This is a genomic window from Enterovibrio baiacu (genome assembly GCF_004120195.1).
Lineage (GTDB): Bacteria > Pseudomonadota > Gammaproteobacteria > Enterobacterales > Vibrionaceae > Enterovibrio > Enterovibrio baiacui.
Genome location: NZ_SCHN01000019.1, coordinates 1 through 104080, shown reverse-complemented (window position 1 = coordinate 104080; position 104080 = coordinate 1). Strand labels below are relative to the sequence as shown.

General features: G+C 49.2%; 96 protein-coding genes, 2 tRNA genes, 2 rRNA genes and 2 riboswitches. Of the genes, 68 read left to right on the top strand and 32 right to left on the bottom strand.

The genetic code is table 11. The annotated features are described in order from the left end of the window. From rrf to EQP46_RS19605, 11 genes are all read left to right on the top strand, one after another. Nucleotides 1-90 (top strand): 5S ribosomal RNA (rrf, locus tag EQP46_RS24675); the annotation flags it as partial. Nucleotides 91-156: 66 nt separating this feature from the next. Beyond that, nucleotides 157-233 (top strand) — tRNA-Asp (locus tag EQP46_RS19650). 594 nt (nucleotides 234-827) lie between these two features. Beyond that, a tRNA-Trp gene (locus tag EQP46_RS19645) sits at nucleotides 828-904 on the top strand. 519 nt (nucleotides 905-1423) lie between these two features. Beyond that, complete coding sequence (gene crcB, locus EQP46_RS19640; protein ID WP_129495249.1) at nucleotides 1424-1807, top strand: fluoride efflux transporter CrcB; 384 nt, start codon at nucleotides 1424-1426, stop codon at nucleotides 1805-1807. Between the two features lie 50 nt (nucleotides 1808-1857). Beyond that, a riboswitch (TPP riboswitch) is annotated at nucleotides 1858-1956 on the top strand. A 110-nt stretch (nucleotides 1957-2066) separates the two neighbouring features. Continuing rightward, nucleotides 2067-3980: a phosphomethylpyrimidine synthase ThiC gene (thiC, locus tag EQP46_RS19635; RefSeq protein WP_129495248.1), complete on the top strand. Its 1914-nt coding sequence runs from the start codon at nucleotides 2067-2069 to the stop codon at nucleotides 3978-3980. Between the two features lie 9 nt (nucleotides 3981-3989). Beyond that, nucleotides 3990-4670, top strand: coding sequence for a thiamine phosphate synthase (thiE, locus tag EQP46_RS19630; RefSeq protein ID WP_129495247.1), 681 nt, complete (start codon nucleotides 3990-3992; stop codon nucleotides 4668-4670). Then, nucleotides 4648-5439, top strand: a complete 792-nt coding sequence (locus EQP46_RS19625; RefSeq protein ID WP_129495246.1) for a HesA/MoeB/ThiF family protein — start codon at nucleotides 4648-4650, stop codon at nucleotides 5437-5439. The genes thiE and EQP46_RS19625 overlap by 23 nt, the downstream gene beginning before the upstream one ends. Next, complete coding sequence (gene thiS, locus EQP46_RS19620) at nucleotides 5423-5623, top strand: sulfur carrier protein ThiS (RefSeq protein WP_129495245.1); 201 nt, start codon at nucleotides 5423-5425, stop codon at nucleotides 5621-5623. The genes EQP46_RS19625 and thiS overlap by 17 nt, the downstream gene beginning before the upstream one ends. Nucleotides 5624-5625: 2 nt before the next feature. Beyond that, nucleotides 5626-6396 carry a thiazole synthase gene (locus EQP46_RS19615; RefSeq protein WP_129495244.1) on the top strand — a complete coding sequence of 257 codons (771 nt, stop codon included), beginning with the start codon at nucleotides 5626-5628 and terminating at the stop codon, nucleotides 6394-6396. 15 nt (nucleotides 6397-6411) lie between these two features. Then, nucleotides 6412-7524 (top strand): 2-iminoacetate synthase ThiH, encoded by a 1113-nt coding sequence (thiH, locus tag EQP46_RS19610; RefSeq protein WP_129495243.1) that lies wholly within the window; start codon nucleotides 6412-6414, stop codon nucleotides 7522-7524. Nucleotides 7525-7662: 138 nt separating this feature from the next. Then, nucleotides 7663-9045: an IS4 family transposase gene (locus EQP46_RS19605; RefSeq protein WP_129495253.1), complete on the top strand. Its 1383-nt coding sequence runs from the start codon at nucleotides 7663-7665 to the stop codon at nucleotides 9043-9045. 44 nt (nucleotides 9046-9089) lie between these two features. On the opposite strand, the gene EQP46_RS19600 is transcribed toward EQP46_RS19605, so the two are convergent. Further along, complete coding sequence (locus EQP46_RS19600; RefSeq protein WP_129495242.1) at nucleotides 9090-10877, bottom strand: aminopeptidase P family protein; 1788 nt, start codon at nucleotides 10875-10877, stop codon at nucleotides 9090-9092. Between the two features lie 79 nt (nucleotides 10878-10956). Further along, nucleotides 10957-11925, bottom strand: a complete 969-nt coding sequence (locus tag EQP46_RS19595; RefSeq protein WP_129495241.1) for a LysR substrate-binding domain-containing protein — start codon at nucleotides 11923-11925, stop codon at nucleotides 10957-10959. 99 nt (nucleotides 11926-12024) lie between these two features. Here EQP46_RS19595 and EQP46_RS19590 point away from each other — a divergent pair, with 99 nt between their 5' ends. Together EQP46_RS19590 and tsrA are read left to right on the top strand one after the other, a co-directional pair. After that, the gene (locus EQP46_RS19590) at nucleotides 12025-13221 is read left to right on the top strand and encodes a multidrug effflux MFS transporter (protein WP_129495240.1); all 1197 of its coding nucleotides are present in this window, start codon (nucleotides 12025-12027) and stop codon (nucleotides 13219-13221) included. A 197-nt stretch (nucleotides 13222-13418) separates the two neighbouring features. Continuing rightward, a complete protein-coding gene (gene tsrA, locus EQP46_RS19585) occupies nucleotides 13419-13709 on the top strand; it encodes an H-NS-like global regulator TsrA (protein ID WP_017010913.1) in 291 nt (96 codons plus the stop codon). A 19-nt stretch (nucleotides 13710-13728) separates the two neighbouring features. Here the strand turns inward: tsrA and EQP46_RS19580 are convergent, their stop codons facing one another. Next, the gene (locus tag EQP46_RS19580; RefSeq protein WP_129495239.1) at nucleotides 13729-14607 is read right to left on the bottom strand and encodes a DMT family transporter; all 879 of its coding nucleotides are present in this window, start codon (nucleotides 14605-14607) and stop codon (nucleotides 13729-13731) included. A gap of 133 nt (nucleotides 14608-14740) precedes the next feature. On the opposite strand from EQP46_RS19580, the gene rmuC reads away from it, so the two are divergent. The 9 genes from rmuC to hemB all read left to right on the top strand — a co-directional run bounded on the left by rmuC (nucleotide 14741) and on the right by hemB (nucleotide 22935). Continuing rightward, nucleotides 14741-16261, top strand: a complete 1521-nt coding sequence (gene rmuC / locus EQP46_RS19575) for a DNA recombination protein RmuC (protein WP_129495238.1) — start codon at nucleotides 14741-14743, stop codon at nucleotides 16259-16261. Nucleotides 16262-16378: 117 nt separating this feature from the next. Further along, nucleotides 16379-17158, top strand: coding sequence for a bifunctional demethylmenaquinone methyltransferase/2-methoxy-6-polyprenyl-1,4-benzoquinol methylase UbiE (gene ubiE / locus EQP46_RS19570; RefSeq protein WP_102319020.1), 780 nt, complete (start codon nucleotides 16379-16381; stop codon nucleotides 17156-17158). Nucleotides 17159-17167: 9 nt separating this feature from the next. Next, nucleotides 17168-17800, top strand: a complete 633-nt coding sequence (locus tag EQP46_RS19565; RefSeq protein ID WP_129495237.1) for a ubiquinone biosynthesis accessory factor UbiJ — start codon at nucleotides 17168-17170, stop codon at nucleotides 17798-17800. Continuing rightward, nucleotides 17797-19431, top strand: a complete 1635-nt coding sequence (ubiB, locus tag EQP46_RS19560) for a ubiquinone biosynthesis regulatory protein kinase UbiB (protein ID WP_129495236.1) — start codon at nucleotides 17797-17799, stop codon at nucleotides 19429-19431. The genes EQP46_RS19565 and ubiB overlap by 4 nt, the downstream gene beginning before the upstream one ends. 114 nt (nucleotides 19432-19545) lie before the next feature. Then, nucleotides 19546-19776, top strand: a complete 231-nt coding sequence (gene tatA, locus EQP46_RS19555) for a Sec-independent protein translocase subunit TatA (protein WP_017010919.1) — start codon at nucleotides 19546-19548, stop codon at nucleotides 19774-19776. 3 nt (nucleotides 19777-19779) lie between these two features. Continuing rightward, complete coding sequence (gene tatB, locus EQP46_RS19550; protein ID WP_129495235.1) at nucleotides 19780-20148, top strand: Sec-independent protein translocase protein TatB; 369 nt, start codon at nucleotides 19780-19782, stop codon at nucleotides 20146-20148. 38 nt (nucleotides 20149-20186) lie between these two features. Next, on the top strand, nucleotides 20187-20927 hold the full coding sequence (tatC, locus tag EQP46_RS19545; protein WP_129495234.1) for a twin-arginine translocase subunit TatC: 741 nt from the start codon (nucleotides 20187-20189) through the stop codon (nucleotides 20925-20927). 130 nt (nucleotides 20928-21057) lie between these two features. Further along, nucleotides 21058-21837, top strand: a complete 780-nt coding sequence (tatD, locus tag EQP46_RS19540) for a 3'-5' ssDNA/RNA exonuclease TatD (RefSeq protein ID WP_129495233.1) — start codon at nucleotides 21058-21060, stop codon at nucleotides 21835-21837. 42 nt (nucleotides 21838-21879) lie between these two features. Then, nucleotides 21880-22935: a porphobilinogen synthase gene (gene hemB, locus EQP46_RS19535; RefSeq protein ID WP_129495232.1), complete on the top strand. Its 1056-nt coding sequence runs from the start codon at nucleotides 21880-21882 to the stop codon at nucleotides 22933-22935. A gap of 159 nt (nucleotides 22936-23094) precedes the next feature. Here hemB and asnC read toward each other — a convergent pair whose 3' ends face one another. After that, entirely contained in the window at nucleotides 23095-23556 is a 462-nt protein-coding gene (gene asnC / locus EQP46_RS19530; protein ID WP_017011875.1) for a transcriptional regulator AsnC, read from the bottom strand. A 161-nt stretch (nucleotides 23557-23717) separates the two neighbouring features. Here asnC and EQP46_RS19525 point away from each other — a divergent pair, with 161 nt between their 5' ends. Both EQP46_RS19525 and EQP46_RS19520 read left to right on the top strand, forming a co-directional pair. Beyond that, nucleotides 23718-26831: an EAL domain-containing protein gene (locus EQP46_RS19525; protein ID WP_129495231.1), complete on the top strand. Its 3114-nt coding sequence runs from the start codon at nucleotides 23718-23720 to the stop codon at nucleotides 26829-26831. A gap of 147 nt (nucleotides 26832-26978) precedes the next feature. Then, nucleotides 26979-27749, top strand: coding sequence for a class I SAM-dependent methyltransferase (locus EQP46_RS19520; RefSeq protein WP_129495230.1), 771 nt, complete (start codon nucleotides 26979-26981; stop codon nucleotides 27747-27749). Nucleotides 27750-28341: 592 nt separating this feature from the next. Here the strand turns inward: EQP46_RS19520 and EQP46_RS19515 are convergent. The 4 genes from EQP46_RS19515 to hemC are packed head-to-tail and all read right to left on the bottom strand — an operon-like array spanning nucleotide 28342 to nucleotide 32453. Next, a complete protein-coding gene (locus EQP46_RS19515) occupies nucleotides 28342-29541 on the bottom strand; it encodes a heme biosynthesis protein HemY (RefSeq protein WP_129495229.1) in 1200 nt (399 codons plus the stop codon). After that, nucleotides 29538-30764 (bottom strand): uroporphyrinogen-III C-methyltransferase, encoded by a 1227-nt coding sequence (locus EQP46_RS19510; protein ID WP_129495228.1) that lies wholly within the window; start codon nucleotides 30762-30764, stop codon nucleotides 29538-29540. The genes EQP46_RS19515 and EQP46_RS19510 overlap by 4 nt, the downstream gene beginning before the upstream one ends. Then, nucleotides 30748-31521, bottom strand: a complete 774-nt coding sequence (locus EQP46_RS19505; RefSeq protein ID WP_129495227.1) for a uroporphyrinogen-III synthase — start codon at nucleotides 31519-31521, stop codon at nucleotides 30748-30750. The genes EQP46_RS19510 and EQP46_RS19505 overlap by 17 nt, the downstream gene beginning before the upstream one ends. Beyond that, the gene (gene hemC, locus EQP46_RS19500) at nucleotides 31518-32453 is read right to left on the bottom strand and encodes a hydroxymethylbilane synthase (RefSeq protein ID WP_129495226.1); all 936 of its coding nucleotides are present in this window, start codon (nucleotides 32451-32453) and stop codon (nucleotides 31518-31520) included. The genes EQP46_RS19505 and hemC overlap by 4 nt, the downstream gene beginning before the upstream one ends. Before the next feature lie 390 nt (nucleotides 32454-32843). Between hemC and EQP46_RS19495 the strand changes: the two genes are divergently transcribed. After that, nucleotides 32844-35396, top strand: a complete 2553-nt coding sequence (locus EQP46_RS19495; protein ID WP_476729642.1) for a class I adenylate cyclase — start codon at nucleotides 32844-32846, stop codon at nucleotides 35394-35396. A 96-nt stretch (nucleotides 35397-35492) separates the two neighbouring features. On the opposite strand, the gene cyaY is transcribed toward EQP46_RS19495, so the two are convergent. Next, entirely contained in the window at nucleotides 35493-35804 is a 312-nt protein-coding gene (gene cyaY, locus EQP46_RS19490; RefSeq protein ID WP_129495224.1) for an iron donor protein CyaY, read from the bottom strand. Nucleotides 35805-35878: 74 nt separating this feature from the next. On the opposite strand from cyaY, the gene lptM reads away from it, so the two are divergent. From lptM to yigB, 6 genes are read left to right on the top strand one after another with little or no spacing between them, the layout of a single operon-like run. Continuing rightward, nucleotides 35879-36049 (top strand): LPS translocon maturation chaperone LptM, encoded by a 171-nt coding sequence (gene lptM, locus EQP46_RS19485; RefSeq protein ID WP_129495223.1) that lies wholly within the window; start codon nucleotides 35879-35881, stop codon nucleotides 36047-36049. A gap of 26 nt (nucleotides 36050-36075) precedes the next feature. Next, nucleotides 36076-37329 carry a diaminopimelate decarboxylase gene (gene lysA, locus EQP46_RS19480; RefSeq protein WP_129495222.1) on the top strand — a complete coding sequence of 418 codons (1254 nt, stop codon included), beginning with the start codon at nucleotides 36076-36078 and terminating at the stop codon, nucleotides 37327-37329. A gap of 9 nt (nucleotides 37330-37338) precedes the next feature. Then, nucleotides 37339-38169 carry a diaminopimelate epimerase gene (gene dapF / locus EQP46_RS19475; protein ID WP_129495221.1) on the top strand — a complete coding sequence of 277 codons (831 nt, stop codon included), beginning with the start codon at nucleotides 37339-37341 and terminating at the stop codon, nucleotides 38167-38169. Continuing rightward, complete coding sequence (locus tag EQP46_RS19470; protein ID WP_129495220.1) at nucleotides 38166-38837, top strand: DUF484 family protein; 672 nt, start codon at nucleotides 38166-38168, stop codon at nucleotides 38835-38837. The genes dapF and EQP46_RS19470 overlap by 4 nt, the downstream gene beginning before the upstream one ends. Then, nucleotides 38834-39748 carry a tyrosine recombinase XerC gene (gene xerC / locus EQP46_RS19465; RefSeq protein ID WP_129495219.1) on the top strand — a complete coding sequence of 305 codons (915 nt, stop codon included), beginning with the start codon at nucleotides 38834-38836 and terminating at the stop codon, nucleotides 39746-39748. The genes EQP46_RS19470 and xerC overlap by 4 nt, the downstream gene beginning before the upstream one ends. Nucleotides 39749-39758: 10 nt before the next feature. Continuing rightward, complete coding sequence (gene yigB, locus EQP46_RS19460) at nucleotides 39759-40490, top strand: 5-amino-6-(5-phospho-D-ribitylamino)uracil phosphatase YigB (RefSeq protein ID WP_129495252.1); 732 nt, start codon at nucleotides 39759-39761, stop codon at nucleotides 40488-40490. Nucleotides 40491-40575: 85 nt separating this feature from the next. Here the strand turns inward: yigB and EQP46_RS19455 are convergent, their stop codons facing one another. From EQP46_RS19455 to EQP46_RS19440, 4 genes are all read right to left on the bottom strand, one after another. Further along, a complete protein-coding gene (locus EQP46_RS19455; protein ID WP_129495218.1) occupies nucleotides 40576-41013 on the bottom strand; it encodes a DoxX family protein in 438 nt (145 codons plus the stop codon). A 66-nt stretch (nucleotides 41014-41079) separates the two neighbouring features. Then, nucleotides 41080-41838, bottom strand: a complete 759-nt coding sequence (locus EQP46_RS19450; RefSeq protein ID WP_129495217.1) for an HvfC/BufC N-terminal domain-containing protein — start codon at nucleotides 41836-41838, stop codon at nucleotides 41080-41082. Continuing rightward, nucleotides 41835-42689: an MNIO family bufferin maturase gene (gene bufB / locus EQP46_RS19445; protein WP_129495216.1), complete on the bottom strand. Its 855-nt coding sequence runs from the start codon at nucleotides 42687-42689 to the stop codon at nucleotides 41835-41837. Before bufB ends, EQP46_RS19450 begins: the two co-directional genes overlap by 4 nt. Nucleotides 42690-42713: 24 nt before the next feature. Further along, on the bottom strand, nucleotides 42714-42974 hold the full coding sequence (locus EQP46_RS19440; RefSeq protein ID WP_129495215.1) for a BufA1 family periplasmic bufferin-type metallophore: 261 nt from the start codon (nucleotides 42972-42974) through the stop codon (nucleotides 42714-42716). Between the two features lie 395 nt (nucleotides 42975-43369). On the opposite strand from EQP46_RS19440, the gene uvrD reads away from it, so the two are divergent. After that, nucleotides 43370-45547, top strand: a complete 2178-nt coding sequence (uvrD, locus tag EQP46_RS19430) for a DNA helicase II (RefSeq protein WP_129495214.1) — start codon at nucleotides 43370-43372, stop codon at nucleotides 45545-45547. A 100-nt stretch (nucleotides 45548-45647) separates the two neighbouring features. On the opposite strand, the gene EQP46_RS19425 is transcribed toward uvrD, so the two are convergent. From EQP46_RS19425 to rarD, 3 genes are all read right to left on the bottom strand, one after another. Then, nucleotides 45648-46145, bottom strand: coding sequence for a DUF2780 domain-containing protein (locus EQP46_RS19425; protein WP_017011964.1), 498 nt, complete (start codon nucleotides 46143-46145; stop codon nucleotides 45648-45650). Between the two features lie 30 nt (nucleotides 46146-46175). Next, nucleotides 46176-47948, bottom strand: a complete 1773-nt coding sequence (ggt, locus tag EQP46_RS19420; protein ID WP_129495213.1) for a gamma-glutamyltransferase — start codon at nucleotides 47946-47948, stop codon at nucleotides 46176-46178. A gap of 194 nt (nucleotides 47949-48142) precedes the next feature. Continuing rightward, nucleotides 48143-49054, bottom strand: coding sequence for an EamA family transporter RarD (gene rarD, locus EQP46_RS19415; RefSeq protein WP_129495251.1), 912 nt, complete (start codon nucleotides 49052-49054; stop codon nucleotides 48143-48145). 324 nt (nucleotides 49055-49378) lie between these two features. On the opposite strand from rarD, the gene recQ reads away from it, so the two are divergent. The 4 genes from recQ to EQP46_RS19395 all read left to right on the top strand — a co-directional run bounded on the left by recQ (nucleotide 49379) and on the right by EQP46_RS19395 (nucleotide 53000). Next, entirely contained in the window at nucleotides 49379-51229 is a 1851-nt protein-coding gene (gene recQ / locus EQP46_RS19410) for an ATP-dependent DNA helicase RecQ (protein WP_129495212.1), read from the top strand. Beyond that, nucleotides 51213-51551: a DUF3630 family protein gene (locus EQP46_RS19405; protein WP_129495211.1), complete on the top strand. Its 339-nt coding sequence runs from the start codon at nucleotides 51213-51215 to the stop codon at nucleotides 51549-51551. The genes recQ and EQP46_RS19405 overlap by 17 nt, the downstream gene beginning before the upstream one ends. A 175-nt stretch (nucleotides 51552-51726) precedes the next feature. Next, a complete protein-coding gene (locus EQP46_RS19400; protein ID WP_129495210.1) occupies nucleotides 51727-52407 on the top strand; it encodes a 7-cyano-7-deazaguanine/7-aminomethyl-7-deazaguanine transporter in 681 nt (226 codons plus the stop codon). Between the two features lie 155 nt (nucleotides 52408-52562). Further along, complete coding sequence (locus EQP46_RS19395) at nucleotides 52563-53000, top strand: GNAT family N-acetyltransferase (protein WP_129495209.1); 438 nt, start codon at nucleotides 52563-52565, stop codon at nucleotides 52998-53000. A gap of 241 nt (nucleotides 53001-53241) precedes the next feature. On the opposite strand, the gene elbB is transcribed toward EQP46_RS19395, so the two are convergent. Beyond that, nucleotides 53242-53892: an isoprenoid biosynthesis glyoxalase ElbB gene (gene elbB / locus EQP46_RS19390; protein ID WP_129495208.1), complete on the bottom strand. Its 651-nt coding sequence runs from the start codon at nucleotides 53890-53892 to the stop codon at nucleotides 53242-53244. Nucleotides 53893-54523: 631 nt separating this feature from the next. Here elbB and polA point away from each other — a divergent pair. Both polA and spfP read left to right on the top strand, forming a co-directional pair. Next, nucleotides 54524-57325, top strand: coding sequence for a DNA polymerase I (gene polA / locus EQP46_RS19385; RefSeq protein ID WP_129495207.1), 2802 nt, complete (start codon nucleotides 54524-54526; stop codon nucleotides 57323-57325). A 208-nt stretch (nucleotides 57326-57533) separates the two neighbouring features. Continuing rightward, nucleotides 57534-57581: a small protein SpfP gene (gene spfP, locus EQP46_RS24670; protein ID WP_438356882.1), complete on the top strand. Its 48-nt coding sequence runs from the start codon at nucleotides 57534-57536 to the stop codon at nucleotides 57579-57581. Between the two features lie 600 nt (nucleotides 57582-58181). On the opposite strand, the gene yihA is transcribed toward spfP, so the two are convergent. Then, a complete protein-coding gene (yihA, locus tag EQP46_RS19380; RefSeq protein ID WP_129495206.1) occupies nucleotides 58182-58859 on the bottom strand; it encodes a ribosome biogenesis GTP-binding protein YihA/YsxC in 678 nt (225 codons plus the stop codon). Nucleotides 58860-59008: 149 nt separating this feature from the next. Here yihA and EQP46_RS19375 point away from each other — a divergent pair, with 149 nt between their 5' ends. The 5 genes from EQP46_RS19375 to hemN all read left to right on the top strand — a co-directional run bounded on the left by EQP46_RS19375 (nucleotide 59009) and on the right by hemN (nucleotide 63479). Beyond that, complete coding sequence (locus EQP46_RS19375) at nucleotides 59009-59626, top strand: c-type cytochrome (RefSeq protein WP_129495205.1); 618 nt, start codon at nucleotides 59009-59011, stop codon at nucleotides 59624-59626. Nucleotides 59627-60299: 673 nt separating this feature from the next. Next, nucleotides 60300-60947, top strand: a complete 648-nt coding sequence (locus EQP46_RS19370) for a class I SAM-dependent methyltransferase (RefSeq protein WP_129495204.1) — start codon at nucleotides 60300-60302, stop codon at nucleotides 60945-60947. Next, nucleotides 60944-61495, top strand: a complete 552-nt coding sequence (yihI, locus tag EQP46_RS19365; RefSeq protein ID WP_129495203.1) for a Der GTPase-activating protein YihI — start codon at nucleotides 60944-60946, stop codon at nucleotides 61493-61495. The genes EQP46_RS19370 and yihI overlap by 4 nt, the downstream gene beginning before the upstream one ends. Next, a complete protein-coding gene (locus tag EQP46_RS19360; protein WP_129495202.1) occupies nucleotides 61496-61993 on the top strand; it encodes a DUF2489 domain-containing protein in 498 nt (165 codons plus the stop codon). Nucleotides 61994-62105: 112 nt separating this feature from the next. Next, nucleotides 62106-63479, top strand: coding sequence for an oxygen-independent coproporphyrinogen III oxidase (gene hemN / locus EQP46_RS19355; RefSeq protein ID WP_129495201.1), 1374 nt, complete (start codon nucleotides 62106-62108; stop codon nucleotides 63477-63479). A 374-nt stretch (nucleotides 63480-63853) separates the two neighbouring features. Here the strand turns inward: hemN and add are convergent, their stop codons facing one another. The 5 genes from add to glnA all read right to left on the bottom strand — a co-directional run bounded on the left by add (nucleotide 63854) and on the right by glnA (nucleotide 69800). Then, entirely contained in the window at nucleotides 63854-64858 is a 1005-nt protein-coding gene (gene add / locus EQP46_RS19350) for an adenosine deaminase (RefSeq protein ID WP_129495200.1), read from the bottom strand. Nucleotides 64859-65115: 257 nt separating this feature from the next. Then, nucleotides 65116-66522 carry a nitrogen regulation protein NR(I) gene (gene glnG / locus EQP46_RS19345; RefSeq protein ID WP_129495199.1) on the bottom strand — a complete coding sequence of 469 codons (1407 nt, stop codon included), beginning with the start codon at nucleotides 66520-66522 and terminating at the stop codon, nucleotides 65116-65118. Nucleotides 66523-66531: 9 nt separating this feature from the next. Further along, nucleotides 66532-67569 (bottom strand): nitrogen regulation protein NR(II), encoded by a 1038-nt coding sequence (gene glnL, locus EQP46_RS19340; protein WP_129495250.1) that lies wholly within the window; start codon nucleotides 67567-67569, stop codon nucleotides 66532-66534. Nucleotides 67570-67711: 142 nt separating this feature from the next. Then, nucleotides 67712-68278, bottom strand: coding sequence for a DUF4124 domain-containing protein (locus EQP46_RS19335; protein WP_129495198.1), 567 nt, complete (start codon nucleotides 68276-68278; stop codon nucleotides 67712-67714). A 112-nt stretch (nucleotides 68279-68390) separates the two neighbouring features. Beyond that, entirely contained in the window at nucleotides 68391-69800 is a 1410-nt protein-coding gene (glnA, locus tag EQP46_RS19330; RefSeq protein WP_129495197.1) for a glutamate--ammonia ligase, read from the bottom strand. Nucleotides 69801-70375: 575 nt separating this feature from the next. On the opposite strand from glnA, the gene typA reads away from it, so the two are divergent. Further along, nucleotides 70376-72205 (top strand): translational GTPase TypA, encoded by a 1830-nt coding sequence (gene typA, locus EQP46_RS19325; protein WP_129495196.1) that lies wholly within the window; start codon nucleotides 70376-70378, stop codon nucleotides 72203-72205. Nucleotides 72206-72350: 145 nt separating this feature from the next. Here the strand turns inward: typA and EQP46_RS19320 are convergent, their stop codons facing one another. Both EQP46_RS19320 and EQP46_RS19315 read right to left on the bottom strand, forming a co-directional pair. Then, nucleotides 72351-72599 (bottom strand): GlsB/YeaQ/YmgE family stress response membrane protein, encoded by a 249-nt coding sequence (locus EQP46_RS19320; RefSeq protein WP_028024289.1) that lies wholly within the window; start codon nucleotides 72597-72599, stop codon nucleotides 72351-72353. 169 nt (nucleotides 72600-72768) lie between these two features. Continuing rightward, nucleotides 72769-73404 carry a DUF2959 domain-containing protein gene (locus EQP46_RS19315; protein WP_129495195.1) on the bottom strand — a complete coding sequence of 212 codons (636 nt, stop codon included), beginning with the start codon at nucleotides 73402-73404 and terminating at the stop codon, nucleotides 72769-72771. Nucleotides 73405-73470: 66 nt separating this feature from the next. Between EQP46_RS19315 and EQP46_RS19310 the strand changes: the two genes are divergently transcribed. The 3 genes from EQP46_RS19310 to EQP46_RS19300 are packed head-to-tail and all read left to right on the top strand — an operon-like array spanning nucleotide 73471 to nucleotide 75802. Next, nucleotides 73471-74364, top strand: coding sequence for a virulence factor BrkB family protein (locus EQP46_RS19310; protein ID WP_129495194.1), 894 nt, complete (start codon nucleotides 73471-73473; stop codon nucleotides 74362-74364). A 21-nt stretch (nucleotides 74365-74385) separates the two neighbouring features. Further along, nucleotides 74386-74820, top strand: coding sequence for a D-aminoacyl-tRNA deacylase (dtd, locus tag EQP46_RS19305; protein ID WP_017013268.1), 435 nt, complete (start codon nucleotides 74386-74388; stop codon nucleotides 74818-74820). 34 nt (nucleotides 74821-74854) lie between these two features. Next, on the top strand, nucleotides 74855-75802 hold the full coding sequence (locus EQP46_RS19300) for a bifunctional GNAT family N-acetyltransferase/hotdog fold thioesterase (RefSeq protein ID WP_129495193.1): 948 nt from the start codon (nucleotides 74855-74857) through the stop codon (nucleotides 75800-75802). A gap of 110 nt (nucleotides 75803-75912) precedes the next feature. Here the strand turns inward: EQP46_RS19300 and EQP46_RS19295 are convergent, their stop codons facing one another. The 4 genes from EQP46_RS19295 to hslR all read right to left on the bottom strand — a co-directional run bounded on the left by EQP46_RS19295 (nucleotide 75913) and on the right by hslR (nucleotide 81295). Then, the gene (locus tag EQP46_RS19295) at nucleotides 75913-77820 is read right to left on the bottom strand and encodes an AsmA family protein (RefSeq protein WP_129495192.1); all 1908 of its coding nucleotides are present in this window, start codon (nucleotides 77818-77820) and stop codon (nucleotides 75913-75915) included. A 228-nt stretch (nucleotides 77821-78048) separates the two neighbouring features. Further along, on the bottom strand, nucleotides 78049-79680 hold the full coding sequence (gene pckA, locus EQP46_RS19290; RefSeq protein ID WP_129495191.1) for a phosphoenolpyruvate carboxykinase (ATP): 1632 nt from the start codon (nucleotides 79678-79680) through the stop codon (nucleotides 78049-78051). Nucleotides 79681-79990: 310 nt separating this feature from the next. After that, a complete protein-coding gene (hslO, locus tag EQP46_RS19285; RefSeq protein WP_129495190.1) occupies nucleotides 79991-80866 on the bottom strand; it encodes an Hsp33 family molecular chaperone HslO in 876 nt (291 codons plus the stop codon). Nucleotides 80867-80884: 18 nt separating this feature from the next. After that, entirely contained in the window at nucleotides 80885-81295 is a 411-nt protein-coding gene (gene hslR / locus EQP46_RS19280) for a ribosome-associated heat shock protein Hsp15 (protein ID WP_129495189.1), read from the bottom strand. Between the two features lie 268 nt (nucleotides 81296-81563). Here hslR and gspC point away from each other — a divergent pair, with 268 nt between their 5' ends. The 14 genes from gspC to cysQ all read left to right on the top strand — a co-directional run bounded on the left by gspC (nucleotide 81564) and on the right by cysQ (nucleotide 94222). Then, nucleotides 81564-82475, top strand: a complete 912-nt coding sequence (gene gspC, locus EQP46_RS19275; protein ID WP_129495188.1) for a type II secretion system protein GspC — start codon at nucleotides 81564-81566, stop codon at nucleotides 82473-82475. 24 nt (nucleotides 82476-82499) lie between these two features. Beyond that, nucleotides 82500-84518, top strand: coding sequence for a type II secretion system secretin GspD (gspD, locus tag EQP46_RS19270; protein ID WP_129495187.1), 2019 nt, complete (start codon nucleotides 82500-82502; stop codon nucleotides 84516-84518). A 5-nt stretch (nucleotides 84519-84523) separates the two neighbouring features. Further along, nucleotides 84524-86047: a type II secretion system ATPase GspE gene (gene gspE / locus EQP46_RS19265; protein WP_129495186.1), complete on the top strand. Its 1524-nt coding sequence runs from the start codon at nucleotides 84524-84526 to the stop codon at nucleotides 86045-86047. Next, nucleotides 86047-87270 carry a type II secretion system inner membrane protein GspF gene (gspF, locus tag EQP46_RS19260; RefSeq protein ID WP_129495185.1) on the top strand — a complete coding sequence of 408 codons (1224 nt, stop codon included), beginning with the start codon at nucleotides 86047-86049 and terminating at the stop codon, nucleotides 87268-87270. Before gspE ends, gspF begins: the two co-directional genes overlap by 1 nt. Nucleotides 87271-87314: 44 nt before the next feature. Then, nucleotides 87315-87752 (top strand): type II secretion system major pseudopilin GspG, encoded by a 438-nt coding sequence (gene gspG, locus EQP46_RS19255; RefSeq protein WP_017012507.1) that lies wholly within the window; start codon nucleotides 87315-87317, stop codon nucleotides 87750-87752. A 2-nt stretch (nucleotides 87753-87754) separates the two neighbouring features. Further along, nucleotides 87755-88312, top strand: a complete 558-nt coding sequence (gene gspH / locus EQP46_RS19250; RefSeq protein WP_129495184.1) for a type II secretion system minor pseudopilin GspH — start codon at nucleotides 87755-87757, stop codon at nucleotides 88310-88312. After that, entirely contained in the window at nucleotides 88309-88671 is a 363-nt protein-coding gene (gene gspI, locus EQP46_RS19245; protein WP_102260052.1) for a type II secretion system minor pseudopilin GspI, read from the top strand. The genes gspH and gspI overlap by 4 nt, the downstream gene beginning before the upstream one ends. Continuing rightward, nucleotides 88664-89335 (top strand): type II secretion system minor pseudopilin GspJ, encoded by a 672-nt coding sequence (gene gspJ, locus EQP46_RS19240; RefSeq protein ID WP_129495183.1) that lies wholly within the window; start codon nucleotides 88664-88666, stop codon nucleotides 89333-89335. The genes gspI and gspJ overlap by 8 nt, the downstream gene beginning before the upstream one ends. Then, nucleotides 89332-90342 carry a type II secretion system minor pseudopilin GspK gene (gene gspK, locus EQP46_RS19235; protein ID WP_129495182.1) on the top strand — a complete coding sequence of 337 codons (1011 nt, stop codon included), beginning with the start codon at nucleotides 89332-89334 and terminating at the stop codon, nucleotides 90340-90342. Before gspJ ends, gspK begins: the two co-directional genes overlap by 4 nt. Next, nucleotides 90314-91522 carry a type II secretion system protein GspL gene (gspL, locus tag EQP46_RS19230; RefSeq protein ID WP_129495181.1) on the top strand — a complete coding sequence of 403 codons (1209 nt, stop codon included), beginning with the start codon at nucleotides 90314-90316 and terminating at the stop codon, nucleotides 91520-91522. Before gspK ends, gspL begins: the two co-directional genes overlap by 29 nt. Beyond that, nucleotides 91522-92007 carry a type II secretion system protein M gene (locus EQP46_RS19225; RefSeq protein ID WP_129495180.1) on the top strand — a complete coding sequence of 162 codons (486 nt, stop codon included), beginning with the start codon at nucleotides 91522-91524 and terminating at the stop codon, nucleotides 92005-92007. Before gspL ends, EQP46_RS19225 begins: the two co-directional genes overlap by 1 nt. 1 nt (nucleotide 92008) lies before the next feature. After that, nucleotides 92009-92752, top strand: coding sequence for a type II secretion system protein N (locus EQP46_RS19220; protein ID WP_129495179.1), 744 nt, complete (start codon nucleotides 92009-92011; stop codon nucleotides 92750-92752). A 23-nt stretch (nucleotides 92753-92775) separates the two neighbouring features. Further along, nucleotides 92776-93330 carry an ADP compounds hydrolase NudE gene (nudE, locus tag EQP46_RS19215; protein ID WP_017012515.1) on the top strand — a complete coding sequence of 185 codons (555 nt, stop codon included), beginning with the start codon at nucleotides 92776-92778 and terminating at the stop codon, nucleotides 93328-93330. Nucleotides 93331-93406: 76 nt separating this feature from the next. After that, nucleotides 93407-94222 carry a 3'(2'),5'-bisphosphate nucleotidase CysQ gene (gene cysQ, locus EQP46_RS19210; RefSeq protein WP_129495178.1) on the top strand — a complete coding sequence of 272 codons (816 nt, stop codon included), beginning with the start codon at nucleotides 93407-93409 and terminating at the stop codon, nucleotides 94220-94222. Between the two features lie 70 nt (nucleotides 94223-94292). Here the strand turns inward: cysQ and sthA are convergent, their stop codons facing one another. Further along, nucleotides 94293-95708 carry a Si-specific NAD(P)(+) transhydrogenase gene (gene sthA, locus EQP46_RS19205; RefSeq protein ID WP_129495177.1) on the bottom strand — a complete coding sequence of 472 codons (1416 nt, stop codon included), beginning with the start codon at nucleotides 95706-95708 and terminating at the stop codon, nucleotides 94293-94295. A 262-nt stretch (nucleotides 95709-95970) separates the two neighbouring features. On the opposite strand from sthA, the gene fabR reads away from it, so the two are divergent. Together fabR and EQP46_RS19195 are read left to right on the top strand one after the other, a co-directional pair. Beyond that, nucleotides 95971-96615, top strand: coding sequence for an HTH-type transcriptional repressor FabR (fabR, locus tag EQP46_RS19200; RefSeq protein ID WP_129495176.1), 645 nt, complete (start codon nucleotides 95971-95973; stop codon nucleotides 96613-96615). A gap of 5 nt (nucleotides 96616-96620) precedes the next feature. Further along, nucleotides 96621-96992, top strand: a complete 372-nt coding sequence (locus EQP46_RS19195) for a YijD family membrane protein (protein ID WP_129495175.1) — start codon at nucleotides 96621-96623, stop codon at nucleotides 96990-96992. A gap of 74 nt (nucleotides 96993-97066) precedes the next feature. Here EQP46_RS19195 and trmA read toward each other — a convergent pair whose 3' ends face one another. Continuing rightward, nucleotides 97067-98173 (bottom strand): tRNA (uridine(54)-C5)-methyltransferase TrmA, encoded by a 1107-nt coding sequence (gene trmA, locus EQP46_RS19190; RefSeq protein WP_129495174.1) that lies wholly within the window; start codon nucleotides 98171-98173, stop codon nucleotides 97067-97069. Between the two features lie 158 nt (nucleotides 98174-98331). Here trmA and EQP46_RS19185 point away from each other — a divergent pair, with 158 nt between their 5' ends. The 4 genes from EQP46_RS19185 to murI all read left to right on the top strand — a co-directional run bounded on the left by EQP46_RS19185 (nucleotide 98332) and on the right by murI (nucleotide 102549). Then, a complete protein-coding gene (locus tag EQP46_RS19185) occupies nucleotides 98332-98859 on the top strand; it encodes an ATP--cob(I)alamin adenosyltransferase (protein WP_129495173.1) in 528 nt (175 codons plus the stop codon). A gap of 73 nt (nucleotides 98860-98932) precedes the next feature. Beyond that, a riboswitch (cobalamin riboswitch) is annotated at nucleotides 98933-99134 on the top strand. Nucleotides 99135-99178: 44 nt separating this feature from the next. Continuing rightward, the gene (locus EQP46_RS19180) at nucleotides 99179-100990 is read left to right on the top strand and encodes a TonB-dependent receptor domain-containing protein (RefSeq protein ID WP_129495172.1); all 1812 of its coding nucleotides are present in this window, start codon (nucleotides 99179-99181) and stop codon (nucleotides 100988-100990) included. A gap of 43 nt (nucleotides 100991-101033) precedes the next feature. After that, complete coding sequence (locus EQP46_RS19175) at nucleotides 101034-101696, top strand: adenine nucleotide alpha hydrolase (protein ID WP_129495171.1); 663 nt, start codon at nucleotides 101034-101036, stop codon at nucleotides 101694-101696. Nucleotides 101697-101715: 19 nt separating this feature from the next. Beyond that, complete coding sequence (gene murI / locus EQP46_RS19170; protein ID WP_129495170.1) at nucleotides 101716-102549, top strand: glutamate racemase; 834 nt, start codon at nucleotides 101716-101718, stop codon at nucleotides 102547-102549. On the opposite strand, the gene EQP46_RS19165 is transcribed toward murI, so the two are convergent. Beyond that, entirely contained in the window at nucleotides 102524-102976 is a 453-nt protein-coding gene (locus tag EQP46_RS19165) for an RNA recognition motif domain-containing protein (RefSeq protein WP_129495169.1), read from the bottom strand. The two genes, murI and EQP46_RS19165, sit on opposite strands and share 26 nt — an antisense overlap. Nucleotides 102977-103730: 754 nt before the next feature. On the opposite strand from EQP46_RS19165, the gene EQP46_RS19160 reads away from it, so the two are divergent. Then, nucleotides 103731-104080, top strand: a 16S ribosomal RNA gene (locus tag EQP46_RS19160); the annotation flags it as partial.

Below are 104080 nucleotides of genomic sequence, written 5' to 3'. Positions count from 1 at the left end.
ACCTGACTCCATGCCGAACTCAGTAGTGAAACGTAACAGCGCCGATGGTAGTGTGGGGCTTCCCCATGTGAGAGTAGGACATCGCCAGGCTTCCAATTTAGATATGTGTATTGAACGACATGTATCGGATGAACAGGAGACTGTTTATCACCGTGTGGAGCGGTAGTTCAGTTGGTTAGAATACCGGCCTGTCACGCCGGGGGTCGCGGGTTCGAGTCCCGTCCGCTCCGCCATTTATTAAGAAGCCTCGCTAGCAATAGCGGGGCTTTTTATCGTCTGTGGGTTTTGCAGATGGACTCTCACGCGCCTTCGGCTTGAGTCCCGAACGTGCGCGTCCCCGGCCGTTCCGCCATTTATTAAGAAGCCTCGCTAGCAATAGCGGGGCTTTTTATCGTCTGTGGTTTTTATAGACAAGTATCCACTGCCTTCGATACCTCTTCACGAATACGCGTTTTCCCTCGTAGTTCAGTTCTCACTACTCATTTTCAGATGCAATTGCAGTGAATGACTAATTTATAGAACGTCATTCTTATCAATGAGAGAGTAATTAGATACCATCGATATATTATTTCAGTGAATGAACGAGGTTTGGAGAGCAATCATAATGAATGACCTATCGGCTTTAATTCAGATGACGCTTTTATGCAGTGCAATAGCCGCTGTTGTAGCGACTCCTGCGATTATTGGATTATTTGCATTTAATAAGTATCGTAGCGGTAAAGATCTCGCTGATTAGTGAAGGATTGTTCGAAAACTGGCCACTTGGAGTACGCTTTTGCATTCTGTTCTAGCAATTTTTTTTAGAATGGATAGAATGTTTTTCCTATAGGGGTGTAGCTCCAATTGGCAGAGCAGCGGATTCCAAATCCGCGTGTTGGGAGTTCGAATCTCTCCACCCCTGCCAGATTTAAGGCTCTAGCAGAAATGCTAGAGCCTTTTTCGTTTCTGTCACTTTTTCAAAGTGATGTTGGGAGCTGGAGCGCCAGCCCGGTCGAATCTCTCTACCCCTGCCACATTTGAGGTCTAGACTGCGCGTCCCGGCAGAAATACCGGAGCCTTTTTCGTTTCTATCACTTTTTCAAAGTGATGTTGGGAGCTGGAGCGCCAGCCCGGTCGAATCTCTCTACCCCTGCCACATTTGAGGTTCTAGACTGCGCGTCCCGGCGGAAATATCGGAGTCTATTTCGCATCTGTCACTTTTTTGTATTATGCAGAGGACTGCCACGGCTCTGATTTAACCCTCTGTTTTTCAAATGACAGTTCATAATGCTATTCGTAGGCTGATTGACGTTGCTCTCCGGCGATGAACTTCTCGTCTAATAGATAGCCATTTTTATTGGGTGCATGTCCCCCTCGTCTTAGCGCTTGGAGAGTTTAAGGCGTATCATACTGCTACTGTTTCTCATCATCACGGTTAAGAACCATGAATCAAGCTGTCCTACTTTCATTTATCGCGTTGGGCGGTGCTGTTGGTGCCTGCTCTCGATACCTTATTTCTGAACTGTGTGTCGTCTTGCTAGGGCGCGGATTTCCCTTTGGCACATTGACGGTCAATGTTATTGGCTCGCTTGCTATGGGCTTTCTCGTTGCTGTTCTAGAGCAAGAAACCTTCGCAGCGGGTCCTTGGAAGCACCTCATTGGATTGGGTTTCTTGGGTGCACTTACCACGTTTTCCACTTTCTCTATGGATAATGTTTTGATGATCCAACAAGGAGAATGGTTGAAGATGGGGTTAAACGTTGTGCTTAATGTCGTTGTCTGTATTTTTGCTGCATGGGCGGGTTTTCAGCTTTTAATGCGCAGCTAGTCACACCCTCTGCGGTTGAGATGGTTTATCTGATTACCTATACTGCTCGATGATACTTGTCGGAGTGCCATTTGGCTGAGACCGTGAAAGCGGGATCCGTTGAACCTGATCAGGCTAATACCTGCGAAGGAAACAAGAGAAGCAAACTTACATGCCGTAGGTATATCTATTTTTTGGATAGGTGTATTTATGTGCAAACATCACTCTTGAAGCGCCTATCCGGCAAGCATTTATTCCCACATAAACTTGGAGTAATGCTATGTCGAGCCGTAAACAATCTAGAAGCGAAGCGAAAGCTTTCATCGACAATCTGTCGGTACAACCTTTTCCCAATTCTCAAAAAGTCCATGTAGAGGGCTCCCGCCCTGATATTCGCGTAGGCATGCGTGAAATTTCTCTAGCCCCAAGCCTCATTGGTGGCAGCAAAGATAATCCTCAATTTGAAGACAACGAACCGGTCCGTGTTTATGACACGTCCGGCGTTTATACCGATCCTGATTACGATATTGATATCTATTCCGGCCTGCCCAAGTTGCGCGAGCGTTGGATAGAAGAACGCTCTGATACTGAATTGCTGGATACTGTCTCATCTGAATTCGCACAAACTCGCTTGGATGATGACACCTTAGATGAATTGCGCTTTGGCCAATTGCCAACGGTTCGTCGCGCTCAAAAAGGTCGTTGTGTTACCCAGCTTCACTATGCGCGCCAAGGGATTATTACTCCGGAAATGGAGTACATTGCTATTCGTGAAAATATGGGGAGCCCTAAATATTCTGATGAACAGTTAAACCGCCAACATACAGGTGAAAGCTTTGGCGCTAACTTACCGAAAGAAATCACCCCTGAATTTGTACGTAAGGAAGTGGCGGAAGGGCGAGCTATCATTCCATCCAATATCAACCATCCAGAGTCAGAGCCGATGATCATTGGGCGAAACTTTCTGGTGAAGGTGAATGCCAATATTGGTAACTCCTCAGTGAGTTCATCCATTGAAGAAGAAACCGAGAAACTGATCTGGTCAACACGCTGGGGCGGCGACACGGTGATGGACCTTTCTACGGGGCGTAATATCCACGAAACACGCGAGTGGATTTTACGAAATAGCCCAGTGCCAATTGGCACAGTACCCATGTATCAAGCGCTTGAAAAGGTGAATGGTGTCGCTGAAGACCTGACTTGGGAAGTGATGCGCGATACCTTGATTGAACAAGCTGAGCAGGGTGTGGATTACTTTACCATCCATGCTGGCGTGCTTCTTCGCTACGTTCCTATGACCGCCAAACGCGTGACGGGTATCGTGTCTCGCGGTGGCTCAATCATCGCCAAATGGTGTCTTGCTCATCACACCGAAAGTTTCCTATATACCCATTTCCGAGAAATCTGTGAAATCTGTGCGCAGTATGATGTCGCCTTGTCTCTAGGCGATGGCCTGCGTCCGGGCTCTGTAGCCGATGCGAATGATGAAGCACAGTTTTCGGAATTACGCACCTTGGGCGAATTGACCAAGGTTGCATGGGAATACGATGTTCAGGTCATGATTGAAGGACCGGGACATGTTCCGATGCACATGATCAAAGAGAACATGGATGAGCAGCTGAAGCATTGTCACGAAGCGCCTTTCTATACGCTTGGTCCGCTAACGACAGATGTTGCGCCAGGTTATGACCACATTACATCAGGTATTGGTGCCGCAATGATTGGCTGGTTTGGCTGCGCCATGCTTTGCTATGTGACGCCTAAAGAGCACCTTGGTTTACCCAACAAAGATGATGTGAAAGTCGGCTTGATCACTTATAAGCTCTGCGCGCATGCTGCTGACCTTGCGAAAGGGCACCCTGGTGCTCAGGTTCGTGATAATGCTTTGTCTAAAGCACGCTTTGAATTCCGTTGGGAGGATCAATTTAACTTAGCGTTGGACCCAGAAACAGCACGTGCGTACCACGATGAAACCCTGCCGCAAGAATCTGGCAAGGTGGCTCATTTCTGCTCGATGTGCGGCCCTAAATTCTGCTCAATGAAGATCAGCCAGGAAGTCCGTGAATACGCGAAAAACCAAGAGCTTGGTGAAGCGATTGAAGTGCAAATGCTTGATGATCCGCTTGAAGGCATGAAGCAGAAGTCTGCTGAGTTTCTTGCGAAAGGCAGCGAACTTTATCATCAAAAGGCATAAGGGGTCGGTATGCAGGCTTCGAATGTATTCGTCAGTCAGCCTTTTGAAAAAATGGAGGAGGGCATTGGCCCTCTTTATCCTGTAGTTGATGATATTTTGCTACTTCAAAGGTTATTGGCCCTTGGTGTGAGAACGGTGCAGCTTCGGGTCAAAGACCCGAGCCATCCTCATCTCGATGCCATGATAAAGGACGCTGTTGGGTATGGTGAGCTCTACAATGCGCAGGTGTTCATTAATGATCACTGGGAAAAGGCGCTCGCAGCGGGGGCTTACGGCATACATTTGGGACAGGATGATCTAAAACGTGCTGATTTGGATGCCATTGCGAGTGCGGGTATTCGGTTAGGTGTGTCGACAAGAACGGCGGAAGAGCTGCAGTTAGCCCTCTCTTTAAATCCGAGCTACTTGGCGATTGGGCATATCTTTCCCACCCCGACCAAAAAAATGCCAACGCCTCCTCAAGGTATTGAACAGCTCAAGAGCCATTTGCTAACCGTGGGTGGAAAAGTGCCGACTGTGGCCATTGGTGGTATCGACCTCTCTGTCGCGTCAGAGGTGTGGCAGTCAGGTGTTGATGCCATTGCTGTTGTTCGTGCTGTCACTCAAGCCGAAGATTTAGCCGCAACCCTTCACTCTTTTGCCGAAATACTAAAAGAGGAGGCAAGGCATGAACCTTCCACCACTTTCTGATAAAGCATTTGATCGATATAGCCGTCAAATCATGCAGGCTGATTGGGGGGAGACATCTCAGCAAAAACTCACAGCGGCCAACGTATTGATTGTCGGCTGTGGAGGCTTAGGGACAGCGGCTGGGTTGTATCTTGCAGGTGCTGGGGTGGGGAACCTCGTATTAGCCGATGATGATGAGGTTGAATCTTCAAACTTGCCTCGTCAGGTCGCTTATCGCGAAACAGATGTAGGAAACCCCAAAGCCAAGGCGTTGAGTAACCAGCTCTGTGCGTTGAATCATCATATTCATTGTCGACCGGTCGAGCGTCGCCTCTTTGGTAAATCGCTTTCTTTGGAAGTGTCTCTTGCCGATTTGGTATTAGATTGCAGCGATAACATGGAGACGCGTCAAGCCATCAATGAGGTTTGTTTTACCTCGAAAACGCCCCTTATCTCTGGTGCAGCAATCGGTTGGAATGGTCAGTTAATGGTGTTTGATTTTGCTCGTGCGAATACACCGTGCTACCACTGTTTGTTCCCTGCGAAACATGATGAAACGACACGAAACTGCCAATCAGCAGGCGTTATTGGGCCTGTTGTTGGTGTGATTGGTAACTTTCAGGCACTTGTCGCACTGCAATACCTGACCCAGCCAGAGAAACCCTTAACGCGCTTTTATCACCTTGATGGGCGCACATTGTCATGGCAAATGATGCACGTTCCTCAGGACCCCGCATGCACAGTTTGTCAGGTTCAAAAGAAGGCGGTGATAAATGAACATTTGGCTTAATGAACAAGCGTATACAACGATTGATGCTTGCGATCTTAAAGCACTCATTACTGAATTGTCGCTGCCAGATAATGCTGTCGCGATTGCGCTTAATGGCGATATTGTTCCACGCCATCAGTGGCAAGACACGCTATTAGAGGAAGGTCTTCACATTGCTGTTTTTCAGGCTATTGCAGGGGGGTAACCATGTTAAAAATTGCCGATAGGGTTTTCTCATCCCGCCTTTTTACAGGAACAGGAAAGTTTTCAAGCACCAAAGCGATGGCGCTGAGCATTGCTGAAAGCGGCTCAGAACTGGTCACCATGGCACTAAAGCGTGTTGATATGAAGAATCGAGACGATGACATCCTTGCCCCTCTTTTAGCCTCTGGTATCCACTTGTTACCTAACACATCAGGTGCCAAAACAGCAAAAGAGGCGATATTTGCAGCGCGTTTAGCGCGAGAAGCATTGGGGACACACTGGCTAAAACTGGAAATTCATCCAGATCCAAAATACTTAATGCCCGACCCGATCGAAACACTTAAGGCCGCAGAGCAGTTAGTGCAAGAGGGCTTTGTTGTTTTGCCTTATTGCCATGCTGATCCCGTCTTGTGTAAGCGATTAGAAGAGGTGGGGTGCGCTGCTGTTATGCCGCTTGGAGCGCCAATTGGGAGTAACAAGGGGCTGGTTTCTAGCGATTTTCTCGACATCATTATTGACCAAGCGAAAGTGCCGGTTGTGGTTGATGCGGGGATTGGAGCTCCTTCCCATGCCGCTTTTGCCATGGAGAAAGGCGCGGATGCTGTGCTTGTAAACACGGCAATTGCTACAGCAGCAAACCCCGTGGCGATGGCTCATGCGTTTAAATTGGCGGTTGAAAGCGGCCGGATGGCTTACGAAGCGGGGTTAGCAGGTAGAGCACAACACGCCGTGGCGTCGAGCCCATTGACCGCATTTTTGGATGAGCTTGCGTGATAACAGGGAGGTTATATGGGTTTTTCCGAACAATGGTCTGAGCTCGAATGGGATGATATCCGGCTATCGATTTACAGTAAAACGACCAGTGATGTATCGCGCGCCTTGGCAAAATCGAAACGCGACCTTGAAGATTTCAAAGCGCTGATATCGCCTGCTGCTGAACCCTTTTTAGAGCAAATGGCGCAACAAGCCGCAGCGGCGACACGGCGTCGTTTTGGGTACACGGTGAATTTCTATGTGCCGCTTTATTTATCAAACTTATGCGCGAATGCTTGCACCTACTGCGGTTTTTCAATGGAAAACCGTATCAAGCGAAAGACTTTGTCGATGCCGGATATTGAGCGTGAATGTGATGCCATCAAAGCCATGAACTTTGACAGTATTTTGCTCGTCACCGGTGAACATCAAACCAAGGTAGGCATGGCGTATTTCCGTGATGCAGTGCCTGCGATTAAGCAGCACTTCAGCTATTTGGCGATGGAAGTTCAGCCGATGGAAGAGCAAGAGTATGCGGAGTTGCGTAGCCTCGGTTTGGATGCGGTGATGGTCTATCAAGAGACGTACAACCGCGGCACTTACGCAGAGCACCACCTTCGCGGGAACAAAACGGATTTTGCATATCGACTCGATACACCAGATCGACTCGCGCGAGCGGGTATCGATAAAATCGGCATTGGTGCCCTGATTGGACTGGATGAATGGCGTACCGACTGCTTCTTTGTTGCGAGTCATCTTGATTACTTGGAGCGCACCTACTGGCGCAGTCGCTATTCGATTTCTTTCCCGAGGTTACGTCCCTGTGAAGGTGCAGTTCAACCTAAGTCGGTGATGACAGATCGCCAATTGGTACAACTTATTTGCGCCTATCGGTTGTTGAATCCAGATGTGGAACTGTCTTTATCGACCCGCGAGTCTCCTGTTTTTCGGGACAAAGTTCTACCACTGGGGATTACCTCGATGTCCGCAGCATCGAAAACACAACCAGGAGGGTATGCTGATAACGAAGAAGCACTTGAGCAATTTGCTGTGTCTGATGAGCGCAGTGCCAGAGAGGTCGCGACGGCCGTTAAACAGGCGGGGTTTGACGTGGTGTGGAAAGACTGGGACACATCGTATTCAGGGTAAGTGCAATAAAACAAAAAGGCACCCTAGGGCTGTCTCTCATACACAAATCCCTGAGCAATGCTCAGGGATTTTTTTTGAACTCATTTTGCATGGCGTGATCAGATCGTTTAGGACTCATTATTTGAGGCGATTATGATGATGAATCCAAAGCAGTGGGCGAAACGCCAATTTGGGCACGCAAACCTCAATGACCCAAGACGCACGCAAAGACTCGTATCACTGGCCGCCTCAATCGCTCAACAACCCGGAGTTGCCGTGTCCAGACTTGCCCTATCCCCCGCTGAGATGGAAGGCGCTTATCGCTTTATCCGCAACGAGAACATCCAAGCCGACGATATCGCTGAAGCGGGTTTTCTTGCTACCGCACAGCAAGCTAAGGCTTACCACACCTTATTGGCGCTTGAAGACACGACGTCGCTGACTTACAAGCATGACAGCATCAGAGACTCATTGGGACATGTCAATCAAGGTGACAAAAACCGTGCGATTCAAGCGCATTCTGTCTTGCTGTTTGCACCACAAAACCAGCAAGTGATAGGTCTCATCGAACAGCAGCGCTGGACACGGGATATCAAGAAGCGCGGGCAACGCTACCAACATGCCACTCGCCCTTATGAGGAAAAAGAGAGCTATAAGTGGGAGCAGGCATCAACCAATATGTCTGCCCGTTTAGGTGAGGAGCTCAGCAAGATCATTTCCGTTTGTGACCGTGAAGCTGACCTGTTTGAATATCTGACTTATAAAACCCAGCATCAACAGCGTTTTGTCGTTCGCTCGATGCAGAGCCGGTGTATTCAAGAGCACGCTCACAAGCTCTATGACTACTCAAACACATTACCTCTTGCTGCGACAAAATCTCTCCGCATCCCTCAGAAAGGGGGAAGAAAAGCCCGGGAAGTGAAGTTGGACGTCAAATATGCTCAAGTGACCCTTAAAGCCCCAGCAAACAAGCGCTCTGAGGCAGATATCCCACTGTATTACGTCAGTGTCGTAGAGCGGAGTGATAGCGACGAAAAACTGGCATGGCATTTACTGACGTCTGAGCCTGTCACTTGCTCGAAAGAAGCCCTGGAGGTTGTCAGTTACTACGAGCGTCGGTGGTTGATTGAGGATTACCACAAAGTATGGAAAAGCAGCGGCACTGCAGTAGAAGACCTGAGAATGCAAAACCGGGAGAACTTAGAGCGCATGAGCGTGATACTGGCCTTTATCGCTGTGCGTATACTCCAGCTTCGTTTTATCAAGGAATATAAAGCAGAAGTGGATCCACAAGGTTGTGACAGTCTGCTTGGTCAGAAAGCTTGGAAGTTACTCTGGTTGAAAATGGAAGGTGGTCCGTTACCTCAACAGCCACCAGATATGCTGTGGGCTTACGAATGTCTGGCTAAGTTAGGAGGGTGGAAAGATACGAAGCGAACAGGTCGGGCGTCAGTAAAAGCCCTATGGGAAGGATGGTTCAAGTTACAAACCATCCTTGAGGGTTACGAGTTGGCCATGTCTCTTAACTACGAGGACTTGTGATCAAGAGACAGCCAAAAGGAGCCTTTCATTCAGCATGCAAAAACTTAACGCGACAGCGGTTGGGTTGCTTGCTTAAGCCATGCTAAGTCTTCGCCATCAAGAGACAGGCTCACGTCTTGCCATACTTTCTGGTGGTAATCGTTCCACCAATTTATTTCGCTATCAGTCAGCAAGGAAACATCAACGAGTCGGCGATCAATCGGTGCGCGGGTTAGCGACTCAAAACCAAGCACCGTCATATCACCCTGCGTCGGCACTTCCACGACGATTTCCAAGTTTTCAATGCGAATACCGAATGCATCTGCGCGGTAGTAGCCTGGTTCATTCGACAGCACCATACCCGGAAGCAACGCGACAGTATTCGGCGCTTTTGCGATACGTTGAGGGCCTTCGTGCACACTAAGGAAATGGCCCACTCCATGGCCAGTACCATGGTCGTAATCAAAGCCGTGTGCCCATAGATGTTGACGGGCTAGCGCATCTAACTGGCTGCCGCTGGTGCCTTTCGGGAAGCGTGCTGTACCCAGCGCAATATGGCCTTTCAGTACTAAGGTGAAGGCGGTTTTCACTTCGTCTGAGCACTCACCAATCGCAATGGTTCGCGTGATGTCCGTGGTGCCATCTGGGTATTGACCGCCTGAATCCACCAAATACACATTGTTGAGCTCAAGCTCGCCCGGTTCTGGTTGATTGAGGTGGTTGTAATGGCACATTGCCGCATTTCCGCCAGCGGCAGATATAGTGTCAAAGCTCAAATCAGCAAGGGTGTCATCTTTCTCACGGAAGCTGAGAAGCATGTCAGAAAGCTCGGCCTCATTCGGAAGGTTTCCTGCAGCGACTTGTGTATCAATCCAAGCGAGGAAACGGCTCACTGCAACGCCATCACGAATATGACACGCTTTGATGCCGGCAATTTCAGTGCTGTTTTTAGCGGCTTTTGGCAACATGCACGGATCGGCAGCATGCACGATATTCGCGCCATGTTGGTTAAGCACCTGACTTGCCCACGCATTGCTTGTTTGTGGGTCAACCAACACCGTTTTTCCGCCCAATGAGGACAAAGACGCTTCGAGAGCCTCTGGCGCTAGCACAGACACACCGTGGCCAACATGCGCCATGAAATCGTCTGGCAAACGTGCTGGGTCGATGAAAAAGGTCACATTGCCGTTGGCTTCAATCAGCGCACTTGAGAGCAGTACAGGCAGTCGTGACACATCGCCACCGCGGATATTAAGTAGCCAGCAAATGCTATCAAGTTGGCTCAATAGCGCAGCATCAGCACCTGATGTTGCAAGGGTTTGGCCGATGCGTTGACGTTTGTCTTCACTGCTTTGACCGACAAGGTCATTCCCCATCAATCGGGCGTCAGTGAGTAACGGAGCTGGGCGATCATGCCACAAGGTATCGATTGGGTTACTGTCGATGCGAATGAGCTCAAGAGTGCCGTCTACTACTGATTCAGCTTGTGCTAACCAATTGGCGCTGTGAAGACGTGGATCCACGGCCACTTTGCTGCCAAGTGGCAATGTATTAAGTAGCCACTGCAGTGCAGGTTCCTCAATCAGGTGGCGGTATTCAAAAGTATCGGCAGGGACTTGCTTGCGCACTTGTACCGTGTAGCGACCATCGACAAACATCGCCGCTTTTTCGCGCGTGATCACCGCCGCGCCTGCTGAGCCTGTAAATCCGGTTACCCAATGGAGACGTTCATTATGTTCTGGAATGTATTCGCCAAGAAATTCATCTTCATGCGGAATAATCAGCGCGTCCAGTGACTGGTCTTCAAGCCAACGTCGTAAAGCCTCGACGCGTTCAGCAGTCGTAGTGTGCATGTCTCGTCCTATTATTATCTGTTTGAATGATCGTAACGTTCAAAATGGGCTGAAACCCTGTGGTTTCTTAACCTCTACGCTATCTGTTTTCCTCTGCCGCTGCAATTTCTGTCATATGTCTGCAACGCGAAATAATTAATTCCCTTAGCCAGTGATGCCCAGGATCACTTTGTCGGCTTTGATGCCAAAATAAGGTGTATGCCATGGGGGGAAGAGGCTCTGGCAGTGTTAGCACCATCATATCGAGTTGCTTGGCGACCGAATACGCAAAATGTGACGGTGCGGTAAAGACCAAATCGGTGTGCGTACAGAGACTTGCGGCACTGTTAAAGTCGGGCACATACATAGCGATATCCCGCTCAAGACCTCTTTCTGCCAGCTTGTAATCCAGTAACCATCTGTCGCTGCCATCGCAACGTACTTGCACATGCCGTTGTGCAAGGTAGGTGTCCATATCCCATTTTTCACGCAAGATGGGATGGCCTTTCCTCACAATAACCCGTTGATGATCTTGATAGAGTTCCTCATACACAATGCCTTTCGGAGGCATGAGTGTGAGCATGGCATCTGCGGGGTTTAGGTCTTTTCCAGTAATGCCAAAATCGACATCACCACGTGCCATCGCATCAAAGGTATGTGCTCCCCACGCTTCGGTATCCAATGTTATCGAGGGCGCGGCATCGAGTATTTCCCCTAAAAAGCGGGGCAATAGCAAGGGGTAGGCGCTTTCTACCAAGGCCAAATGAAAGCGACGATCACTGGTGGCGGGATTGAATTCGTCAGTGACGGTCAGCCCTTCAATATGACCGAGTAAGTTTTTCAACCCGATTTTGAGCGAAATGGCTTTCGGCGTGGGATGGAGACCATGAGAGGTGCGATTGAAGAGTGGGTCATCAAATTGTGTGCGTAATTTCGCGAGGTTTTTACTGACGGCCGATTGGCTCAAATTCAACCGCTGCGCGGCGCGCGTGACGTTACATTCTTCGATTAATACATGAAGACAAATCAGCAGACTGAGATCGTAACGAAGCAACTGGTTGAGGTTCATTTAGTGATATTCCAAATTGGCATGTTTGACCTGAATATAAACCATTTTCGCTCATATCTAAATCCGACTACACTTCGCGCAAATCATCAGGAGAAATCTATGTCCACCCCTTCTTCAAAACCTGATAGTCGCCTTGTTGCGTTAATGGTCTTGCTGGTGCTCTTTAGCCCGCTTGCCATTGATATCTATCTGCCTGCAATGCCACTAATGGCGACGGAATTCGATGTCGCCCCTACACGTATCCAAGACACGATTTCTTGGTTTCTTGTGAGCTTAGGCCTCGGGCAGTTGTTGGCGGGCCCATTGGCTGATCGTTTTGGCCGTCGCCCTGTCGCGATGGCTGGCATTGCGATTTATGCCGCGAGTTCAGCATTGGCGTGGGTAGCACAATCACTGGATGCTTTGCTGATTGCGCGTTTGCTCCAAGGTGCGGGTGCATGTGCAACGTCGGTGTGTGCATTTGCTGCAGTTCGAGACAGCTTTGGTGCGAAAAAAAGCGGCCAGATGATCAGCTACCTTAACGGTGCCATTTGTTTTATCCCCGCGCTTGCCCCATTGCTCGGCAGTTGGTTGACGCACATGTTTGGCTGGCGTTCAAACTTCAGCTTCATGATGGCTTATGCGGTTGTGGCATTTGTGTTGGTCATGACGCTGTTCCGTGAGACGCGCCCAGCAGATACCGACACCAGTGGTCGTTTGCTAAGCCCATCGCGCTATTGGCAAGTCTTGAAAGAGCCCGTGTTTGTTTACCATGCGGTGCTTTGCCTGTTGGCGATGTCTGTCATTCTCGCGTATGTGACCTCTGCACCTGTTCGATTGATTTCAGAACTTGGTTTGTCCATGGAGGCCTTCACCTTATGGTTTGGTACCAATGCGGCGTTCAATATTTTCGCATCCATGACTGCACCAAAGGTGATCGAAAAATTTGGCAGCCGTAAAACACTGAATGCGGGCATGGTGACCTTGTTGTTTGCAGGTTGCTTGATGGCGGCATTGAGTGGCACGCAACAGGCGTGGGCATTTATGTTGCCAGTGATAGTGTCTTCATTTGGTTTTGCGTGGATTCTAGGCTCTGCGGCGGGTAAAGCCTTAGAACCATTTGGTCAGCGTGCAGGCACAGCCGCCGCATTGCTGGGTTTATTTCAAATGAGTGGCGCTGGCACCTTGGTGAGTTTGACGCAGCGCGCCGGTTTGAGTGAGCCACACTTGCTGGTTTTCCACATGCTATTGCTTGCACCAGGCCTACTTATTCTCTGGTCATCTGCCGGTAAGCGCTGGCACACCGCCGAATGCTAGTCTCGTGACTAAGCATGAATGAATACAAAATGATAAGACGCGAAAAGCGCAGGGTCTCGACAACCCATTAACATTTCTTCGCCCGCCAATTCTTATTGTGCGGGCATTTTTTTGTTGCTTAATAAGTCAAGGGAGTATATTTAGTGTGCAACCTTTTCTTTTCCACCCTTACATACACTAATAGGCAGTCATAATTTATGTCGATGTCGACAATCGAATTAGCACGTCATCTGGAAATGCTTGAAGAATCGCCAGAGAAAATGATGTTCGGAAAACTTCTTACTGAATTAAGCGGTATGAGCGAAGAGCGTGTTCAGCGAGCAGCACGTCAAGTGCCTATCAGCGGCCTGCGTGAGCTGGTACATCAGTTTAATAAGGTGATTCACGATCGTCGTGGTGAGCGCGTACAAGAGCTTGCACAAGAGATGGCGAATGATGGTATTTCAGCAGAAGAGCTGCGCCAATATTTAGCGCAGCGTACTCGCTAGAATTAAATATTACCCTGAACTACGTTTTACTTTTTCGCTGCTGAACCAAAAGACCTGCAACAATCATTAGCAATCCGACCAGCGTTGTTGGATGGATTTGTTCGCCTATGATCGTGGCAAGCAGTAATAAAGAAATAAATGGCGAAATAAAAATGAGATTACTTATACGCGCTGTATTTGACGCTAACTTAATGGCATTTAACCAAAGCACGAACGTGATCCCCATTTCGAATAAGCCAACATAGCTAACTGCTAACCAGCCTTGCCAAGGAATGCCGCTCCAATCACTGGTGTAAAGGCTCAGTCCAATCGAAAAGGGCAGTGACAAAAGAAAGCCAAGCAGTAGACCTATCACTGGGTCGGCTTGGTTTTTTGCATTTAGGATCCAGTACCCGGCCCACAGTAAAGTGGATAGCAGCGCCAAGCCAACCCCTAACGGACTGTCAAAATTCAACGCAAGCACATCCCCTTTTGTGGCAATCACCACCACCCCGGCATAACCAAGCACTGCAGCAATCCAATCTTGTTTACGGATTTTCTGCCCCATAAAAAGGGCGGCCATCAGCGTGAGTGTGATGGCCCAACTGTAATTCAGTGGCTGAGCTTGAGACGCGGGCAGTAAATCGTAGGCTTTGAAAAGCACCAAGTAATAAATCAGTGGGTTAATTAAACCCAACATCAAATAATAAAGTGGGCGTTTAGAAAAGGTGGTCGTGAGCGTACTCAGCGTGCCTTTCCATGCTGCAATCGCGGCAAGAGACAGTGCAGACACCACGCTCGCTGCTGCAAGCATTTGGATGGGGTCCATGTAAGTGAGTGTGATCTTGAAGGCAGTCGCGACGGTTGACCACAGTAACACCGCAGCCAATCCGTAGCCGATCGCAAGGCGGTCGTTCATGAAGAGTCATTCCATTGAGAAAGAGAGAGCATGCAGTCTAGAGCAATCGGTGACCATTAGAAAAGCTGGACATTTATCCAGTGTCTTATTAGCCTTCAATACTGGTTATGGTGTGAAATGAAAAGGTTATCGCATGCAGATTGAAAGCCTGCTTTCGGATGGAATGATTTGGGCGGCCGCTGGCGCTGGAGCAGGGGTAACAGCCATTGTTGGCACCCTCTTTCACCGATTCTCTCAGCGAAACCTTCGTGACCTGATGATGCAGCAACAAGACGCCGATGAAAAAATAAGCCAATCCACGATATTACGTCTCGAAGCCGAAGCGCGCACATTGCAAGATGAGCTCGATGGCATGGATTTAGAGCGTGACCGATTGAGCAATGAACTTCGAAACCAATACGGCAAACTGACAGCAGCGGCGGAGAAACTGCGCCAGATGGACATTCTCCGCAGTGAAAAAGACCAACTTACCGACACGGTGGAAACCCTTCGAGACCACAAAGCCGCGTTAGAGCTTTCCCTTCGAGAGCAGCAAACCCGCACGGAAGAGCAACTCGAAGCCGCTGATGCAAAAATTCGATTACTCGAGGGGGCGGAAGAACGCTTACGTGTGCAGTTTGAAAGCTTGGCGAACAAGGTGTTCGACCATAAAACACGCACAGTGGATGAACAAAATCGTCAGAGTTTAGAAAGCTTACTGGGGCCGCTAAAAAGCCAACTTGAAGGCTTCCACAAACAGGTTTCAGACAGCTTCGGTGAGCAAGCCAAAGAGCGCCATACCCTGATCCATGAAATTAAAAGCCTGCAAAAGCTCAATGAAGACATGACCCGAGAAGCGGTGAACCTCACGCAAGCGTTAAAAGGCGATAATAAGCAGCAAGGGAATTGGGGTGAGGTGGTACTTGCGCGTGTGCTAGAAGAGTCAGGGTTACGTGAAGGACATGAATATCAAACGCAGGTCAGCCTTGAAAACGAGCAAGGTAAGCGTTATCAGCCCGATGTCATTGTGCGTTTGCCTCAAGGCAAAGACGTCGTTATTGATGCCAAAATGGCGCTGGTGGCTTACGAGCGTTATTACCACGCAGAAACCCTGACCGACAAAGACAGCGCCTTGCGAGAGCATGTGGCGTCTATTCGCGGGCATATCCGAGGCCTTGGGCGCAAAGATTATCATCAGCTTCATGGCATACAGAGTTTGGATTATGTTTTGATGTTTATTCCGGTTGAGCCAGCATTCCAAATTGCCCTTGAAGCCGAGCCTTCATTGATTCGCGAAGCCCTCGATCACAACATCATGCTCGTCAGTCCAACCACCTTGTTGGTCGCTCTTCGTACCATCAATAATCTATGGCGGTATGAGCACCAAAACCAAAATGCCCGTTTAATTGCAGAAAAAGCCGCCAAACTTTATGACAAAATTCGTCTGTTTGTTGTTGATATTGAAGGGCTGGGCAGCGCGTTAGACAAAGCGGCTGACAGTTACCAAGGTGCGCTCAACAAGCTTTCAACGGGACGCGGGAACATTTTGCGTCAAGCGGAAGGCTTTAAAACGCTGGGTGTGGAGGTGAAACGGGATATCAGTGTGGCGATGCTGAAAAGAGATGCGTCGGACGATGAAGACGACGCGCCAGCCTTGTCGGCATCTCGTGATTAAGCCTGACCTCTTATCCACGGCACGAACCGCTTTTCGCCTTTGTGGGTATAAAGTACACTAAGCAGCAAAAATAACGGGCATTCTCTTAGCACGTCCGCTATTACTCAGGGGTTTACGATGACAGATACGACACAGGGCGTGACGCAAGACGCGGATCAGAATACCACTCACTTTGGCTTTCAAACGATAGCCAAAGAAGACAAAGTCAGCATGGTGGCCAATGTCTTCCACAATGTGGCAGCGAAGTACGACATCATGAACGACGTGATGTCTATGGGTATTCACCGGATTTGGAAACGCTTCACCATTGATTGCAGTGGTGTGCGTCCAGGTCATCGCGTGTTGGACTTGGCTGGTGGAACCGGCGATCTGACAGCAAAATTTTCCCGCATCGTGGGTGATAAAGGTCAGGTTATTCTGGCGGATATCAATAACTCGATGCTCAATGTTGGCCGCGATAAACTGCGCGACATCGGCATTGTTGGCAACGTGAATTACGTGCAAGCCAATGCCGAAGAATTGCCATTCCCAGACGACTACTTTGACTGCATTACCATTGGTTTTGGTCTGCGCAATGTCACCGACAAAGACAAAGCACTGCGTTCCATGTATCGCGTATTGAAGCCGGGTGGCCGTTTGTTGGTGCTGGAATTTTCCAAGCCTATCGTCGAGCCATTGTCAAAAGTGTACGACGCATACTCCTTCCACCTGTTGCCGAAGATGGGCGAACTCATTGCTAACGATGCGGAAAGTTACCGCTATCTTGCTGAGTCCATTCGCATGCACCCAGATCAAGAGACCTTGAAAGGGATGATGGAAGATGCCGGTTTCGAGCAAACGAAATACTTCAACCTGACCGGTGGCATTGTTGCCTTGCACCGTGGTTACAAATTCTAAGGTGCTGCTATGCCACTCGATCCGTTAGTGACCGCCGTTGTCGAAACCAGTCTCAATACGCTGATCCGTCAAGACAGCGAAAGCCAACGCCGTTTAGCGCGGTTAAAAGGCAACGTGCTGCGCGTCAAACTGACCGACATCAACAAGCAATTGGTGTTTGTATTTAGTCAGCAAGTGGATGTGTTGGCCGCGTTTGAAGGCGATGCTGATTGCGAACTTGCCCTTGCGGTTTCCGTGCTTCCTCAGCTAAAAGACAAAGCCAACCTGACCCGTTTGATCAAGCAAGACAAACTGCATCTAGACGGCGACATCGATATAGCGCAGCACTTCTCCAGCTTGTTGAATGGGTTAAACCCGGACATTGCCGAGTGGCTGTCTCACTATACCGGTGACGTGGTTGCACACACCTTGGTCAGAACGGCGCAACAAGGCGTCGCGTTTCTTAAAGATGTGGGTAAGCGTCAGCAGCGTTATGCCGCAGAGTTGGTGGTTGAAGAGTGGCGTTTAGCGCCTGGTGCACTGGAAGTCGCGTATTTCGCAGACCAAGTGGACGATGTGCAAAGCCATGCCTCGCGCCTTCAAGCACGTATCGATGCGTTCGAACAAAAGCTCAACGCAATCGCTAAGGTGGAGAGCGCATGACACCCAGCGAAATTCGCCGTTTATACCAGATCACCAAAGTTCAGCTAAATTACGGGCTTGATGAGCTATTACCAAAGCAACCCATCACGCGTGGGCCTCACTTCATGCGCAAAATGCTGTTTTGGTTGAAAAACAGTCATGAAGACAAAGTGTTGGGTGAGCGTCTTCGATTGGCATTGCAAGAACTTGGCCCTGTCTGGATCAAGTTCGGGCAGATGATGTCAACCCGACGCGATCTGTTTCCGCCAGCGATCGCCGACCAACTCGCCATGCTGCAAGACCAAGTTGCTCCTTTCGATGGCAAATTGGCGAAAGCGCAGATGGAAGAGGCTTTAGGTGGACCTCTTGAAACCTGGTTTGATGACTTCGATGAAACGCCCTTGGCTTCTGCTTCCATTGCGCAGGTTCACACCGCGATACTAAAAGAGAATGGTCGCGAGGTGGTGCTCAAAGTGATTCGCCCCGACATCCTTCCTGTCATTCAAGCTGACATCAATCTGATGTACCGCATGGCGCGCATCGTTGCCCGTTTTTTGCCAGAAGCACGACGCTTGAAGCCTGTAGAGGTAGTGCGTGAGTACGAAAAAACACTGCTTGATGAACTCGATTTGATGCGTGAAGCGGCTAATGCCATTCAGCTTCGTCGTAACTTCGAAAATGACCATATTCTCTATGTGCCAGAAGTCTTCAGCGATTACTGCCGTACACGCTTGATGGTGTCTGAGCGCATCTATGGCATTCAAGTGTCAGACATGGAAGGCCTACGAGAAAACGGAACCGATTTAAAACTCCTTGCCGAACGTGGCGTACAGGTGTTCTTCACACAAGTTTTCCGTGATAGCTTCTTCCACGCTGACATGCACCCTGGCAATGTATTCGTGTCTTATGACCACCCTGAAGACCCACAATGGATAGGATTGGACTGTGGCATTGTTGGCACATTAAACCGTGAAGACAAACGCTACCTTGCTGAGAATTTCTTGGCGTTTTTCAATCGTGACTACCGCAAAGTCGCCGAACTGCACGTGGATTCAGGCTGGGTGCCCCATGACACCAATGTGGATGAGTTTGAATTTGCGATTCGCACTGTGTGCGAGCCGATTTTCGAAAAGCCATTGTGTGAAATATCTTTCGGCCATGTGCTGTTGAATCTATTCAATACAGCGCGTCGCTTTAATATGGAAGTGCAACCACAGCTTGTTCTGCTGCAAAAAACCTTGTTGTATGTAGAAGGGCTAGGGCGCCAGCTTTATCCGCAACTCGATTTGTGGGATACCGCCAAACCTTTCCTCGAAGACTGGATGTCTCGACAGCTCGGTCCAAAAGCGTTGATAAACGCAATTAAAGAAAAAGCACCATTTTGGGCTGAAAAACTGCCGGAGTTACCGGAACTTGTTTACGACAGCTTAAAGCAGGGACGTCAGGTAAACCAACGCATGGACGCCATGTACCAAGAGTTTATGTTGGCACGCCGCCAGCATAACCGTGCTCGCTTCTTACTTGGAGTGGGTGCTACATTGCTCGTTACCTCTGCCATACTGTATAGCAATCACGTGGATCTTCTCCCTCAGGTTGCTGGTGGTACGGCAGTGTTGAGTTGGTTATTCGCATGGCGAGCGTTTAATAAATGATTCCCTTGCCCTATCAAGGTGAAGTAGATTGGGGCACATCAAATTACTTGTAACATTGAGCACGTAGACTCCTGTTACTTTTTTTACACCACATAACGCAGAGGTAGCACTAGCATGGGTGGTATTAGTATTTGGCAACTGCTTATTGTCGCAGTGATCGTTGTTCTTTTATTCGGCACGAAGAAATTGCGTAACATTGGCGGTGATCTCGGTTCAGCCGTGAAGGGCTTCAAAAAAGCCATGACTGACGACGAGAAAAAAGACGCTGACTTCGTTCAGGAAAAACTGGAAGAAAAAGACAGCACTGCACAGAAAAGCGAAGCGAAAGACAAAGAGCAGGCATAATCCGTGTTTGATATCGGTTTTTGGGAGCTGATCCTGATCGCGGTTGTTGGTCTGGTGGTTCTCGGCCCTGAAAGGTTACCTGTGGCTATTCGTAATGTGTCTCGCTGGATTGGTGCGGCACGAAGAATGGCAGGGTCTGTTCGCGATGAACTTGAGCAAGAACTCAAGATTCAAGAGCTGCAAGATAACCTGAAAAAAGCCGAGCAGATGGGAATGCAAAACCTATCACCAGATCTACAACAGTCTGTTGATGAGCTAAAAAAAGCAGCTGAAGACGTGCAACGTCCTTACAGCAATAAAAGTGCTGGCGAGTCAATTGCCAACACCGATGCTGCTAATGCTTCCAGCCCTGCGAAAGATAAAACCGATTAACGGTTTTCTTTTAGGGCTCTAGTTTTTGTCGAGTTACTATGTCATCTGTAGAAGATACCCAACCGCTCATTAGTCATCTTGTCGAACTAAGAGACCGTCTGTTACGTGCTTTGTTGGCCGTGCTGGTGGTGTTTTTAGGTTTGGTGTATTTCGCCAACGACATTTACACCTTTATTTCTGCGCCGTTGGTAGATCGCTTGCCTGAAGGCACCAGCATGATTGCAACAGATGTGGCATCGCCCTTCTTTACGCCAATCAAATTAACGCTGGTGGTATCGGTATTCGTTGCGGTTCCTATGATCTTGTACCAAGTATGGGCGTTTGTCGCACCTGGCTTATACAAGCATGAGAAGCGTCTGATCATGCCTTTACTGGCTTCGAGCTCACTGCTGTTTTATTGCGGTGTGTCCTTTGCGTATTTCGTTGTGTTCCCACTGGTTTTTGGCTTCTTTACGTCAATTGCCCCCGTGGATGTCGAAATTGCCACTGACATTGCGAGTTACTTGGATTTCATCTTGGCCCTGTTTATGGCCTTTGGTATTGCCTTTGAAATCCCTGTTGCCATCATTTTGTTGGTATGGACAGGCGCGGTCGATCCTGACGAGCTGCGTACAAAGCGTCCTTATATCATTGTTGCAGCATTCGTGGTGGGCATGTTCCTCACGCCGCCAGACATCATTTCGCAAACCTTATTGGCCATTCCAATGTGTTTATTGTTCGAAGTGGGTTTGTTCTTCTCGCGTTTCTACAAGCCGCGTGAAGACCTCAACGAAGAATAAAGTGAAGGTCAGAATTAAGCGTTTTCATTCCCTAAAAGCCAGTTTTATACTGGCTTTTTCTTTATCTGAAATCATGAATTTGCATCAAGGTTTCGCAGCTTGCACCCCGTTTGAATAAAGGACAGACACAGTGATTGATATTGGAGTGAATCTCACCAGCAGCCAGTTTGATGCCGATCGCGAAGAGGTGGTTCTTCGCGCTCAGGAAGCGGGTGTCACCGCCATGGTATTAACGGGCACAGATCTGGAATCCAGCCCTGCTGCGGCAAAGCTTGCGGAGCAGTATCCGGGGTTTGCGTATTCCACCGCTGGCGTCCATCCTCATGATGCAAAAAGCGTTGAGGACTTATCCTTACCGAGCATTCGTGAATTGGCCGCGTTGCCTCACGTTGTCGCAATCGGTGAGTGTGGCTTGGACTTTAATCGCGACTTTTCACCCAGGCCGCAGCAAGAAGCTGTCTTTGAAGCGCACTTAGCGTTAGCCGCAGAACTCAATATGCCGGTTTTTCTGCACTGTCGTGATGCTCATGCGCGTTTCATGGCCATTCTCTCGCCGTGGATAAGCAAACTGCCAGGTGCGGTTCTGCACTGTTTTACGGGCTCAGAAGACGAACTGAAAGCGAGCCTTGAGTTGGGCTTACACATTGGCATTACAGGGTGGGTTTGCGACGAACGACGCGGGCAAGCGCTGCGCGATATCGTGCCTTTGATTCCCGATGACCGTTTGATGATCGAAACTGATGCGCCGTATTTGCTGCCGCGGGATCTCTCACCAAAGCCGAAATCACGTCGTAACGAACCCTGTTACTTGCCACATATTGCTCGCGAGATCGCGACATTGCGTCAGCAGGACACTGAGCAGTTGATCACAATAACCACACAGAACAGTCGTCGATTCTTCAGACTGTAAGCGCTATGATGCGTTCAAAGCATTTGGATTAAGGAGGATGCCATGACTGTATCCACTCAGGGCGCGTTTCCGGCCCGTCGTATGCGCCGACTGCGCAAGCATGACTTTAGCCGCCGTTTGATGGCTGAAAACCAACTTTCCGCGAGTGATCTGATTTACCCAATGTTCATTCTGATGGGCAAAAACCGTCGCGAGAGCATTGAATCCATGCCCGGCATCGAGCGTTTGTCTATCGACCTGATGCTGTATGAAGCAGAGTATTTGGCGACCTTGGGCGTGCCAGCGATTGCACTATTCCCGGTTGTACCAAAAGAATTCAAATCGGCAGACGCCAATGAAGCACATAACCCTGAAGGTCTTGTGCAGCGTGCGGTGCGTTTGCTGAAAGAGCACGTGCCGCAAATGGGTGTGATCACGGATGTGGCGCTCGACCCGTACACCTTGTCTGGTCAGGATGGACTGACGGATGAAGACGGTTATGTGTTGAATGATGAAACCACTAGCGTGCTGATTCAGCAGGCGTTGTCTCATGCAGAAGCGGGTGCGGATATCGTGGCACCGTCAGACATGATGGATGGCCGCATTGGTGCGATCCGTGAGGCGCTGGAAGAGGCAGGTTATATTCATACGCAAATCATGGCGTACTCTGCCAAGTATGCGTCTGCATACTACGGCCCGTTCCGTGATGCTGTCGGCTCAGCGGCCAACCTGAAAGGTGGCAACAAGAAAACCTATCAGATGGATCCAGCAAACAGCGACGAAGCGATCCACGAAGTGGCCATGGACGTTAACGAAGGTGCGGACATGGTCATGGTGAAGCCAGGCATGCCATATCTGGATGTGGTTCGTCGTGTGAAGAGTGAATTGAAAGTACCAACCTTTGCCTACCAAGTGTCTGGTGAGTATGCGATGCACAAAGCCGCCGCACAAAATGGCTGGCTGAACGAGCGTGAAACCGTCATGGAATCACTCATGTGCTTCAAACGCGCTGGTGCAGACGGCATCCTGACCTACTTTGCCAAAGACGTCGCGCGATGGTTAGCGGAAGACCAACAAATGGACATTCCCGATTTACCGAATCAGGAAAGTGCAGAGTAATACTTCGCGCCCTCCCAAAGACAAAATGCCAGCTTACGCTGGCATTTTTCATTCTGAGCTTTAAAATTTCTCGCTTCTCGCTTCTCGCTTCTCGCTTCTCGCTTCTCGCTTCTCGCTTCTCGCTTCTCGCTTCTCGCTTCTCGCTTCTCGCTTCTCGCTTTAAGGTGCGACATTCCGTTTAATGGGATTTTGTAGCGAGATCAGCGTTTCGGTTGATTGCACTTCATCGATCGCTTGTAGTTTGTCGATCAGCACATATTGCAGTTCTTCGATTGAGCGGCACATCAGTTTAACGAAAATGTTGTACGCCCCTGTCGTGTAATAGGCTTCAACCACCTCATCCAGTTGCTGCAATTTCTCGATCGCTGAGTGGTAATCACGGGCGGCATAGAGATTAATACCGATAAAACAACATACGTCATAACCCAGTGCTTTGGTGTTCACCAGCACTTCCGTGCCCGTAATAATGCCCGCGGCTTTCATTTTTTCGACGCGGACGTGAACCGTTGCCGGGCTAACGGAAAAGCGTTTACCCATCTCTGCGTAAGGGACTTTTGCATCGCTCATCAAGGTGTGAAGTATCTGACGATCTAAATCATCTAACTTAACAATTTCATTCATTGGTATCGCTAAACTCCATGTTACCCGCAGTTTTCGTGCATGAAACTTGACCACTTCATTGTCTAGCCAATACGGTGTACTGACATTTCACACAGTGATGAAATCATCCAAATCCATTTCTTATGCATCAGATAATTAAGTGTTTTCTTCTTTTGGTGTTGATGCTGAAAAGTAGCGTTCTATTGGCTGCTGATCAGGTCCTTGCTATCCATTCTTATCACCCTGACTTTTTCTGGACTGAATCGCTCGTCAAAGGAATCGAAAAGGGGGTGGAAGGGCAGGATATTGTGGTTGAACATACCTATCTTGATACAAAACGCATTCAAACACCCAACTACCTCACGCAACTTAAACAACTTTATCAAGCTCGCCTACAAGATCACCACTACGACGCGATATTAACCACAGATAATGCTGCGCTTTGGCTTGTTGATGAGCTGGGCCACACGATCGGCGACACGCCCGTTATCTTTTCAGGCCTTAACACAGATACCGCACAATCCTTTGAGAACATCCCTCGTTTAAGCGGTGTAAAAGAACTGATTAACGTGCCTGATAACATCGCGTTGATTAAAACCCTTCATCCAGACACAAAACGGGTTTGGGTTGCGTTAGATGATGGCTATTCAAGCAGCCAATATTGGAATGCCATCGAAGAGCAACTCGATGGCGCACCCGAACTGGATGTCAGTGTAAATCGCCTTCATAACATGCGATTTGAGGAGCTAGTGACGCGGATATCAGCCCTTGAAGCGGGTGATGTGGTGTTTTTTGTCTCGTATTTTAAAGATGCGAGCGGTGCGTTCATGGAACATAGCGATTTGCTGCGCCAAGTATCAGCCTCGGCAGTGGTGCCGATCTACGGCGCGAGCAGTTTCATGCTGCCTTACGGTGTGATCGGCGGCATCATGGTGGATGGCGAATATCATGGTGAAGTGCAGGCATCATTGCTGGTCGATGCACTGAGGAAATACACCATGCCGACCGTGGTCAACGATGCAAACCAATTGATGTTTCAATACGACACCGCAAAGCGCAGTGCGATTGATGTGTCCCAATTTTCTGATGCCATTGTCGTTGATCGCCCACCTTCGTTCTGGGTAGCGAACCAAGATGCCGTGCTGAGCAGCTTAGCGATCATGTTCATTTCGGGCATTATCATTGCCATGATGACCAAGCAGATGAATAAACAGCGGCAGGGCGAGCGTGCATTGGCACAAAGCCGTGCCTTGTTCAAAGGCGTATTTGATCAAAGCCACCAATACATCGCCATGCTGGATTATCGCGGCCGTGTTGTTTCAGCAAACAGTGCTTTTCAATTCTTGTTTCCCGACATGCTGTCGCGTGAAATGCTGCCAATTTGGCGTTGGTCTGATTGGCTTAGTGCCGATCGCTTAAAGCTTCATATAGAGTCTTTGATTGAAGGGCAAACCAGCCGCTTTGAAATCTGCCTTATTTCTGAAGAGCAAAACGAAGTCATACTGGATGTTGCGCTCAAAGCCCTGCCTGATCACAGCCATGCCGATGCGCAAATTCTGTTTGAAGCCCGTGATATCAGCCAACGTAAAAATGCTGAGCAAAAGCTACAGCGCAGCGAAGTGGAGTATCGCATGCTCTATGAGCAGCAACCCGTTATGTTGCTGACCATCGACCAGCAATCTCGCATTCAGTCCGTTAACCAGTGTGCGTCCGAATGGCTAGGCTTTTCCAAGCGCCATATGCTTGGGCACAAAGTGACCGAGTTCTATGCTGATGAAAGTCTGCCGCCGCAATCCCTCGTGAGTGAAAACAATCGTGAACGCTTTGGCATCTGGCGTCGTGATATTCGCTATGTCACCAGTGATGGCCAAGAGCGTTGGATACGCGAGAGTGTGCGTTCAACGCAAGTGAAATCACAGTTGCTGCTGGTTGGGGAAGACATCACCGAAAACCGCCGTATGGAGTCGCAGCTTCGTTATCAAGCGCAGCATGATTTTCTGACGGGGCTGCTTAACCGCACCTATTTTGAAATGCGGCTGGTGGATGCGCTGCAAGAATCGGCAGACACCGAATCGGTGCATGCTTTGTTCTATATCGACCTTGATCAGTTCCGCGTCATTAACGACACCGTGGGGCATGAAGCGGGCGATGAGGCACTCAAGCAAACGGGTCAGGTGCTTCGCAGCATCTTGCCGCATGGTGCGACATTAGCGCGCCTTGGCGGCGATGAGTTTGCGGTGATTTGTTACCACTGTGATGAAGTGGCGGCATTGGCGCAAGGCGAGAAGATTCTCGATGCGCTCAGCGGCATGGATTTTTATTGGGACAATGCGCGCCTCGCGTTAGGGTGCTCCGTTGGGATCCGACTTATTGATAAAACGGCGGGTACGCCACAGCAAGTGCACGCGCAGGTCGATACGGCCTGTTATGCCGCCAAGCATGATGGCCGGAGCCGAATGCACCTTTATCGCCCTGACGACCAAGAACTTCGCCGCCATGAGCGTGAGATGGCGTTTGTAAATAAAATCTACGCCGCGCTCGCTGAAGATAGGCTTGAGGTTTATGCCCAACCGATTGTGAGCGTGACCTCAAGGCTGAAGGAGAAAATGTATTTTGAAGTCTTGGTGAGAATGCGTGATGAAGACGGCAATCATGTTGCGCCAGGGCAATTCATACCTGCTGCCGAACGCTACAACATGGCGCACTTGATCGATAAACGTGTGATTGAAAAAACCTTGGGGTGGTTTGAAGCGCACCCTGTTTTTGTTGATGAAATCGCGATGATTTCGGTGAACTTATCTGGCCGCTCTATGAGCGATCAAAGCTTCATTACCTTCCTTCTCGATGCATTGCAAAACAGCATAGTGCCGAGTAAATGTATTTGTTTGGAAATCACCGAAACAGCTGCTATCGGTAATCTGTCTGATGCGATAGAGCTGTTTACCAAATTGAAAGCGCTTGGCTGCACCATTGCACTGGATGATTTTGGTTCAGGGCTTTCGTCTTTTGGCTATCTCAAGCGTTTACCCGTCGACATCATCAAAATTGATGGCCAGTTTGTGAAAGACATCGTGGATGACGAGACGGATTACGTCATGGTGCGAGCCATTCACCAACTTGCTAGCCAAATGGGCAAGAAAACGGTGGCGGAGTTTGTTGAGAACGATACCATCTTGACGCGCCTTCAATCGCTCGGCGTGGATTATGCGCAGGGTTATCACTTCAGTATTCCTAAACCGATGCAGCACTTGATTGAAGATCATGTGGGCATTCATTTGGATGTGCCAACGAGCTAAGGCCATGACCTTGGGTTTGTTTCTCAAAATGCAGCTTACGGGCTGCTTTTTTAATGGGCTGATTCACCGTGATGCGGTGCGTTTTTGCTCTTTGTTCCTTGGTTGAGCCTGATATACTCGCCGAGATTACTTTTCCGGAGAGTTCAGGTGCACATTGCTTTATCTTGCGACGCGCCAGCGCGTACAGATACCCTGGCTGAGATTGCTCAGCGTTGGGGTCTTACCCATGATGCGGATGCCATATTCGCCCTCGTTTTAACCGAATCCCGTTTAGAGCTGCGTAAGCTTGATGAGCCTAAATTGGGCGCGGTATACGTTGATTTGGTTGGCGGCGCTGCGGGTCATCGACGCAAATTTGGTGGCGGAAAGGGGCAATCCATCGCGAAAGCTGTCGGGTTGAACAAAGGCGCGACACCTACAGTGCTTGATGCCACAGCCGGTTTAGGGCGTGATGCGTTTGTCTTGGCGTCGTTAGGGTGCAAGGTGCAAATGGTTGAGCGTCATCCCGTGGTGGCTGCGCTCCTTGAAGATGGATTGGCGCGGGCGAAAGCGGATGCGGATATCGGCGGTTGGGTCAGTGAGCGGTTATCCATGGTGCACGCATCGAGCCATGATGCGTTAAATCAACTGGTCAATGACACCACGTTAACCCGCCCTGATGTTGTGTACCTCGATCCTATGTATCCGCATAAAAAGAAATCGGCGCTGGTGAAAAAAGAAATGCGGGTCTTCCAATCGTTAGTCGGTGCTGACAATGATGCTGACGGTTTATTTGCCCCAGCGTATGAATTGGCGACGAAGCGAGTGGTGGTGAAGCGTCCCGACTACGCAGAATTTCTGGCTGAAAAAACGCCATCAACGCAGATTGAAACCAAGAAAAATCGCTTTGATGTGTATGTAAAAGCGGCAATGCGTTGATCACGCAGAAAAGCAGTAAACGGAGACCGATGCGTTGGCAAAAACATTGTGTGACTGGAAGAGCCGAGACATTGAAGGCGATTTGTCTGAACTGACAAAGCTGGTCAAAAAGCCAGAATTTGTGTGCAAGAAGTGCGCACGGGTGGCGAATACCAAGAAAGTGCTGTGCAAACCCATATCACTCAAGTGATTAGGGACAGCGAAAAGAAGATAAAGCACAAATGATAACGCCCCCGAATCGGAGGCGTTAGAAGGGCGTGGGGTTTACTCCATGCCTTTGACCATCAGTACTGTCAACAGACCGGTAACTACCGATACCAACAGGCCTGAAATGATCATCCAAGGTAACATATCCATGATCAGTCGAGCTCACTTTACAAATTTATAGCGTTATATTTTTTGTTACCGTTCTATTTGATAACAGTTACCTTGGCTTAACAATATGCCATAAATAGCAGTTAATCATTATTAACGACTTGAAACACATGGGGCTGTTTATCAGTCAATTTGCTAAATTTGTGAATAAAAAAACGCCCATTTGGGCGTTTTTTGTCAGTGATATTTTTCGCCAGATTCAGGCTGTTTATCGATGTTACGATGAAGATGTCGGTGGTAAAGGCAAGGCGAGTTTCAGTGCTTCACGTGAAACACTGTTGGCGATGCCAGATTCATTGAGTTTCTCTAGCGTATCAACCAGCCATGCGTAATCGGTCACGTCTGGGCGTGCTTCCAATGCGCGCTCAAAATGCTGTCTTGCCTCTGCCCATTTTCCTTCACGAAAATACAATTGCCCCAATGCGCTGTTGGTCACTGGGTTGTTTTCGTTGTAACGCAGCAGCTCTTGAAGTTTTAAAATCACCGGATGGTAATCAGGCAGAGTCAGTTCAGGCACCAAGCTTATCAACGACTCATCAGGCTGCTTTTTCAGGTTTTCACGTAAAATCACGTAAGCTTCTGAATCTGCACGGCGAGCAATCAACTGCTTCACCAAGCATGCAATCAACGATGTTTGTTGGCGCGCAGCGCGAGACAAACTGTTCCAGTGCGCCAGCAAGCCATCGCTGCCTTTTTGGGTCGCAATGTGCGCCATCAGACCACACTCCGCCTTCATCTCGAGCTTATGTGCCTCTTCATCAGAGAGTGCTTTAACACGTCTCAGTGACGGCAATAAACGAAGGAGCGCCTGCCAATCTTGCAGTTGGAGATAGGTGTCTTTCAGCAGTGTCAGCAAAATCGCATTACGCGGGTGTGCATCAATCAAACCTTGTAAGCTGGCGAGTGCTTCTTCGTATTGGCCTTGGCGGTATTGAAGTTTGGCGCGAGTCAGCGATGTCGCCAAATTGTCTGAACCAAAGTCCGCCGCTTTTTGCAGGTAGCGGTCACGGCTTTCAACATCACCACGCCCTTGTGCAGCTTCGGCGGCAGCAAGACAGTTCAGCAGAGGGGCATCGCTGTGTGATGCACCTTTAACAACCAATTTCTCAGCTTGCTTCCAATCGCCTTCCAGCAACTTCATTAAGCCATCGTTGGTTAGCTTGCGCGCCTTTTTGTTTTTGCGACCAGAGAACCAACCACGGGTTGAGCTGGAAAGCGAAAACAGTTTGCGCAGAATAAATTCCAGAATGAAAAAAGCAGCAAACGCGGCGATGACCAAAATGATCAGCGTGGTAAGACTCATTTCAATGGTCTGGTTGGCCGCGGAGATCAGCACATAACCTTGGTTGCCCGCAAGATCAGGCCCCACGATTAAGCCTGCAATCAGCGCAATGACCAGTAACAGAATTTTGATCATTGGCTGCTCTCCTCAGTTGGGAGAACCTCAGCTTCCGCTGGCAGTGGCGACAAATCACGGCGCAAGCGTTCAGACAGTGCTTCGCTGATCAAATCTTGGCTGTGCAGCACTTCCGGGTAATTCACCGAAATAGTTTGCTCGCTCAAGTGTGTCAGGGTAGTGATGAAGGCTTCTGTCGATTTCGCGTCTTGGTTGTAGAAACGTTCTGCCCACGCTTTTGCTGTGCTCAATGATTCTGAGTACAAACGACCATTCTCGCGATATACCGCCGTGATGGCTTGGTCTAGCTTCGCTTTGAGGTTTTCTTGCAGATAGAAGGTTTGAGCGGGTGTCAGCAGTGGCACCACATCACCTTCGCGTTTGCGGTAAGTGATGAATTTACCGACAAAGTCATTCATGGATGCTTTCAGGTTTTGTTCCCAATCGCTGACGTCCGTAGAGACGGTCTCTGGCGCTACTTCTTCTGCGTGCGGCATGATGGCATTGGCCAGTGGCAACTTATCAACTTCTTGCTGAAGGCTGTTCAAACGCAGGACCAGACCATCTCGGTCTATACGCTTGAGTGCTTTCAATTGCATGATGTCTTTTGCCATGGCTTGGCGAATCGGTGTCATTGACGGGTCATTAAGCTCAGCAATACGCTGATCAGCATTTTCCATCAGGGTGGTCGCGGTTAGCACATCATGCACTAACCACAGCTGACGACCCGCTTGGTTAACCAAGTACTCCGCTTCTGCCAACAACCAATCGTTCGGGCGTCGACCTTTCATATCAGCCAGTGCAGATTGCAAGCTGGTGATGGTTTTGTCTTGTTGCTCGATAAGCACTTGGGTGTTTTGTGCCGCACTGGCCAGTGCCGCTTTGTTTTGTTGCTCACTATCAGCTAGGGCACTTTTCAGCGCATCAACTTGGGAAGCCAACGCCGACATGTCTGCATTGTATTGCTTCGACTGCTGGTGGCCGTGATAGTAAAGACCCGCACCTAACGCAATCACCAAAATAATGGCAACAGCTGCTAATTTGTTTCCGCCACGCTTTTCTTCTTTGGCAGGTTTTGCTTCAGGCGGCGTCGGTGTGGTTTTCTTTTCAGCGTTTGAAGGCTTGCTGTTAGAGGATTGAGAGCTGGCAGCAGTGTTTGACGAACTAGGCGTCTCCTTGCCTGAAGAGGATGCTGGCGCCGACGTGTTTTTATCCGTGCCTGATGTTTTATTCTTGTCTGTCATCCGAATGTCCCGAGTTGTTCATCTCGTGTAATACGTGAAACAGTGTGCGGTTGGCAGCACTGTTTACACAGCTAATCGTGGAAAAACCAAGGCCAATTGCTTGATTGTAAATCCGTTTGCTAGGCACCAGTATATGGCATTCTTTTAGCCATTGCTGGTCACACTCTGAGATTGTCTGACACAAAAGTGAGAGTTGCTCACCACTGGTCACCACAATGGTATCGACATGTTCACGACGCCACTGCTCTGTGAGTGATGATAAGTGCTCACTCTCCCAGTGTCGTTGATATGCTTCAAAATAGTGGATGTGCGCGCCTTGCGCGTGAAGGGTTTCCCCTAACAATGCGCGGCCACCGTTTCCCCGTAAAATAAGCACCGACAGTGTGCTGGGCGCAGAAAATACAGGCAGCGCTAACATGCCTTCGCTGTCTTCGGTGTGGGGAAGGTGAGCCTCGATGGCGCTAAGTTCTTTCCATGTGACGGCGGTTTTTTCCCCTACGGCGACATAGTGCAAATCGCGTCGCCAAGGCTGATGTTGCGCGTTAAGGTGGTGATGCGCGTACTCCACCGCGCGAGGGCTTACCGCGACCACCACGCTATTGGAAGGCAATGCCGCCAAGGTGTCGCTGAGGGAGTGCAGGTCTTTACCGTCAGAAAAAGACAATAAAGGCGCGGGCAGCGCCTTTATTCCTGCTTGGTTTAGGCTATCAGCCAACGCCTGACTCGCAGGCGCTGGGCGAACAACCAATACCGTCATATTTCGTCCTGATACAACTTTTCAAGAATAGGGCGAGCGCCGTCTTCCAGCAGTTGTTCCGCAAGGCCTGTTCCCAGTTCTTCCGCTTTCTCAAGAGGGCCAGTCACTTCACCACGAATGATTTGGCTGCCATCAGGCTCGCCGACAAGCGCGCGAAGGAAAATCTGATCACCTTGAATCACAGAGTAGCTGCCGATAGGCACCTGACAGCCGCCTTGTAGGCGATTGTTCATGGCACGCTCACACAACACGCGGAACGTGGTGTTAGCATCTGCCAACGGCTCAAGCAGGGTGCGAACGCGTTCGTCATCAAGGCGACACTCAATGCCCACAGCGCCTTGGCCGACCGCAGGAAGAATCTCTTCGGGTTCGATTTCAGCACGAATACGGTCGTGAAGGTTCAGACGTTTTAGGCCAGCGGCGGCCAAAATGATGGCGTCATATTCGCCCTTATCCAGTTTGCCTAAACGTGTGCCGACGTTACCACGCAAATCTTTCACCACAAGGTCTGGGCGCATTTCGCGAACCTGACATTGGCGACGCAGGCTTGATGTACCCACAATCGCGCCTTTTGGCAGGTCGGCAAAGCCGTTGTATTTGTTAGAGACAAACGCATCTCTCGGGTCTTCACGCTCACAAATCGTGACAAGGCCAAGTCCTTCTGGGAACTCTACTGGAACGTCTTTCATGGAGTGCACAGCGATATCCGCACGTCCGTCCAACATGGCTTGTTCAAGCTCTTTCACGAACAATCCTTTACCGCCGACTTTTGCCAATGGCGTATCAAGAATGATGTCGCCCTTGGTTACCATAGGCACAAGTTCAACCACCAGACCTGGGTGAGAAGATTCAAGGGCTGCTTTTACGTATTCTGCCTGCCAAAGAGCCAGCGGGCTTTGTCGTGTCGCGATGCGGATCGGTGTTGAATTCATGTTGGCTTCCATTTGTTTCTAATACGCTAATCGTATCATCGCTTCATCTTCCTTGATAACTGAAGGTGATGGCGAAGGTTAAAACGTGCGAAGTGCGGCAGGATGGGCTAGTCTTGTGTGACGAGGATCTATTTTTTAGGGCTGATTCAGAAGGCGAAATAGAACGCGGTTCACCTTCCTATGAATCTATTTTGAGATAGCGTGTTGTCTCTCTCACAGTTTTGGTCATATAGTGAGCGAAGTGATGGGAAAACAAGAAACCATTGCTCGCTTTACGCTCCAGCGAAAAACTGTTAGATTGATCACGTTTTTGTCCATGGGTGTCGATGTCTTCTTTATTCTCGACCCCCGCTACGTTGACTCGGATGTCGGCAACTTTGGATGTTTATCTTGCAAAACTATGTTGATCAGCAAATAGAGCGCCTCGATGCTTTCAACCAAGTAAGGTTGGAACGTGCTCGAAGCGCTATGCACTCACAGGCCATTAACGTGTTTAACGTTTTGCCTGTCTTGCTGCACTTTAACCATCCAGCCATTCCGGGCTATTTGGAACGTAGCGTCGTCCACGGAATTTCTCGTTTTACCCTTTCTGATTTGCAGCGCGATTTCGTGAATGACTGCGCACTTGCCGTCGATGCCGCGATCCCTGATAAACCGTTTTCTGACGAATTCCCAATCAAAGGCCTTTTCTCCATGGGCAGTACCGCCTCTATGGGACAAAGCCTGTCGAGCGACCTCGATATTTGGGTGTGTGTGCAGCAATGGGTGAGCGAAGATCAGCGTGCAATGCTCGACAGCAAGTGTTCGATGATTTCAGATTGGGCGATGGCACAAGGCGTAGAAGTGAACTTCTTCGTGATGTGCGAACAACGTTTCCGCAAAAACCTTGCCCAAGCCATGACCTCCGATAACTGTGGGTCAAGCCAGCATTATCTTCTTCTCGATGAATTCTATCGCTCTGCGCTGCACCTAGCAGGTCAACAACTGCTGTGGTATCTCGTGCCGCCAGAAATGGAAGATTGCTACGAAGAGTATGTGGGTGAGATGATCGCAAGCGGCGCAATTTGCCGCGACGATTGGGTCGACTTTGGCGGATTGCCGTCGATCCCTGCTGAAGAATACTTCGGCTCAAGCCTTTGGCAGCTATACAAGAGTATCGACTCACCCTACAAGTCGGTGCTGAAAGCTATCCTCCTCGAAGCGTACTCATGGGAATACCCAGGTACGCAACTTCTGAGTGTGGATGGCAAACGCCGCTTTTATTCTGGCATGTTAGATGTTTACCAATCTGACGCGTATTACTTAATGCTAGAAAAGGTCACCCGTTACCTTGAGCGTATTGACGATCACCGCCGTTTGGATTTGGTGCGTCGTTGTTTCTACCTAAAAACCCACGAGAAACTCACCCGTGAACCGGGGCCTGGCTCAGTGCCGTGGCGTCGTGAAGTGCTGTGTGTGTTGACCCGTGAGTGGGGATGGAGCCAAGACGACGTTGCGCGTTTAGATAACCGCCGCAATTGGAAAGTGGAAGAAGTGAAAGAGGCCCACAACGAGCTGCTTGAAGCGCTGATGTTGAGCTACCGCAACTTGATCCGCTTTGCGCGTCGTAATGACATTACCTCGGCAATTAGCCCTGAAGACATCAGTATTTTGGCGCGCAAGCTGTATGCGGCGTTCGAAGTGCTGCCGGGCAAAGTGACCTTGTTGAACCCACAATTGTCGCCAGATTTGCATGAGCCGAACCTGACCTTGATTCAAGTGCCAGAAGGCCGTAGCAACCCGCCGGGTTGGTACCTCTACAAGCAATCGCTCAAGCCTGTCGACATCATTGGCCGTTCGCCCCTTGAACATAACCGTTATTTGTCGAAGTTAGTCGCATGGGCGTATTTCAATGGCATGTTGACCGAATCGACGTGTTTGCACTCCGTGGCGCGCAACAGCAATGTGGACATTGATAAGCTTTATCAATTAGTGAGTGACATGCGAAACACCTTCTCGGTACGCCGTCCTCAGCCGTCATTGCAGGCGTTGTCTAGCCCGTGTGAAATTCGCAAACTGGCGTTGTTTATCAACCTTGAGCAAGACCCAACGTCTGAGCTCAAGCAGCCTGCTGTACGTTTCGATTTTAAAAACACCGACATTTTCAGCTATGGACCAGAGCAAGAGTGTTTGGTCGGTAGTGTTGACTTGGTTTACCGCAACAGCTGGAACGAAGTGCGAACCCTTAACTTTAAGGGTGAGAACGCCATGCTGGATGTGTTGAAAACCTTGTTGGGTAAAATGCACCAAGACGCCATTCCGCCTGAATCGGTCGATGTGTTCTGCTATGCCGGTAAAATGCGTGGCTTGATCCGAAACTTGGTGTACCAACTGGTGGCAGAGTGTATTGATATGCGCTTGAAGCCGGTTGATCAGGAAAAACGCCGTCGCTTTAAAGCGATTCGAGTGGCAGACCAAACGTTCGGCCTGTTCTTTGAGCGTCGTGGCGTGTCTGTGCAGAAACTCGAAAACTCTGTCGATTTCTACCGCTCTATCTCGACCAACAAAATCAACGGTTCGCCAGTGGTGGTGCTTGATAAAGACGGTGAAGTGCATCCGCCTGAAGTGGTTGATGCGTACGCGAGTGAAGGGCTTATCCAATTCTTCTTCGAAGATTGCGAGCAAGGCTTCAATATTTACGTGCTAGATGAAAACAATCGCGTCGAAGTGTATCGCCAATTTAGCGGTGACAAAGACGAAATGGTGCAGGGTGTGAACCGCTTCTACACGTCGTCACAAGACAAGGTGTCGTTCACAGGGCAAGCGGTTAACTTCAACCTGCCACAGTTCTACGACATTATTCATCATGCCGATGGCCGTGCTCAGGTGATCCCTTATAAGAGTGGTCCTTGGCAGCGTAGCGCCGAAGCGAACGCAGAAACGTCACAATACGCGTCGCGTTGATCCTTCTCTGATTCCCTGTGCTGCCAAACGTGCGGCAAAAAAATGCTGATAGCGTGTTCTGCTATCAGCATCTCTTCAAACGCCATAATGCGCGTCTTACCAATTCACGTCTTCGCCAGCGTGCTTGCTGCACTCTTGCTTTACCATGTCCATGAATTCAATGCCTGACTTGCTACAAATCCATTTTCCGTCTTTGTAAGCGAAATGGAATCCACCTGAGCGAGACGCCAACCAAATCTCTGACATAGGCTCTTGACGGTTAATAATGATCTGGCTGCGGTCTTCAAAATCGATGGTGAGTACGTTTCCAGACGTCTCATAATCGATATCCGCACCACTCTCGTCGATGCCTTCTTCGATGGCCATCCATTCTGCATCAACCAGTTCGTGGTATTGGGTTGTGTTCATTGCATTCCGTCCTATTGCTTTTCAGTGTGTTGATGCGATTATAGAGGGCATTAACTTTTGGATCACTGGCATAAATGATGCGAACTACCCTGAAATTCTTTGTGCTGGCAGCCGTCACCGTGTTGTCAGCCTGTGGTCAGCAAGGCCCACTTTACTTTCCGGAAGATGCACCAGCGCAAAATTCTGCGCCAGCAACGTCGGATACCACTCAGGATACACAGCCTCAGGCCGCCAGTCAGCCATAACCCAATCTGGACAGGGAAGGACAACGTTGGACTATTTTAACTATCAGAATGACGGACAACTGTGGGCAGAAGATTTGCCGCTCGCGCAGTTGGCTGACACATACGGCACGCCGCTTTACGTTTATTCACGTGCGACGCTTGAGCGTCACTGGCATGCGTTTGACAGTGCTGTAGGCGATCACCCGCATCTGATTTGTTATGCCGTGAAGGCAAACAGCAATCTAGGTGTATTGAATGTATTGGCGCGTTTAGGTTCAGGCTTCGACATTGTGTCGTTGGGTGAACTGGAGCGTGTATTGGCCGCAGGTGGCGATCCGGCAAAAGTCGTGTTCTCTGGTGTGGGCAAAAAAGCGGATGAAATGGCACGCGCACTGTCGCTTGGCATCAAGTGCTTTAATGTGGAATCAGAAGCTGAACTGGATCGCCTCAACCACGTCGCTGGCGAGTTGGGCAAAGTGGCACCGGTTAGCCTTCGCATCAACCCGGACGTTGATGCGAAAACCCACCCATACATTTCAACGGGCCTGAAAGAAAACAAATTCGGTATCGCCTTTGACCGCGCGCGTGAGGTGTATAACTACGCCAACAGCCTGCCAAACCTCAATGTGCATGGTATCGATTGCCACATCGGTTCTCAGCTCACCGATCTTGCGCCATTCATTGAATCGACTGACCGTTTGTTGTCTTTGATTGACCAATTGGGTCAAGACGGCATTCACATCTCTCACCTTGATGTGGGCGGCGGCTTGGGCGTGACCTATCATGACGAGAAGCCACCAGAGCCATCTGATTACGCAAAAGCCTTGCTTGACCGCTTATCGAACCATCAAGGCATCGAGTTGGTGTTTGAACCGGGTCGTGCGATTGCAGCTAATGCAGGCGTATTGCTGACGCGTGTTGAGTTCCTCAAGCACAACGAAGAAAAGAACTTCGCCATCATTGATGCGGCGATGAATGATTTACTTCGTCCTGCGCTATACCAAGCGTGGCAAGACATCGTGCCTGTTGCACCGCGTGCGGGCGAACCGAAAACCTATGATTTGGTTGGCCCAATCTGTGAAACGGGTGATTACCTCGGTAAAGACCGTGCACTGAACATTGAGCCAGGCGACCTATTGGCGGTGCGTTCTTCTGGCGCGTATGGGTTTGTGATGTCATCGAACTACAACTCGCGTGCTCGTGCGGCTGAAATCATGGTTGATGGTAACACTGCCCATTTAGTGCGTAAGCGTGAAGTGCTTGAGTCACTGTGGGAACTAGAGCAAGTATTGCCTGAGTAAAGGATCCGGATGCAGATACAATTTTCGAAAATGCATGGGCTTGGCAACGACTTTATGGTCGTTGACTGCGTGACGCAAAATGCATATTTCTCCCCGGATATGATCCGCCGATTGGCGGACAGAAACACCGGTGTGGGCTTCGACCAACTTTTGGTGGTCGAGCCTCCGTACGATCCGGAAAGTGATTTTCATTACCGGATCTTTAATGCGGACAGCAGTGAAGTCGAGCAGTGTGGCAACGGTGCCCGCTGCTTTGCGCGCTTTGTGCGAATGAAAGGCCTCACCAATAAGCATCAAATCAATGTCAGTACCAAATCTGGCAAGATGGTGCTGAAAATTGACAGTGACGATGCCGTGACTGCCAACATGGGTGAGCCTATTTGGTCGCCTGCAAAAATCCCGTTTCGCGCAAATGCGGAAGAAAAAACCTATATTTTACGTGTAGACGATAAAACCTTGTTTGTTGGTGCTGTCAGCATGGGCAACCCGCACTGTGTGACTGTGGTTGATGATGTGGATACTGCTGATGTGGAAACCCTTGGCCCATTGGTCGAATCGCACGAGCGATTCCCAGAGCGTGTGAATGCGGGATTCATGCAAGTGGTCTCACGTAACGAAATCCGACTTCGCGTGTATGAACGTGGCGCGGGCGAAACCCAAGCATGTGGAAGCGGCGCGTGTGCTGCCGTGGCTGTTGGTATCACTCAAGGTTTGTTGGATGAATCTGTCACCGTGCATTTGCCAGGCGGTTCATTACACATTCGTTGGCGTGGGCCGGGTCATCCGCTGTTTATGTCGGGGCCTGCTTCTCATGTATATGATGGACAAATAACCGTATGACGGAGCTTTCCAAGCTCGAAGGGCCATTGGCACAAGCACTTACTGAAGATGCCGTGGCCAGCTTTTTGAAAGATAACCCTGATTTTTTCCAGCGTCAGCTTCAGTTGCTGACGCAGTTGCGTATCCCTCACACTGAGCGTGGTGCGGTGTCTTTGGTTGAGATTCAACTGGGTCGCTTGCGTGATCGCGTTGCAGAATTGGAAGAAGACATCACACAGCTAATGAGTATTGCGGCGGGCAATGAAAACTTGTTCCGCGCTTTCTCTCATGCTCACAAAGCGTTGTTTGCCGTTGAAAGCGAAAGTGGTGTTCACCAAGCGCTACGTGAACTGGCTTCATCGTTAAACCTGACCGTCACCCTTCGCCTTTACGATGGCGATAAAGGGCTAAATCGTCAGGGGGTTGATGCGGTAAAAGCGGCGCATTTCTGCGGTCAGCGCATTTACCTCGGCCGACTGCGTAAGAATGATGGCGAGTACTTCGTGCATGCCGCCCCTGAACTAGGTTCTTACGCGCTGGTGCCTGTGTACAAAGGAAAAGAGTTGGGCTTTTTATCGTTTGCCAGCAAAGATGGCGGACATTTCCAACCGAGCATGGATACCTTGTTCGTGGAACAAATTGCCGAGCACATCGCCATTCTTCTTTCCAAGTGGCAGGCGGCTGAATGAGCTTGCCAGCCACGCTGGAAAAACCCCTCGTCCGTTTCTTTGACTACATGATCCGCGAGCGCGGTTTAAGTCGTCATACTGAATCTAACTACCGTCAGCAATTGCACGCCTGTGCTGAGTTCTTGGTTCGCTCTGAAGTGACCCAATGGCAGGACGTGGATTCGGCGTGGGTGCGTCAGATTGCCAGCCAAGCCAAACGCGACAAACTCAAACCCGGTAGCATTGCGCTTCGATTGTCTGCGCTGCGTAGCTTCTTTGATTTTATGGTGTGGGATGGCGCAATGGGCGCAAACCCCGCGAAAGGCGTGGCTGCGCCCAAGCAAGGCCGTACCTTACCGAAAAACCTCGATGTGGATGAGATTGACCAGTTGTTGTCGGTTGACGAAGACGACCCGCTGGCGATCCGCGATCGTGCCATGATGGAATTGATGTACGGTGCTGGCCTGCGTTTGTCGGAACTGATCGGATTGAACCTTCGTGATGTGGCGGTGCGTAAAGGGGATCTCCGCGTGATCGGTAAGGGCGATAAAGAACGCGTTGTGCCGTTTACAGGTAAAGCACAAGAATGGCTGGTGAATTGGCTAAAAGTGCGTAACCAATTGCTCAAAGGGCCGGAAGAGGCCTTGTTTATCTCCAAGCTTGGAAACCGAATTTCGCCGCGTAGCGTACAAAAACGTATGGCGGAATGGGGACAAAAACAAGCCGTTAGCAGCCACATTAACCCGCACAAACTTCGACACAGTTTTGCCACGCACATGCTGGAATCTTCCGGTGATTTACGTGCAGTGCAAGAGTTGCTTGGGCACGCCGATTTGTCGACGACCCAGGTTTACACCCACCTCGATTTTCAGCACTTGGCCAAGGTATACGATGCCGCACATCCAAGGGCGAGAAAGTGCAAAGGGGAGTGACACCTCAACCATGAAGTTCTATCGACGCTGGCAACCTGTAAACGCATTGACGTTTGATCTTGATGACACGCTTTACGATAACCGGGTGGTGATAGTACGCGCTGAACAACTGCTGCTCGATTGGCTGGAAGACCGCTGTGAAGCCATGGCGGCGTATGATTGGTCGCAATGGCAAGCAATGCGTCAGCAAGTGATTGATGAAAATCCAGCGTTGGTGGGGTTTGTCACGGACATTCGCCGTGCGCAGATTGTATTGGCAGCCACACGATGTGGCTTGCGAGCGCCGGAAGCGCGCTTATTGGCCGATGACGCGGTGGCATTCTTTTTGTTTGAGCGCAGCAATTTCACTGTGCCGGATGAGGCTTTAGAAACCTTGTCTTTGCTTGCGTCGCGCTACCCGCTGGTGGCGATCACCAATGGCAATGTGGACAGTGACAAGCTTGGTTTAACGCCGTATTTCAAGCACGTATTGCGCGCAGGGCCTGACGGCGCAGCGAAACCTGACAGCGCCTTGTTCGTGAAAGCCCAGCAAGCGTTGGCAATGCCTGCCTCTGACATTCTTCATGTGGGTGACCATTTGAAATCAGACGTGCGTGGTGCCGTGTTGGCAGGCTTTAAAGCGTGTTGGTTCAATGACACGCATCAACCGTTGACGACGCAGCGACGGGCGTCGCTTTTGCCTGATGTGGAAATCACGCATCTTAGTCAGCTTTTGACGCTGACAGGGTGTGGAGCGTCATAAGGCGGTGTTGTATCGCCCATCAGTATCGTCTTCAAAAATAAAAAAAGCGCCTTAGGCGCTTTTTCTGTCTCTCTTGTTGGCGGGATTAGCCGCGACGTTTAAGAAAGTTATCAACGGCAGCCAAACCTGGGCCAAGGATAATGGTCGCCAGCAGCATGATGCCCCACATTTGGTGATCGTAGAATCCTTTCTCCCACAGTGCCGGATAAGACACGACCGCGACAATGTTGAACACAAACAGTGCCAGCGCAGCAGGACGCGTGAGTAAGCCCAACACCAAGAACACAGGAAGGATCAATTCAGCCGCGGTGCCAAGGTAAGCGGCAAGCTCCCAAGGCAACACAGGCACTTGGTACTCATATTCAAACAAGAACAAGGTGCTGTCCCAACTGGCGATCTTGGCTTGGCCTGCGCGGAAGAATACCCACGCCACCCAAACACGGCTAACAAGCAACAGTACTGGAACCAAAGGCTTTAGCGCGGATTCCATCAGGCCATCAATTTTGTTAAATACAGCAATCATCTGCTATTTCCTTTTCATTCTTAGTCATCGAATCATTCGCTGTGCCAAGCTAAATCGCTGCTTTGGCTAAGGCTGGTCAGCAATATCAAAGTGTTCAAACACACCGCGTTGAACCGCAGGGGCGATGTGTTTAAGAAGTTCAGGGTCAATGGCACCCAAGGTGTTTTCATTGCACGCCACAATCAGTGATGCTTCTTCTGCATCAATGGCTTGCAGTTGAATGCCTTGTTCATTCATCAGCAAAAGCACGGTTTCACTGTCTGATAAGTCGAGGGCTTGCAGTGCATTCCCATCGTTGTCTGTCACTGCATGCCAAATACTGGCAGCAGGAAAGCGGCTTTGAAGCAGTCGCACTGACGGCGCGACAGTCAGCCTCAAGGCATCAAAATCTTCGGGCGCAACCTGTGATAACGCCTCCAAAGGAAAATCGGTGGCGCGAGGCGCATGTTGGTTCACGGCTTGGATTAACCACTCTAACGTTGCGATGTCGGCAAGGTAGGGCACGGCATCGATGATGTTAGGAATGGCGTTAATGGTGGCATCAAAGCCATCGCCGTATTGGTCGGCACGTGCATCAAGCATGGGGGTGTTCAATACATGGTGTCGCGCCAAGGCATTGAAGCAGTCTTCACCGACAAGGGCATGTACCACGGGATACACGACTTCAAGGTATTCCGTTAATGTCATGACGAAGTTATTGCGATAAACCTGCAGCAGTGCATCGGGCTCCGCGACGCCTTCCTCAACGGGAAGCGCGTAGGGCTGGTAATGCAGCGCTTGGCTGAACTGCTGTTGCAAAGCAGCCAGTGACGGTGAGTCACTCATGACGCCTCCTTACGCACCATTGATGCTACTGCTTTAACAATGCGGTCGGCTTTCGCCGCTTCTGCCAATAACACTTCTGGCGCAGGGATATCTCTGTCCCACTCGATCAAGGTGTGTCTTGGGCCATGTTGGGAGATCCATTGCTCATAGAGCGCCCAAACAGGCTCAGAGACAGGCTGGCTGTGCGTATCAATCCAAATCTCGCCTTCTGGCAAGGGATTGACAGTAAAGCCTGCCAGATGAATTTCTTTCACGCTGTCTGGGTCAATAGCACCGAGGTAGTGTTGTGCGTCAAAGCCATGATTAAAGGCACTGACGTGAATATTGTTCAGGTCGAGCAGTAAGCCACATCCGGTTCGACGAGACACTTCGGTTAAGAAATCCCATTCCGACAAGGTTGAATGATTGAAGCTCAAATAACTGGATGGGTTTTCAATCAAGATCTGACGGTTCAAGTAGTCCTGCGTTTTGTCGACATTGGCACAAAACACATCGAGGGCTTCTTCGGTGTAAGGCAGGGGCAACAGATCATTGAAGTATTCCCCGTTCACTGAGCTCCAACTCAAATGCTCTGATACAAACAGTGGATCAATGGCATCAACCAGATGCTTGAGCCGTTGAAGGTGTTGAACATTGATAGGGTCGGTTGACCCGAGTGATAACCCAACGCCATGACAGCTGATGGGGTATCGGCGCTGCAGCGAATGCAGCGCCTGAAACGCATCGGAATCAGGTTGGAAAAAATTCTCGCTGTGTACTTCTAACCATCCAATATCCGGGGATTCTTGTTCGAAGTGGTCATGGTGTGGATGACGTAACCCAACACCGACCCAAGGAGATATTTTTTCCATACCTTTTCTTCCGTAATCGTCAGCTTATGAAGATGTGCTTGAGCTACCTGCCAAGCGATCACATAGACCTTTTGGTACAACGATGAATGCATCAGATTGTGCGTCTTTGGTAGAGGTACCAGCACATGAACTTGTGTTTGTTGCACAGTCATTCTTACCGGCTTTGGCTACGCCATAGCACTTCTCTTTTTCTGCAGCGTGAACCGCGGTGGTGGTCAGGGTAGTCGCACCCACAGCAAGTAAACCGGTAACAGCAGCAGCAACAGCAAGATTGGTCTTTTTCATGTTTAATCCTCACTCTTAGGACTCTGTCGTCCTCAAGATTATCAATCGGTTGTAGTAGGGCGAGTCTTCAATAACGCGCTCACTTAAAAAGATAGGATGTGAGAACAAAAACTTTCGCATTCGCGTCCATTTTTTCGCCACTGGCTCTTCGTTTCGGTGAGATTTTTTCGTGAAATATTTTTTAAGTTTCTGATATTCCGCTTTAAAACGTCATTCGGTAAAGAAAGAAAAAATATTCACAAACATGATGTTTTTTCGGCAATTAGGCGGGTGATGGTGATGAATGAGAGGGTTGGTTTCCATTTTGAGCTCAGAAAATCGGCGCGAAGCGAGCAACGCACGCCACTTTGGGTATATAATCCTCAACCAGTGTATAAATAACCAGTGAATGAACGATGGACGTATCCCACCTCATAGATGGTCTTAACGACAAACAGCGCGAAGCCGTGGCCGCACCGCTCGGCAACTACTTGGTTCTAGCGGGAGCGGGAAGTGGTAAAACACGCGTGCTGGTTCATCGCATCGCTTGGTTAATGCAAGTGGAGCAGTCATCGCCTTTTTCGGTGTTGGCGGTAACCTTCACCAATAAAGCGGCAGCAGAAATGCGCGGCCGTATTGAACAATTGATGCATGGTACGGCGTCAGGACTTTGGTGCGGAACTTTCCACGGCTTGTGTCACCGCATTCTTCGTGCGCATCATTTGGATGCGAACTTGCCGCAGGATTTCCAAATCCTCGATTCTGATGACCAACAGCGTTTGCTGCGTCGTTTGATCAAAGCGCAAAACTTGGATGAGAAACACTGGCCAGCGCGTCAGGCGTCTTGGTACATCAATGCCAAAAAAGACGAAGGGCTGCGCCCACAACACATTGACGCGCAATTCGATCCGGTAGAGAAAACCTGGCTACGCGTTTACAGCGCATACCAAGAAGCGTGCGATCGTGCAGGCTTGGTTGATTTTGCGGAACTTCTGCTGCGTTGCCATGAACTGCTGCGCGATAAAGCCCACATTCGCGAGCACTACCAAGCGCGCTTTAAGCACATATTGGTCGACGAATTCCAAGATACTAACAACATCCAATATGCATGGCTTCGCATGATGGCAGGCACAGAAGCCAAGGTCATGATCGTGGGTGATGATGATCAGTCTATTTACGGCTGGCGCGGTGCGAAAATTGAAAACATTCAGCGCTTCTTGAACGATTTCACTGCCGCGAAAACCATTCGTCTTGAGCAAAACTACCGCTCTACGGGCAACATTCTCAAAGCCTCGAACCACCTGATTGAAAATAATGCGGAACGCATGGGCAAGAGCCTGTGGACCGATGGCAAAGAAGGTGAGTTGATTTCGGTTTACAGCGCCTTTAACGAATTGGATGAAGCACGTTTTGTCGTCGGAAAAATCAAAGCGTGGCATGACGATGGGGGCGCACTGAATGATTGCGCCATGCTGTACCGAAATAACGCCCAATCCCGTGTGCTTGAAGAAGCCTTGATTCAAGCGGGCTTACCTTACCGCATTTATGGCGGCATGCGATTCTTCGAACGCCAAGAGATCAAAGATGCCTTGGCGTACCTGCGTTTGATGGCAAACCGTTTTGATGATGCGGCCTTTGAACGTGTGGTGAATACCCCAACCCGTGGTTTGGGCGATCGCACCCTAGAAACCATTCGTCTGGCAGCGCGTGATCGCGGCGCGACAATGTGGGAAGCCAGTACTCAACTTCTGGAAGAGCAAGTGCTCGCGGGTCGTGCAGCAAACTCACTGCGTCGTTTTATCGAGCTCGTGAATGCGCTGGAAGACGATACCCGTGAAATGGCCTTGTTCCAGCAAACGGACTATGTGATCCAACACTCTGGCCTTCGTGCGATGTACGAAGCGGAAAAGGGTGAAAAAGCCCAAGCGCGTATTGATAACTTGGAAGAACTGGTAACGGCAACCCGCCAGTACGAAGTGCCTGAAGACGTGCAGGAAACCATGTCGCCGTTGTCGGCGTTCTTGTCTCATGCCGCGCTTGAAGCTGGTGAAGGCCAAGCCGATGAGTTTGAAGATGCGGTGCAATTAATGACGCTGCACAGCGCCAAAGGTCTCGAATTCCCCTTGGTCTTCATGGTCGGGGTGGAAGAGGGCATGTTCCCAAGCCAAATGTCGTCAGAAGAAGCGGGGCGCTTGGAAGAAGAGCGTCGCCTTTGTTATGTCGGCATGACACGTGCGATGAAGAAACTCTTCATTACCTACGCAGAAATGCGCCGTGTTTACGGTAAAGACATGTTCCACAAGGCATCTCGTTTTATCCGTGAACTGCCGGAAGAGTGTTTAGAAGAAGTGCGTATGCGCGCGAAAGTGACGCGTCCTGCTGCTTCTGCTGGCCGTTTCTCGCAAACGCAGACCCAATCAAATTTCAACCAGACCGGCTTTGCGCTAGGGCAACGCGTTCAGCATCCTAAGTTTGGTGAAGGCACCATCATCAACTTTGAAGGCAGCGGCGGTCAAAGCCGTGTGCAAGTCGCCTTTAACGGCGAAGGCATTAAGTGGTTGGTGACGCAATACGCCAAGCTTGAAGCCTTGTAAGTAAGGGCTGAATGGCTAAAAAGCGACAATGAAAAAGGGTGGTCATGATGACCACCCTTTTTTACGTTTTACTGCGTTGATGCAGAAAGAGCAGAAGCGATTACGCCGCTTGACCCCAAAGGCTAGACAGGTCGCTAAGCAGAGATTCGCTTGCGCCTTCGTTACCTAAGAATTTCAGGATCATAGGCGCATATTCTTGCACCATGGCAGGGTCTAGGCCCAACGCAGTAAAGACTTTGTTTACTGACTCCATGTTGTTCAGCATGCTACCAAGATCGCCAGGGATGGCGCCAGTCAGCGAATCCAAGCCTGGAACCATTTTAGTCAGTTCGCTTGCTTGGTCCGTGCCGAGTTCTTGATACGCCATCGCAAGAAGTGCACCCGCACCGCCTGCTGCTTGCTCGTCATTCACTTTCAAGCCTTCAGCAATCTGCGACGTTAGCGGGTTGTCTGCCGCTTCTTTGCTTACACCGGTCAGTAGATTGCTTGCTTCTTTTGTCGCTTCACCCACCAAGCCGTCTAGGCTCAGTGCATGTGCTGGCAACGCGGCCATCGTTAATACGGCTGAAAGTGCCATCACATTTAGTTTACGTAACATTGTGCTCCTCCTGAGGGGCGTTATATCTGGCTACTGCGCCGTTACAAGTCCTTCGCGCCTTGGGTCGGCTCCGCCTTCCAAAGTGCCACTATCGATAACAATACCGTGTATACCAGAGGTTAAGTCACGAATATTTACCTCAAACCCCATCTCTTCAAGGGCAGGTTTGAAGCTTTCAGCATCTGTACCCGCTTCTACATCATAGGTGCCAAAACGGTTAACCAAATGCGGGAGGTCGATGGCTGATTGTACATCCAATCCCCAGTCTAGATGCGCAACCAATGTTTTCGCTACATAACCGATGATACGGCTACCGCCTGGTGAACCAACGGCCATGTAGGGTTTGCCATCGCGCATAACGATAGTCGGTGCCATTGAAGAACGTGGACGTTTACCCGGCTCAACACGGTTGGCGATCGGTACGCCATTTTTGTGGGTTGCGAAGGAGAAGTCGGTCAGCTCGTTATTGAGTAAGAAACCGCGCGTCATCAAACGCGAGCCAAACCCGTTTTCGATGGTTGTGGTAATCGACACAACGTTGCCTTCTTTATCCACGATAGAGAAGTGGCTGGTGGAAGGCAGTTCAATCGATTGATCATCGGCCCACTCAGGTGCGACGCGAGCATGTGTAAATTCAGGTTGGCCTGGAGCGGCATTTTCCAATGCGGCATCGCCACTGATGAGATCAGCGCGAGTCTTGAGGTATTCAGGTGATAACAACCCCTCCGTAGGCACAGGTACAAAATCGCTGTCTGCGATGTAACGACCACGGTCAGCAAAGGCAAGGCGAGAGGCATCGCCAATCAAACGCCAGCTTTCAGGGTTGTCTTTCCCCAAGGTTTTCATTGGGTAGTTGCTTAAAATACCGAGGATTTGACCCACAGTAATGCCACCAGATGTCGGCGGTCCCATGCCACAGATTTTGTATTGATGATAGGGCGCACACACAGGGTTGCGTTCAACCACGCGGTAATTCGCGAGGTCTTTCTTGCTCAAAATACCAGGGTTGCCTGCGGCATTTTGCACCGTGGCAACGATGTCGTCCGCGATTTCACCTTCATAGAAATTGTCGATATCTTCCGCGACCAATTTCAGCGTATTGGCATACTCTTGGTTGACTAAGCGATCGCCAACGTTGAGTGGGTTGCCCGTGTCATCAAAGAAATAGTGGTACGTGCTTGGGTAGCGGCGCAGTCGGTCGGCATCGCCTTCAATCAAGGCGGCAAGGCGGGGAGACACTTCAAAGCCGCTTTCCGCCAGCGCGATCGCTGGCGCGAGCACTTTACGCCAAGAAAGGTTGCCAAGTTTGGCGTGGGTGTCATGCATTAAACGCATGGTGCCCGGTGTACCGACAGACAACCCGCCCACGACGGCATCGTAAAATTGAAGCGGTTGACCATTGCCATCGAGGAACAGGGTTGGTGTTGCATCCAATGGCGCGGTTTCGCGTCCATCATAAGTCGTCAGGGCTTGCTTCTTTTCATCCCAAAAGACCAGTAATGCACCGCCGCCGATCCCAGAACTTTGTGGCTCTACCAGCCCTAAAACAGTTTGAACCGCGACCATGGCATCAATGGCGTTACCGCCTGCCAGCAGCATTTGCTCACCCGCCTTACTGGCATGAGGGTTGGCAGAGGCCACCATCCATTGTTCACCTTTCACGCTTTTACGCATGACACTGCCAGTGGCAAGTTCGGGGGCAATTGCATCCGTTGCTTGCCCTTCGCTGGTCGCGTTGGCGGCGCCGCCGAAGGCAAGACTCAATAAGAGTGCGGGGAGAGTAAGAGAGGGGAGCTTTTTCATTGGAATTCCTTTTGCCACCTGAACGATTGGTCTTTCAGTATAGTTCTCCATCGCGAAGGTGATGTGTCGGAAAGTCGAGGCAAAAGGGAAATTTATTGAGAAGTTACGGAAAGATAGATACGGAGGGTGGTGAAAGAAAAACGGCACATGACGTGCCGTTTTGAACATGATGTGCGATTAAACGCGATATCGCGTTAAGGCTGCGCTTTCTTTTCGCGTCGCTGTTTTCGCTGCTGCTTCACCGCATCAAACGTAAAGACCACCAGTGCTGTCCAAATGAAGGTGAAGGTCGTCGCTTTGTCTGCGGTAAACGGTTCGTTGTACAAACCAATCGCCAGCAAGAACATGATGCTTGGGCCGATGTATTGGAAAAAACCTAAGGTCGATAAACGTAATTTAGTGGCAGCGCCGTTAAAACAAAGCAGGGGCAGCGTCGTGACAACACCCGCTGCGATCAGTAATAAGTTCATGCCAATGCTGTTATCGAGCAAGTTTGAGGTCGTGCTCTCTGCGATGAAAAACAGGTAAATAATAGATGCGGGCAATAGCACCAAGGTTTCGATGAAAAGGCCAGTCGCCGCATCGACATTGATTTTTTTACGCAGTAACCCGTAAACGCCGAAGCTACTCGCAAGCACTAACGCGACCCAAGGCAGCGAGCCAAAGGTGACTAACTGAATGCCCACGCCTGCAGTGGCAAGTGCAACAGCAAGCCATTGCAGTTTTCGAAAACGTTCGCCGAGAAACACCATGCCAAGCACCACATTCAACAGTGGGTTGATGTAATACCCTAAACTGGCGTCGAGCATGCGGTTACTGCCAACGGCCCAGATAAATATCAGCCAGTTACTGGCAATCACGATGGCGGTGATCGCAAGCAATGCCATGCGCTTCTTGTCTTTAAATAGCAGACGAACACGTGCCATGCCGCTGCTCATATAGACAATGACAGCTAAAAAGAAAAACGACCAAAGCACACGGTGCATGAGCACTTCAAGTGGAGGAACGTCGGTCAGCGATTTAAAGTAAATGGGGGCGACGCCCCACATGGTATACGCGCCAAGGGCGAGCAAAACGCCACGGCGAGTTTGTTGCGCATCATTCACTGCGTTATCTCGTGTTGTTTTCCTTCCATGGGTAAAGCGACAGCCTATGCGGCAACTGGAAGGGCGGTTCAAAGAATAAATGTCGCCAAGTGGCGAAGTAAGCAGCGAAATATAAGGATGAAGTGGCATTGTCACTGCCGAACGGCTGAGCAATGGCATTGAATGCAAATTGTTTTGCTGCTTTGGTCAGTATATGGATGATGAGAGTTTAATCACACCCTTCGAGTGACAAATTGGTGAGAAAATTTTGTACAACGCCAGCATCGCTTTCAACATTGCCGTGGTACGTTTAGAATGAGCGCCAATTCTTCGAAGAGAGGCGCTATGACCCCTACTGATTCGACCGCGTTAACGTCGGAAATCGCTCACGATCACTCTGTTCTTCAGAAGGTATTCGGCTACCACAGCTATCGCGACGGTCAGAAAGAAATCATTGATGCTGTGATTGCAGGTCAAGATTGTTTGGTCATTATGCCCACGGGTGGCGGTAAGAGCCTGTGCTACCAAATTCCTGCCTTGGTGCGTGATGGCATCACGATTGTCATTTCCCCGCTCATTTCTTTAATGAAAGATCAGGTCGACCAACTGCTCGCCAACGGTGTGCAGGCGGCGTGCTTGAACTCTTCGATGACGCCAGACGAACAAAGCGAAACCTGGCGAGCGCTACGAGAAGGCAATTTAAAGCTTTTGTATGTGTCGCCTGAACGTGTGCTGATGCGAGATTTCATCGAACGTCTGCAATCGGCTCAAGTAGGGTTGATTGCTGTCGATGAAGCGCACTGTGTGTCACAGTGGGGGCACGACTTCCGCCCAGAGTATGCGCAACTTGGCATGCTGAAACAGCACTTTGTTGATGTGCCTGTGATGGCGCTGACGGCCACGGCTGATGACACCACGCGTCAAGACATTTGCCAGCGTTTGGCGTTGAACGCCCCTAACATTTACCTCGGCAGCTTCGACAGGCCTAACATTCGCTACACCTTGCTTGAAAAGCACAAACCCCTCGCGCAACTCACCCAATTTTTGACCACTCAGTCTGGTCAAAGCGGCATTATTTATTGCAACAGCCGAAAGCGTGTTGAGCAGGTCGCGGAAAAATTGTGCGACCAAAATATCCGTGCGGCGGGTTATCACGCCGGCATGAGTAATGAGCAACGTGGATTTGTGCAAGATGCCTTCCAACGCGATGACATTCAAATCGTGGTGGCCACCGTGGCATTCGGCATGGGGATCAACAAACCCAACGTGCGCTTTGTGGTGCATTACGATATTCCGAGAAACATCGAATCCTACTATCAGGAAACGGGCCGTGCGGGGCGCGATGGTTTGCCCGCAGAAGCGGTGATGTTCTATGACCCGTCAGACATTGGTTGGCTGCATCGCTGCTTGCAAGAAAAGCCAGAGGGCCCGCAAAAGCAAGTGGAAAGCCACAAGCTGAATGCCATGGGGGCTTTTGCAGAAGCCCTAACATGTCGTCGTTTGGTGCTACTGAACTACTTCGGTGAATACCGCGAGAAGCCGTGCGGCAACTGCGACATTTGCCTAGACCCACCCACCTTGTTTGATGGCACTGAGCAGGCGCAAAAAGCGTTGTCTTGTGTGTATCGCGTGAACCAAAGCTTTGGTGTGGGCTACGTGGTGGAAGTGCTTCGTGGCATGCAAAACCAACGCATCAAAGATCATGCCCATGAAAAGCTCAGCACCTATGGACTGGGCAAGGATAATAGCCATGAGTATTGGGTCAGTATTTACCGTCAGTTGATCCACCGCGGGTATTTGGTGCAGAACATTGCTCGAAGCTCTGTGCTGCAATTGACCGAAGAAGCGCGTCCATTATTACGCGGTGAAATCGCGCTGGAACTGGCCGTGCCGCGTTTGGGGTTGTCGCCGCGCAGCAAAGCCGACAAGCTTGGTAAGCGTAATTACGATAAAAAACTCTTCGCGAAACTGCGCAAGCTGCGCAAAGCCATTGCCGATGAAGAAGACGTCCCGCCTTACGTGGTGTTTAACGATGCCACCTTGATTGAGATGGCGGAGATGATCCCAACTTCGCAAGGTGAACTGCTCGCAGTGAACGGGGTAGGCCAACGTAAGCTCGAAAAATACGGCAATGTCTTTTTAGACGTGATTGAAGATCACATCACCATGGATTCAAACGATGCCAGCTACGGATAACCGCATACTGACACACGCGAACATAGCGCTCTTTGATATCGAAGAAGGGCGTTTTGTGTTGGCCATTGATGATCTGGATTTCGACAATGCAGACGGTTATGCCGCCGCGTTTTGCCAATTGATTGATGCTGCCATCATTGAAAAGCAAATGGATGCGGATTTGATGAGCTGGCTGGTCGATTTTGAGGGCGTGCAGTTCATGTTAAAAGCCGAGCATTACAGCGCAAGTTTGTGGCTAGAGCGCCTTGGCGCTGACGGCGATGACGAACTCACGTTCTTGAATAACTGGCTCGTTAACCAGCTCCAAACCTCAACCTCCTGAAGGCAGTTGGCAATCGAAAGATTTGCTGTATAATTCGCCACCTTCTGATCCGTTCGTTAAGAATGAGCGCGCCAATTTGGTTCGCGAATCAGTGAAAAATAAGGTGTTAAGTCCAGAGGCTTAGCATTTGTAGTTAATTTGGGTTCCCTCGCCCCCAATGACAAAAAGGTTCACAATGAGCACTTTTACGCCCGCGCAACAGCGCAAAGCCCTTTCATACTTGGTGGTTTTCCACCTCGTCATCATTGCATCTAGCAACTATTTGGTTCAGCTGCCCTTCACCATTTTTGGTTTCCACACGACGTGGGGCGCATTTACCTTTCCGTTTATTTTTCTGGCAACAGATCTAACGGTACGTATCTATGGTGCAGGCATGGCGCGTCGGATCATCTTCAGTGTCATGGTGCCGTCACTGCTGATTTCTTATGTGTTATCCGTGCTGTTCTATCAAGGACAGTATCAAGGTCTCGCACATCTGACGGAGTTTAATCTGTTTGTAGCCCGTATTGCCGCCGCAAGTTTCATGGCGTACATGCTGGGTCAAATCCTCGACATCCACGTGTTCAATCGTCTGCGTCAAACCAAACAATGGTGGGTAGCCCCTAGCTGCTCAACGCTGTTTGGTAATGCGATTGATACCTTGGCGTTCTTTGCGATTGCGTTTTACAACAGCCCTGATGCCTTTATGGCGGAAAACTGGAAGGAAATCGCACTGGTGGATTACGCATTCAAGCTGGTGATCAGTCTTGGATTGTTTGTGCCTATGTACGGTGTGCTGCTGAACTATGTGGTCAGTCGTATCACCAAGGTGGATACGAACGTTGCTATTGAGCAGCCGAGCTCAAGCCGCGTCTAACGCAAACACACAGTTTTGAGGGAAGAGGAGCCGGTCGAGAGATCGGCTTTTTTTATGCCACTTGAATCGAAATGATGGGCTTTGTTGCTCCGAAACAAATCGTGCAACGTCGGAATTACTATACTCGCTAAACGGTCTGCATAAGGATTTTTACCATGATTATTCGAGAAGGCACGCTAGAAGAAGCCGTAGATGTGCTCGGGAGAATTGAAGAGTTCGCGCGTGTTGAAACGTTAGCCTCACTGAAACGACGCATTGGCGACAAAGCATGCCTCGTGCTGGTGGCCGATGATGATGGCGAAGTGGTTGGCGTTAAAATTGGCTATCAACTGGATGACGATTGTTTCTATAGCTGGATCGGAGGCGTGACGAAGAAGGGGCGTCGTCGCGGCATTGCACAAGGCTTACTGCACGCGCAGGAGCGCTGGGTGGCGAGCCATGGCTACCAAACCATTCGTGTTAAATCTCGCAACTGCTATGCGGGCATGCTGTGCTTGCTGCTGAACAACCACTACCACATTGAGCATTTAGAAAAGAAAGATGAACTGGCGCAATATCGCCTTCATTTTGTGAAAAAGATCACATCTAGTTAAAGAGTGAAGAAAAACTGAACGAAATGGGTTGTCAGATGATAATGAGAATGGTTATTATTATCTCGTCCTAAGGCGAAACGCGATATCTTCGCTGAGGGGCACACGACATTGCTCACATTGCTTCCAGTATATGTATTTGCATTAGACTGCGCCTTTTCTAGCAGTTTACCCTGATGCAGGCGACGCCCCTTCCGGCGTCGCTTTTTTCTTTCTGGCTTCCCTACCTCGCAGTTTTCCCTCGTTATCCCAATTCCACCAATTTCGCGACCAACTTGTTAATGCCTGACGCCGCTTCACTGACACTGCCTGCCAACATATATGCAGGGGTGGAAAGAATACGTCGGCTTTGATCTAACACGAAGTCATCGACAGGGCATTTGATGTGCTCACCGCCCATGGCATTGAATGCTGCAGCTGTTTCGGGATCATTGCCGATAGTGCCTTTTGCACCAGGCCCATAGATCGCAGGGATCAGTATGGGAGCAATACAAAGGTAGCCTGCGGGTTTCTCAGCATCGGCAAATGCTTTACACACGACCAATACATCTTCTTGCACTGTCATTGCGGTGCCATTGATGGCGAAATCGCACAAGTTCTTCGCCACACCAAAACCGCCCGGCAGCAACAAGGCATCGAACTCTCGGGCATCCAGTGTAGAAAGAGGGCGAACGTCGCCGCGCGCGATGCGTGCAGATTCTTCCAACACATTTCGTGGTGCGCCGCTTTCTTCGCCAGTTTGATGATTGAGCACGTGGCGTTTTTCTATGTCTGGTGCGAAACAATGCCATGTTGCGCCGGCTTGCTCTATTGCGAGAAGTGATAGCACTGCTTCATGAATTTCTGTGCCATCAAAGACACCACACCCAGATAAAATCACGGCAATATTTTTCATTCTTAGCACCTCGCATCAGTGAAACGTCGAAAAGAGCAGCAACAGAATGATGCCTATCTAATCGTCAAAAGAAGTACAGATTATGAGCAAAGCGATGTGTATTTGAATGCAACGGGATCACATCCTTTCATTTCAGGTCGAAAATTTGGTTTTTCGTCGAATTGAGAGGAGAATAATTTCTTTTTCCACAGTCGATGATCTGATCACGATCCTGATCACGATCAAAGTGTTGATGTTAACTGTTTATAATATAAGGAATTAATTTCAGTATTTTCAAAATACACACAAGCGATCTAACACGTTAAAAATAAATACCAACAAACTTATCCACAGAACGGCATGTGTTGTATAACTCTGTGTAGGGTTTTAAATGATCGTCTTTTTCGGCCTACGGTGTGAACTTCCAACATTTATCTCAAGTCTGCCGACCACTTATGCCTCATCAACCTGAATGTGAGCATCTTCATGTTGGGAGGGTAAAAGCCATTTTCAGCTTACCTTTCTTCATAAAGCACGCCGAATCCTGCAACTTCTGGATGTTTGGGTAACTATCTCTCAATCGTGGGTTAACAGATTTCTCTAGTCATGGCATCCTTACCTATCCATCATTTTCCGGTTAGCTAAGACAGTTATGGCCATGAATCCTGAAAACCCGTTGATTTTGGTCGACGGCTCTTCCTACCTTTACCGCGCGTACCACGCTTCTCCTAATCTCACCAATGCAAAAGGTGAACCGACGGGGGCCGTGTATGGCGTCGTAAACATGCTACGCAGTTTGGTGAAGCAGTATCCAAAATCAAATGTGGCGGTGATTTTTGACGCCAAAGGAAAGACCTTTCGCGACGACATGTACAGTGAGTACAAAGCGAATCGTCCACCCATGCCGGATGATCTTCGCGGTCAGATCGCACCATTGCACGCGATCATTGAAGCCATGGGCTTCCCAATGATGGTGATCGAAGGCGTGGAAGCGGACGACGTGATCGGTACGCTCGCGACACAAGGTTCGGCGGCGGGTATGCCGATCTTGATCAGTACGGGCGATAAAGACATGGCGCAGCTGGTTGATGAAAATGTCACGCTGATCAACACCATGACCAATGTCATCATGGATCCGCAAGGTGTGCATGATAAGTACGGTTTTGGCCCTGAACACATTATCGATTACCTTGCACTGATGGGCGATAAAGTCGATAACATTCCAGGCGTTCCTGGTGTGGGTGAGAAAACAGCGACAGCGCTGATCGCAGGCATTGGTGGCTTAAGTAAGCTGTATGACAACCTCGACCAAATCGCAGGTTTGGGCTTCCGTGGCTCGAAAACCATGGCGAAGAAGCTCGAGGATAACCGAGAAAATGCTTACCTGTCTTATGAGCTTGCCACCATCAAGCTGGATTGCGAATTGCCTGCTCGTCCAGAAGAATTGATCAATGGCGAAGCGGATAACGAGAAGCTGGTAGCGCTATTTACAGAATTGAACTTCAAGCGTTGGCTTGCCGAAGCGCAAAGCGGCAATGCAGGGATTGATTCTGTTGCAGCTGGCGCGTCTTCTTCTGCATCCGTGGGCGCGTCATCGGCTTCTGCCGCGAAAGACGCTGAATTCTCTGCCGCTACCATTGATCGCAGCCAATATGACACGGTATTGACCGAAGAAGCATTCCACGCATGGATGGAAAAACTGCGCGCGGCAGACGTGGTGGCGTTCGACACCGAAACAGACAGCCTAGATTACATGGAAGCCAATCTGGTCGGTTTATCTTTTGCCATCGCACCGGGTGAAGCGGCGTATGTTCCTGTTGCGCACGATTACCTTGATGCGCCTAAGCAATTAGATCGTGATTGGGTCATTGCTGAAATGAAGGGCTGGCTGGAAGATGCGGGCGCATTGAAGGTGGGTCAAAACCTGAAATATGACGCCAGTGTGTTGGCACGTTACGACATCAACATGAAGGGTATCGCGTTCGATACCATGTTGGAGTCGTACGTCTATAACAGTGTGGCTGGCCGTCATGATATGGACAGCCTTGCCACGCGTTACCTGCAGCATAAATGCATCAGTTTTGAAGACATCGCAGGTAAAGGTAAAAAGCAGCTAACCTTCAATCAAATTGAACTTGAGCAAGCTGCGCCTTACGCGGCGGAAGATGCAGATGTGACGTTACGATTGCATCTTGCGCTGATGGGACACATCAACAATGATGACAAGCTCAAAGCCATTTTCGAGCAATACGAAATGCCATTGGTGCCTGTGCTTTCGCGCATTGAACGCCACGGTGTGTTGATCGATAGCGATATGCTGGGTAAACAATCGCAAGAAATTGCGGCGCGTTTGGATGTCCTAGAGAAAGAGACGTTTGAATTGGCTGGTGAAGAGTTCAATCTTAGCTCGCCAAAACAGCTTCAAGTGATTCTGTTTGAAAAAATGGGGCTGCCGGTGATCAAGAAGACACCATCAGGTACGCCTTCGACCAATGAAGAAGTCTTGCAAGAGTTAGCGTTGGACTACCCACTGCCAAAACGCATTTTGGAATACCGTGGACTTGCGAAGCTAAAATCCACCTACACCGACAAACTGCCAAAGATGGTGAACCCAACGACCAAGCGTGTTCACACGTCTTATCATCAAGCCGTCACCGCAACAGGACGTTTGTCTTCTACCGATCCAAACTTGCAGAACATTCCAATTCGTAATGAAGAAGGTCGTCGTATTCGCCAAGCCTTCATTGCGCCGGCGGATAAAACCATTCTGGCCGTCGATTACTCTCAAATTGAACTGCGTATCATGGCGCACTTGTCGGGTGATGAAGCATTGATCGATGCGTTCCGCCACGGCAAAGACATTCACAGTGCTACCGCTGCGGAAGTCATGGGCATAGATATCTCGGATGTGACGTCTGAAATGCGCCGACGTGCGAAGGCGATTAACTTTGGTTTGATCTACGGCATGAGTGCATTTGGTCTGGCGAAGCAGTTGGGGATCCCGCGTGGTGAAGCGCAGCAGTACATGGAACGTTATTTTGAACGTTACCCTGGTGTGAAGCAGTACATGGAAGCCACGCGTTTGCAGGCGGCGGAACAAGGGTATGTTGAAACCATCTTTGGGCGTCGACTGCATCTGCCTGAGATTAAATCGAGCAATGGTATGCGTCGTAAGGCGGCAGAACGTGCCGCGATTAACGCGCCTATGCAGGGCACGGCAGCAGATATCATCAAACGTGCGATGATTTTTGTCGATGGCTGGATCCAACAGCAACCAGAAGGACGCGTGTCCCTTATCATGCAAGTGCACGATGAATTGGTGTTGGAAGTCGATACCGAACACCTGTCTGAGGTAGAAGCGACGGTTTGCAGGCTCATGGAGTCAGCAGCAATGCTAGAAGTGCCTTTGATTGCTGAATCAGGTAGCGGTATTAACTGGGACCAAGCCCACTAAAACCAAGCTCCTCAGCGGTTTTCTATCAGCTGCCACTTAAAGTTTAAAGCGAAAAAAGTCCACGCAAGTGGGCTTTTTTTTCGACCTAATGAAACAAGATGAATACATATCATGTTCTTTTTTATAATTTTATGAAAAAAAATTACGTAAAGGGTTTTCTTAATCGAACATTTGGTATACAGTTATTCGCGTAGGGTACAGAGGTAAGATGTTCTATCTTTCAGACCTTTTGTTTCACGTTATTGGATTTAGCTGATTCAGCAGCCCCGGTCGATGTATGTCGACCGGGGCATTTTTTATGTGGAAAACCCAACGTCATTCCCGTCTCTTTAATCCCCATAAAACTGTTATTTAATAATGGTTTAACCGTTTTTCTCGGTGTGTAAACCTGTTTGTGCAAACTAAATTAGAGTAAATACTTTAATTTGTCAGTGTTGACGCTATAATGACCACTGCTTCTTATTCTTAATGTGTAGAGACTCACTGCGGTAGTGTTTAAGACAGTGCATCTCCACGTTGATTCTGGCCGATCTGACTCTCAGTTCGGCCATTTTTTTATCTCGCTTTCTGTAATTCAATTCCAGTAATTCTGTAGCCAAAAAACATGTTCGAATCATGATAATTCTTATAAAAAAATAAGAATATTTTGGATAGCTAAAAACATGATGAATCATGAGGTTAAAAAGCCGGGTAAATTAGCTGCCTGTTAAGTAAGGCAAAAAAACGTGAGATGTGGGTGACGTGGACTTGCGAGGATGAGAATCATTGCTGACACTGAATCTATAACGAATAAAAAAACCTCCTATTTCTCTCCCGTTACCCCACCCATGAGGTGGGGGTTTTATTTGGGACGTGCTTATTCCGCAGAATCAACGTCTGCTGGTGCTGCGCCAGCATTGTCTTCGACATCAGTCTCAACATCGCTTTCTTGATACGGAAAATACCAGCCATCAAGCTTCTTGCGCAGTTTATCCACACCGATGCCTTTGAGGGATGAGTAGAGCTCGACTTCCACATCGCCGCCAAAATCTTTTGACGCTTCACGCACTTTCATCAGTTCTGCTTTGCGCGCACCGCTTTTCAGCTTGTCACACTTAGTGAGCAGGGCAAGAACGGGAAGATTTGAATCTACCGCCCAGAAAATCAGTTGCTGATCGAGCTCTTTAAGCGGGTGACGGATGTCCATTAGCACCACCAAGCCCTTGAGCTGATCACGTTTTTGCAAATATTCCCCAAGGGATTTTTGCCATTTTTTCTTCATTTCCAGAGGGACTTGTGCAAAGCCATACCCCGGTAAGTCAACGATGTGGCATCCCTCATCCACTTTGAAAAGGTTAATTAATTGTGTGCGACCTGGTGTCTTACTCACCTTTACCAGACCCTTATGATCACATAGTCTGTTAATAGAGCTTGATTTACCTGCGTTCGATCTGCCTGCAAAGGCAACCTCGGTCCCGGTATCAGCAGGCAGGGCACGAATGTCCGGTGCACTGGTAATAAAGTGGGTATTGCGATAGTTGAGTGAAGGATTCACTGTTAACTCCGTCTCGACTTTATGTAGTCGACTGATTACTTTTATGTGAAATTGTGTAAAATATCCGTGCTCGGTTTTTGCTCAATGATTGTATCATGATGGCGTGAGCATCGTGGTATCGGAAGCTTGATAATTATAAATGGAATGTCATGAAGAAATTAGCGCTATTACTCACCTTACTTGCGAGTTTTACCGCCTATGCACAGGGTGATGCAGAAGCAGGTAAAGCAAAATCAGCCACTTGCGCAGCTTGTCACGGCGCTGATGGTAACAGCCTCATCGCTGCAAACCCAGTTTTGGCAGGCCAGCACGAAAAATATCTTTTGAAACAACTTAAAGATTTTAAGTTGGGAATGACCTCTGGTGGCGCTCAAGGCCGAAATAATGCTGTCATGGCTGGCATGGTTGCCCCTCTCTCAGAAGAAGATATGTCAGATCTCGCCGCATACTTCGCGATTCAAACCCCGAAAGCGGGTAGCACACCTGAATCATCAATCCCTGTTGGTGAGCAACTCTATCTCGCTGGTGATAAAGAGCGAGGGATCGCAGCGTGTATTGCATGTCATGGCCCTCGCGGTAACGGCACTGCGTTGTCAGGATTCCCGAAAATTTCTGGTCAGCATGCTGATTACATCAAATCTCAGTTGATGGCATTCCGTGATAAGCAGCGAAACAATGACATGAACGGCATGATGCAAATCGTTGCCTCTAAACTGTCAGATAAAGAGATTGAAGCGATTTCTCTTTATGTGGGTGGCTTGCACTAATCACCATTCCCATGCCGTAAATGGGCATTGAAGGTGACGTTATCGAAAAGGCAGCGAAAGCTGCCTTTTGTCTTTCTGGGCATTTTTCCCGCCAACGTGTAAGCGATCGACCATCCTGAGATGCGTCATACGCGCGAAAAAATGACAGACTTTATTTTTTTGTTCTACATTTCAGTTAGATATTTCATTTCTCTGAAAATGGCTAGTGCGTTTTGTGAAACATGACCTGTTTTGTTTTCGAGAGACTCGTAAACTTATCTATGTCGACAGGGAACACGACACGGAATGGACCATCAGGACGATGACGCAGGGTGCGTAACGGACAAACGGATGCTGGCTCTGGATGAGCCTTAGAAAGAACAGGACGTTTTGTTGTCAGGATGACAAGCGGTGTAAAGGAATAACGCCGATAGGACACTCTCTGGAAGAGAGAAGGACACCCGCCAGGATGGTGGAGACAACAGGATGTTGACGAGTAAAACTCAAATAAAAACGGCAGGAAGCCCTATCACAAAAGGAACATTGTTCACCGGGAAGTGGTGTTACTGTTAGGGATGAAAACGGTAAAATCCGTTCTTTAGAACGCTATAGAGCGACAGGCCTTGCCTGTCGCTTTTTTCTTATCCATCTTTCTGATACATTTCCGCCATTCACTTTGGTGTAGAAATCTCCAATGACCCTTTATTGCCCGCTTTGTCAGTCGACCCATGTCGTCGATTTTGAGCAGGATAAACGTCGCCGATATTTTCGTTGTGAGCCTTGTTCACTGGTTTTCGCCGATCCTGCTAGCCGACTTTCACCGGAAGAAGAGAAAGCGCATTACGACCTGCATGAAAACTCGGCAGAGGATGAAGGCTATCGCCAATTTCTGAGTCGCGTTGCCACGCCACTGAGCGAAAAACTCGGTATAGCGTCTAAGCAAGGCTTAGACTTTGGTTGTGGACCAGGCCCCGTGTTAGCGAGCATGTTGGCAGACAAAGGACACACAATGTCGATTTACGATCCGTATTTTTCGCCTGACACAACAGTGTTGGAAGCACAATACGATTTCGTTACCTGTACCGAAGCGATTGAACACTTTTACTTGCCTCACAAGGAATGGAGACAGTTACTGAGTCTGGTTAAGCCTGGAGGCTGGTTAGCTATCATGACCAAGCTCGTTATTGATGCTGATGCGTTTAAACGCTGGCATTACAAGAACGACCCAACCCACGTGAGTTTTTTTAGTCGCGAAACGTTCTGCTTTTTGGCAGATCGTGATGGTCTTGACGTGGACTTTGTTGGTAACGACGTAATTCTACTGAGGAAGAGAAACGAATGACCCGCAAGAAAAAAGCACGCAAAGTCGGCTCAGAAGGCCCCGCTCAATTTAACGAGCGCTCGCTGAGCAAAGAAGACGTTGCGTCATTGGCACGCAAACGCGCAAACCGTCGTAAAGGTTTGAAAGCAGGCTCTCGCCATTCAGACGGTAAAGTCGAAAAGCAACGCCAAATCAATGCCGCGAAAGATCCTCGCATTGGTAGCAAAAAGCCGATCGCATTGGTTGTTGAGCAGAAGCCACATCCAAAATCAGCGGAAGGTAAAAAAGTGCGTCGCCTTGATGCTGCAAAAGAATTGGAGATGCTGGAAAACGATGCACAACTTAATGTGTTGTTAGACCGTATTGAAAATGGCGAGAAGCTTGGTGCAGGTCTTCAGTCTTATGTTGATGAGAAACTGGATCGCATTGAAGCATTGATGGGACAGCTTGGCTTGCTTGAAGAAGAGCAAGAAGAAGCGCCAGTTGAACAGCCAAAAGCTAAGAAGTCGCGCCGTGGTGACGATGATTTGTTGGCTGAGTTTGAAAACCTAAAATTCGATCAGGAGTAAGTGTTGGAGACTCTTCCTTTAGGTGTTATGGCGCTTGGCGGCGTCATTATTCTTGGGTTAGCAAGTTATGCAGGTTGGTTGTTGTCGAAACTTCGTCGACAAACCCGCTTTCAGGCTGCGCAGCAAAAAGCCGCGATCACCCAACGAAATAACAAGATCATCGAAAGCGTTGATGTGATAGCGATGGCAACATTGCAAGAGCAATGTGATTTGTCAGAAGCGGCGATCCGTTTGTTTATGATCATGGATCACCTACAGGGAGAAAAGCGTGTGGATTACCCGACGCGCTTTCCTGCACTTTACGAACTGTATGACGTGGTCAAGGACATGCCACGTGGTGACGCCAGAAAGGCCATCCCGAAGAAAGAAAGGATGCGTCATGATTTAGAACGCATGAAAGCGGAGACCCGCCTTCAAGACGCGATCAAAATCGAACTTGAAGAAATCCTCGCGTTTACGGGTGCAAAGATGACGCCGATTCGGACGCTAGCGAGCTGATCGCTTCGATCTATCCAGCAAAAATACCGTTGCACAGCGAGATTGATTCATCTGACACCGGAGAGTGTGGCAAAATAATACTCTCCGGTTGTTCATATTGGGCGAAATATACATGTCAAAACAGCAAATCATTTGGGATCAGAGTCTGATCGAAAAATACAACTACTCAGGCCCTCGATATACCTCCTATCCAACCGCGCTGGAATTCCATGAAGTGTTTACCGCTGCGGAATTTGACATGGCATGTACCCAGTACCCTGAGAGAAACCTGTCTCTCTACGTTCACATTCCTTTCTGTCATACGCTTTGTTACTACTGCGGCTGCAATAAAGTCATTACACGCCATCAGCACAAAGCCGATGCGTATTTAGATGCGTTAGAGCAAGAGATTCGTCAACGCGCTTATCTGCTTCGCGATCGCAACGTGACACAACTGCATTGGGGTGGTGGCACGCCAACCTTTTTGACCAAAGAGCAAATCTCACGATTGATGGGGCTGCTTCGCCAAGAGTTCCAACTGAATGACAATGCCGAGATCAGTATTGAAGTCGATCCACGCGAAATTGAGTTGGATATGCTCGATCACTTGCGCAGTGAAGGCTTTAACCGTTTAAGTATCGGCGTTCAAGATTTTGACAAAACCGTACAGAAAGCGGTGAACCGTGAGCAGGATGAAACCTTCATTCGTGACATGGTTGCCCGTGCGAAAACCTTGGGTTTTCGCTCAACCAACCTTGATTTGATTTATGGCCTTCCGCATCAAAACGGTGAGACATTTGCGAAAACGCTGTCGCAAGTGCTTGAGATGAAGCCGGGACGTTTATCTGTTTTCAACTATGCGCACCTGCCATCCTTGTTTGCGGCACAGCGTAAAATCAAAGATGCGGATTTGCCGTCGCCACAAGCGCGTTTGTCCATGCTGGAGCAAACCATTGGCACATTGACGAGTGAAGGATACCAGTTTATCGGTATGGATCATTTCGCGTTGCCAGAGGACGAGCTAGCGGTCGCTCAGCGAGAAGGCAACCTTCATCGCAACTTCCAAGGCTACACCACCCAAGGTGACTGTGATCTGCTTGGTTTGGGTGTCTCGGCGATTTCCATGATTGGTGATTGTTACGCTCAGAACCAAAAAGAGCTGAAGAAGTATTACGGCCAAGTGGAAGAACAGCGCCACGCGTTATGGAAGGGCGTGATGCTAGATGGCGACGATTTGCTGCGCCGTGAAGTCATCAAGTCGTTGATTTGTAATTTTTATCTCGATAAATCCGCGATTGAAAGCACGTATAACGTCGAATTCGACACCTACTTTGCCGAAGACTTATCGCTGCTTCAGTGCTTCGTTGATGATGAACTGGTGGAGGTGGATGCGAAAAGCATCAAGGTGACGCTGAAAGGCCGTTTACTGATCCGCAATATCTGTATGTGTTTTGACACTTACCTTCGCGATCGTGCACGTCAGCAGCAGTTCTCTCGCGTGATTTAATGCGCTTGAGTGATTGAACGCGATCGCGACGCACATCAGCGACATTGACAAAGAACAAAAACAAAAAAAAGCCGCTCTCGCGGCTTTTTTCGATCTGGCGTTTGCGCTTACGCGCCGCTGCCAAGGCTGAATACAGCCAGTACCACAGCAAGGGCTGCCGCTGCCAGTTGACCTGGACCCGCAGCTGCCATTTCATTCAGTGTAAATAGTGCGTCGAACATGAACGTTTCATCCGGCGTGTTAAAAAATCGGCGGCATTGTACGTCAGCTGCGCTCAAAAAAACACCAGCAATTTGCTGGTGTTTTTCGTCATGCTCAGTGCTGATTCGGTTACCATTCAGCGTACTGCTGCCAATGTGTTGTTTTAACGAGGTTTACGCGCGCGCTTGTGCTTTTGCGCGGAGTTCCGCTTTTTCACTGTCTGACAAGTAGGCGATCGCTAGGCCATTTTCTTGCAGCTGTGTGATTTGCGCTTGGCTCAAGCCTGCTTGTGGTGCAGCAACGTCATATTCGTGTGGCAGCTCAATACCCGAAACAGCGGGGTCATCGGTATTGAGAGATGCCAAGATGCCATGTTCAAGGAAGGCTTTCACTGGGTGCGTCGCGAAGCTCTCGACAGTGCTGGTTTGCACATTTGACGTTAAGGCGGATTCGATACCAATGCCGTGTTTGGCAAGGTAATCCATCAAGCGTGGGTCTTGGATGGCTTTTACGCCATGACCAATGCGGCTGGCACCCAGCTCGTTAATGGCCTGCCACATGCTTTCAGCGCCAGCGGCTTCGCCCGCATGCACGGTGACATTGAGGCCTGTTTTACGCACTTTGGCAAAATGCTCGTTAAATTGCTCGCCCGGCTGGCCAAGTTCATCACCGGCCAAATCAACGGCGACAAGGTGCTGTTTGAGTGCGAGCAAGGCATCCAATTCTTGCATGCATGCATCGACACCAAAGGTGCGGCTCATGATGCCAATCAGGTTGGTTTTCACGCCGAAATCTTGGCTGCCAGCTTTCACACCATCTATCACGGCTTCAACCACGCCTTGCACGGGCAGGTTATGCTTCATTGCCATGTAGTAGGGTGAAAAGCGTAATTCTGCGTAATCAATGCGGGCGTTCAATGCGTCTTCGACGTTCTCGTAAGCGACACGGCGCACCGCATCCAGATCGCCAAGCACTGCGACTCCCCAATCCAATTTGGACAGGAAACCGACCAAATCAGGTTCGTTGGACATCACTTGTACGTGTGGACGAAGCGCTTCGATGGTCGTCGCAGGGAGCGCCATTCCGAACTTCTGACCCAGTTCCAAAATGGTATTAATACGAATATTGCCATCAAGGTGACGGTGAAGGTCCGTCAGTGGAAGGTGGGTTGCGATCATAGCCAAATATCCTTAAATCAACTTTTGAGAAGTATAAGGACTAAAAATAGGCGCGTCAGTAGATTGGTGAAGACAAACCGTTCGATTCAGCGGTTTTGTTGTTGGTGTTTACCAATATTGTTGATTTGTTGCGCAGTGACGAGGTGCTCGGCTGAAGCTAAAGCTAAAGCTAAAGCTAAAGCTAAAGCTAAAGCTAAAGCTAAAGCTAAAGCTAAAGCTAAAGCGTAAGGGCGATCGTCGCCCTTACGCGAATGGGGTTAGGAAATGTGAAGTTCTTTGAGTTTGCGTGTCAGCGTATTGCGTCCCCAACCGAGCAACTTTGCGGCTTCTTGTTTATGACCGCGCGTGTGGCTGAGAGCCTCGCGCAACAAAATCCGCTCGAACTCAGGCAAGGCTTCTCTGAGCAGGTTGTCATCACCATTCCCCAACGAATGCTTTGCCCATTGTGAGAGCGCACTTTGCCAACCGCTACCTTCGCCTTCTTCGACGGTATCGTTCGGTTGCAGCAATTCTGGTGGAAGGTCTTCGGGCAAAATTTCTTTGCCACTGCCCATCACGGTGAGCCAACGACAGGTGTTCTCAAGCTGACGAACGTTACCTGGCCACGCGAGGCCAGAAATTAATTCGAGCGTGCTGGCATGCAGCGATTTGACCTCGATATCGAGCTCATCGGACGCGCGCTTGAGGAAATGTTTGGCGAGCTGGCCAATGTCTTGGCGACGCTCTCGCAGCGGCGGAAGATGAACGCGAATCACATTGAGGCGATGGAATAAATCTTCACGGAAGCTGCCTTCTGCCACCAGTTTTTCGAGGTTCTGGTGCGTGGCCGCGATAATTCGCACATCCACGTTGATCGCTGAATGCCCGCCGACTCGGTAAAACTGCCCATCGGCTAACACGCGCAGCAAACGGGTTTGAATATCCAGCGGCATGTCGCCGATTTCATCCAAAAACAGCGTGCCACCATTGGCTTGTTCAAAGCGGCCTTGGCGAATGCTGTTTGCCCCGGTAAACGCGCCTTTTTCATGACCAAACAATTCAGATTCAATCAAATCTTTCGGAATCGCCGCCATGTTCAAGGCGATAAAGGCGTTCTTTGCGCGTGGGCTGTGGCGGTGCAGTGCGTGGGCAACCAATTCTTTACCCGTGCCAGATTCACCATTGATTAGCACAGAGATAGAGGAGCGAGATAAACGGCCAATGGCGCGAAACACTTCCTGCATCGAGGGGGCTTCACCAATGATTTCAGGCACAGTTTCTTGCGCTTCACGCGGGGAGCGTTGACGTTTTTGCTCTTGGCTGTGGGAAACCGCACGTTCGACTAAGGCAACGGCTTCGTCAATGTCGAATGGCTTCGGTAAATATTCGAATGCCCCTTTTTTATAGGCGCTTACAGCCGCATCGAGATCGGAGTGCGCGGTCATGATGATGACGGGCAGTGTCGGGTATTCTTCCTGAAGACGATTGAGCAGGGTGAAACCGTCGGTTCCCGGCATACGGATGTCTGAGACCAACACATCGGGCACTTCTCGGTTCAAGCCTTCTAACACGCTGTCTGCATCTGCGAACGTCTCACAGGCCATGCCTGCCGCATTTAGCGTACGTTCTAATACCCAGCGAATTGAGCTGTCGTCATCAACGACCCAAATTAATCCTTTGCTCATGAGCTCCCCTTAGCGACGAATTGGTAACAAAATGGTGAAGGTGGTGTGCCCCGGCCAGCTGCTGACATGAATATTGCCCTTATGCTGATCAATGAGGTTCCGCGTAATAGAAAGACCTAGCCCAGTGCCGCCAGCGCGCCCTGATACCATTGGGTAAAAGAGTGTGTCTTGAAGATCGGGGGCGATACCCGGGCCGTTATCCGAAATATCAATGCGGGCGGCAAGACGGTGGCGCTGCCCGTTAATAACGACTTGATGTTCGGTACGCGTTCTAAGTGTGATTTCACCTTCGTAGGTGTTTTGTGCGTGCAGTTCTTGCAGTATCTGTGCGGCATTACTGACCACGTTCAGTATTGCCTGTTCCATCTGATCGGGGTCCATCTCCAAATCGGGCAAGCTCGGGTCATAATCTCTGACAATGGAAATATCGCCAGATTCGAGCTCAACCAATTGGCGCACTTTCTCCAAGATGACGTGAATGTTTTCGTGTTGGCGATGCCCGGGCTTTTGTGGCCCAAGCAAGCGATCGACCAAATTTCGTAACCGGTCTGCTTGTTCGATAATGATGCGGGTGTATTCGTGCAGGCTTGGGTCTGGCAGCATTTTCTCGAGCAATTGCGCCGCGCCGCGTAAGCCCCCAAGTGGGTTTTTAATTTCATGGGCGAGCCCGCGCACCAGTTCTCTTGCAGCTTGCTGCTGGGCTTGCTGGGAGAGCTCTTTGCTGATGCGCCGTTGATGCCCAATCGCTTTGATCTCAAGCAGCATGGACGGGCTACGCTCCCACATCAATGGGCTGGCACTGAATTCGACTTTACGCTGGTGGCCATCGATAACGAGTGTGACATCGCTGTCTGTAAGGCTTTGCCCGTTTTCGAGTGTCTCTTTGACCTGCACGAGATCAATGGAGCTGTGTTGCAGTAACTCTGTCAGAGGGTGATCCCGCAGGCGGCGTGCACTTTGGCAGAACAATTGCTCTGCCGCAGGGTTGGCATAGGCCACGACAAGATCGTTGTCGAGCACCAGCACTGCCGTGATCAGGTTGTCCATTACTGTTTCGGTCAGAGTAGCCACATCACCTTCCTAATTTGAATGCACCACATTGGTGCATTCTAGTTTACGCGATAGTGCGTTGTAGTGCAGCGTTCGATATCAATTAATGGCATATCGATAACTCTGTGTTGTTGCACCCCTATCGTGGTGTCGGTTTTGGTGCTTTGGGCTTTGTTGCTCGATGCAAAAACACAGTCACTGATTGGGTTGCTGCAATTACCTTGCCATTTTGTAGCAATTGCACATTTACGTTGTGGGTGCCTCGGTCTACGTTGTTGAGTTGCCAACTGTTCGCAGTTTGAGGGGCGCGTTTATTCCCGTCCATAACAAGACGTAATGTTTGGTTTTTCCCTAAGGGTAAATCGGTTTCGACATGAATGCTGATGTTGCCTTCGTTGCTTCGAATCGTGGCTTCATGGGAAGGCGACACGAGGCGCACCGCGGTTGCCATGGCGGGGGCTTCTGGCGCTGGCGGAGCAGGAGGCGCATCGGGTGTGGGTATCTTTGTCTTGGTGGTTTGTTTTTCGAGAGTGACGACATCAACCTGTATGTCGAGCTCGAGGCTGACGTCGGGTGGTGCATCGCTAAAGTGCATGACGCCGTTTTCATCAACCCATCGGTAGTACTCGTCGGACGCGATGGACATTGAGGTTGCACCAAAATAGAGCAGTAGGCTTGAGAGCAGGAAAACACGGAACGAGCGCATCGTTTAACATCCTGAAGGATAAAGTTTTATTTTGCGCCTGATCTTTTTTACGACAATAGAAAAAGGGCTCGCTTGTGAGCGAGCCCTTTGATTTGGTATGAAACCGAGAGTATTACACTGAGTAGTACAGTTCGAATTCCAGTGGGTGCGTGGTCATGTTGATTTTCTCAACGTCCTGAGATTTCAGTGCGATGTAAGAATCGATGAAGTCATCAGAGAATACGCCACCTGCAGTCAAGAACTCGCGATCTTCGTCAAGTGCTTTCAGCGCCACTTCTAGTGACTCAGCAACTTTTGGAATCTCTGCTGCTTCTTCCGCTGGCAGGTCATACAAATCTTTGTCCATTGCATCGCCAGGGTGGATCTTGTTCTTAATACCGTCAAGACCAGCCATCAGCAGTGATGCAAACGCCAAGTATGGGTTTGCTGCTGGATCTGGGAAGCGTGCTTCGATACGACGTGCTTTCGGGCTTGGTACCACAGGGATTCGGATAGAAGCAGAACGGTTACGTGCAGAGTATGCAAGCATAACTGGTGCTTCAAAGCCTGGTACAAGACGCTTGTACGAGTTTGTTGATGGGTTAGCAAAGGCGTTGATTGCACGTGCGTGCTTGATGATACCGCCAATGTAGTAAAGCGCCATTTCAGATAGGCCGCCGTACTTGTCACCCGCAAACAGGTTCTGACCGTCTTTTGCCAGTGATTGGTGAACGTGCATACCAGAACCGTTATCGCCCACAAGTGGCTTAGGCATGAAGGTCGCTGTTTTACCGAAAGCGTGTGCTACGTTGTGAACAACGTACTTGTAGATTTGGATCTCATCCGCTTTTGACGTCAGGGTGTTGAAACGCGTTGCGATTTCGTTCTGACCTGCAGTTGCTACTTCGTGGTGGTGCGCTTCAACAACCAGACCCATCTCTTCCATTACCAGACACATTGCTGAACGGATGTCTTGTGATGAATCAACTGGCGCTACTGGGAAGTAACCACCTTTAACGCCTGGACGGTGACCTTTGTTACCGCCTTCGAAAGAAGCACCGCTGTTCCAGCTCGCTTCTACGTCATCAATTTTGTAGAAAGAACCTGACATGTCAGTGGCGAACTTCACGTCATCAAACAAGAAGAACTCTGGCTCTGGACCAACGAGTACTGTGTCTGCAATGCCGGTCGCACGCATGTAATCTTCAGCACGCTTTGAGATTGAGCGTGGGTCGCGGTCGTAGCCTTGCATTGTTGCTGGCTCAAGAATGTCACAACGCACGTTTAGTGTGCTGTCTTCAGTGAACGGGTCAAGTACAGCAGTAGATGCGTCAGGCATCATTACCATGTCTGATTCGTTAATGCCTTTCCAGCCTGCGACTGAAGAACCATCAAACATTTTGCCGTCTTCAAAGAAGTCTGCATCAACCTGATGGGCTGGGATTGAGATGTGCTGCTCTTTACCTTTGGTATCGGTAAAACGCAGATCAACAAATTTCACTTCGTGCTCTTGGATTAAGGCAAGTACGTTTTCTACTGACATGTGAATAAACCTCCGGTGTCAATTTTCTCTAAATTGCTAAGCAGCTTGTTTCGCTCAGACAAAAAATGAATCTGTATGCTACTAAGCGAAAAGCGTGCCAAGTTTTAAAACCCTGTTACTGCCTGATTTTGGGTCATCTTGTCCACAAAATGGGGTCAGTAATGTTCACTTTTGGTGCGCGTCCGCACTGTTTTGGTGCATCTGAAAAGAATGCGTGTCCAATCCTTTCATTCAGCAGCGGTTGCTTCATGTTGTCAATCAATGTTGAAGGTGAGAAACACGAGGGATGTTGTACCTGTGATCTCGATCGGAAAGCCAATGCATGAAGCTATCTAGCACAGAGATGACCCGCTAGGGGCGCAAAGACGGGGGATATGGCTATATTAAGAGGGCTGAAAGTGTGTCATCACTAAGGCGAGGTGAATATAAATTGATCCTAGGTCACATTGTTGGAGTGTTTTGAGTAAGAATCTGTTAAATTACGGTCGTTTTTTTAATCAAGTGGCGATGAATGCCGCTAGCAATGCAGCTAGCAGGCCTTTTGCGACACATCTTTTTTGAGTGAAAGAGAACCCATGTCTACGTTACAGATAGATAAATTGAGAAATATCGCGATTATCGCGCACGTTGACCACGGCAAAACTACCTTGGTTGATAAACTGCTTCAGCAGTCTGGCACCTTGGAAACCCGTGGTGAGCACGAAGAGCGTGTCATGGACTCGAACGACATCGAGAAAGAGCGTGGTATTACCATCCTGGCGAAAAACACCGCCATTAACTGGAATGATTACCGCATCAACATCGTTGATACCCCAGGACACGCCGATTTCGGTGGTGAAGTTGAGCGTATCATGTCAATGGTTGATTCTGTTCTTCTGATCGTTGACGCTGTTGATGGCCCAATGCCACAAACGCGTTTCGTAACGCAAAAAGCGTTCGCTCACGGTCTGAAGCCAATCGTTGTTATCAACAAGATTGACCGTCCAGGTGCACGTCCTGATTGGGTTATGGACCAAGTGTTCGACCTATTCGACAACCTAGGTGCAACTGACGAACAGCTAGATTTCCAAGTGGTTTACGCATCAGCGCTAAACGGCTGGGCAACACTGGTAGAAGGCGAGACTGGCGAGAACATGGAACCATTGTTCCAAGCGGTTGTTGATAACGTTTCTGCACCACAAGTTGATGCAAGCGGTTCTCTGCAGATGCAAATCTCTCAGCTTGATTACAGCTCTTACGTAGGTGTAATCGGTGTGGGTCGTGTAACTCGCGGTTCAGTACGTCCTAACCAACAAGTAACCGTTATCGGTGCTGATGGTAAAACACGCAACGGTAAAGTCGGCACAGTTCTGGGTTACCTTGGCCTTGAGCGTCACGACGTTGAAGAAGCTAACGCGGGTGACATCGTTGCAATCACAGGTCTTGGTGAGCTGAAAATCTCTGACACCATCTGTGATGTGAATGCGGTTGAAGCACTGCCAGCGCTGTCTGTTGACGAACCAACAGTGACCATGACGTTCCAAGTAAATACCTCTCCTTTCGCAGGTAAAGAAGGTAAGTACGTTACCTCTCGTAACATTCTTGAGCGTCTGCAAAAAGAATTGGTTCACAACGTTGCATTGCGCGTTGAAGAAACCGGTGACCCGGATCGTTTCCGCGTATCAGGCCGTGGTGAGCTTCACCTGTCTATCCTGATCGAAAACATGCGTCGTGAAGGCTTCGAGCTAGCGGTATCACGTCCAGAAGTTATCATCAAAGAAGAAGACGGCCAGAAAATGGAACCGTTTGAAACTGTGACGATCGACGTACTGGAAGAAAACCAAGGCGGCGTAATGGAGAAAATTGGTCTTCGTAAAGGCGAATTGACTGACATGTCTCCAGACGGTAAAGGCCGTGTACGCATGGACTTCATCATGCCTTCACGTGGTCTGATCGGCTTCCAAACTGAATTCCTGACGTTGACTTCAGGTTCTGGTCTGATTTACCACACGTTTGATCACTACGGTCCAATGAAACCTGGCGTTATCGGTCAGCGTAACAACGGCGTACTGATTTCGAACGCAACAGGTAAAGCACTGACTTATGCACTGTTCAACCTGCAAGAGCGTGGTCGTCTGTTTACTGAGCACGCTGACGAAGTTTACGAAGGTCAAGTTATCGGTATTCATAACCGTTCTAACGACCTGACAGTTAACTGTCTGAAAGGTAAGCAGCTGACGAACGTACGTGCATCTGGTACTGATGATGCGCAGGTATTGAGCCCAGCAATCAAGTACACCCTAGAGCAAGCGCTAGAGTTCATCGATGACGATGAATTGGTAGAAGTAACGCCAGAAAGCATCCGTATCCGTAAGAAACTTCTTACTGAGAACGATCGCAAACGCGCAAGCCGCGGCAGCAAATAATTCTTTGCTCGCCAGATACCTCACTGCTTGGTGAGGTATCATAAAAAAAGCCTCCATCGTTGGAGGCTTTTTTGTATCTCATGTTTTCATTTCAGCGCATTCTCAATGCTATTCGGCGTAAGAAGCTGTGTTGGTGCTGGATAATTTACTTGGCGAATCGGTTGTATAGGAACAACAAGATCAGTGCGCCAACGGTTGCCATGACAATGCTACCTAGGCTTAGGCCGCCCGCAGTACCAATGCCAAGTAGTGAGCTAACCCAGCCACCGACAACCGCACCCGCGATACCCAGTAGCGTGGTCATGATGAAACCACCACCGTCTTTCCCAGGCATAATCCACTTTGCCAAGATACCAGCAAGTAGCCCAAGAATGATCCAAGAAATAATACCCATGTGTTCTCCTCCGAGTTGAGAGACGGTGAATATCCATCAGCGTTGACCTTTTGTTCAGGCTGCATGGTGTATTCATACCGTTGAATACAGGCAAGAAGTTGCCTGCACACACGATAAGGGAAAACGGTTTTACAGGGTGTTTCACTTATTAGAAACAGCGAATCCTTAATTAGTTTTTCAGGGTAGCAAGGAAGCGCTCAGACTCATTAATGGCTGCCTGCATGTCTTTGATTGCAAGATTGATATCATCTTCCAGCCCCGCAAACTCTCCCTTAAGCGCGCCGATGGCCGCAGCATTCAGGTTGTGTTTGAGGTACAAGCTGTTGTCTCGCAATGTATCAAGTACGGGCTCCATTTTGCCTTCAGCTTTTCGCATAGCCGCGAGCATTTGGGTGTAGCTACGCTCCGTATTTTTCAACTTGCGCTCGCTCTCGCGACGCAAATTCGCGCTTGAATACAACGATAATTCTTCCTGCCATTCGTCAAATAATGCATCTGACACATCTTCTACCGCATCGATGCGTTCTTTTACGTTTTCAACTGTGGCTTCGCTCTCTTCGTACTGGTCATTGATGGTGTTATACATGGCTTCTAATTCACCACCATCAAAATTGGTCAGCGCGGTGAGTGCTTCAAGCGCACTCGTGAATTGCTCACTGGCTTCTTGTTGCGCTTCTGAAGCCGCTTCGACGCGGTCAGCCATAATGTCTCGCTTGTGAACGCCAACCTTTTCCATGGTTGCGTAGTACGCAGACTGACAGCCTGACAAAGCGAAAATAAGAAATAGGGTGGTGAGTAGACGCACGGTAAACTCCTTTACGCATTCGTGTATGATTAGGTTTCTTAACAAAGGTTATCTTAATAACAAACTATGGTTGAAGCTGTGGAACGACTCAAGCATTCATTGCCCAAGGTGGGGCAGACGTTATTCGCTTTCGCAAGACACTTGGTGTCGCGAGTAAGTCACGATCGACTGACGGTAAATGCCGGCTATATGGCTTACGTCACTTTGTTATCTCTTGTGCCGTTGATCACTGTGGTACTTTCAGCACTTTCGATATTCCCAACCTTCGCGGGTGCGGGCGATGAAATCAAATCTTTTGTCCTGCATAACTTCGTGCCTGCTTCGGGTGAAGCGCTTGAAAAATACCTTGATGAGTTTGTATCGAATGCTGGGCGAATGACCGCAGTGGGTGTTGCCTTCCTGTTTGTTGTGGCTTTGATGCTGATTTCAGCGATCGACAAAATCTTGAATTACATTTGGCGGGTTCAACATAAACGCGCGCCGGTTATTTCATTTTCTATTTATTGGATGGTGCTGACGCTCGGCCCTGTGCTGGTGGGCAGTAGCCTCGGTGTGAGTTCTTACCTCGGTTCACTGAACCTGCTTAATGTGGAAGGCAGCGAGCAATGGATCCCGTCGCTGCTTCGAACCCTGCCCTTTGTGTTGACGACCATTGCCTTCTTTGGCCTTTACACCTTGGTGCCGAACCGCCCTGTGGTGCTTTGGCATGCGCTGACAGGCGCAGTTTCCGCAAGTTTGTTGTTTGAGTTTAGTAAGAAGGGGTTCGCCATCTATGTGTCGAAATTCCCGTCTTATGAACTGATTTACGGTGCATTGGCGGTGGTGCCCTTGTTGTTTGTTTGGGTTTACCTCAGCTGGTGCATTGTATTGCTCGGCGCAGAAGTGACCGCCTCACTGGGTGAGAAAAACATGTGGTATGTGGAACGTAAGTCGACCAGCGAGCAACTTACTGATAATTAAAATGATAAGAGAGGAACTGGTATGATTGCGCTGATCCAGCGAGTAAGTGAAGCACGCGTCGTGGTTGACGGCGAGGTTGTGGGGGCGATTGATCATGGCCTACTGGTGCTGCTGGGCGTTGAAAAAGGGGATGACGACAAGAAAGCGCATCGCCTACACGAGAAAGTTCTGGGTTATCGCATTTTCGGTGATGACGAAGGAAAAATGAATTTGAACGTGCAACAAGCAGGTGGTCAGGTGTTGGTGGTGTCGCAATTTACGCTCGCCGCTGATACAAAAAAAGGGATGCGTCCTAGTTTTAATGGAGCGCCACCGGCGGAAGCAGACAGGCTGTACCAATTGTTTTCGCAGTACTGCCGTGACAGCGGTGTTCACACTGAAAACGGTGTATTTGCGGCTGACATGAAAGTCAGCCTGACCAATGATGGGCCAGTTACTTTCTGGCTTCAGGCTTAGAGATCCACTTCAGGTTCGCAAGGAGAGCTGCGGAATGTTTCGATTGATCACACCAACGAAGGAAGACGAATTAAAAGCGTACTTCCATTTTCGCTGGCAGATGCTGCGCGAACCTTGGTGTCAGCCTGAGGGCTCTGAGCGTGATGCCTACGATGTCGGAGCGATTCACCGCATGATCGTGGATGCCAAAGGCGAGCCTATTGCGATAGGTCGTTTATATATCAGTCCAGATAATGATGGGCAGATCCGTTACATGGCCGTTTCCCCTGATTATCGAAAGCGTGGTCTGGGTGCTCTGATCTTAATGGCTCTGGAATCGCTTGCGCGCCAAGAAGGGGCAAAACGCCTTGTGTGTAATGCCCGCGAAGATGCCATTGGGTTTTATTGTGGCAATGGGTTTGTCAGTCAGGGTGAATTGAACGAAGAGCGCGGCCCTGTTCGCCACCAACAAATGCTTAAACCGCTCGATATGATGTCTGGTGTTGTTCGTCATCCAGAATGGTGCAGCGAACTTCAGCAACGCTGGCAAACACAGATCCCGATCAGCGATAAAATGGGTGTTCGCATCACCCAATTCACAGGCTATCGTTTTGAAGTGTCCGCTCTGCTGAATGCCAATCTTAATCCTCATGACTCGATGTTTGCGGGCAGTGTGTTTAGCATGGCGACCCTCGCAGGGTGGGGCATGGTGTGGTTGCTGATGAAAGAACGACAACTGACGGCGGGTATTGTGCTGGCAGACAGTCACATTCGATATCGAAAGCCTATCACTGAACGCCCACGCGCAGTGGTGTCGCTTGATGGGTTAAGTGGTGATTTAGACCGCTTGGCCGATGGGCGAAAAGCGCGCGTGAAACTCGAAGTGACGTTATACAGTGGTGATGACATTGCAGGTGTGTTTGCGGGTACTTACATGTTAGTGCCAGAAGAGAACACGTCGCATCAAGATCAAACACCAACGCAAACGTTACTGTTTGGTTAAGCCATCAGCTTGATGGCTTATGTACCATGAAAACTGACAAAAAAGCGCGAAGATTTCGCGCTTTTTTTATGGCTGAAAATGGCAAGTTAAGATCGTCTCAGCATTCCTGCTCATCGCGCTTCAAAAGTGTTAGCGCTTATCGTCTTGTTCGACAATGCCCCATCTTGGGTCACTAAATCCCACTCACCAGAAAGTTCAGTTTTCTCATTGTCATCTTCAATGGTCATTGGCGTAATCTGAATACGCCCTCTGTCGGCGGTGATGGCGATGTCTCCCATCACCAATGGCAGATCAACAGCGCCTTGCGTTCGCTCGTTGTCTGTGAACACATTCAGAATGTCTTGAGAAAGCGTTGTGCCTTGCGTGCGAGAAAATAGCACTCGGTGCGGCGTGGCATTCAAGGTGCCCGTCAGGCTATACGCGAAACTGTCGTTACTTGCGGCTAGGCCAGAAAATGCAGCATACACGTCGTGATCACCAGAGAGGGGTAAGTACACACCAAACCAACGCTGATAAAGCGAGGTTGGAATGCTCAGCCCTTGCGCTTTCACTTCCCAAGGTCTGCTAGGGTTGGCTAAATCAATCTTGGCGGTCGCGTTCAATTGGCCTTGCGGGAACGACAATGACAGTGCGTCTAATTGCCATGCGCCATCATTCACGGACATGCTCGCATGCGGTGCAGAGACGGAAACGCGATTTACACTGGCGGCTTTCATGCTGACGGTGAGGTCACCTTGCCACATTCCTGAACGTTGCTTTTCGCGCAGCGACAACGCATTTCCCCGCAGGTTGATGCCAATTAACTGCAGCGGGAAATTCACATCAGGCACGGTCACATTGGTGTGTCGCACTGACAGCGATGCTATTTGAACATCGTCCAGTGCCGACCACGCCGTGTTCAGGGAGGTAAGCAACGGCGCTTGAAGCGTTAAGTCAAACCCATTCACCACCAAGGTTTGCAGTTGCAGACGGGCTTTGCTGATATCTCCGGCAAACGAGATAAAGCCCTCATCGTTGATCTTGGAAGAAAACGCATTAACGCGCAAAAGATCAGGGGACAGCGAAAACTCCCCCAACGCATCGGTCAGCACCCAAGTGTCGTAGCGCAGTAAGTTTGCATTGAACGATAGCAAAGATGGCACGTTACTGTTGGCCCACGTCAGTTGGCCATTTTTCACGGTAATGGATTGTGCGGAGAGGTTGAGATGATCAATGCTCAATGTGGGCATTTCCGCACTGACATCCAAGAGGTCGAGCCTGCGAATGTCCATGGAATAGTGCTGAGAAAAAGCCTGCCATTGAGAGGACAACGCGGACAGTGCCTCTGAGGGTTCAATTCGCGCATCACTCAGGCCAAGTTGGTGAATGGTCCAGTGGTTGTTTGTATCAAGGGTAGCGCTACCTGTGACGTTGCCAAACATGCTGTTGAAGGATAATCCCCACACTTCCCAAGTATCATCACGTTTTTCACTGTCGAGCAGCAAATTTGAGAGTGTCTGCCCCTGAAGTGATATCTGAGGGGCGGAAAATTGAAACTTCCCGTTCCACGTTCCCCATTCTTTTTCACTGCTTTCCCAATCCGATAATTGCACATCTGCTTGAGAAAATGACAACGCGTCACTGTCGTACGCCAAATCATCCAGTGCAATGTGTTTCACGGTGAGTGAATTTGGCACCCACTCAGGCAGGGTATCGTTGAAGGTGGCGCCCCGAATGACAAGGCTTCTTAGGGCGAGTTGTCCGGTGAGGCTGTCGAGTGGGGAAACGGTGACAGACAAGAACGCAACAGAATCGCCACGGTTGTCTTTCAACAGCTCGGGCTCATCAAATGCGATGCTAAACGGCGAAAGAATGTCGTACTCAAGGGCACTGGCATTGAGTTGATAAGGCGTGAGAGTGCTAACAACACGTTGCACCATGGGCAAACCGTAAGACGTGTGTAGAACCGTCAGGAAGGTGCACAAGGCGACAACGAGCACGATGAGTAGCGACGTAAGCAACTTTGCAAGCAAACGCATGTGGAGATGATCTCTTTAATACCCAAACCAGAATAACGACGTACTTTGGTTTGTGAAGAATACGCATAGGTCGGGTTTATACCCGCATAGTGTGTTGAGGTTGGCGTAAAAAGGTCGGTTATTCAAGCCGAAAGCGGCAAGGCCGTGAGACAGCATGAAAAGAAACAAGGATTACATCGGCGGAAAAAAGAAAGCCCCCAAGAGGGGGCTTTCATCGGCAAGTGTGTCTTAGTCGAGTTGTGGACCCGCTTTAACCAATGCTTTGCCTTCGTCGTTGTCAGTGTACTCAACGAAGTTGTTGATAAAGCGCTGTGCTAAATCTTCCGCTTTGCTTTCCCATTGTAGAGGGTCAACGTACGTGTCACGTGGATCCAGAATCGCTGGGTCTACGCCTGGTAGGCTGGTAGGCACTTCCAGGTTGAAGATCGGAATAGATTTGGTTTCTGCTTTCTCGATTGAACCATCAAGAATCGCATCGATGATGCCGCGCGTGTCTTTGATTGAGATACGTTTGCCCGTACCGTTCCAACCGGTGTTCACCAGGTAAGCTTCCGCACCAACGGCTTCCATACGCTTAACCAATACTTCTGCGTACTTGGTAGGGTGAAGCGTTAGGAACGCTTTACCGAAACAGGCAGAGAACGTTGGTGTCGGCTCAGTGATACCACGCTCAGTACCTGCAAGTTTGGCCGTGAAGCCAGACAGGAAGTGGTACTTGGTTTGCTCTGGCGTCAGCTTAGAAACAGGTGGCAATACGCCAAATGCATCAGCAGACAAGAAGATCACTTTGTTTGCGTGACCGCCTTTTGATACAGGCTTAACGATGTTTTCGATGTGGTAGATCGGGTAAGAAACACGGGTGTTCTCTGTTTTCGAACCATCATCAAAATCGATAGAGCCATCTTTACGAACGGTCACGTTCTCTAGCAGTGCGTCACGACGGATCGCATTGTAGATATCAGGCTCCGCTTCTTTTGAAAGCTTGATGGTTTTTGCGTAGCAGCCACCTTCGAAGTTGAAGACGCCGTTGTCATCCCAACCGTGCTCGTCATCACCGATAAGCTCGCGCTTAGGATCGGTAGACAGTGTGGTTTTACCTGTACCAGAAAGACCGAAGAAAATCGCAACGTCGCCTTCTTTGCCCATGTTTGCAGAACAGTGCATTGATGCAATGTCTTGCAGAGGCAGGAAGTAGTTCATCATTGCGAACATGCCTTTCTTCATTTCGCCGCCGTACCATGTACCGCCGATCAATTGCATTTTCTCGGTCAGGTTAAATACGGTGAAGTTTTCAGAGTTCAGACCGTGCTCTTCCCACTTCTCATTGACGCACTTAGCACCATTCATTACCACGAAATCAGGTTCAAAGTTTTCCAGCTCTTCTTCAGTTGGGCGGATAAACATGTTTTTAACGAAGTGTGCCTGCCAAGCTACTTCTGTGATAACGCGGATGCATAAGCGAGTATCAGGGTTTGCGCCACAGTAGCCGTCAATGACGAATAGACGCTTGCCAGATAGTTGGGTAGTCACAAGGGCTTTCAGATCATCCCAGACGTGCTGTTCGATCGCTTTGTTGTCGTTAGCGCCTTGATCTGACCACCACATGGTGTTTTCAGTGGTGGCATCTCGTACGATGTATTTGTCTTTCGGGGAACGACCAGTAAAAATACCAGTATCGACTGACACTGCACCAAGTTCGGTAACAACGCCTTTCTCATATCCTTCAAGCTCAGCTTTTGTTTCTTCAGTAAAGAGTTGCTCATAACTTGGGTTACGAATCACCTCCTTAACATTGTTTAAGCCGTGCAGTGACAAATCTATATTTCTTGCAACCTTTTTCTCGACGTTCATGACAGTCATAGGTGCTCCTTGGGTAAGATGTGTTTAACTGTCGTCCATGCTAGCAACCTGAACTAGGTAATTCAGAGAGTTAATTCAAAAAATAACCACAAACAAATTAAGGTAATGTAATACTCTTAACCAGTCTGTACCTTTTATATTACCGCCATGTTAAGCACTTGTGCCACTCGATATTGGTTATTATTTGTACAAAATTAAGCAGTTAAAGGTCGGCGTATTTTTTTTGGGAAAGAGACGAGAAAGGGAAAAAAAATCGGCCAGGAGGCCGATTTTTGTTGGTTTTTTGTGCGTTAATTATTTAAGGAAAATATTAATGCATAGAATCTGATGAAGGACTGTTTTGATCGAAAATTGCTTTAATATCAACACTATCGAATTCATAGTCCGTGCCACAATAATCACAGTGAAGTTTGAGGTTTCCTGTCTCAACGACCATTTTCTCAACTTCTTGGCGTTCAATTGCAGCAATCGCAGAAGCGCTGCGCTCGCGAGAGCATGTACACTTGAATGTCACGTTTTTCGGCTCGAAGACTTTTACATTTTCTTGGTGATAAAGTCTGTAAAGAACGTCTTCAGCGGCCAAAGTGAACAATTCCTCGTTCTTCACTGTGTCCGTTAACTGTGCAAGGTGGTCGAAATCTTCGGCACTTCCTTGGCCATCAGGCATCACTTGAAGCAACATGCCTGACGCGTGGTTTTTACCGTCAACGTCACCTGTGCGAAGCCACAAACGTGTTTTTAGCTGCTCAGAACGTTCGAAGTAATCTTCAATACACTCTTGAAGGGTTTCGCCTTCCAAACCAACGATACCTTGGTAGCGTTCGCCTTTCTCTGGCTCGATAGTGATCACGATTTGCCCTTTGCCGATCATACCTTGCAAGGTGATGTCGTCAGCAAGCTCACCATGCCAGCGCGCTGTTCCACGAAGTACTTGTTCGTGGTTACCGTTGATAACCACAAGGGGTACTGGACCGTCACCTTGGATTTGCACGGTAATGCTGCCCTCGAATTTCAAGGTCGCAGTCAGCAAGCTGGTGGCAACCATAAGCTCACCCAGCAGCTTTTTAATTGGCGCAGGGTATTCCTTGCTGCCTGTGAGTTGTTCAAAAGAATCAGATAATTGAACCAGTTCGCCGCGTACTGAAACGCCATCGAACAAGTAACGGTGCAGACTGTCTTGTGCCATGGGATAATTTCTCCGGCGTTAATCGTTACTGTTTCTAAATTTGATAATATCGCGTCGCTGCTTTTTGTCAGGTCGGCGTTCTGGGCTCGGGTTGTGCGCATTGAGTTTGCGTTCGAGACTCTTTTGCTCGCGCAATGTCACGCTGGCATCGGTTTCGCTGTAAAGCGCTTGTGCTTCTGGGGCACCGCGTCGATGTTCGCTGAGTTTCTCAACCACGATGGTTTTTTCTTCAGCACCTTGGCGTAGTCGGATTTCCGCACCGACTTCAACCAATTTGCTCGGTTTTGAACGCTGGCCGTTATAGTGCACTTTGCCACCGTCAATCATGTTTCTCGCCAAACTTCGTGTCTTGTAAAAGCGCGCGGCCCACAACCACTTGTCTAAGCGAACTTGCAATTTTTGGTCGGAATTGTCGTGTTTTGAACCCACTAAACACTCCTTTACATTCAGGTGACTAAACTTACCACAATTGGTTAATACGATCAGCATCACAGTTCAGCGCTGGATATGGTGTCGATCCGTCTAACTTTCAAGCCGAGATGGAATCATTCAGTCAAAAATCAGGTCTCTCTTATCGGCAATTGGTCTGAAAAAAGGTAAATTGTTGAGTCATACTAATGATTCCTGCATCAAGGCGCTAAAAACAGTCAACATATTGGTTGCCAATGCATTGCTGATGTAATTAGACAGGAAAAGCATGTTTGCAAATTTCGGGATGAAGCGCTTAGGAAACTTTGCGCCGCCACAATTAGGAAAGGACGCTCCTGCCACGGCAGCGAAGTGGGTGACACGGATATTGCTATTTATATTGGCATGGACGTTAGGCCGCTTGCTATGGGTATGGTTTGTACCCGCTGACGCGACGGTTGTTTCTTCTGCACCCTCTCAAGTGTCGGTTGGACAAGTCACACCTGCCTACCAAATCGATCAGATCGTTAATCATCATATTTTTGGGCGCTTCAGCGAAAAAACAGCGCCAGCCCCTAAAAAACCTGAGCCAGTCGTTGATGCCCCGCGTACCCGTTTAAACCTCACGCTTGTCGGATTGGTGGCGAGCTCTGAACCTGAGCGTGGCTTGGCGGTGATTGCAAACCGTGGCTCGCAAAAAACCTACGGAATTGGCGAAGCCATTGAAGGAACTCGCGTTACTTTGCGTCAAGTTTTGAACGACCGCGTCATTTTGCGCAATAACGGACGAGATGAAGCTTTGATGTTGGCGGGGGTCGATTACAATGCGCGCGGCCAATCGAAGCCTGCAACACGTTCAAAAGCATCAGCGCCTGTTAGACGAAATACAGGCAAGCCCGACCTTAGCAATGTAAAAGCTGAAATCTTGAGTAACCCGCAAGCGCTGCTGAAATACATCACCTTGTCTCAAGAGCAGGGTGAGAATGGATTAGTGGGTTATCGCATCGGCCCTGGTAGCGATAGCCGTTTATTTGATGAAGCGGGCTTGAAGTCCGGAGACGTGGCGGTTGGTCTTAACGGTGCTGACTTAACAAACCCCGCAGAAATGAACCGTATATGGCAAAGCTTGTCTGATGCCTCAGAGATCAGTCTCACCGTTCAGCGTGACGGTCAGTTGCACGACATTTATATCAGCCTGTAATTAGGACTGAAAACGGAGAACAGAGTGGATACGTGGAAGAAACGTAAAACGTGGCTAGTTGCCGGCGTGCTAGCGATGCAAAGCATGGGCGCGTGGGCCGCTGAATTCAGTGCCAGTTTTAAAGGAACGGACATCCAAGAATTTATCGAGATTGTTGGTCGTAACCTAGAGAAAACCATCATTGTCGATCCCGCTGTACGCGGCAAAGTGAATGTTCGTAGCTATGACGTCCTGAACGATGATCAGTATTACCAGTTTTTCCTCAATGTGCTTGAGGTTTACGGGTTTGCTGTGGTTGAGATGGAAAACGGTGTGTTGAAAGTCATTCGCGACAAAGACGCGAAGCAGGCAGCCGTTCCTGTTGTTGGTGACGACAACACCATCCAAGGTGATGCGGTTATCACACGTGTTGTGTCGGTGAAAAACGTCACGGTGCGCGAATTGTCTCCTTTGCTACGCCAACTTATCGACAATGCGGGTGCGGGTAACGTTGTTCACTACGATCCGGCTAATGTCATCATGATCACGGGCCGTGCTGCGGTGGTGAATCGACTGGCTGAAATCATTGATCGCGTAGACAGAGCCGGTGACACGGAAGTTGAGATCGTTAACCTCAACCATGCGTCAGCGTCTGAAATGGTGCGTATCGTTGAAAGCTTGCACAAACAAGCGGATGGCAAAAATACCCCTGCGTTGTTGCAGCCTAGCTTTGTTGCGGACGAGCGTACCAACTCGATTCTGATCTCGGGTGAACCTCAAGTTCGCGAGCGTATTCGTAAGTTGATCGGTCAGTTAGACCGTGAAATGGCGACCACAGGCAACAATCGTGTTGTCTATCTGCGTTACGCAAAAGCTGAAGACGTGGTGGATGTTCTACAAGGCGTCTCTGACAACCTGATTGCAGAGAAGCAAGGTGGCCAGAAGTCTGGCGGTGCGCAAGCTGGAAATGACGTGAAAATTTCTGCGCATAAAGGGACTAACGCCCTCGTTATCACTGCGCCGCCCGATATCATGCGTGCCCTTGAGAGCGTGATTGCACAGCTTGATATTCGCCGTGCACAAGTGCTTATTGAAGCCATGATTGTGGAGATCTCTGAAAGCGATGGTGCAAACCTTGGCGTTCAGTGGGGGTCTCTAGACGGCGGTGGTATCCAGTTTGGTAATACGGGTGTGCCCATCACCAACTACCTAGCGGCACAAGAGCAAGCCAAAGACACCACGACCACAGAGTCGCGTTTCGACAACAACAATAACTTGGTTGAAGTACCGATCACCGAATCAGGCGACCCAACGGCGATTGCGGAAGTGCTAGGCGGCGTGAGTGGTTTGGCTGCAGGTGTTGTGTTTGGTGATTGGACTGCGCTGGTAACAGCTGTATCGTCTAACAGCGATTCAAACATTCTATCTTCACCAAGCTTGATGGTTCTCGATAACGAAGAAGCCTCATTCATCGTGGGTGAAGAAGTACCTGTTGTAACAGGCTCTGCGACAGGCTCAAACAATGACAACCCATTCCAAACCGTTGAACGTAAGGATGTGGGTATCAAACTGAAAGTAACGCCTCAAATCAATGAAGGTGACTCTGTTCAGCTCAACATCGAACAAGAAATCTCTAACGTGTTGGGTGCCAGCGGTGCGGTGGATATTCGCTTTGGTAAGCGCCAATTGACAACGTCGATTCTGGCGGCTGACCAACAAATGATCGTGTTGAGTGGTTTGATTGATGAGCAAACCAATGAAAGCGAGCAGAAAGTGCCAATCCTTGGTGACATTCCAATCCTTGGTCACTTGTTCAAATCAACCTCTTCAGGAAAAACGAAACGTAACCTGATGCTGTTTATCAAACCGACGATCATTCGCACGGGCCTGACGGCTGACGGTATCACGCAGCGTAAATACAACTACATTCGTGCCGAGCAAATCTTCCGTGCACAAGAAGAAGTGAAGTTGATGCCAGGTGTGACAACACCGGTGCTACCTGAATTTGGTAACGACCTGACCATGCCCGCAGAAATCCGCGCCATTATGTCGGAACTGAGGTAAGCGCGATGGATGAGCTTCCAGTAGTGTCTGATGAGGTGCTTGAGCAAGTTGTGCCAATCGCAGCAACGCGTTTGCCGTTTGGTTTTGCGAAGCGCCATGGTGTGATGGTTGAGCGCACAGATACAGGTTGGTTGATGTATTACAAAGATCAGCCGCGTGCAGAAGTGTTGATGGAAGTGCGTCGTGTGCTTGGACAATCTTTCACGCCAATCCAACTGCGCGTTGAAGATTTCGATCCTAAGCTGACCCAGCTTTATCAGCGTGATTCGTCGGAAGCACAGCAATTGATGGAAGACATCGGTGCTGACAGCGATGATTTCTTTGCCTTGGCCGAAGAGCTGCCGCAAAGCGAAGACTTGCTGGAATCGGAAGACGATGCGCCGATCATTAAATTGATCAATGCAATGCTGGGTGAGGCGATCAAAGAAACCGCGTCTGACATCCACATTGAAACCTTTGAGAAAAATCTGTCGATCCGTTTTCGTGTCGATGGTGTGCTTCGCGAAGTGCTAAGCCCAAGCCGCAAACTCGCGCCACTGCTAGTGTCGCGTATTAAGGTGATGGCGCGTCTTGATATCGCAGAGAAACGTGTCCCACAAGATGGCCGTATTTCTTTGCGTATTGGTGGCCGTGCTGTCGATGTGCGTGTGTCTACCATGCCATCGTCTCACGGCGAGCGCGTGGTATTACGTCTTCTTGATAAAAACGCCACCCAGCTGGATTTGGAAAGCTTGGGCATGACGCGTTCAGTGCATGACAGCTTCCAAACGCTTATCAAACGTCCTCACGGTATTTTGCTCGTAACGGGCCCGACAGGTTCTGGTAAATCCACGACCTTGTATGCGGGTTTAACCGAGCTAAACAGCGCTGAACGCAATATTCTGACGGTAGAAGATCCGATCGAGTTTGATATCGACGGTATCGGTCAAACGCAGGTTAACACCAAAGTCGACATGACCTTTGCCCGCGGTCTTCGCGCTATTTTGCGTCAAGACCCGGATGTGGTGATGGTCGGTGAGATCCGTGACTTAGAGACTGCCCAGATTGCGGTTCAGGCCTCGTTAACCGGTCACTTGGTTCTATCAACCTTGCACACCAACACGGCTGTCGGTGCCATCACGCGTTTGCGTGATATGGGCATTGAACCTTTCCTTGTGTCGTCGTCATTACTCGGTGTACTTGCACAGCGTCTTGTTCGTACCTTGTGCCAAGACTGTAAAGAACCTTACGAAGCCGATGCACCAAGTAAATCTTGGTTTGGTATGTCGGAAGATGAGTCATTGACCTTGTATCGCCCTAAGGGGTGTAAGCACTGTAACAACAAAGGCTACCGTGGCCGAACAGGTATTCACGAGTTGCTGGTGGTTGATACGCACGTGCAAGAGCTGATCCACAACGAAGAAGGTGAGCAGGCCATTGAGCGTTATGCTCGCCAACATTCGCCAAGTATTCGCGCTGACGGTCTGATGAAAGTCAGGCTCGGCCAGACCACGCTTGAAGAAGTCCTTCGCGTTACGCGGGAGGGATAATGGCAGCGTTCGAATATAAAGCGCTTAACCCTAAAGGTCGCACCATCAAAGGTGTGATTGAGGCTGATACAGCCCGTCTTGCAAGGCAAATGCTGCGTGAGAAAGGCTTGGTGCCGGTTGATATCGCCCAAACGCGTGAGAAAGAGCAGCAACAGCAGCGCGCGCAATCTGTTGGCTTTCAGCGTGGCATCAGCACCAATGAATTGGCGTTGATCACCCGCCAGTTGGCGACCTTGGTGCAAGCCTCAATGCCTTTGGAAGAATGTATCAAAGCGGTGGCGGATCAAACGGAAAAGCAACGCTTGAAGAACATGCTGACAGGGGTACGAGCGCGGGTTGTTGAAGGGTATACCTTGTCGGACAGCTTGGGGGATTACCCGCATGTGTTTGACCAACTGTTTCGCGCCATGGTGGCCGCAGGTGAGAAATCCGGTCACTTAGGGCCTGTGCTTGAACGTTTGGCTGACTTCGTTGAAAACCGTCAGCAAGTGAAAAACAAACTGATCCAAGCCATGGTGTATCCGATTGTGTTAACCGTGGCGGCGATTGCGATCGTCGCGTTCTTGTTGGCGACCGTGGTGCCTGACATTGTCGGACAATTCTTGCGTACAGGCGCGGAATTACCGGGTATTACGCAGGTGCTGCTGACGGCCAGTGACTTTGTGACCAATTGGGGATTGCTCGTCTTAGTGGTGTTTGTGGGGCTTTTGGTGCTCACCAAAATGCTACTGAAAAACGAAACCCGCAAACTCAATTGGGATCATCGTGTACTGGGCATGCCAGTGATTGGGCGTGTGGCGCGTGGGTTAAATACATCACGCTTTGCGCGCACCTTGTCGATTTGTACCTCAAGCGCCATTCCTTTGCTTGATGGCATGAAAGTCGCCGCCGATGTCATGACCAATACCTGGGTGAAAACCAAGGTGTTGGAAGCGTCTGATCGTGTGCGTGAAGGGGCAAGCCTTCGTGTGTCGCTAGAAAAATCAAAACTGTTCCCACCGATGATGCTTCATATGATCGCCAGTGGTGAACGCAGTGGTGAGTTGGAGCAAATGCTGACCCGCGCTGCGGATAACCAAGACCGCGATTTTGAATCTCAAGTCAATATCGCACTCGGGATCTTTGGCCCGTTACTGATTGTCTGCATGGCAGGCATCGTGCTTTTCATTGTTGTGGCAACCTTGATGCCCATTATTCAGCTCAACAATATTGTTGGTGTATAAAGCAAAACATAAGCTGCACAGCAGCATTTTTCAGGAGAGAGAACATGCAACGTCGTCAACAGGGTTTCACCCTGCTGGAAATCATGGTTGTTATCGTTATTTTGGGTGTATTGGCAAGTTTGGTTGTCCCTAACCTTCTCGGTAACAAAGATAAAGCTGACCAGCAAAAAGCAATCACTGACATCAGTGCACTGGAGGGTGCGTTGGATATGTACCGTCTAGACAACAGCGTTTACCCAACCACAGACCAAGGTCTGGATGCATTGGTGTCGAAACCTACGTCATCGCCAGAGCCGCGTAGCTATCGCCAAGACGGTTACATCAAGCGTCTTCCACAAGACCCTTGGGGTAACGATTACCAGTACTTGAACCCAGGCGAGCACGGCACAACGGATATCTTCACCCTAGGTGCAGATAACCAAGAAGGCGGTGAGGGTGTCAATCAAGACATCGGTAACTGGAACATGCTAGAGATTAACTGATTGTGAAGAATGGGCACTCAACCGGATTTACATTGCTGGAAATTTTGCTTGTCCTGCTTTTGTTAGCAGTCAGTGCAGTGGTTGTGGTGCCTAATCTTCCTCAAAATCAGAGTGATGAAGCGAAAGAAGAAGCGCAGCGTTTTTACCAATTGGTGCAACTGTGGACAGAGCAAGCGCTGCTGACAGGGCAAACATTTGGGCTGCGTTTTGATAATGACAGCTACACCTTGAATCAACTGACGCCAAAAGAGTGGCAACCTGTCTCGGAAGGGCGTTATGCCAATGCGATTTCGATGCCAGAAGGCATTGAAATGGATTTGGAAGTGTCAGGCTTTGTGAATGAAGAAGACCGCTTGTTCGATCGCAAAGGTCTGTTTGATGACGAGTTGTTTGCTGAGGAGGAAGACAAGCCAAAGCCGCCTCAAGTGGTGTTGATGGGCAATGGCGAAATCATTCCTTTTACGCTGACTTTTTTGGCCGACGACAAACGTTTGTGGCAAGTCAAAGGCAATGATGTGGCGACCTTTGAAATTACTGCGCTGAATGAGGGTAAAGAGTGAGACAAACTCGTGGCTTTACCCTGATTGAAGTGCTTGTGGCAATGGCCGTGTTTGCGGTTGCTGCCATGGCGGTGCTGAATGCGACCGGGCAACATGTTAATTCGCTCGGAGCGCTAGAAGAGAAAACCTTTGCTGCCATGGTGGCAGACAATGAATTGGCGCTATTTACCCTTGAAGGGAAAGTGCCAACATCCGCGAAAAACGGCAAATCTGAACTGGCGGGCCGAACGTGGTTTTGGACGATACAGCCAGTCCCGACAGTGGACAATGCATTGAAGGCCGTGGATGTGATCGTATGGCAAAACGAAGAGAAGACAAACCAGCTGCTCTCCGTAAGGACGTACGTCCCTAATGGCTAAGATGAACAAGGTAATGACGTTAACGACGTCTCGCAAAGTGCGCGGTTTCACCTTGATTGAAGTGCTTTTGGCGCTAATGATTTTTGCCACGTTGAGTGTGGCAGCAAACCAGATTTTTCGTAACGTGATCAATGCGAACCAGCAAACAGAAGAAGTGGGTGATGCGCTGAAAACCTTACAGCGTAGTTTGGTGATCATGGACAGTGACTTTCGCCAGATGCTGGCGCGTCAGTACCGAAACGGTGGCGATGAATCCGACGGTAAGTTGATTGAATTAGGCGATGACTTATTAGGTTCAGAAGCGGCTGGCATTCGCTTTGTGCGCGGTGGATGGATCAACCCACAACAGCTTTTCCCAAGAGGAGAGGTCGTGAAAGTGGGCTATCGCTTGCAAGAGGAAAAGCTAGAACGCATTCGTTGGATGTATGCTGATGACAGTTCCGCAACCGAGCCTGCGGTGATGCCATTGATGGAAGGCGTGACGAATTTAACCTTTGAAGTGCTTGGTGAAGACAGCTGGCAGAAGAACTGGGATAGCGCGAATATCATGCCGAAAGCGGTGCGCGTGACCCTTGAAACCGAACGGTACGGTGAGTTGACGCGTGTGTATCTGCTGCCGGGGCAAGAGATCGCGGATACCCCTGCGGGTGGAGGGGTGCAATGATGAAGCACTCCCAACGTGGTGTAGCATTACTGGTGGTTTTGCTGATCATGGCGTTGATGACAACGGTCGCTGTCAGCATGTCGAGCCGCATGTTCGTGAACTTCAACCGAGCAGAAAGCCAGATACGCTACCAGCAGGCCTATTGGTATGCACAATCTGTAGAAGCACTTGCGCGCTACGGTATTGAAGAGAGTATCGACAGTGATGAAACCGTCACGCTTAGCCAGCCTTGGGCGGTGCGAGACCAGATTTACCCATTAGATGGCGGACAAGCAACGGGCAGCGTGTTCGATCGCCAAGCCTGTTTTAACGTGAATGGCCTGAGGGACATTAAACCGTTGGAGAATGGCACCAACCCGTTGTTGGTGACCGCGCTACAGCAATTGATTGAGTCTCAAGGCATCGATAGCTTTGAAGCAGAAACAGCGGCCGCATCCACGTGGGAATACATTGATACGAACTCAGAAGTGCAATCGCCATTGGGCGTTGAAGACAGCGAATACGAAGCGCGTTCGCTAGCACACGTTGCACCGAACAATTTTATTGCAGACATCTCTGAATGGCGCGCGATCAATGGTGTATCCCAAGAGATGTTTGACAAAGTCAGTCCGTTTCTCTGTGCCGTGCCTAATGGCAACCTTGTGGTAAACGTGAATACACTGACAGAAGAAGACGCACCGATACTGAGTGCCATTTTTCACCCAAACTTAAGTGATGATCAGGCCAAACAACTGATCAATGAACGAAACGCCGTTGATGGCTGGAAAGACGTGGCGAGCTTCATGGCTGAGCCCGTGCTTAGCAGCTTAAAAGAAGACGACAGAGAGCGCCTTCAGAATTTTTTTGATGTTCGAAGTCGCTTCTTTGAACTGGATACAACCATTACCCTCGACAGCACAAGCTTACGAATGCGCGCGTTGTTGGAAAGAGATGATTCAGGCACGGTCACAGTTGTCCGTCGCCGCTTTGGAGGAATGAGTGAGCGAGATCCTGACGATAAGGCTTAACAGTGATCCGCAGGAAGCAATACCGTGGCTAGTATGGTCGCCAAGTCAGCAAGATGTGATTGCATCGGGAGAGGCTGAAAACTTGGCACAATTGGCAGAGTATGCCAAAGACCGCGATGTCATGGCGTTGGCGGATAGCGCAGCGTTGACCTTAGCCTCTGTGGCTATTCCTTCTGGCAGTGAACGCCAGTTGGAAACTGTGTTGCCTTACTTGCTTGAAGATGATTTAGCGCAAGATGTCGATCAGGTGCATGTCACCCTGCTTGGGAAGTCTGGTACGCAGGCACACGTGGCGGTGATTGAGCACCGTATTCTGCAGCGTTGGCTTTCTGAATTATCTGATGAAGGCATGACATTGAAGCGCCTTATTCCTGATTGTTTGTGTTTGCCGTTACATGACGACGCTGTGAGCGTGGCATCGTTGAACAACCGCTGGCTGGTGCGCGTGAGTGACACCCAAGGCGGAACGGCGGAACCTGCTTGGCTACCAATGTGGCTGAAGAGCATCGCGGATGCGCGCGATGATGAAGAAGCAGAAGAACGCGCTGTGATCAGTTATTCAGCCTTGCCTGATGATGCCCCTGAAAATTGGCGCTGTGAACCTTCCGAGCTAGTGATGCTTCTACTGGCGCAAGGTGCCATGTCGAGCCGTGCTTCATTGCTAACGGGCCGATACAAACCGCAAAACCAAATTTATAAACACTTAAAGCCTTGGCGAAGTGTCGCCATTGCCGCGGGGATATTGTTATCTGTGCTTGGCGCTGAAAAAGTGGCGGGCATTTACCAAATGGAAGCACAAGCAAAACAACTCCGTGAACAAAGTGAAACGCGATTACGCTCTGTGTTACCGAATAATCAACGTATTCCAACCACCAGTTACCTGCGCCGTTTAATGGAATCGGAAGTGAACCGTCTTTCTGGAACGGGTGAGCAAACCGGTTTGATGGTTTGGTTGCACGAGTTGGGGCCGATGCTGAAAGGCGTGTCAGGCATTCGTCTGGATTCTATCCGCTACGACCAAAAGCGCGGTGAGCTGCGCTTTAATGCCCGAGGCAAAGACTTTGCAGATTTCGATAAATTGCGAGAAGCACTCTCTCGTAAATATGAAACGAGCATTGGCCAAACAAGCCGCGATCGTGAAAGCGTCACGGGTGCCTTTGTGCTGAAGAGGGCGTCGTAATGAAAGCATTTATCGCGTATTGGAAAGGCTTGTCGCTTCGCGAGCAACGCTTGTTAGGGGCTGCTGCTGCAGTGCTATTGTTGGGCGGTTTGTATTGGGGGTTGATAAGCCCGCTGCAAGAACGTGCCGAACAAGCCAAGCAAAAACTGGCGAGCGAAAAAGCGTTGCTGGCTTGGGTTGATGGAAAAGCCGCAGAAATTGAAGCGCTTCGCGCGGCAACCGGCAACCGTTCACAAGTGAGCACATTACCGCTCAACCAAGCCGTGACGAGCAGCGTTAAGCGTTACAAATTGGAAATTGTTAGATTGCAGCCGCAACAAGAAGACATTCAAGTGTGGCTGAAACCCATGCCTTTCAGTACATTGCTGACTTGGTTGGAGTTTCTTTCTTCTTCGCAGGGCGTGCAGGTGAAGTTTATCGATTTGGGTAAAACGGATACCGAAGGCATGGTTGAAGTGAAACGTCTGCAGTTAGGGCGGGGATAAGATGAAAGGAAAAATTTTCACCGGACTGGTGTTTGTCATCCTTCTTGTGACCAGCGGTATCGTGCACATTCCTGCGAGTTTTGCGCTTCGCTATATGCCTTCGAACACGGGCGCGGATTTTAGTGGTGTTTCTGGCACGGTATGGAACGGTTCGGCAAAGCAATTCACGTGGCAAGGCCAACCGCTTGGTACGTTAAATTGGACGTTGAACGTATTGCCTTTGTTTACCGGAAAGGCGGATGTGTCGGTCCGTTTAGCCGGGGCAGGTTTGTCAGCCCGAGGTAATGTGGGCTATGGGTTTAATGGTGTGTTTGCGAAGCAACTTTTGCTGTCAGCGCCAGCGTCTTTTATTCAATCTTATGTGCCGTACCCTCTGCCCGTTAGCGTGTCGGGACAATTTGATGTGACCGTGCGTGATTACCTGATGAATGAACCGTTTTGCGATACGTTAGATGGCAATATTGCTTGGTCTCAAGGAAGTGTCAGTTCTCCACTAGGCAATGTAGATCCTGGATTGGTGGTTGCTGAGGTGACTTGTGATGAAGGTAGCCTTGTGTTGAACGGTGACAGCAAATCGGATGCACTGCAGAGCGAATTTTCTATCTCGCTCGACCCGAGTCAGCGTTACAACATTAATGGTTGGTTCATTCCTGGTGATGCGTTACCGGATAGCATGAAGAATCAGTTAAGCTGGCTAGGAAAGCCGGACAACGAAGGACGCTACAGACTCAGCTTTGGTAGCTAACAGCCTTTGTTAGGAGAGAACACATGACAAAGAAACTCACGCCCCCCGAGATTTTGGATGCCAAGGTAGTGGCGAAATCGCGCCTTTTCCAAATCGAGTCTCTGGAACTTCGTTTTAGCAATGGGGAAGAGCGTACATACGAGCGCATGAAGCCAAGTGGCAGAAATGCTGTAATGATTGTGCCCGTCACTGAAAATGGTGATCTGCTTTTGGTTCGTGAATATGCTGCCGGAACGGAGCGTTATGAACTAGGCTTTCCAAAAGGCCTTATCGATCTCGGCGAAACCGCACTTGATGCTGCAAACCGAGAGCTAAAAGAAGAAATCGGCTTTGGCGCTAATCAACTTTTACCGCTGAAAGAAGTGGTACTTGCTCCGTCGTATTTCTCAAGCAAAATGACCTTATTTCTTGCGCATGACTTGTATCCAGAGAAGCTCGAGGGCGATGAACCTGAGCCATTGGAACTTGTTCGTTGGCCTGTTAATCAGGCTGAAGCGCTGCTGTCTCACATTGATTTTGGGGAAGCCCGCAGCATTACTGCACTGCTGTTGGCATTGAAACATCTTTCCGGCCAGTAAAGACTGTCGGCGTTCTTTTCAGTGACTAAAAGACATTGAAAACAGTCGTAGTGTGAAGGCCCAAGAGGAGTATCACATGGAGCTGTCACAGCTACTGCAACCAGTGATTGAAATCGCGCGTGCATCCGGACAAGTGATTCTGGATATCTACCAACGTGGTGATTTTGAAAAAAACATAAAAAGCGATGATACGCCTGTCACCAGCGCCGACTTAGCGGCGCATAAATTAGTGACAGAGCGATTGACTGCACTCACCCCCGACATTCCCGTGCTTTCTGAAGAAGATGCAACTGTGCCTTTGTCTGAACGCGAAACATGGGACAGATATTGGCTGGTGGATCCGCTTGATGGCACGCAAGAGTTCATCGCAGGTAGCGGCGACTTTGCCACGATCATTGCGTTGGTTGAAAACAACCAACCTGTGATGGGCGTGGTATATGGCCCTGTTTCGGGTGTGTCGTACTACGCAGCGAAAGGCCACGGCGCATGGAAAATCATGCCGGATGGTGAGAAAGTGCGTTTATCCATTCTTAAGCATGATGATGAAATGTCGTCATTGTCGATTGCGATCAGTCGCCGACAAGACATCAGCAAAATCACTGAGCGCTTAGACCCAAGCCGCCACTATGATTTAGTGCCATTAGGTTCGGCAGCGCTGAAGTCATGTTTGGTGGCGGAAGGTGCGGTGGATTGCTACCTACGCTTAGGGCCAACAGGTGAGTGGGACACGGCAGCCACGCAGTGTATTGTCGAAGAATCCGGTGGCCGTATTTTGGACATGACCTTGTCGCCCCTTTCTTACAACGAAAGAGATTCGTTCGAAAACCCGAACTTTATTGTATTGGGTGACACCGGGCTGCCTTGGCGAGATATCGTGCGTTTAGAAGGTTAAAGCCTTCATAAAGCCAGCAACAAAAAAACGGAGCATTCGCTCCGTTTTTTTGTTAAGCAGGAACTCTGCATTAAAACAATCGATTCAACCCGTTCAATGCCGCAACACGATAGGCCTCTGCCATGGTGGGGTAGTTGAACGTGGTGTTGATGAAGTAATCCAAGGTATTCCCTTCACCTTTTTGCTCGAATATCGCTTGGCCGATGTGAATGATTTCCGCGGCACGCTCTCCGAAACAGTGTATCCCGAGAATCTCTTTGGTTTCGCGGTGGAACAATATCTTCAAACTGCCAACATCCATGCCCGCAATCTGCGCGCGTGCAAGGTGCTTAAACTGCGCACGGCCAACTTCATAGGGCACTTTCGCTGCCGTGAGTTCTTGCTCTGTTTTGCCGACTGAGCTGATTTCGGGAATGGTATAAATGCCCGTTGGAATATGGTCGATGAGGCGTCCTGCCGCTTGGCCCTCAACAATGGCTTGTGCCACGATTCGGCCTTGGTCATACGCTGCACTGGCGAGACTTGGGTAACCAATCACATCACCCACAGCAAACACATGCTCCACTTCGGTTCCATAGTTGTCATTCACTTTTAATTGGCCACGAGAGTCGGCTTTTAAGCCAACCGCTTTGAGGTTGAGTGAGTGAGTATTACCGGAACGTCCGTTCGCGAACAGGATGCAATCTGCGCGCATTTTTTTGCCGGATTGCAGATGCAAAATCACGCCGTCTTTCGTGCCTTCGATACGCTCGTATGTTTCGTCGTTACGAATCAAAACACCGCTGTTCCAGAAGTGGTAGGAGAGCGAGTCAGACATTTCGTTATCAAGGAAAGACAACAAGCGATCACGGGTGTTGATCAAGTCCACCTTGATGCCGAGACCACGAAATATCGACGCATACTCGCTACCAATTACCCCTGCTCCATAAATAATGACATGGCGAGGGTCGTGCTCTAAAGAGAGGATTGAATCACTGTCGTAAATGCGTGGGTGTTTGAAGTCGACGTCTTTCGGGCGGTAAGGGCTAGAGCCGGTCGCAATGACAAATTTGTCGGCGGTGTAGGTATCCACGCTGCCATCTTTCGCGGTGACTTGCAGTTCATTCGTGCCGCTAAAACGCGCACTGCCATGCAGGATTGAGCAGGCATTTCTGTCATAGAAGCCTTGGCGCATGCGGGTTTGCTTTCCGATCACAGATTGCGCATGTCCGAGAATGGCTGAAAACGTACTGTGTACATATCGGTTATCGCCTGAATAGATCGGGCTCTTATTAAACTCGATAATACGGCTAACGGTATGGCGCAACGCTTTAGATGGGATGGTGCCCCAGTGGGTACAACCGCCACCGACGGTCTCTTCTTTTTCGACGACAGCAACGCGTAAACCAGCTTTGGTTAAACCCATGGCGGCACCTTCGCCGCCAGGGCCACTGCCGATCACGATAACGTCAAAATGGCTAGGCGATGTAGGGGATGCTTTGCTCATATCCTTATGACCTTTTGTTTTCATTATGTTAAGAATCGCGAGCTGATTGTAACGCCGCAGGCGCTTAACGAGAACACACTCACTACTAATCAGCGTAGGTGATCACGCAACTTTGGGCGAAAAGGTCGCTCTTCGCGTCATAATTCTGTCTCGTTGTGGTGATCTAACACAGGGATTGCAAAAACGAACAGTGAGACCCACTGAACTCCTTGTAAAAAGCGGGTATAGTTTGCGGTTAGATTTCATGAGGTAAACACTGGCGATGGGAATAAGAGCTCAACAGAAAGAAAAAACACGTCGTACGTTGATCGATGCTGCATTTAGTCAGCTCAGCGCCGATCGCAGCTTTTCCAGTTTAAGCCTCCGTGAAGTGGCACGAGAAGCCGGTATTGCACCGACATCTTTCTATCGTCACTTTAAAGACATGGATGAATTAGGCCTGACCATGGTTGATGAAGGAGGTTTGCTGTTGCGTCAATTGATGCGACAAGCGCGCCAACGCATCGCGACCGAAGGCAGTGTGGTCAGAACGTCAGTAGAAACCTTCATGGAATTTATCGAAAGCAGCCCGAACGTGTTCAGGCTGTTATTGCGTGAACGCTCTGGTACATCGACAGCATTCCGCGCGGCTGTGGCCCGTGAGATTCAGCACTTTGTGGCTGAATTGACAGAATACTTCGAAGCGAAAACCGGACTAACCCGTGATGAAGCCTATAATCAGGCGGAAGCATGTGTGACCTTGGTATTCAGTTCTGGTGCAGAAGCACTCGATCTGGACAAACGAGCACGTGCTGAACTCGCTGAGCGATTGGTGACACAATTGCGCATGATTGCAAAGGGCGCTTACTGGTACCGCAAAGAGCGGGAACGCAATGCTCTCAAGGATAAGTTGTCTTCAGGCAGGTAAGAATTATGGAACAAAATCATCAATCTGAGCGTAAATTTCTCCTCCTCGCGGTTATCGCGGGTTTATGTGGCAGTGCGACATTGTCGACGCTGTTCGTCGATAGCGTAGCATTCTCGATTTTCCCAATTATCGCGTTTGTTTTGTCTATCTACTGTTTCTACCAGCAACACCTCACACAACCTCTTACTGAAGGTACGCCGCTTATCGCGTTTGCGTGTTTCTTGGTAGGTGCGTTCGGATATTCGGCATTTGTACGTATGCAGGTGCCAGACCTCGGCGGTAATTTCTTCTCTATCATTGTGACCATGATCCTGGCGTTTTGGATTTTCCATCGCATGGGTTGGTTGAAAGGGAAAAAAGAAGCCGTTGAAGAATAAGCCATCAGGTTTGTTCGACTAAACGTAAGAAAGGAGCCGCTAGGCTCCTTTTTTATTGCATTGTGTTTGCTGGGCTATTTACGTTCCAGCATGACACCCGCTTCCATATGGTGGGTATATGGGAACTGGTCAAACAGCGCAAAACGAGAAACGCGGTGTGTTTCAGAAAGAATCTCAAGGTTTTCTTTCAGTGTTTCTGGGTTGCAAGAAATGTAAAGAATGCGGTCGTAGGCTTGAACCATACGACAAGTCCCTTCATCCATGCCTGAGCGTGGTGGATCAACAAAGATGGTGTTGCAGTTATAGCTTTGTAGATCAACACCTGCTTGCTGAAGGCGACGAAACTCGCGCTTACCTTCCATCGCTTCCGTAAACTCTTCTGCAGACATACGGATGATTTGTACGTTGTCAGCATTATTGGCGGCAATGTTGAATTGCGCTGATTCCACTGACGGCTTCGCCAATTCAGTCGCTAAGACGCGCTCGAAGTTGTGTGCCAGTGCCAATGAAAAGTTGCCGTTACCGCAGTAAAGCTCAAGCAAGTCACCCGTGCTATCTTGGGTGCAGTCTACTGCCCATTCCAACATCTTCTCTGCGACTTTGCCGTTTGGCTGCGTGAAGCTGTTTTCGATCTGCTGGTAAGTCAGTGTGCGATCGTGAACCGTCAGCTTTTCAATCACGTAATCGCGGTCGATGATGATTTTCTGCTTACGTGCACGGCCAATTAAGTTCAGGTTAAACCCTTCATCATTTAGGCTTTGTTTCAGTTCACGCGCGTTCTTCTCCCACTCTTCATCCAGTTGACGGTGGTAAAGCATAGAAACCAGCACTTCACCGCTCAAAGTAGAGAGAAAATCGACTTGGAAGAGCTTGCGACGCAGGCTTTCGATGGGCTTAATCGCGTCGACCAAAAGAGGCATCAGATCATTGATGATGCGGCTTGCTTGTGGAAATACATCTACGCGATACTTTTCCTTCGTCTCTTGGTTGAACATGATGTAATAGAGATCATCCCCTTCATGCCAGACGCGGAACTCTGCACGCATACGATAGTGCTTGTCTGGAGACGGAAACACCTCGAGTTCAGGCGTGTTGAACGCACTAAATGCCTCGTTCATGCGGGCAATTTTCTCGTCCAGCTGTGCCTGATACTGGCGGGTGTCAATCAGGGTGTTGCTCATATTACCTAACCTGCGTAACTAAAAATGAGCGCAAATTGTAAGTAGCCCATCCATATTGTCCAGCCTTTTCGCTGACTTTTTCGCCAATCGGACAATGTGGCAGCGTAAACGGAGTGCTTAGGATAATATTGGCGCAGTTTGCTATGGCTGGAATGATCATGACCTTTCGAAAACCCAAAAACCGTAAAGAAATTTGCTATCCCTTCATCTATGAATCGGCGTTGACGTGCGACTATGAGGTACATACCGATGAGTTGTGCAGCTTGGTCGGTATGGTGTTGGCACAAATGCCCGAAGGGTTTGATGATGTGGTGGCTGACCTCGAAACCCTTCACCCTAAGATCTATCATCTGAACGGTTCTGTTCGCGGGAAGACGGCGATCTTCGAAGAAGACCTCGAATGGCTTCACGCACGTTATGACTATTACAACGAAGCCAGCAAAGGGCGAATCTCTCGTTTCGTATTGCCTCGTGGCCCTGTCGCTGTGATGGCGTTGCACCAATGCCGTACAGGGTCGAAGAAAACCGTTCGTTTGCTGCACCGCTTGGATGAATCAGGCGTAACGTTTGAGCCAGTACTGCCGCGCTTTGCGAATCTTCTCGCCAATTTCTTCTTCGTGCTAACTGTCTATATAAAGATGAAATTGGATGTCGAAGAAGTCGATTTCGTTAGCCTCAGTTACTAGTTTTTTGGTAACACACCGTCTTCTTTGCGATTCAAATAGGACTCAGATCTCACTATCAAAGTATCAATAGCGCGCTGACTTCACTATAATCGGCGCGCTTTTTACTTCCAGCTGGGAATCTGGTGAAAATCCAGAACTGGCGCGCAGCGGTAATGAGAAACGAAGGTGACACGGCGTAAGCCAGACACTGTGCTTCTATCGACGATAGGGTGTGGGAAGTCGTCACTGTAGGCCGTCTCTAAGTCCGAATATCAGCTGGGTCACAATATGGTTTCAGGAATTCCTGACATCATTAGATACACGCGATTATGGATCTGATATGTCTCATAAGTATTGGGTAGCAGGAATGCTGCCAATGGCTGTGTTTGCGCACGCCGAAACAACCACCCCTTCTATCGACGACACTATGGTCGTAACTGCTAGCGGTTACGAACAACCTATCAAAGATGTTATTGCCCCAGTTTCCATTGTTACTCGCGAAGACATCGACGCTATTCAAGCCAACTCATTAACTGAAGTTTTACGCCGTCTCCCTGGCGTTCAAGTTTCAAGTAATGGTGGTTATGGGCAGCTTTCCCGAGTTTATGTTCGTGGTAGCGATAACGTTCTTGTGCTGTTAAATGGTGTTCGTATTGGTAGTGCGACTGCTGGTTTCGTTAATCTGGGTCAATTGCCTCTTACAGGTATTGAGCGTATCGAGTTTGTTCGAGGCTCACGCGCTGCAGTTTATGGCGCTGATGCAAGTTCGGGTGTAATCAATATTATTACGATCGCATCACCATCTTCCTATGGCGGAGAGGTGAAAGCAGGCACAGGCTCGAACGGTTACTACCAAGTTGCGGGCTCTGCTTCAAATGCCATTGGCGAGAATAGCTGGGCAAAAGTAGCTGCAAACTTAGAAGCAGCAGAAGGCTACAGTGTTCTGAAAGATGCCGATACAGATGACGATGGCTTCAAGAACAAAGATGTCTTACTTGAGTTTGGTCATAAATTCAATGACAACCTCACTGCTCTGGTAAATGGTTATTACCATTCAGGCTTTGTTGAATATGACACAAGCTATGTCAGTTCTGATGAAACGGATAATGTTGTTTACAACGTGTCAGGTCAGCTTGAGTACCGAGATGAAAAACTGGCATCGTCTTTCACGCTAGCCACCAACCGTGATGAAGGTGAGAGCAAGGGCGCAGTGATAGGTAGTACCATTGTCACTGAACGTGAATACGCAAACTGGCGTTCTAGCTATGCGTTTTTGCCAGGATACCTAGTTGGCTTTGGCCTTGAATACAGTAACGACAGTGTTAAGGACTCTACGCTAATCTCCCGTGGCGAAGCTCAGCAGTACGAAAAGACAAGTCGTGATAATCATGCTGCTTACATGACGCTGAGCAGGGACATTGATCAGGTTCAGCTAGAGGGTAGCGTTCGCTATGATGATAACGAACAATTTGGTGATGAGGTTACTTGGCAGTTAGGCGCAGGCTACTGGCTTACAAACGAATTCCGAGTAACTGCAAATTCAGGTACTGGCTTCAAAGTTCCAACTTATAACTCTCTATACTGGCCAGGTTCATCTAATCCGTCGTTAATGCCAGAAGAAACACAAGACTATGAGATTGCGGTTGAAGGTTATCAAACATTTGCGGATTGGCGTTTGTCAGCCTTTAGAAGCGACATTACGAACCGAATCAGTTGTCAGGATAACTCGGCTTGTACTAACGACAATGTGCGTATTGAAGGTATTGAGCTAACAAGTCAATTTGATACTGGTCCATTGAGTCATGTTGTTACCCTTGAGTTTCTTGATCCCAAAGATCGTGATGAGAACGGTCGTCAGGTGGCTCGAATTTCCAAGCAAAACGCCAAGTGGGACATGACATACTACGGCGATGCATGGCAAACAACGTTAAGCTACCTCTACCAGAGTGACCGTTATGATTATATCTATGGTGGTGGCGTACACGAAATGCCAGCTTATTCTTTGGTTGATTTGTCTGGCAGCTACAACATCACTGACGCGTTGATTGTGAGTGGTCGCGTAGCAAACCTATTTGATGAAAGCTATGAACTGGCTAGAGGTTACAACCAACCGGAGCGCAGCTTCTACGCAACAGTTACTTACGAGTTTTAAGCCGAAAGCCGCCATCAGGCGGCTTTTTCTTTTGGAATAAAAAATGAAAAAACGCGTTATTGTCAGTTGGTCATCTGGCAAGGATTCGACGTTGACCCTTTGTCGCTTACTAAAAGACAGTTGCTACGAAGTGGTGGGGCTTTATACGTCATATGTAAATGGGGAAGTACCATTTCAAGCCACTCCCATTAATATCGTTAAGGCGCAAGCGAAAAGCATTGGCTTGCCTTTGGTTCTGATCGAACTGGAACAGGTGTTCCCACCTAACGATGCATACCAGCAAGCGATCATTAGTGGTATCAAGCATAGTGGCCTCGAGATTGATGCTGTCGCGTTCGGGGATATGTTTTGTAACGGCATAGAAGCATACCGTCGAAGTTACATAGAGCCGGCAGGGTGGGAATGTGTGTTTCCGCTTATTGGCCAAAACAGTGCACTGCTCGCCAGAGAAATCGTAGAGGTGGGTATTGTTACGAAACTGACTACGATTGATACCTCGCAACTAGACGGAAGCTTCCTAGGAAGAGCTTACGATCAGCGACTTCTTAATGATTTGCCTGCCCATTGTGATCCGTGTGGTGAGGATGGTGAATTCCATACATTGGTCACAGATGCGCCATGCTTCTCTTACCCACTCATCACCGAGGTCGATACTGTTAAACGCGAAGGGCGTTTTCATCATCAGATTCACCGCCTTCTTGAGTGAGAGATTTTAAAACCTGAGCATGCGCAGTATCATGACGGCGAAAACAATGACGAAGGTAATAGATGTGAAAAGTGTGCTGATTTTTGATTCTGGTGTTGGTGGGCTTTCAGTCTATCGAGAAATCACAAAGATGATGCCTGAACAGCATGTGATTTATGCCTTCGATAATGCAGCGTTTCCTTATGGCGAATTAAAAGACGACGTCTTAGTGTCTAGAGTCACTGGTATGGTGTCATCGATTTGTGCTGAACACGACATCTCGCTGGTGGTCATTGCGTGCAATACTGCAAGCACACTTGTGCTTCCATATCTTCGAGACATGCTATCTATTCCTGTCGTCGGCGTCGTTCCGGCGATAAAGCCTGCCGCAGCGCTAAGTAAGACGAAAAGAATTGGCCTTTTAGCTACACCAGCCACAATAAAGCGCCCTTATACTTTCCAACTCGTAAATGATTTCGCACCTGATTGCGACGTTAATATGGTGGGCTCGACCGAATTGGTTCAAATGGGGGAGTCTAAATTACGTGGCAAGCCTGCAAATAAAAGTATATTAAAAGACATTCTCGCCCCGTTTATTGGGCAGGTAGACTGTATCGTTTTAGGTTGCACTCACTTTCCATTGCTTAAAGAAGAAATTGAAGAAGTGGTAGGAAAAGACTGCAAGGTGATCGATTCGGGAGAAGCGGTTGCGAGTCGGGTTGCAGAGCTAATAAAAGAAGAAGGCCAAAAGGCCTTCTTCAATAAACGTCAACATAGAGTATTTAGTAGTGCACCGGTAAAAGAAGAGAGTGCATTAAATCAGGAGCTGTCACTACTAGGCTTTTCGCCTATTGAACGCGCTCCGACTTTCTAGGGTCATTCGCTTCCCTGACTTTTAGCGTCCTTTCACCGTATTCACTATTGTTTAGTTGCTCAATGGCTGCTGGTGCATCAGCGGCGGCCATGACAACAAACCCAAACCCTCTCCGTTTTCCCGTCCTTTTGTCTTTCATCAAACGAACCGCAAACACTTCTCCGTATTCGGCGAAGAGTTCCTTCACGTCATTTTCATTTGCACGATAAGGCAGGTTACCTACATAGATTGTTTTTGAATTTAGCGAAGACGCCTCAGAAGTAGTGCCTGCAGATTTTGTAGATAAAAGAGAAAGGGCAATACCTACGGTTATGGCACCCATTGCGAATGCGAACCCGGTACTCGATATTAGTTGTGAAGTATTAAGCAGTAATGCGCCCAGTCCAGCAATGGCTGCTGCAATAAGCAAACTTATAGATGTTCTCATAATCGTCTAATTTAAAGTTCTGTTAGAAGAAGTAGCATGAAGAATAGAAATCAATGCTGATTAAAATAAATACAATTGTCCGTTTGATATTACGGTTATTGAATTGTTATTACCAGTGAGTGAATGTGACCGTTATCTAATGTTGCAATATGTTGTGTTTTTTAAAGTTTAGGTTGAATTGTGTTCAGTCGAAATAAAAACGAATAAAAACGCTTGCCAATGTGATCTCAGTCTCTATAATGCCGCCTCACTGACACGGAGAACGACTTCTTAAAGAGAAATCGCTCAACGAAATCAGGTAGGGAATGGCTTCAAAATTCGATGATAAATAAACGCTTGACGCGTTGGTTTGAATCAGTAAAATGGCCGCCCGCTTCACCGAGAAAGCCCAGTGCTTATCGCGGCTGAAGGGAGTCAACAAGACGTTTTGGATGTGGTGAACACCACGCTGAAAAATCTCAAAATTTCTTCTTGACTTCATCGCCCGGCAGCGTAAAATTCGCAGCCCTGACGATGAGAAGCGAACGCTTCTACAGTCAACGTTCTTTAACAATTTGACCTATACAATCTGTGTGGGCACTCGTACTTGATAGACATAAAGATTTATCAATGAAYTGAGTGACCAAGATGGTGAATCTCTTCGGAGTGATACTATCAACACAGCAATGCAGTTTTGCCTACGGGCAAAAAAGTAATTCAGTATTCATTGAGCGTTAGAACTGTTTCTTCGGGGATGGGGATAACAACAAAATTCTAATTGAAGAGTTTGATCATGGCTCAGATTGAACGCTGGCGGCAGGCCTAACACATGCAAGTCGAGCGGCAGCGACAACATTGAATCTTCGGGTGATTTGTTGGGCGGCGAGCGGCGGACGGGTGAGTAATGGCTGGGAACCTGGCCTGACGTGGGGGATAACAGTTGGAAACGACTGCTAATACCGCATGATGTCTACGGACCAAAGAGGAGGACCTTCGGGCTTCTCGCGTCGGGATGGGCCCAGTTGGGATTAGCTAGTTGGTGAGGTAATGGCTCACCAAGGCGACGATCCCTAGCTGGTTTGAGAGGATGATCAGCCACACTGGAACTGAGACACGGTCCAGACT

Coding starts and splice junctions, on each gene's coding strand:
- thiE (WP_129495247.1), top strand. CDS start 3,990: ATGCAGGCTTCGAATGTATTCGTCAGTCAGCCTTTTGAAAAAATGGAG.
- glnA (WP_129495197.1), bottom strand. CDS start 69,800: ATGTCAGTAGAAAACGTACTTGCCTTAATCCAAGAGCACGAAGTGAAA.
- thiC (WP_129495248.1), top strand. CDS start 2,067: ATGTCGAGCCGTAAACAATCTAGAAGCGAAGCGAAAGCTTTCATCGAC.
- cysQ (WP_129495178.1), top strand. CDS start 93,407: ATGGAGCTGTCACAGCTACTGCAACCAGTGATTGAAATCGCGCGTGCA.
- EQP46_RS19515 (WP_129495229.1), bottom strand. CDS start 29,541: ATGATCAAAATTCTGTTACTGGTCATTGCGCTGATTGCAGGCTTAATC.
- hemC (WP_129495226.1), bottom strand. CDS start 32,453: ATGAATTCAACACCGATCCGCATCGCGACACGACAAAGCCCGCTGGCT.
- gspC (WP_129495188.1), top strand. CDS start 81,564: ATGTTTGCAAATTTCGGGATGAAGCGCTTAGGAAACTTTGCGCCGCCA.
- EQP46_RS19615 (WP_129495244.1), top strand. CDS start 5,626: ATGTTAAAAATTGCCGATAGGGTTTTCTCATCCCGCCTTTTTACAGGA.
- glnL (WP_129495250.1), bottom strand. CDS start 67,569: ATGGACAACCTGATCACGGCAGTGCTGGTGCTCGACAACGATCTTGTC.
- hslO (WP_129495190.1), bottom strand. CDS start 80,866: ATGGCACAAGACAGTCTGCACCGTTACTTGTTCGATGGCGTTTCAGTA.
- pckA (WP_129495191.1), bottom strand. CDS start 79,680: ATGACTGTCATGAACGTCGAGAAAAAGGTTGCAAGAAATATAGATTTG.
- cyaY (WP_129495224.1), bottom strand. CDS start 35,804: ATGAACACAACCCAATACCACGAACTGGTTGATGCAGAATGGATGGCC.
- ggt (WP_129495213.1), bottom strand. CDS start 47,948: ATGAAAAAGCTCCCCTCTCTTACTCTCCCCGCACTCTTATTGAGTCTT.
- hemB (WP_129495232.1), top strand. CDS start 21,880: ATGACTGTATCCACTCAGGGCGCGTTTCCGGCCCGTCGTATGCGCCGA.
- elbB (WP_129495208.1), bottom strand. CDS start 53,892: ATGAAAAATATTGCCGTGATTTTATCTGGGTGTGGTGTCTTTGATGGC.
- EQP46_RS19595 (WP_129495241.1), bottom strand. CDS start 11,925: ATGAACCTCAACCAGTTGCTTCGTTACGATCTCAGTCTGCTGATTTGT.
- EQP46_RS19605 (WP_129495253.1), top strand. CDS start 7,663: ATGAATCCAAAGCAGTGGGCGAAACGCCAATTTGGGCACGCAAACCTC.
- EQP46_RS19450 (WP_129495217.1), bottom strand. CDS start 41,838: ATGAGTGACTCACCGTCACTGGCTGCTTTGCAACAGCAGTTCAGCCAA.
- EQP46_RS19580 (WP_129495239.1), bottom strand. CDS start 14,607: ATGAACGACCGCCTTGCGATCGGCTACGGATTGGCTGCGGTGTTACTG.
- EQP46_RS19310 (WP_129495194.1), top strand. CDS start 73,471: ATGGTTGAAGCTGTGGAACGACTCAAGCATTCATTGCCCAAGGTGGGG.
- tatA (WP_017010919.1), top strand. CDS start 19,546: ATGGGTGGTATTAGTATTTGGCAACTGCTTATTGTCGCAGTGATCGTT.
- EQP46_RS19320 (WP_028024289.1), bottom strand. CDS start 72,599: ATGGGTATTATTTCTTGGATCATTCTTGGGCTACTTGCTGGTATCTTG.
- EQP46_RS19525 (WP_129495231.1), top strand. CDS start 23,718: ATGCTGAAAAGTAGCGTTCTATTGGCTGCTGATCAGGTCCTTGCTATC.
- add (WP_129495200.1), bottom strand. CDS start 64,858: ATGATCGCAACCCACCTTCCACTGACGGACCTTCACCGTCACCTTGAT.
- EQP46_RS19335 (WP_129495198.1), bottom strand. CDS start 68,278: ATGCGCTCGTTCCGTGTTTTCCTGCTCTCAAGCCTACTGCTCTATTTT.
- EQP46_RS19470 (WP_129495220.1), top strand. CDS start 38,166: ATGACGGAGCTTTCCAAGCTCGAAGGGCCATTGGCACAAGCACTTACT.
- thiS (WP_129495245.1), top strand. CDS start 5,423: ATGAACATTTGGCTTAATGAACAAGCGTATACAACGATTGATGCTTGC.
- EQP46_RS19505 (WP_129495227.1), bottom strand. CDS start 31,521: ATGACGGTATTGGTTGTTCGCCCAGCGCCTGCGAGTCAGGCGTTGGCT.
- EQP46_RS19455 (WP_129495218.1), bottom strand. CDS start 41,013: ATGATTGCTGTATTTAACAAAATTGATGGCCTGATGGAATCCGCGCTA.
- tatC (WP_129495234.1), top strand. CDS start 20,187: ATGTCATCTGTAGAAGATACCCAACCGCTCATTAGTCATCTTGTCGAA.
- gspK (WP_129495182.1), top strand. CDS start 89,332: ATGATGAAGCACTCCCAACGTGGTGTAGCATTACTGGTGGTTTTGCTG.
- EQP46_RS19625 (WP_129495246.1), top strand. CDS start 4,648: ATGAACCTTCCACCACTTTCTGATAAAGCATTTGATCGATATAGCCGT.
- ubiB (WP_129495236.1), top strand. CDS start 17,797: ATGACACCCAGCGAAATTCGCCGTTTATACCAGATCACCAAAGTTCAG.
- EQP46_RS19295 (WP_129495192.1), bottom strand. CDS start 77,820: ATGCGTTTGCTTGCAAAGTTGCTTACGTCGCTACTCATCGTGCTCGTT.
- EQP46_RS19185 (WP_129495173.1), top strand. CDS start 98,332: ATGACCTTTCGAAAACCCAAAAACCGTAAAGAAATTTGCTATCCCTTC.
- thiH (WP_129495243.1), top strand. CDS start 6,412: ATGGGTTTTTCCGAACAATGGTCTGAGCTCGAATGGGATGATATCCGG.
- ubiE (WP_102319020.1), top strand. CDS start 16,379: ATGACAGATACGACACAGGGCGTGACGCAAGACGCGGATCAGAATACC.
- tsrA (WP_017010913.1), top strand. CDS start 13,419: ATGTCGATGTCGACAATCGAATTAGCACGTCATCTGGAAATGCTTGAA.
- yihI (WP_129495203.1), top strand. CDS start 60,944: ATGACCCGCAAGAAAAAAGCACGCAAAGTCGGCTCAGAAGGCCCCGCT.
- EQP46_RS19400 (WP_129495210.1), top strand. CDS start 51,727: ATGAGCACTTTTACGCCCGCGCAACAGCGCAAAGCCCTTTCATACTTG.
- murI (WP_129495170.1), top strand. CDS start 101,716: ATGCGCAGTATCATGACGGCGAAAACAATGACGAAGGTAATAGATGTG.
- lptM (WP_129495223.1), top strand. CDS start 35,879: ATGATGCGAACTACCCTGAAATTCTTTGTGCTGGCAGCCGTCACCGTG.
- crcB (WP_129495249.1), top strand. CDS start 1,424: ATGAATCAAGCTGTCCTACTTTCATTTATCGCGTTGGGCGGTGCTGTT.
- yigB (WP_129495252.1), top strand. CDS start 39,759: ATGAAGTTCTATCGACGCTGGCAACCTGTAAACGCATTGACGTTTGAT.
- EQP46_RS19425 (WP_017011964.1), bottom strand. CDS start 46,145: ATGTTACGTAAACTAAATGTGATGGCACTTTCAGCCGTATTAACGATG.
- gspJ (WP_129495183.1), top strand. CDS start 88,664: ATGGCTAAGATGAACAAGGTAATGACGTTAACGACGTCTCGCAAAGTG.
- EQP46_RS19165 (WP_129495169.1), bottom strand. CDS start 102,976: ATGAGAACATCTATAAGTTTGCTTATTGCAGCAGCCATTGCTGGACTG.
- polA (WP_129495207.1), top strand. CDS start 54,524: ATGGCCATGAATCCTGAAAACCCGTTGATTTTGGTCGACGGCTCTTCC.
- asnC (WP_017011875.1), bottom strand. CDS start 23,556: ATGAATGAAATTGTTAAGTTAGATGATTTAGATCGTCAGATACTTCAC.
- sthA (WP_129495177.1), bottom strand. CDS start 95,708: ATGAGCAAAGCATCCCCTACATCGCCTAGCCATTTTGACGTTATCGTG.
- bufB (WP_129495216.1), bottom strand. CDS start 42,689: ATGGAAAAAATATCTCCTTGGGTCGGTGTTGGGTTACGTCATCCACAC.
- fabR (WP_129495176.1), top strand. CDS start 95,971: ATGGGAATAAGAGCTCAACAGAAAGAAAAAACACGTCGTACGTTGATC.
- EQP46_RS19370 (WP_129495204.1), top strand. CDS start 60,300: ATGACCCTTTATTGCCCGCTTTGTCAGTCGACCCATGTCGTCGATTTT.
- EQP46_RS19225 (WP_129495180.1), top strand. CDS start 91,522: ATGAAAGCATTTATCGCGTATTGGAAAGGCTTGTCGCTTCGCGAGCAA.
- EQP46_RS19395 (WP_129495209.1), top strand. CDS start 52,563: ATGATTATTCGAGAAGGCACGCTAGAAGAAGCCGTAGATGTGCTCGGG.
- glnG (WP_129495199.1), bottom strand. CDS start 66,522: ATGAGCAAAGGATTAATTTGGGTCGTTGATGACGACAGCTCAATTCGC.
- typA (WP_129495196.1), top strand. CDS start 70,376: ATGTCTACGTTACAGATAGATAAATTGAGAAATATCGCGATTATCGCG.
- recQ (WP_129495212.1), top strand. CDS start 49,379: ATGACCCCTACTGATTCGACCGCGTTAACGTCGGAAATCGCTCACGAT.
- gspE (WP_129495186.1), top strand. CDS start 84,524: ATGGATGAGCTTCCAGTAGTGTCTGATGAGGTGCTTGAGCAAGTTGTG.
- trmA (WP_129495174.1), bottom strand. CDS start 98,173: ATGAGCAACACCCTGATTGACACCCGCCAGTATCAGGCACAGCTGGAC.
- EQP46_RS19600 (WP_129495242.1), bottom strand. CDS start 10,877: ATGCACACTACGACTGCTGAACGCGTCGAGGCTTTACGACGTTGGCTT.
- hemN (WP_129495201.1), top strand. CDS start 62,106: ATGTCAAAACAGCAAATCATTTGGGATCAGAGTCTGATCGAAAAATAC.
- EQP46_RS19590 (WP_129495240.1), top strand. CDS start 12,025: ATGTCCACCCCTTCTTCAAAACCTGATAGTCGCCTTGTTGCGTTAATG.
- uvrD (WP_129495214.1), top strand. CDS start 43,370: ATGGACGTATCCCACCTCATAGATGGTCTTAACGACAAACAGCGCGAA.
- EQP46_RS19195 (WP_129495175.1), top strand. CDS start 96,621: ATGGAACAAAATCATCAATCTGAGCGTAAATTTCTCCTCCTCGCGGTT.
- EQP46_RS19565 (WP_129495237.1), top strand. CDS start 17,168: ATGCCACTCGATCCGTTAGTGACCGCCGTTGTCGAAACCAGTCTCAAT.
- EQP46_RS19180 (WP_129495172.1), top strand. CDS start 99,179: ATGTCTCATAAGTATTGGGTAGCAGGAATGCTGCCAATGGCTGTGTTT.
- EQP46_RS19220 (WP_129495179.1), top strand. CDS start 92,009: ATGAAAGGAAAAATTTTCACCGGACTGGTGTTTGTCATCCTTCTTGTG.
- gspF (WP_129495185.1), top strand. CDS start 86,047: ATGGCAGCGTTCGAATATAAAGCGCTTAACCCTAAAGGTCGCACCATC.
- EQP46_RS19405 (WP_129495211.1), top strand. CDS start 51,213: ATGCCAGCTACGGATAACCGCATACTGACACACGCGAACATAGCGCTC.
- EQP46_RS19175 (WP_129495171.1), top strand. CDS start 101,034: ATGAAAAAACGCGTTATTGTCAGTTGGTCATCTGGCAAGGATTCGACG.
- dapF (WP_129495221.1), top strand. CDS start 37,339: ATGCAGATACAATTTTCGAAAATGCATGGGCTTGGCAACGACTTTATG.
- EQP46_RS19510 (WP_129495228.1), bottom strand. CDS start 30,764: ATGACAGACAAGAATAAAACATCAGGCACGGATAAAAACACGTCGGCG.
- dtd (WP_017013268.1), top strand. CDS start 74,386: ATGATTGCGCTGATCCAGCGAGTAAGTGAAGCACGCGTCGTGGTTGAC.
- nudE (WP_017012515.1), top strand. CDS start 92,776: ATGACAAAGAAACTCACGCCCCCCGAGATTTTGGATGCCAAGGTAGTG.
- rmuC (WP_129495238.1), top strand. CDS start 14,741: ATGCAGATTGAAAGCCTGCTTTCGGATGGAATGATTTGGGCGGCCGCT.
- EQP46_RS19300 (WP_129495193.1), top strand. CDS start 74,855: ATGTTTCGATTGATCACACCAACGAAGGAAGACGAATTAAAAGCGTAC.
- EQP46_RS19375 (WP_129495205.1), top strand. CDS start 59,009: ATGAAGAAATTAGCGCTATTACTCACCTTACTTGCGAGTTTTACCGCC.
- gspG (WP_017012507.1), top strand. CDS start 87,315: ATGCAACGTCGTCAACAGGGTTTCACCCTGCTGGAAATCATGGTTGTT.
- xerC (WP_129495219.1), top strand. CDS start 38,834: ATGAGCTTGCCAGCCACGCTGGAAAAACCCCTCGTCCGTTTCTTTGAC.
- EQP46_RS19440 (WP_129495215.1), bottom strand. CDS start 42,974: ATGAAAAAGACCAATCTTGCTGTTGCTGCTGCTGTTACCGGTTTACTT.